Origin of the sequence: Sorangium sp. So ce128 (assembly GCF_051525245.1) — a bacterium.
GTDB classification, from domain to species: domain Bacteria; phylum Myxococcota_A; class Polyangia; order Polyangiales; family Polyangiaceae; genus Sorangium; species Sorangium cellulosum_B.
On the sequence record NZ_CP150313.1, the window covers coordinates 11,823,009 to 11,938,351 of the forward strand.

At 72.3% G+C, this 115,343-nt stretch carries 88 protein-coding genes and 1 tRNA gene (2 of these 89 cut by a window edge); 43 read left to right on the forward strand and 46 right to left on the reverse strand.

The window, feature by feature from the left end; genetic code table 11:
• The 3 genes in view from WME82_RS44810 to WME82_RS44820 are tightly spaced (each overlapping or abutting the next) and all read right to left on the reverse strand, a layout consistent with a single transcriptional unit that may run on beyond the window.
• A protein-coding gene (locus WME82_RS44810) for a cyclic peptide export ABC transporter (protein WP_438040322.1) crosses the window boundary here: on the reverse strand, positions 1-412 show its beginning. Its footprint begins 1,409 nt before the window's first position; the window shows 412 of its 1,821 coding nt (coding positions 1-412); the start codon lies at positions 410-412; its stop codon lies off the left edge, out of view.
• Positions 409-5,169, reverse strand: a complete 4,761-nt coding sequence (locus WME82_RS44815; protein ID WP_438040323.1) for a type I polyketide synthase — start codon at positions 5,167-5,169, stop codon at positions 409-411. Before WME82_RS44815 ends, WME82_RS44810 begins: the two co-directional genes overlap by 4 nt.
• The gene (locus WME82_RS44820) at positions 5,166-10,487 is read right to left on the reverse strand and encodes an amino acid adenylation domain-containing protein (protein ID WP_438040324.1); all 5,322 of its coding nucleotides are present in this window, start codon (positions 10,485-10,487) and stop codon (positions 5,166-5,168) included. Before WME82_RS44820 ends, WME82_RS44815 begins: the two co-directional genes overlap by 4 nt.
• 698 nt (positions 10,488-11,185) lie before the next feature.
• On the opposite strand from WME82_RS44820, the gene mxcH reads away from it, so the two are divergent.
• The 6 genes from mxcH (at position 11,186) to WME82_RS44850 (ending at position 17,842) form a co-directional block, all read left to right on the forward strand.
• Positions 11,186-13,807: a TonB-dependent siderophore myxochelin receptor MxcH gene (mxcH, locus tag WME82_RS44825; RefSeq protein ID WP_438040325.1), complete on the forward strand. Its 2,622-nt coding sequence runs from the start codon at positions 11,186-11,188 to the stop codon at positions 13,805-13,807.
• 53 nt (positions 13,808-13,860) lie between these two features.
• Complete coding sequence (locus tag WME82_RS44830; RefSeq protein WP_438040326.1) at positions 13,861-15,159, forward strand: hypothetical protein; 1,299 nt, start codon at positions 13,861-13,863, stop codon at positions 15,157-15,159.
• A gap of 48 nt (positions 15,160-15,207) precedes the next feature.
• On the forward strand, positions 15,208-16,821 hold the full coding sequence (locus tag WME82_RS44835) for a PepSY-associated TM helix domain-containing protein (protein WP_438040327.1): 1,614 nt from the start codon (positions 15,208-15,210) through the stop codon (positions 16,819-16,821).
• Positions 16,814-17,161 carry a hypothetical protein gene (locus WME82_RS44840; RefSeq protein ID WP_438040328.1) on the forward strand — a complete coding sequence of 116 codons (348 nt, stop codon included), beginning with the start codon at positions 16,814-16,816 and terminating at the stop codon, positions 17,159-17,161. The genes WME82_RS44835 and WME82_RS44840 overlap by 8 nt, the downstream gene beginning before the upstream one ends.
• Positions 17,154-17,432, forward strand: a complete 279-nt coding sequence (locus WME82_RS44845) for a hypothetical protein (protein ID WP_437913640.1) — start codon at positions 17,154-17,156, stop codon at positions 17,430-17,432. The genes WME82_RS44840 and WME82_RS44845 overlap by 8 nt, the downstream gene beginning before the upstream one ends.
• A gap of 323 nt (positions 17,433-17,755) precedes the next feature.
• A tRNA-Ser gene (locus WME82_RS44850) sits at positions 17,756-17,842 on the forward strand.
• Positions 17,843-18,049: 207 nt separating this feature from the next.
• Here WME82_RS44850 and WME82_RS44855 read toward each other — a convergent pair.
• Both WME82_RS44855 and aspS read right to left on the reverse strand, forming a co-directional pair.
• The gene (locus WME82_RS44855; protein WP_437742537.1) at positions 18,050-19,435 is read right to left on the reverse strand and encodes a DUF4388 domain-containing protein; all 1,386 of its coding nucleotides are present in this window, start codon (positions 19,433-19,435) and stop codon (positions 18,050-18,052) included.
• 199 nt (positions 19,436-19,634) lie between these two features.
• A complete protein-coding gene (gene aspS, locus WME82_RS44860; protein ID WP_438040329.1) occupies positions 19,635-21,584 on the reverse strand; it encodes an aspartate--tRNA ligase in 1,950 nt (649 codons plus the stop codon).
• A gap of 180 nt (positions 21,585-21,764) precedes the next feature.
• On the opposite strand from aspS, the gene WME82_RS44865 reads away from it, so the two are divergent.
• Positions 21,765-23,753 (forward strand): hypothetical protein, encoded by a 1,989-nt coding sequence (locus WME82_RS44865; RefSeq protein ID WP_438040330.1) that lies wholly within the window; start codon positions 21,765-21,767, stop codon positions 23,751-23,753.
• A gap of 93 nt (positions 23,754-23,846) precedes the next feature.
• Here the strand turns inward: WME82_RS44865 and WME82_RS44870 are convergent, their stop codons facing one another.
• The 3 genes from WME82_RS44870 to WME82_RS44880 are packed head-to-tail and all read right to left on the reverse strand — an operon-like array spanning position 23,847 to position 28,214.
• A complete protein-coding gene (locus tag WME82_RS44870) occupies positions 23,847-26,021 on the reverse strand; it encodes a transglutaminaseTgpA domain-containing protein (RefSeq protein WP_438040331.1) in 2,175 nt (724 codons plus the stop codon).
• The gene (locus WME82_RS44875; protein WP_438040332.1) at positions 26,018-27,238 is read right to left on the reverse strand and encodes a DUF58 domain-containing protein; all 1,221 of its coding nucleotides are present in this window, start codon (positions 27,236-27,238) and stop codon (positions 26,018-26,020) included. The genes WME82_RS44870 and WME82_RS44875 overlap by 4 nt, the downstream gene beginning before the upstream one ends.
• Positions 27,239-27,248: 10 nt before the next feature.
• Complete coding sequence (locus tag WME82_RS44880; RefSeq protein WP_437763309.1) at positions 27,249-28,214, reverse strand: AAA family ATPase; 966 nt, start codon at positions 28,212-28,214, stop codon at positions 27,249-27,251.
• 478 nt (positions 28,215-28,692) lie between these two features.
• On the opposite strand from WME82_RS44880, the gene WME82_RS44885 reads away from it, so the two are divergent.
• From WME82_RS44885 to WME82_RS44910, 6 genes are all read left to right on the forward strand, one after another.
• Complete coding sequence (locus tag WME82_RS44885; protein WP_438040333.1) at positions 28,693-29,667, forward strand: decaprenyl-phosphate phosphoribosyltransferase; 975 nt, start codon at positions 28,693-28,695, stop codon at positions 29,665-29,667.
• Complete coding sequence (locus tag WME82_RS44890) at positions 29,667-30,407, forward strand: CPBP family glutamic-type intramembrane protease (RefSeq protein WP_437742543.1); 741 nt, start codon at positions 29,667-29,669, stop codon at positions 30,405-30,407. The genes WME82_RS44885 and WME82_RS44890 overlap by 1 nt, the downstream gene beginning before the upstream one ends.
• 101 nt (positions 30,408-30,508) lie before the next feature.
• Positions 30,509-31,171, forward strand: coding sequence for an NUDIX hydrolase (locus WME82_RS44895; protein WP_437742544.1), 663 nt, complete (start codon positions 30,509-30,511; stop codon positions 31,169-31,171).
• Entirely contained in the window at positions 31,171-32,118 is a 948-nt protein-coding gene (locus WME82_RS44900; protein ID WP_437854540.1) for an NAD(+)/NADH kinase, read from the forward strand. Before WME82_RS44895 ends, WME82_RS44900 begins: the two co-directional genes overlap by 1 nt.
• A 310-nt stretch (positions 32,119-32,428) precedes the next feature.
• The gene (locus WME82_RS44905) at positions 32,429-32,764 is read left to right on the forward strand and encodes an HU family DNA-binding protein (RefSeq protein WP_012240887.1); all 336 of its coding nucleotides are present in this window, start codon (positions 32,429-32,431) and stop codon (positions 32,762-32,764) included.
• A 149-nt stretch (positions 32,765-32,913) separates the two neighbouring features.
• A complete protein-coding gene (locus tag WME82_RS44910) occupies positions 32,914-34,350 on the forward strand; it encodes an ABC1 kinase family protein (RefSeq protein ID WP_438040334.1) in 1,437 nt (478 codons plus the stop codon).
• A gap of 78 nt (positions 34,351-34,428) precedes the next feature.
• Here the strand turns inward: WME82_RS44910 and WME82_RS44915 are convergent, their stop codons facing one another.
• Entirely contained in the window at positions 34,429-35,100 is a 672-nt protein-coding gene (locus tag WME82_RS44915; protein WP_437713092.1) for a hypothetical protein, read from the reverse strand.
• Positions 35,101-35,176: 76 nt separating this feature from the next.
• Between WME82_RS44915 and WME82_RS44920 the strand changes: the two genes are divergently transcribed.
• Positions 35,177-36,478, forward strand: a complete 1,302-nt coding sequence (locus WME82_RS44920; protein WP_437296081.1) for a citrate synthase — start codon at positions 35,177-35,179, stop codon at positions 36,476-36,478.
• A gap of 182 nt (positions 36,479-36,660) precedes the next feature.
• Here WME82_RS44920 and WME82_RS44925 read toward each other — a convergent pair whose 3' ends face one another.
• Positions 36,661-37,866 carry a protein kinase domain-containing protein gene (locus WME82_RS44925; protein ID WP_438040335.1) on the reverse strand — a complete coding sequence of 402 codons (1,206 nt, stop codon included), beginning with the start codon at positions 37,864-37,866 and terminating at the stop codon, positions 36,661-36,663.
• 91 nt (positions 37,867-37,957) lie between these two features.
• A complete protein-coding gene (locus WME82_RS44930) occupies positions 37,958-38,179 on the reverse strand; it encodes a hypothetical protein (RefSeq protein ID WP_437296083.1) in 222 nt (73 codons plus the stop codon).
• Between the two features lie 157 nt (positions 38,180-38,336).
• Here WME82_RS44930 and WME82_RS44935 point away from each other — a divergent pair, with 157 nt between their 5' ends.
• From WME82_RS44935 to ggt, 4 genes are all read left to right on the forward strand, one after another.
• Entirely contained in the window at positions 38,337-39,437 is a 1,101-nt protein-coding gene (locus tag WME82_RS44935) for a hypothetical protein (RefSeq protein ID WP_437854544.1), read from the forward strand.
• 7 nt (positions 39,438-39,444) lie between these two features.
• Positions 39,445-40,539 (forward strand): WD40/YVTN/BNR-like repeat-containing protein, encoded by a 1,095-nt coding sequence (locus tag WME82_RS44940; protein WP_438040336.1) that lies wholly within the window; start codon positions 39,445-39,447, stop codon positions 40,537-40,539.
• Positions 40,540-40,783: 244 nt separating this feature from the next.
• Positions 40,784-41,590, forward strand: coding sequence for a hypothetical protein (locus tag WME82_RS44945; RefSeq protein WP_438040337.1), 807 nt, complete (start codon positions 40,784-40,786; stop codon positions 41,588-41,590).
• Positions 41,591-41,744: 154 nt separating this feature from the next.
• Positions 41,745-43,643, forward strand: coding sequence for a gamma-glutamyltransferase (ggt, locus tag WME82_RS44950; RefSeq protein WP_438040338.1), 1,899 nt, complete (start codon positions 41,745-41,747; stop codon positions 43,641-43,643).
• 94 nt (positions 43,644-43,737) lie between these two features.
• Here the strand turns inward: ggt and WME82_RS44955 are convergent, their stop codons facing one another.
• On the reverse strand, positions 43,738-44,481 hold the full coding sequence (locus tag WME82_RS44955; RefSeq protein ID WP_437854548.1) for a universal stress protein: 744 nt from the start codon (positions 44,479-44,481) through the stop codon (positions 43,738-43,740).
• Positions 44,482-44,658: 177 nt separating this feature from the next.
• Between WME82_RS44955 and purB the strand changes: the two genes are divergently transcribed.
• Together purB and WME82_RS44965 are read left to right on the forward strand one after the other, a co-directional pair.
• On the forward strand, positions 44,659-45,957 hold the full coding sequence (gene purB / locus WME82_RS44960) for an adenylosuccinate lyase (RefSeq protein ID WP_438040339.1): 1,299 nt from the start codon (positions 44,659-44,661) through the stop codon (positions 45,955-45,957).
• A 47-nt stretch (positions 45,958-46,004) separates the two neighbouring features.
• Entirely contained in the window at positions 46,005-47,819 is a 1,815-nt protein-coding gene (locus WME82_RS44965; protein ID WP_438040340.1) for a DUF885 domain-containing protein, read from the forward strand.
• 10 nt (positions 47,820-47,829) lie between these two features.
• Here WME82_RS44965 and WME82_RS44970 read toward each other — a convergent pair whose 3' ends face one another.
• From WME82_RS44970 to WME82_RS44985, 4 genes are all read right to left on the reverse strand, one after another.
• Complete coding sequence (locus WME82_RS44970) at positions 47,830-48,708, reverse strand: 5'-3' exonuclease (protein WP_438044992.1); 879 nt, start codon at positions 48,706-48,708, stop codon at positions 47,830-47,832.
• A gap of 21 nt (positions 48,709-48,729) precedes the next feature.
• Positions 48,730-50,310: a lactate racemase domain-containing protein gene (locus tag WME82_RS44975; RefSeq protein ID WP_437528366.1), complete on the reverse strand. Its 1,581-nt coding sequence runs from the start codon at positions 50,308-50,310 to the stop codon at positions 48,730-48,732.
• Between the two features lie 75 nt (positions 50,311-50,385).
• Positions 50,386-51,048 carry an HAD family hydrolase gene (locus tag WME82_RS44980; protein ID WP_437742556.1) on the reverse strand — a complete coding sequence of 221 codons (663 nt, stop codon included), beginning with the start codon at positions 51,046-51,048 and terminating at the stop codon, positions 50,386-50,388.
• A gap of 129 nt (positions 51,049-51,177) precedes the next feature.
• Positions 51,178-51,945 (reverse strand): phosphoadenylyl-sulfate reductase, encoded by a 768-nt coding sequence (locus WME82_RS44985; protein ID WP_437854552.1) that lies wholly within the window; start codon positions 51,943-51,945, stop codon positions 51,178-51,180.
• Positions 51,946-52,023: 78 nt separating this feature from the next.
• Here WME82_RS44985 and WME82_RS44990 point away from each other — a divergent pair, with 78 nt between their 5' ends.
• Entirely contained in the window at positions 52,024-53,010 is a 987-nt protein-coding gene (locus tag WME82_RS44990) for an ArsA family ATPase (RefSeq protein ID WP_438040341.1), read from the forward strand.
• Between the two features lie 9 nt (positions 53,011-53,019).
• Positions 53,020-54,228 carry a hypothetical protein gene (locus WME82_RS44995; protein ID WP_438040342.1) on the forward strand — a complete coding sequence of 403 codons (1,209 nt, stop codon included), beginning with the start codon at positions 53,020-53,022 and terminating at the stop codon, positions 54,226-54,228.
• A gap of 194 nt (positions 54,229-54,422) precedes the next feature.
• Here the strand turns inward: WME82_RS44995 and WME82_RS45000 are convergent, their stop codons facing one another.
• Positions 54,423-55,448, reverse strand: coding sequence for an NADP-dependent oxidoreductase (locus tag WME82_RS45000; protein WP_438040343.1), 1,026 nt, complete (start codon positions 55,446-55,448; stop codon positions 54,423-54,425).
• Positions 55,449-55,651: 203 nt separating this feature from the next.
• Between WME82_RS45000 and WME82_RS45005 the strand changes: the two genes are divergently transcribed.
• The 4 genes from WME82_RS45005 (at position 55,652) to WME82_RS45020 (ending at position 59,043) form a co-directional block, all read left to right on the forward strand.
• Positions 55,652-56,506 (forward strand): M55 family metallopeptidase, encoded by an 855-nt coding sequence (locus WME82_RS45005; RefSeq protein ID WP_437854557.1) that lies wholly within the window; start codon positions 55,652-55,654, stop codon positions 56,504-56,506.
• Between the two features lie 94 nt (positions 56,507-56,600).
• Positions 56,601-57,521, forward strand: coding sequence for a hypothetical protein (locus WME82_RS45010; RefSeq protein WP_438040344.1), 921 nt, complete (start codon positions 56,601-56,603; stop codon positions 57,519-57,521).
• A gap of 111 nt (positions 57,522-57,632) precedes the next feature.
• On the forward strand, positions 57,633-58,112 hold the full coding sequence (locus WME82_RS45015) for a GNAT family N-acetyltransferase (RefSeq protein WP_438040345.1): 480 nt from the start codon (positions 57,633-57,635) through the stop codon (positions 58,110-58,112).
• Between the two features lie 274 nt (positions 58,113-58,386).
• On the forward strand, positions 58,387-59,043 hold the full coding sequence (locus tag WME82_RS45020; RefSeq protein WP_438040346.1) for a hypothetical protein: 657 nt from the start codon (positions 58,387-58,389) through the stop codon (positions 59,041-59,043).
• Between the two features lie 138 nt (positions 59,044-59,181).
• Here WME82_RS45020 and WME82_RS45025 read toward each other — a convergent pair whose 3' ends face one another.
• The 4 genes from WME82_RS45025 to WME82_RS45040 all read right to left on the reverse strand — a co-directional run bounded on the left by WME82_RS45025 (position 59,182) and on the right by WME82_RS45040 (position 63,857).
• Positions 59,182-59,982 carry an MlaE family ABC transporter permease gene (locus WME82_RS45025; RefSeq protein WP_437296096.1) on the reverse strand — a complete coding sequence of 267 codons (801 nt, stop codon included), beginning with the start codon at positions 59,980-59,982 and terminating at the stop codon, positions 59,182-59,184.
• A gap of 187 nt (positions 59,983-60,169) precedes the next feature.
• Positions 60,170-60,721, reverse strand: coding sequence for a tRNA (adenosine(37)-N6)-threonylcarbamoyltransferase complex ATPase subunit type 1 TsaE (gene tsaE / locus WME82_RS45030; protein WP_438040347.1), 552 nt, complete (start codon positions 60,719-60,721; stop codon positions 60,170-60,172).
• 3 nt (positions 60,722-60,724) lie between these two features.
• A complete protein-coding gene (locus WME82_RS45035; RefSeq protein WP_438040348.1) occupies positions 60,725-61,864 on the reverse strand; it encodes a hypothetical protein in 1,140 nt (379 codons plus the stop codon).
• Between the two features lie 148 nt (positions 61,865-62,012).
• A complete protein-coding gene (locus tag WME82_RS45040) occupies positions 62,013-63,857 on the reverse strand; it encodes a hypothetical protein (RefSeq protein ID WP_438040349.1) in 1,845 nt (614 codons plus the stop codon).
• Positions 63,858-64,120: 263 nt separating this feature from the next.
• Between WME82_RS45040 and WME82_RS45045 the strand changes: the two genes are divergently transcribed.
• Genes WME82_RS45045 through sdhB form a run of 3 tightly spaced genes read left to right on the forward strand, consistent with a single transcriptional unit; the run spans position 64,121 to position 67,845 of the window.
• Positions 64,121-64,942, forward strand: a complete 822-nt coding sequence (locus WME82_RS45045) for a succinate dehydrogenase (protein ID WP_438040350.1) — start codon at positions 64,121-64,123, stop codon at positions 64,940-64,942.
• A gap of 55 nt (positions 64,943-64,997) precedes the next feature.
• Entirely contained in the window at positions 64,998-67,022 is a 2,025-nt protein-coding gene (sdhA, locus tag WME82_RS45050) for a succinate dehydrogenase flavoprotein subunit (protein WP_438040351.1), read from the forward strand.
• Between the two features lies 1 nt (position 67,023).
• Positions 67,024-67,845, forward strand: a complete 822-nt coding sequence (gene sdhB, locus WME82_RS45055) for a succinate dehydrogenase iron-sulfur subunit (RefSeq protein ID WP_437296102.1) — start codon at positions 67,024-67,026, stop codon at positions 67,843-67,845.
• Positions 67,846-67,856: 11 nt separating this feature from the next.
• Here sdhB and WME82_RS45060 read toward each other — a convergent pair whose 3' ends face one another.
• The 6 genes from WME82_RS45060 to WME82_RS45085 form a co-directional block, all read right to left on the reverse strand.
• Complete coding sequence (locus WME82_RS45060; RefSeq protein WP_438040352.1) at positions 67,857-68,423, reverse strand: hypothetical protein; 567 nt, start codon at positions 68,421-68,423, stop codon at positions 67,857-67,859.
• Between the two features lie 113 nt (positions 68,424-68,536).
• Positions 68,537-69,421 (reverse strand): branched-chain amino acid ABC transporter permease, encoded by an 885-nt coding sequence (locus tag WME82_RS45065; protein ID WP_438040353.1) that lies wholly within the window; start codon positions 69,419-69,421, stop codon positions 68,537-68,539.
• A 73-nt stretch (positions 69,422-69,494) separates the two neighbouring features.
• Positions 69,495-70,694: an ABC transporter substrate-binding protein gene (locus WME82_RS45070; RefSeq protein ID WP_438040354.1), complete on the reverse strand. Its 1,200-nt coding sequence runs from the start codon at positions 70,692-70,694 to the stop codon at positions 69,495-69,497.
• Between the two features lie 330 nt (positions 70,695-71,024).
• Entirely contained in the window at positions 71,025-71,771 is a 747-nt protein-coding gene (locus WME82_RS45075) for a TlyA family RNA methyltransferase (RefSeq protein WP_437854567.1), read from the reverse strand.
• A complete protein-coding gene (locus WME82_RS45080; protein ID WP_438040355.1) occupies positions 71,768-72,838 on the reverse strand; it encodes an ABC transporter substrate-binding protein in 1,071 nt (356 codons plus the stop codon). The genes WME82_RS45075 and WME82_RS45080 overlap by 4 nt, the downstream gene beginning before the upstream one ends.
• On the reverse strand, positions 72,831-74,000 hold the full coding sequence (locus WME82_RS45085) for a trypsin-like serine peptidase (protein ID WP_438040356.1): 1,170 nt from the start codon (positions 73,998-74,000) through the stop codon (positions 72,831-72,833). The genes WME82_RS45080 and WME82_RS45085 overlap by 8 nt, the downstream gene beginning before the upstream one ends.
• A 282-nt stretch (positions 74,001-74,282) precedes the next feature.
• Between WME82_RS45085 and WME82_RS45090 the strand changes: the two genes are divergently transcribed.
• The 5 genes from WME82_RS45090 to WME82_RS45110 all read left to right on the forward strand — a co-directional run bounded on the left by WME82_RS45090 (position 74,283) and on the right by WME82_RS45110 (position 80,202).
• Positions 74,283-76,814, forward strand: coding sequence for a DNA internalization-related competence protein ComEC/Rec2 (locus WME82_RS45090; protein WP_438040357.1), 2,532 nt, complete (start codon positions 74,283-74,285; stop codon positions 76,812-76,814).
• A gap of 83 nt (positions 76,815-76,897) precedes the next feature.
• Positions 76,898-78,388: a B12-binding domain-containing radical SAM protein gene (locus tag WME82_RS45095; protein WP_438040358.1), complete on the forward strand. Its 1,491-nt coding sequence runs from the start codon at positions 76,898-76,900 to the stop codon at positions 78,386-78,388.
• 38 nt (positions 78,389-78,426) lie between these two features.
• Positions 78,427-78,675: a glutaredoxin family protein gene (locus WME82_RS45100; protein WP_438044993.1), complete on the forward strand. Its 249-nt coding sequence runs from the start codon at positions 78,427-78,429 to the stop codon at positions 78,673-78,675.
• Positions 78,676-78,752: 77 nt separating this feature from the next.
• Positions 78,753-79,403, forward strand: coding sequence for a TlpA family protein disulfide reductase (locus tag WME82_RS45105; protein ID WP_437713126.1), 651 nt, complete (start codon positions 78,753-78,755; stop codon positions 79,401-79,403).
• 100 nt (positions 79,404-79,503) lie between these two features.
• Positions 79,504-80,202, forward strand: a complete 699-nt coding sequence (locus WME82_RS45110; protein WP_437742578.1) for a GbsR/MarR family transcriptional regulator — start codon at positions 79,504-79,506, stop codon at positions 80,200-80,202.
• Positions 80,203-80,214: 12 nt separating this feature from the next.
• On the opposite strand, the gene tssI is transcribed toward WME82_RS45110, so the two are convergent.
• Positions 80,215-82,230, reverse strand: coding sequence for a type VI secretion system tip protein TssI/VgrG (gene tssI, locus WME82_RS45115; protein ID WP_438040359.1), 2,016 nt, complete (start codon positions 82,228-82,230; stop codon positions 80,215-80,217).
• Positions 82,231-82,283: 53 nt separating this feature from the next.
• On the opposite strand from tssI, the gene WME82_RS45120 reads away from it, so the two are divergent.
• The 6 genes from WME82_RS45120 (at position 82,284) to WME82_RS45145 (ending at position 90,485) form a co-directional block, all read left to right on the forward strand.
• Positions 82,284-83,483 carry a hypothetical protein gene (locus WME82_RS45120; protein WP_438040360.1) on the forward strand — a complete coding sequence of 400 codons (1,200 nt, stop codon included), beginning with the start codon at positions 82,284-82,286 and terminating at the stop codon, positions 83,481-83,483.
• Positions 83,483-85,720, forward strand: coding sequence for a DUF2169 family type VI secretion system accessory protein (locus WME82_RS45125; protein WP_438040361.1), 2,238 nt, complete (start codon positions 83,483-83,485; stop codon positions 85,718-85,720). The genes WME82_RS45120 and WME82_RS45125 overlap by 1 nt, the downstream gene beginning before the upstream one ends.
• Positions 85,717-87,456 (forward strand): pentapeptide repeat-containing protein, encoded by a 1,740-nt coding sequence (locus tag WME82_RS45130; protein ID WP_438040362.1) that lies wholly within the window; start codon positions 85,717-85,719, stop codon positions 87,454-87,456. The genes WME82_RS45125 and WME82_RS45130 overlap by 4 nt, the downstream gene beginning before the upstream one ends.
• A gap of 19 nt (positions 87,457-87,475) precedes the next feature.
• On the forward strand, positions 87,476-88,435 hold the full coding sequence (locus tag WME82_RS45135; RefSeq protein ID WP_438040363.1) for a S41 family peptidase: 960 nt from the start codon (positions 87,476-87,478) through the stop codon (positions 88,433-88,435).
• A gap of 521 nt (positions 88,436-88,956) precedes the next feature.
• Positions 88,957-89,520, forward strand: coding sequence for a hypothetical protein (locus WME82_RS45140; protein ID WP_437742584.1), 564 nt, complete (start codon positions 88,957-88,959; stop codon positions 89,518-89,520).
• Positions 89,521-89,732: 212 nt separating this feature from the next.
• Entirely contained in the window at positions 89,733-90,485 is a 753-nt protein-coding gene (locus tag WME82_RS45145) for a hypothetical protein (RefSeq protein WP_438040364.1), read from the forward strand.
• A 99-nt stretch (positions 90,486-90,584) separates the two neighbouring features.
• Here the strand turns inward: WME82_RS45145 and WME82_RS45150 are convergent, their stop codons facing one another.
• The 12 genes from WME82_RS45150 to WME82_RS45205 form a co-directional block, all read right to left on the reverse strand.
• Positions 90,585-91,709, reverse strand: a complete 1,125-nt coding sequence (locus WME82_RS45150; RefSeq protein ID WP_438040365.1) for a hypothetical protein — start codon at positions 91,707-91,709, stop codon at positions 90,585-90,587.
• A gap of 15 nt (positions 91,710-91,724) precedes the next feature.
• A complete protein-coding gene (locus WME82_RS45155; RefSeq protein WP_437742587.1) occupies positions 91,725-92,276 on the reverse strand; it encodes a DUF3540 domain-containing protein in 552 nt (183 codons plus the stop codon).
• Positions 92,277-92,303: 27 nt separating this feature from the next.
• A complete protein-coding gene (locus tag WME82_RS45160; RefSeq protein ID WP_438040366.1) occupies positions 92,304-94,064 on the reverse strand; it encodes a DUF2169 family type VI secretion system accessory protein in 1,761 nt (586 codons plus the stop codon).
• A 30-nt stretch (positions 94,065-94,094) separates the two neighbouring features.
• Positions 94,095-95,153, reverse strand: a complete 1,059-nt coding sequence (locus tag WME82_RS45165; RefSeq protein WP_437742589.1) for an FHA domain-containing protein — start codon at positions 95,151-95,153, stop codon at positions 94,095-94,097.
• A 228-nt stretch (positions 95,154-95,381) separates the two neighbouring features.
• Entirely contained in the window at positions 95,382-96,020 is a 639-nt protein-coding gene (lepB, locus tag WME82_RS45170; protein WP_438040367.1) for a signal peptidase I, read from the reverse strand.
• Between the two features lie 72 nt (positions 96,021-96,092).
• Positions 96,093-96,920: a trypsin-like serine peptidase gene (locus tag WME82_RS45175; protein ID WP_437854581.1), complete on the reverse strand. Its 828-nt coding sequence runs from the start codon at positions 96,918-96,920 to the stop codon at positions 96,093-96,095.
• A 313-nt stretch (positions 96,921-97,233) separates the two neighbouring features.
• Positions 97,234-97,770: a hypothetical protein gene (locus WME82_RS45180; protein WP_438040368.1), complete on the reverse strand. Its 537-nt coding sequence runs from the start codon at positions 97,768-97,770 to the stop codon at positions 97,234-97,236.
• Between the two features lie 232 nt (positions 97,771-98,002).
• Positions 98,003-99,166, reverse strand: coding sequence for a glutamate 5-kinase (proB, locus tag WME82_RS45185; RefSeq protein WP_438040369.1), 1,164 nt, complete (start codon positions 99,164-99,166; stop codon positions 98,003-98,005).
• Positions 99,159-99,812: a hypothetical protein gene (locus WME82_RS45190; protein WP_438040370.1), complete on the reverse strand. Its 654-nt coding sequence runs from the start codon at positions 99,810-99,812 to the stop codon at positions 99,159-99,161. Before WME82_RS45190 ends, proB begins: the two co-directional genes overlap by 8 nt.
• 30 nt (positions 99,813-99,842) lie before the next feature.
• Positions 99,843-100,841 carry an ABC transporter ATP-binding protein gene (locus WME82_RS45195; protein ID WP_438040371.1) on the reverse strand — a complete coding sequence of 333 codons (999 nt, stop codon included), beginning with the start codon at positions 100,839-100,841 and terminating at the stop codon, positions 99,843-99,845.
• A 4-nt stretch (positions 100,842-100,845) separates the two neighbouring features.
• Positions 100,846-103,572 (reverse strand): signal peptide peptidase SppA, encoded by a 2,727-nt coding sequence (sppA, locus tag WME82_RS45200; protein ID WP_438040372.1) that lies wholly within the window; start codon positions 103,570-103,572, stop codon positions 100,846-100,848.
• Positions 103,569-104,066, reverse strand: a complete 498-nt coding sequence (locus WME82_RS45205) for a DUF2505 domain-containing protein (protein ID WP_012240946.1) — start codon at positions 104,064-104,066, stop codon at positions 103,569-103,571. Before WME82_RS45205 ends, sppA begins: the two co-directional genes overlap by 4 nt.
• A 724-nt stretch (positions 104,067-104,790) precedes the next feature.
• Between WME82_RS45205 and WME82_RS45210 the strand changes: the two genes are divergently transcribed.
• The gene (locus WME82_RS45210; RefSeq protein ID WP_438040373.1) at positions 104,791-107,511 is read left to right on the forward strand and encodes a Kelch repeat-containing protein; all 2,721 of its coding nucleotides are present in this window, start codon (positions 104,791-104,793) and stop codon (positions 107,509-107,511) included.
• 447 nt (positions 107,512-107,958) lie between these two features.
• Positions 107,959-108,963, forward strand: coding sequence for a hypothetical protein (locus WME82_RS45215; RefSeq protein WP_438040374.1), 1,005 nt, complete (start codon positions 107,959-107,961; stop codon positions 108,961-108,963).
• 190 nt (positions 108,964-109,153) lie between these two features.
• On the opposite strand, the gene WME82_RS45220 is transcribed toward WME82_RS45215, so the two are convergent.
• Positions 109,154-109,951, reverse strand: a complete 798-nt coding sequence (locus tag WME82_RS45220) for an aldo/keto reductase (protein ID WP_438040375.1) — start codon at positions 109,949-109,951, stop codon at positions 109,154-109,156.
• Between the two features lie 774 nt (positions 109,952-110,725).
• Between WME82_RS45220 and WME82_RS45225 the strand changes: the two genes are divergently transcribed.
• On the forward strand, positions 110,726-111,643 hold the full coding sequence (locus WME82_RS45225) for a hypothetical protein (protein WP_438040376.1): 918 nt from the start codon (positions 110,726-110,728) through the stop codon (positions 111,641-111,643).
• A 40-nt stretch (positions 111,644-111,683) separates the two neighbouring features.
• On the opposite strand, the gene WME82_RS45230 is transcribed toward WME82_RS45225, so the two are convergent.
• The 5 genes from WME82_RS45230 to WME82_RS45250 form a co-directional block, all read right to left on the reverse strand.
• On the reverse strand, positions 111,684-112,160 hold the full coding sequence (locus tag WME82_RS45230; protein ID WP_437982779.1) for a glutathione peroxidase: 477 nt from the start codon (positions 112,158-112,160) through the stop codon (positions 111,684-111,686).
• A 328-nt stretch (positions 112,161-112,488) separates the two neighbouring features.
• Positions 112,489-113,112: an isochorismate family cysteine hydrolase YcaC gene (gene ycaC, locus WME82_RS45235; protein ID WP_438040377.1), complete on the reverse strand. Its 624-nt coding sequence runs from the start codon at positions 113,110-113,112 to the stop codon at positions 112,489-112,491.
• Positions 113,113-113,179: 67 nt separating this feature from the next.
• Entirely contained in the window at positions 113,180-113,839 is a 660-nt protein-coding gene (locus WME82_RS45240; protein WP_438040378.1) for a pirin family protein, read from the reverse strand.
• Positions 113,840-113,891: 52 nt separating this feature from the next.
• Positions 113,892-114,812 (reverse strand): LysR family transcriptional regulator, encoded by a 921-nt coding sequence (locus WME82_RS45245; RefSeq protein ID WP_438040379.1) that lies wholly within the window; start codon positions 114,810-114,812, stop codon positions 113,892-113,894.
• Positions 114,813-115,009: 197 nt separating this feature from the next.
• Positions 115,010-115,343, reverse strand: the final stretch of a protein-coding gene (locus WME82_RS45250; protein ID WP_438040380.1) for a glycosyltransferase. 2,150 nt of this gene lie beyond the right edge of the window; the window shows 334 of its 2,484 coding nt (coding positions 2,151-2,484); its start codon lies off the right edge, out of view; the stop codon is at positions 115,010-115,012.

Consider the following 115,343-nt stretch of genomic DNA (forward strand, 5'->3'; position numbering starts at 1 on the left):
AGCCGAGGACGGTGGCCACGTTGACGCAGAGGAGGGGCAGGAAGACGTACGCCTGCGTGATGACGGCCGGATCGTCGTTGAGCGCCGCCAGGAGCCGGTGGGGGCCGATCTGCTCGATGCGGCGCAGCGGCGCCTCGAGGATGCGCTTGCCGAGCTGCATGCGCAGCTCTGCGATCATGGCCTGTCCCAGCCGGGTCAGGAGCACCTGGGAGACGGCCTTGCTCAGAACGCCGAGGACGGCGAGCGCCGCGAACGCCCAGGCGAGGCGCGCGGCGGGGCGGCCGTCCGCGGAGAGCGCCTCCTGGACGAGCGCGATGATGCCGGCGCCCGCGAGCCCGCTGATCGCGCCGGCGGCGATGGCGAGCAGGAGGCGCCGGAGGTCGCGGCGCACGAGGAAGCCGAGCACGCTCATCGCCCGTCCTCCTTCGGTTCCTTCGCGGGGACCGGCTCGCCGTCCTGGCGGGCCGGGGCCTGCGCGTTCTCTGCGCCGGGGACCCGCGCGCCGGGGACCCGCCGCGCGGTCCGCGGCAGCGCGACCAGCGCCGGCTCGGGGCTCGGGCCCGCGGGCGCCTGGCCGCGCGCCTTGTGGATGCGCTCCGCGAGCGCGGCCACGGTCGGCCGCTCGAAGAACTCGCGGAGCGGCACCTCCACCTGGAACGCCTCGCGGACGCGGTTGAGGATCTGCAGGGCGAGGAGCGACTCGCCGCCGAGGGCGAAGAAGTCCTTCCTGGGATCGATGGGATCGATGCCGAACGCCCGCGCCCAGATCGCGGTCACCTGCGCTGTGATCGCGTCGAGCGACAGGCCCTCGGCTGGGCTCGCGGCCGCCGCCTCGGCGCGCCGGGGCGGCTTGTGGCTGCGGTCTGCTGCGGCGGCGCCGCCGGCGCCGAGCCGCCGCGCCAGGGCGGCGCCCTCGTCGTCGCTGGGCAGGCCGTGGAGCGGGCGGACCGAGACGATCACCTGCGGCAGCGCCGCCTGGCTCAGGACGCGGTGGAAGACCTGCAGGCCTTCTTCCGGGCTCATCCCGTCGCGGATCACGTCGTCGATCCCGAGGGCGAGGAGGCGCGCCTCGGCGCGGGCCGCCATGCCGACGTTGCGCCACCGATCGAGGTTGACGGAGACCGTGTACGGCCCGGCCCTGCGCGCGCAGGCCTGCGCGTACGCGTCGAGGAACGCGTTGGCGGCCGCGTAGCCAGCGTGGGCGAGGCCGCCGCTCAGCGCGGTGATCGAGGAGCAGAGCAGGACGAAATCCGGCTTCAGGGCGCGGGCGATCTCGTCGATCGCCAGCGCGCCGAGCGCCTTGGGGCTGAGCTCCGCGTCCAGCGCGTCCGCGGTCAGCCGGTCGATGAGCCCGCCGGCGGCGACCCCGGCCGCGTGGATCACGCCGTGCAGGGCGCCGAACCGGTCGATCGCCTCGCGCGCGGCGGCGCGCATCTGCGAGGGGTCGGCGACGTCGGCGCGCAGCGCGACCACCTCGGCGCCGGCCTGCTCGAGCGAGAGGAGCCGCGCGCGTTGCTCGTCGGTCGGGGCCGAGCGACCCGTGAGGATGAGCCGCGCGCGCGCCGTGCGGGCGAGGTGGTCCGCGAGCCAGAGGCCGATGCCTCCCAGCCCGCCCGTGATGAGGTAGACGCCGCGCTCTCGCAGCAAGGGGGGCGCCGCCTGGGCTGGCCTCAGCGCGACCGGCTCGACGTCCGGCGCCCAGCGGTGGTGGCCGCGGTAGGCGACGACGGTGTCGGCGGCGTCGGAGCGCGCCTCCGCGAGGATCCGCTCGACGACGCGATCGGCCTCGGAGGCGTCCGGGACGGGGGCCTCGAGGTCGATCACCCGGCAGCGCACGTGCGGGTACTCCAGCGGGACGCTCCTGCAGACGCCGAGGAGCGGGGCGTGCTCGGGGCGCAGGGATTCCCGGCCGGTCAGGTCGTGCAGGCCGCTGGCGAGGGCGACGAGGTGGGCGCCGCCGGGCTGCTGGCCCAGCGCCCGTGCCAGCCAGAGCAGGCTGGCCGAGCCGCGGCGCTGCGCTTCGCGGAACGCGCCCGGGTCGAGCTGCGTCTCTCGTGTGGCGTCGTGGTGGCCGCGCCGATCGCCGAGGCTGAAGGCGTGCACGACGCGTGTGGGCGGCCCCGCGCTTGCGCCGAGGTCGCGGATGAGCGCGGCGTAGTCCTCGGGCTGGTCCAGGCGGAGCGTGAAGGAGCGCTCCGCGACGTGCTCGAAGCGCTCGCCGCTCCGGACACGGGTGACCCGCCGGCCGGCGCGCTCGAGCCGCTCCACGAGCCGGTGGCCGATCGCTTCCTCGTCCGTGAAGACGAGCCAGTGCGCCTCGTCCGCGTCAACCGCGGGTGCGAGCGGTTCCAGGGGGGAGCGCTTCCACGATGGGACGTAGAAAATTCCATCCAGATCGGATGACGCCCGCACCGAGGTTGAGGTCGGACCGACCGAGGTTGAGGTCGAGCCGACCGAGGTTGAGGTCGAACCGACCGAGGTTGAGGTCGCCCCCCTCGCGTCGGGCCGCTCCAGCCAGTACCGCTTTCGCTCGAACGGGGTCGCCGGCAGCGCGACGCGCCGCCGGTGTCGCCCCGCCTGCAGGCCTGCCCAGTCCACCGCAGCGCCGGCCGCCCAGACCTGTCCGACCGCGTCGAGCAGCGCCGCCCCCGCCGCGCCCTGGTGTGCAGGCTCGCGTCCCATGGGCATCGACGCGAGCGCCAGCGACTCCGCCGCGAGCTGCCGGCTCAGCGCCGTGAGCGTCTGCCCCGGCCCGACCTCCAGAAAGATCCGCTCCGACTGCTCCCGCAGGGCCCGCACACCATCCGCGAAGCGGACCGTGCTTCGGAGGTGCCGGACCCAGTACGCGGGGTCCTGCGCCTCGGCCGCCGTGATCCATGTCCCGGTGACGTTCGAGATCCACGGGATGCGCGGCGTCCGCAGCGTGACCCTGCCCACCGCCTCACGGAACGCCGCGAGGGCGCCGTCCATCAGGTGCGAGTGGAAGGCGCGCGCCGTGCGCAGCCGGCGCGCCTCGATCCCCCGGCCCGCGAGCTCCTGCTCCACCCGCTGGATCGCCGCCGCCCCTCCGGACAGCACGCACTGCCGCGGCCCGTTGACGGCGGCCAGCGCGACCTCGTCGCCGAGCCAGCCCGCGACCTCCGCCTCGGCCGCGGACACCGCGAGCATCGCCCCGTCCGGCGTCGCCTCCATCAGCCGCCCCCGCGCCGCCACCAGCGCCACGGCGTCCTCGAGCGACAGGCACCCCGCGAGGCAGGCGGCCACGTACTCGCCCACGCTGTGCCCGAGCATCGCGTCGGGCGTCACGCCCCAGGCCATCCACAGCCGGGCGAGCGCGTACTCCACGACGAACAGCGCCGGCTGCGTCATCGACGTCCGATCGAGCCGCCTCGCGGCGTCATCGACGTCCGCGGGCGCGGGGAACAGCAGCGCCCGCAGGTCAGCGCCCAGGTGGCGCTGGAGCAGTGCAGCGCAGGCGTCGACCTCGGCCCGGAACACGGGCTCGGTCTCGTAGAGGTCGCGGCCCATGTCGGGGCGCTGGGTGCCCTGCCCGGGGAACAGGAACGCGACCGGCCGCGGCCCGGCCGCGGGCCCGCCGGTGCGCACCGCGTCGCTGCGATCGCGCAGCGCGCGCGCTGCCTCTTCCCGCGAGCGGCACACCACCGCGCGGCGGTGGCCGAACGCCCGGCGCCCGAGCTGCTGCGTGTGCGCCACGTCGCCGAGCTCGAGATCGCCGTGGGTCTCCAGGTGCTCCGCGAGCGCGTCGGTCAGGCGCTCGAGCGACGCGCTCGACCGGGCCGACAGCACGAGCAGCTCGCACGGCCTGGGCGGGTCCGCCTCGGGCGGGGGCGGCGCCTCTTCGAGGACGACGTGCGCGTTCGTGCCGCCGATGCCGAAGGAGCTCACGCCGGCGCGGCGCGGGGCGCCGGGGCTCGACCAGGCCGCGAGCTCGGCGGCCACGCGGAAGGGGCTGTTCTCGAGGTCGAGCGCGGGATTCGGCGCGCGGAAGTGCAAGCTTGGCGGGATGTGCCCGTGGGCCACGGCGAGCGCCGCCTTGATCAGCCCGGTGACCCCCGCGGCCGAGTCCAGGTGCCCGACGTTGGTCTTCACCGAGCCGATCGCGCAGAAGCCCTTCCGGTCGGTCGTCGCGCGGAACACCTGGGTGAGCGCGGCGATCTCGATCGGATCGCCGAGCGGCGTCCCGGTGCCGTGCGCCTCCACGTACGTGATGGAGTCCGCGTCCACGCCCGCGGCCGCGTGCGCCGCGCGGATCGCGCGCGCCTGGCCGTCGACGCGCGGCGCGGTGTACCCGACCTTGGCCCGGCCGTCGTTGTTGATGGCCGAGCCCTTGATGACCGCGATGATCGCGTCCCGATCCGCGATGGCTTCGTCGAGTCGCTTCAGGAGGACCACGCCGACGCCGCTGCCGCCGACGGTGCCGCGGGCGCCGGCGTCGAACGCGCGGCAGTGCCCGTCGGGCGACGCGATCGCGCCTTCCTGGTAGAGGTAACCGCTCTTCTGCGGGACGCCGACGGAGGCGCCGCCCGCCAGCGCCAGATCGCACTCGCCGCCGAGGAGCCCCTGGCAGGCCAGGTGCACGGCGACGAGCGACGTGGAGCACGCCGTCTGCACGGCGATGCTCGGCCCTTCCAGGTTCAGCTTGTACGACACGCGGGTCGTGAGGAAATCCTTGTCGAGCGCGAGGAGCGCCGCGACGTCCGCCGCCGATTGCAGGCGCGGCCCGTCGGGGAAGAGGTGGGCCAGGTACCCGCTCAGGCTCGATCCGGCGTACACGCCGACCGGGCCGCCCGCGCGCTCGGGGTCGATCCCGGCGCTCTCGAACGCCTCCCACGCGCACTCCAGGAACAGCCGGTGCTGCGGATCCAGCGCCGCGGCCTCGCGCGGCGTGAACCCGAAGAGCTCCGCGTCGAACATCTCGATGTCGTCGAGCACCGCGCGCGCCCGCACGTACTCGGGCCGCGCGATCAGCGCGGGGTCAACGCCCGCGCCGCGGAGCTCCTCGTCGGTGAGGATCGAGACGGACTCGACGCCCGCGCAGAGGTTTCGCCAGAACGTCGCCACGTCCGGCGCGCCAGGGAAGCGCCCGGCCATGCCGATGATCGCGATGTCCAGGCCCGGGCGGGGCTCGCCGCTGGTCGGTGTGGTCATTTCTTGGTCTCCAGTCCGCCGCGCCGACGCGCGAAGATCTCTCCGCGTCGCTGCTGGGCGGCTCTCGCCCGCTCGCCCTCCGGCGCTCCGCCCGGCGGCGCCGTCTCGGCGCTGGGATCCCGGCTCAACGCCGCCGCGAGCGAGGCGATGGTGGGGTGCTGGAACAGGACCAGCAGCCGCAGATCACGGTCCACCGTGTCGCGCAGCCGGCTGTGGACCTTGGCCAGCAAGAGCGAGTGTCCGCCCAGATCGAAGAAGTTGTCGTGAATGCCGACCTGCGGGACCGACAGCACCTCTCGCCAGAGCGCCGCGATGGTGCGCTCCAGGTCGGTTCGCGGCGGCGTCACGGCCCTGGCGGGCGCGTCGAGCTGCTCGGGCGCGGGCAGGGCGCGGCGGTCGACCTTGCCGTTGGGCGACAGCGGCATGCGGTCGAGCACGAGGATGGGCGCTGGCACCATGTAGGCTGGGAGCGCCTCGGCGAGCCAGGCGCGCAGCGCTTCGGGCTCCAGCGCCGCGCCGTCGCGGCCGGCGACGTAGGCGACGAGGCGCTTTCCGCCGTGGGCCTCGTCGCGGGCGAGGACGACGGCCTCGCCGACGCCGGGGTGCTGGAGCAGGCGGGCCTCGATCTCACCGAGCTCGACGCGCAGGCCGCGGATCTTGACCTGGAAGTCGAGGCGGCCGAGGAACTCGATGGCTCCGTCGGGCCTGTGGCGCGCCAGATCGCCAGTCCTGTACAGGCGCCCTCCCGGGGCGGAGCCGAACGGATCGGGCACGAAGCGCTCCGCCGTGAGGGCGGGCCGACGGTGATAGCCGCGGGCGAGGCCGATGCCACCGATGTGGAGCTCGCCGGCGACGCCCGCGGGCACGGGCTGGCCGTGGCGGTCGAGCAGGTAGATCTGGGTGTTGGCGATGGGGTACCCGATGGGCACCGAGGCGGAGGTGTCCCCTCGCTCGCAGGCCCAGGACGTCACATCGATCGAGGCCTCGGTCGGGCCATAGAGGTTATGCAGCTCTGCCTGCTCGAGCCGCTCGAAGCACCGCCGCGCGAGCTCCGCCGGCAGCGCCTCGCCGCTGCAGATGATCCGGCGCAGCGACCGGCACGAGGCCGCGCCCGGCGTCTCCAGGAAGGCCTGGAGCATGGGCGGGACGAAGTGCAATGTGGTGACGCCGTTCCGCGTGATCAGCTCGACGAGCCGCTCGCCGTCGCGGTGGTCGCCGGGCCTGGCGACGACGAGGCCGGCGCCGATCATCAAGGGCCAGAAGAACTCCCAGACCGAGACATCGAAGCTGAAGGGCGTCTTCTGCAACACCCGGTCGTCCGGGGTGAGGCCGTAACGCTCCTGCATCCATTGCAGGCGGTTGAGCAGGCCACGGTGGCTGTTGCCGGCGCCCTTGGGTCGCCCGGTCGAGCCGGAGGTGTAGATCGTATAAGCGAGGTTGTCCGGCGACAGCGGGGTCGCGAGGTTGCCAGTCGGCTCCCTGTCGATCTCGGCGCGATCCGCGTCCAGGCACAGCACCTGGGCGCCGTGCGCCGGCAGGCGCGACGCCACGGGCCACTGGCTCAGCAGGACCGGCGCTCCCGCGTCCTCGAGCATGAACGCGATGCGGTCGATCGGGTAATCCGGATCGATCGGCACGTAGGCGCCGCCGGCCTTGAGGATGCCGAGCAGCCCGACGACGAGCTCGACGGAGCGCTCCGCCGCGATGGCCACGAGCACGTCCGGCCCCACGCCGCGCTTCCTGAGCGCGTGTGCCACCTGGTTGGCGCGCTCGTTGAGCTCTCGATAGCTCAGCCGCTTCTCATCGAAGATCACCGCCACGGCGTCCGGCGCCCGCTCCACCTGCGCCTCGAAGAGCTCGTGGACGCGCCGCTCGTCCGGAGTTGCGCGCTCGGTCGCGTTCCAGCCGACGAGGACCTGCCTTCGTTCGGCCGCATCCATCATTGGCAGATCGGCCAGCCGGATCTCTGAATTGGCGACGAAGCCCTCGAGGAGGGCGACGAGGTGCCGTGTCATCCGCGCGACCGTCGCGCCGTCGAAGAGATCGGTGTTGTATTCCCAGGCGCCGCGCGCTCCCTGGCCGTCGGGGACCAGGCTGAGCGTCAGATCGAACTGGGCCGTGCCGGTGTCCACCCGCTGCACGCCGATCGAGAGGCCGGGGATCTCCGGCGCCTGCTCGGGCGCGGGATCCATGGCGATCATCACGTTGAACAGGGGCGTGTGGCTGAGGTTCCGCTCGAGGGACAGCGCCTCGAGGACGCGCTCGAACGGCACCTCCTGGTGCGCCTGCCCCTCGAGGACCGCCGCGCGGACGCGGGCGAGGAGCTCGGTGACGCTCGGATTCCCCGAGAGATCGACGCGCAGCGCCAGGGTGTTGAGCAGGCACCCGACGACGCCCTCCAGCGCCGCCCGCGGCCGCGCGGTCACCGGCGTCCCGATGCACACATCGCCCTGGCCCGTGTACCGGTGCAGCAGCGAGAAGAGCCCCGCCGCCACGATCGTGAACAGCGTGGCGCCCGTCCGCCGCCCGAGCGCGCTCAGCCGCGCCACGAGCTCCGGTGACAGCGCGAGCTCCTCGCGCGCCCCTGCGTAGGTCTGGACCGCGGGCCGCGGCCGATCGGTGGGGAGCTCGAGGGGAGGCACGGGCCCCTTCAGCCGGTCGCGCCAGTACGAGAGCTCCCGTTCGCGCGCCGCCGCCTGTTCGTTCTGGCGCTGCCACAGCGCGTGATCCGCCTGCTGCAGCGCGAGCGGCGCGAGCGCCGGGGGCCGCCCCGCGGCGAAGGCGCCGTAGAGCAGCGAGAGCTCCCGCAGGAGCACGTTCATCGACCAGCCGTCCGCGATGAGGTGATGGCAAGTGACCGAGAGCACGTGCTCTCGCTCGCCCGTGCGGAGGAGCGCCCAGCGCACGGGCGGCGCCTCGGCGAGGTCGAACGCGCGCCGCGCCTCCTCGCGCAGGCGCGCTTGCAGGGCGGACTCCCGCGCTTCCTCTGCAAGAGCGCTCATGTCCTCCAGCGGCAGCGCGACCGACGCGGGCTGTGCGATCCTCTGGACGGGCCTCCCTTCGACGGAGGGAAAGCTCGTGCGAAGGGCCTCGTGGCGGGCCGCGAGCGCCGTCACCGCCTTCTCGAGCGCCCCCGCGTCGAGGGCCCCGGCGAGCCGCACGGCCGCGGCGATGTGATAGACCGGCGCCCCCGCGACCAGCTGCTCCAGGAACCAGAGGCGCTCCTGCACGAGGGACAGCGGCAGCCGCTCCGGCCGCTCCACCGGCGCGAGCGCCGCGGGTCTGCTCGTCGATCCGTCCGTCGACGCGCCGGCCTGCCTCGCCTCGATCCAGGCCGCGAGCGCCGCGACCGTCGTCGACTCGAAGAGCTGCGCCGGTCCCACGTCGACGCCCAGCGCCTCGCTCACCCGGCCGCTCACCTGCATGGCTCGCAGCGAATCGCCGCCCAGGCTCAGGAACTCCTCGCTGCGGCCGACCCGCCCGCGCCCCAGCACCTCGGCCCAGATGCCTGCCAGCGCGCTCTCCAGCGCCGTTTGCGGCGGCTCCGCGCTCTCGGCCTCCGCGCGCGGCGCGCGGTCGACGCGCGTCGACTGCCACACGGCGTCCAGGGAGCCGTCCAGGAACCGGGCGCGGCACGCCCTCCGCTGCACCTTGCCGCTCGTGGTCCGCGGCAGGTTCCCCGGCTTGATGAGCACGACCGCGTGGACCGCGACCTCGTGCCGGTCGGCCACGGCGCGCTCGATCGCCGCCCCGAGCTCCGCCGGCTCCGACGCGGGCGCGCGCCGCCCGAGCTCCTGGACGATGACGATGCGCTCCTCGCCGTCGACGTCCACCGAGAACGCCGCGCCGCCGCCGGCGCGGAGGCCCGGGTGGCTCTCCTCCGAGGTGAGCTCGATGTCCTGCGGGTAGAGGTTGCGCCCGCGGACGATGATCAGGTCCTTGAGCCGGCCCGTCACATACAGCTCGCCGCGCGAGAAGAACCCGAGATCGCCGGTCCGCAGGAACGGCCCTTCTCCCGTGGAGAGCCGGGCCTCGAACGTCAGCGCCGTCTCCTCCGGCCGCTCCCAGTAGCCCTGGGCCACGCTCGCTCCGGCGACCCAGATCTCCCCGACGCGCTCGTCCTTGCAGGGCCTGAGCGTCTCTGGATCGACGATCCGCACCTCGTCGCCTGCGGGTGATCCCCCGCAGCCCACGAGGGAGACACCGTCCTCTGGCCTGCGCGGCTCGAACACCGCGTGTCCCTGGGCCAGACCCGCGCGGTCGACGGCGCGCACGACGGGCGGCGCGCCGGCCGCTCCGCCGCTCACGAGCAGCGTCGCCTCGGCCAGCCCGTAGCAGGGATAGAACGCGTCGCGCCGGAACCCTGCAGGCGCGAACGCCTCGGCGAAGCGGTCGAGCGTCGCCGCCCGGATCGGCTCGGCCCCGTTGAAGGCCACCTGCCATGAGCCGAGATCGAGCCCTTCCCGCTGCTCCGGGGGGATCTTGCGGATGCACAGCTCGTAGGCGAAGTTCGGCCCGCCGCTCGTCGTGGCCCGGTAGCGCGAGATCGCCTCCAGCCATCGCCGCGGCCGCATCAGGAAGTGCTCGGGCGCGAGCTGGATGCACGGCACGCCCACGTAGAGCGGCTGGAGGATGTTGCCGATGAGCCCCATGTCGTGGTGCGGCGGCAGCCACCCGACGATCACGCTCTCCGCGGTGTGCGCGAACGCGCGCTGGATCATGAGCTCGTTGCGCAGCAGGTTGCCGTGCGTGAGCACCACGCCCTTGGGCGTCCCGGTCGAGCCCGACGTGTACTGGAGGAACGCCACGGTCTCGGCGGTCACGCGCGGCGCTCGCCACGCGTCTTCCTGGCCGTCCCGGATCGTGTCGACGGCCATGCAGCGCAGGTGGCTCAGCTCGGCGAAGCTCGGATCGTCGCGGAGCATCGTCACCGCGCCCAGGAACGCCTCGGTGGTGAGCACGACGCTCGGCCGGCAGTCGCGCACGATGGCCAGCACGCGCATCAGCCCGCTCTTGCGCTGCGGCAGCGGGACGGGCACCGCGACGAAGCCCGCGTAGAGGCAGCCGAAGAAGGCGGCGATGAAGTCGAGCCCTGGCGGCACGAGGAGCAGCGCGCGCTCACCCGCCTGCGCGCCGGCCTGGAGCTCCGCGGCGAGCGCGCGCGCCCGCCGATCGAGCTCGCCGTACGTCATCGAGCGGGCGTCCGCCTCCCCGTCGACGAGGAAGGTGTACGCGTGCCCTGACGGGCGCTGCTCCGCGCGACGCCGGAGGAGCGCGACCAGCGTCGCAGGCTCGCCCGCGCCGGGATCGCTGATCACACGCCCAGAGGATCGGTTCGACTCCATCGCCACTTCAGCTCCCGACGAAGAAAGCCCGACAAAAAAGGTCCCGCTCACCAGGCTCTGGGCTCCGAGCCTGATGACGCAAAGCGTTGTGAGCGAAAGCGCCGGACAGCTCCCTCGGCGACCGCGTCACGCGCCTGTCGATGCGACGTTGCAATGTTGAAAATGAAAATGATGATCAACTTCTGAACGGCTGTTCTATGGAATACAGATCCGAGTGCTGTCAAGGCAAAAACCGACACTGGTCCGCGAGGATGCGCGACGAGGGCGAGCGGAGCGGCGGGATGGGGTCTGGGGGCGCTGAGGGAGGCGTGGCGGGGCGTGGCCGGACGGGGAGGGGGGCGGTCCGGTCAGCGAGGTGCTCCCGGTCCACTCTCGGAGCGACCAGGCCACGGTTCAGAGGCGCGCGGACAATCCATCACAGCTGGAATCTTGGGTTCCGGACGATGCGACCCATCGACGAATGAAATTGAATTCTGTTTTCATCTTGGGTACCGGAAGTTCCGGACATGTTTGTCAGTTCGGTTCCCCAACCGCCGCGTCCCGAGCCGCGGGCCGGGTTCAAGGTGGACGCGGTGGCGCGAGGTGCTCTCGCGCTTCGAGGCCCGCTTGCAGGCGTGTTGACCTTCCTGCTGCTTGGCCTGCAGGCACCAGCGCACGCGCAGGACGAAGGCATGCCCGAGCGCGCCGCGGGGGACCGTGAGCCGACCGTGAGCGCGCCTGTCGCTGGCTCGCCGGGCCTCGATCGCTCACCGCCCGGCGGAGGGGGCCCCCGCATCGAGCCGCCGCAGCTCCTCGAGCTCGCCGAGGCCGAGTACCCGCAGGCGGCCCGAGCGGCACGACGGGAGGGCACGGTCGTGCTGAAGCTCCTGATCGACGCGGCGGGGCGCGTGACCGAGGCCGAGGTCACGAGCCCGCTGGGCGACGGCTTCGACGAGGCCGCCCGCGCGGCGGTGCTCCGGTCCCGCTTCACGCCGGCGCGCCGGGACGGCACGCCGGTCGCTGCACGGATCCTCTACAGCTACGCGTTCCGGCTCCCCGAGGAGCCGAAGGCCGAGCCCTCCTCCTCGGCGACGGGGGGAAGCGGGGTCGCGGCCACGGGCACGGCAGCGACCGCTCCCCCGCCGGTCACGGGGCCCGACCCGGCGAACAACGCAGCTCCCCCGCCGGCCACGGGGTCCGACCCGGCGAACAACGCGGCTCCCCCGCCGGCCACGGGGTCCGACCCGGCGAACAGCGCAGCGCCCGCCGAGGTGACCGTGCGCGGCGCCGCGATGGCCGAGCGCCTCCGGCAATCCGCGCAGGCGGTCACGGTCATCGAGACCGAGGAGGCGCAGCGGAGGACCGCGGACATGGGCGAGGTGCTCGCCCGCACCCAGGGCGTCGGCGTGCGGAAGAGCGCGGGGCTCGGCTCCTGGGCGCGCTTCTCGCTGAACGGCCTCACGGACGAACAGATACGCTTCTTCATCGACGGCGTGCCGCTCGATCTCGCGGGGTACCCGTTCGGCGTCTCGAACGTGCCTGTGAACCTGGTCGAGCGCGTCGAGATCTACCGCGGCGTGGTCCCGGTGCGCTTCGGCGCCGACGCGCTGGGCGGGGCCGTCAACCTGGTCACGGATCGAGACGTCCGCGGCACCCATGGCGCGGCGTCGTACGAGGTCGGCTCCTACGACACCCACCGGCTCACGCTCTCGGCGCGGCACCTGCACGAGCCGAGCGGCTTCTTCACCCGCGTGAGCGGCTTCTTCGATTACGCGAAGAACGACTATCCGGTGGATGTCCATGTGGTGGACTTCAAGACCGGGCGCAGGGACTCCGAGCTCACCCGCGTCCGCCGATTCCACGACGCCTACCGGGCGGCGGGCGCCAGCGCCGAGGTCGGCTTCGTCAATCGGCCCTGGGCGCGGCGCCTGCTCCTGCGCGCCTACGTCACCGATTACGACAAGGAGCATCAGCACAAATTCGGCGTCATGGAGACGCCCTATGGCGAGGTCACGAACGGCGAGACCGCGCCGGGCGCGACGCTCCAGTACGAGCAAGGGCTCGGCCGCGGCGTCGCGCTCGAAGCGCTCGTCGGGTACACGTACGGGCGCGCCACCTTCCTCGATGTCAGCGAGTGCAACTACGACTGGTTCGGTCGCTGCCGCAGCAAGCGCCCCAATCCAGGCGAGGACGAGACGTCCCCCCGGGATCGGGTGTTCCTGGAGCACAGCGGTCTCGGCCGCCTGAACCTCCGCTATCGGCCCCACCCGGAGCACGCGCTGCAGCTCTCCGTGTCTCCGACGTTCATCACGCGCACGGCAGAAGAGCGCAGGCTGGACAATGATGCCCGCGAGCAGCTCAGGGGCGCGCACAGCCTGTTCACCTTGGTGCTCGGCGTCGAGCATCAGCTCAACCTGCTCGACGATCGCCTGGAGAACAGCTCCTTCGTGAAGGACTACGTGCAGCTTCTCCGCATGACGGGGCGCCTCCCGGGGCTGCACGGGTACTTCGACCAGCGGGAGCGCGACACCCACCGCCTCGGCGTCGGCGATGGCCTCCGCTATCGCTTCTCCGAATGGCTCTACGCCAAGGCGTCGTACGAGTGGACGACGCGGCTCCCGCGGCCCGTCGAGGTGTTCGGCGACGGGATGATGATCGTTTCCAACCTCGCGCTCAAGCCCGAGACGAGCCACAACGGGAACCTCGGCTTCACGATCGACGCGCGCGACACCGCGTGGGGCGCGTGGCGGCTCGACGCGAACGGGTTCGTCCGCGCGGTCGAGCGGCTCATCGTGCTGAACAACCGCACGGAATCGATCCAGTACATCCACGTCTCGGGGACACGGTCGCTGGGCATCGAGGCCGCCGCCGGCTGGACGTCGCCGGGGGAGCACCTCGCCCTCGACGGCAACATCACCTATGACGATTTTCGCAAGGTGTCCGACGAAGGGAACTTTGCTGGCTCCGAGGGCCAACGGCTGCCGAACCGGCCGTGGCTCTTCGCCAACGGCTCGGCGCGCGTGCAGCTCCAGGAGGTCGTCGCGCCGCGCGACGCGATCTCGCTCACCTGGGATACGCGCTACGTGCACGGGTTCTACCTCGGCTTCGAGAACTGGGGGCAGCCCGAGTCCAAGGCCAAGGTGGATTCGCAGCTCCTGCACTCGCTCGCGCTCACCTACGTCGCGCGCGACGAGCCGCGCACGGTGAGCTTCACCATCGAGGCTCACAACCTCACCAACGAGCGGGCCTTCGATTTCTACGGTATCCAGCGACCCGGGCGGACGCTGTTCTCCAAGGCGACGCTGGAGATGTGATGACGACGATGTCGAGGTGAGCCCTTTCGCTCGCACGACAGAAGGAGACACGGATGAGTGTGATTCAGCGGAAGCAGCGGTCATCGACCCGAACGAGCGCGACGGCCTTCGTGCTCGTGCTCCTGACCGGCGTGCTCGGCAGCGGCTGCGGCGACGACGAGACGTCGAACCCCGTCGATCACAGCGGCAGCAGCGGGCAGGGCGGCGCCGGGCAGGGCGGCGGCGGCGGCGGGCAGGACGGCGGCGACGCGTTCATCGTCGCCACGCGCGTCTGGGACGACACCGCGACCAACTCTTACTTTCACGTGCTGCCGTCGATCGAGCCAGGCACGGAGGTCGACCCGTCCCAGGCGCTCGAGATCCCCGGATCGGCACGGCTGTTCGCGTTCGCGGGGCTGGGCTGGTTCGGCATCGGTGAGGCCGAGGCGCCGACGATCTCGCGTTACACGCTCGATGGTTCCAACAAGCTGGTCAAGGGAGACTCGATCAGCTTCCAGCCCTTCGGCGTGCAGTCCCTCTGGCCTACGAATTACCTCATCTCGTCGACGAAGGTCTATCATCCGGACCGCGCGGGCGAGCAGGTCGTCGTGTGGAACCCCACGACGATGGAGGTAGAAGGGACGATCCCGCTGCCGGACACGCACCGCGAGGGCTACCTGGCGCTGTACGGATACGGGTCTGTTCTGCGCGGCAAGACGCTGCTCATCTCGGTGGGGTGGTTCGACTGGAAGACGACCGACACCATTCTTCCGGAGACCGGGCTCATCGCGATCGACACCGAGACGGACACCGTCGTGCGGTTCGACGTCGACGACCGGTGCGGCGGGATCACGCAGCCCATCGAGACGGCCTCCGGCGACGCCTACTTCGTGAGCTCGGCGCTGGCGGGGGCGGCCTATCACCTCGAGCGCCTGGAGTCCGAGCCCTGCGCGCTGCGCATCCTGAAGGACGCGGACGCCTTCGACCCGGACTTCCATCTGCTCCTGAGCGAGCTTTCGGACGGCGCGATCGCGGGCGATCCCATCCCTGCGGGCGGGGACAGCCTCTTCCTCCGGGTGTTCGAACCGGAGCTCGCCACGATCGAGGAGGAGACCAAGACGTCAGGAGTCACGAGCCAGCCGGCGTGGCACTGGTGGCGGTGGGACACCGCGACCAACGAGGCCACGGCGGTCGGGGAGCTGGCCCCCTCGCCCGCGAACGTCTCCTTCTTCGAGGTCGACGGCCGGGTCTTCACGATCGATGAGGGGAGCGGCTCCACGGAGAGCACGCTGATCGAGCTCACGGCCGAGGGCGGCCCGAAGCTCGGCCTGAAGACGCCGGGATACCTGCACGGGCTGGCGAAGGTGAGATAATCTCGCGCGGCGCGCGGCGCTCCGCGCGAGGGAACAGGGTGACTCGCGATGGCCAAGAAGCTCTCCCGCCATGCCTTCACGACCTTCTGGAGCGTGCACGCATGGGCAGGCGTGATAGGTGGGCTCTTGCTCTACGTGATGTTCCTGTCGGGGGGGATCACGCTCTTCCGCAGGCAGCTCGCGGTGTGGGAGGAGCCCCTGACCCAGCAGCGCTCCTCCGTCGAGCAGGTAGGGCTCCAGGCCACGCTCGATGAGGGGCTCGCCGCTGCGGGGACGACGCCGGAGCAGCTCTGGTTCGACGTGCCGGAAGGTGGGCTGGGCGCCGCGCGGCTACTCTACTTCTCGCAGGGCGAGGCGGTCACGGCGTGGGTCCACGAGGGGCTCGTGCCCGAGCGAGAGCGGCTGTCCGACTTCCTCTACGACCTGCACTACCTCTGGCACCGAGCGACCGGAGTGTGGCTGTTCTATGTGGCCGGTCTCCTGTGCGTCGCGCTCCTGCTCGCGCTGGCGACCGGCGTGCTCATCCACCTGAAGGACATCGTCCGGCAGTTTCATCAGTTCCGGCCGGACAAGACGCGCCGTGTCCTGTGGTCGGATATGCACAAGGTGCTTGGCGTGATAGGCCTTCCGTTTCAGCTCCTGTACGCGTACTCCGGCGCGTTCATCGTGTTCCTGGGGGTGCTCGTCGGGGTGTTCACGGGCCCCGTGTTCGGCGGCGACGCCGCGCGGGCGGACCTCTCCGCCTGGGGGGCGTCCTTCGCGGACGAGCCGGCGCAGGGGACACCCGCTCGTGGCCTGACGCTGGACGAGCTCATGGCCCGCGCGCGCGCCGCGGAGCCCCGGCTCGTGCCCGAGAGATTGCGTATCTGGCACCTCGGTCTCGACAGCGGGACCGTCGATATCCGCGGCTCGCTCGAGGGCGTCCCGTTCACGCGTGGCAGCGTGCGCATGCGGCTGCGGGCGATCGACGGAGCGGTCCTCTCGCTCGACGCGCCGGGCGCCGAGGGCGCGCGCAGCGACGTGTTTCGCTGGATCTATGGCCTCCACTACGCCGATTTCGGCGGCACCACGCTTCGCATCCTGTTCTTCGTGCTCGCCCTGGCGACGTGCGCGACGATCCTCACCGGCAACTGGATCTGGCTCGCTCGACGGGAGGCGCGGCAAGAGCGCCTCGGCAACCGCCTCCTCGCGCGGCTCACCGTGGGCTTCGGCGCTGGGACCGTCGTCGCGACCGCGGCGCTGTTCCTGGTGAGCCGGGCGTTCCCGCTCGACTGGGGCGCGCGCGCGACGGCCGAGGAGCTGACGTTCCTGGGGGTGCTCGTGCTCTGCATCGCCTGGGCGCTCGCCGCGCGTGACGGCGGGCGCCTCTGGTCGCGCCAGCTCGGGCTCGCGGGGCTCTTGCTGCTGCCGGTCCCCGCGCTCGCGACGCGCTGGTCGGGGGCGGGGCTCCTCGGCGCGGGGCCGAAGCTCGGAGCCGTCGTCGCCGTCGATGTCGCGCTCCTGCTCACGGCCGCGGCGCTCTGCGCCTCTGCGTGGGCGCTTCGCCGGGCAACCTCGCGACCTGCGGCGCGGCTGCTGGTGACGCGCCGCGCGCCGCAGCCGGCGTTGACCCACGGCGGGGCAGGGCTCGTGGCCAGGCGGCAGACGGCGTCCCATGGTTGAGACCGCGTCGGTCCTCTCGGCGTATCTCGCCTTCGCGTTGCTCCATGGGGCGCGGCCGGAGCGCCTGCCGTTCGGCGTCGCGGCGCGGCTGCGGGCGAGGCGCGAATGGCGCGCCTCGGCCCGGGTTCTGGCCGCCGCCTTCTTCTCGCTGTCGGTGTGGCTGTGGAGCCGGGCCGAGGCCGGCGCGGCGGCGTTCCTCGTCCCCTTCGCGACGCTCCTCTGCGCCGCGAGCGCGTTCGTCCTGCTCGCGCCGGTCTGGCCGCGCGCCGTCTGGGGCCTCGCCTTCCTGTGTCCGCCGGCCATCGCCGCGCTCTCGCTCCTCGGAGCGCGCCATGGCTAGCCGCCGCCTCGCCCGCCTCGACTCCGCGCTGCGCGTGCTCGCGGCGCTGATCGGGACTCTCCCGCTCGCCGTCCTGGCGAGCGTGTGCCTCGCGCGATTCGCGCCGCTCGCCGAGGACACGCGGTCCGCGCTCGGCTTTTCGCTCGTGGTACCGCTCTGGCTCGCGGCGATGTGCTTCGCCTTCCTGGCCCGCAGCGCGGCCCGCGCGTGGGGGGTCTGCGCGGCGCTCGGCGCCGTGTTGCTGGCCCTGGCCTATGTGGTGCCGCAATGACGGACGCGCGGTCCTGGCGACCGGAGCTGTCCCGGCGCGTTCAGCGCTCCCCGCTCGCCCGACGGTGATCGGCCGATCCGAGCGCCAAAGGACGAGCCTGGCGGCCCGCTTCCCGGGCCGTCCGTCCCGCCCCCTCGGGATCCGTCGCTACCGGCATCCCCCTGCACGATCTTTTGTGCACGGCGACAACCTCTTTGGTATGTTGCCGCTCCCTCGCCGCCGCGCCGAGCGTCGGACGAGCCAGCGTTCTTTCTATCGTCATGCATCGAGGTCCGCGCTGCTCCTGCGCTGAGCACGGGGCGGGTGGACCATCCTGGGTACCAGGAGAGGTGGCCGAGTGGCTGAAGGCACACGCTTGCTAAGCGTGCGATCGGGAAACTGATCCGCGGGTTCGAATCCCGCCCTCTCCGCCGCGAGAACGCTCAGCGCTACGCCCGTCGTGCGGCGGCCTGAGCACCGCGAACACGCGAACACGCGAACACAAACAGACGACCCGCGGGTGATGCGGGCCGCGCTCGCGCGCGCCGCTGCGGCGAGCAGCGCGTGGGTGGTCATCGCGCCGTCGCGGCCTCACGCGGGCCTCACGCGGGACCGCGTGGCCCTCGCGGCCCCGGCGCTCAGGCCGCCCTGGTCCTCAGCACCCGCGACTGGAGGAACTGGTAGATCGTCTTGATCGCGTCGAACGAGCCGACCGCGCTCTCCTTGATCACCTCGTTCACCGTGCGCGAGCCGTTGACCGCGCCGAGCACGAGCTGCTCGATGCGCGTCAGCTTGCCGGAGCCCACGCCGTCGAGCGCGACCTGGTCGACGACCACCACCTGGTCGAAGTTGATCGTCCCCTCCATGAGCCGCCACTCGTCGACGCGCCGGAACCCCTCGAGGACCAGCGCGGACACCGGGAGGCCGAGGTGCGCCTGCTCGACCTCGGGGCGGAACGGCTCGCGCGTGAACGAGAAGCGACCGTAGGGCCAGCGCAGCACCTCGTAGATGAGCTCGCTCGACTGCCGCTCCAGCACGGCGATGAGATCGTCGTTCGTCGCGACGCCGGCCTCCACGAGCACCTGGCCGAGCAGGGCGTGCGGCCGCTTCGCGCGGAGCAGCGCCTCGAGCCGCTCCCGCGTCAGGAGCCCGCGCTCGATGAAGTAGCGGCCCAGCTTGAACTCGTCCGACGAGTTGCGCGCCTGCACCAGATCGATGAGCCCCTGGCGGAGCGAGATCGTGACCGACGCGCGGTTCGTGGTCACCCGGAGCACGCCCGTCTGCCGCTGCATCTGGAGCAGCTGGAGGATCTCGGCGAGCGGGATCGCCGAGACGTCGCCGCTCATCACCTCCTTCGCGTCCGCGGGCGTATCGTCGAGATCGCGGAGCGTCAGGGTCAGCTTGGAGACGACCTCGCTCGTCATCACGCGGGCGACCGCCTGCATCACCGCGGCCTCGTTGGTCCGCGCCTCGGGCGAGAGGCTCATGATCGCCGGCGTCATCACCGTCGACAGCTGCTGCGCGAACTCCGCGCCGGTGCGCTGGCGCATGTTCCTGGCGAGGAGGCTCGGCCGCACGCTCTCGGCGATCGTGTCCTCGTCGGGCATCTTCGCGCCCTCGGGCACGGGCCGCGCGCGCCCCTCCGCCGCCTTCGAGAGCGCGCCCTCGATCACCGCGACCAGCGCGCGCGCGTCGAACGGCTTGGTGATCGCGTCGACGGCGCCGGTCTGCTGGACGAACTGCCCCCTGAGCTTGTCGCCCTTGGCGCTCATCAGGACCACGGGCACGTTGCGGTGCGACGGGTTCGAGCGGAGCTCCCGGCAGAAGGCGTAGCCGTTCATCCTCGGCATCACGAAATCGAGGAGGACGAGGTCGTATTTCGGCCCCTTCTTGACCAGCTCGATCCCCGCGAGCCCGTCGCGCGCCACGGTCGGGTCGAACCCATTGCGAGCGAGGATGGCGCTGACGACCTTCAGGATGGTCGGGCTGTCATCGACAACGAGGACTCGCGCCGGGGAGGCCATGGCGAAGGATACAGGCCCTACCCTACCAGAAGTGCGCGGCCTGCAAACATAAAGGCCAACGCGGACGGCCACGCGCGGCGAGGCAGAGCACAGCGAGCGCGGTCGCGGAGGCGCGCGCGACCGGCGAGAGGCCCGCCGCGCCGCCGCGCCGCCGCCGCCGGAGGTGCGCCCGATCGCGCGCGCGTCCCCCGACTTGGCATCAGGCGCCGGCGCTGCCGGTGCCCGTCGCGCCCTGCCGGACGTCCGCGGCCGCGACCGCCGTCTTCACGTGAAGCTCGGTGAGCTGCGCGGCGTCGACGATCACGGGCGCGCCGGTCATCTGATCCGTGCCCTGGTTGGTCTTCGGGAACGGGATGACGTCCCTGAGCGTCGGCGCGCCGCTGAGCAGCATCGCGAGCCGGTCCATGCCGAGCGCGATGCCGCCGTGCGGGGGCGCCCCGCTGCGGAGCGCGTCCAGGAGGAACCCGAACTTGTCGCGCGCGTCGTTCTCGTCGATGCCCAGCGTCTTGAAGACGCGCGCCTGCACCTCGGGATCGTGCAGCCGGATCGAGCCGCCGCCGATCTCGAACCCGTTCAGCACGAGATCGTAGCGGTAACACTCCACGCGCGCCGGATCGCTCTCGAGGAGCGCGACGTGCTCGTCGATCGGCCGCGTGAACGCGTGGTGCGCGGCGGCCCAGCGCCCCGTGTCCTCGTCGAACTCGAACAGAGGTGGGTTGGTCACCCAGAGGAACCTCCACTGGTCGCCATGCCCGTACTCCGGGATAAGCCCCATCTTCTTCGCGACGTCGATGCGGAGCTTCGCCATCACGGTGTGCACAACGGCTTCCTTGCCGAACTGGAAGCAGAGGACGTCGCCCGGCTTGGCGCCGAGCACCTCGTTCAGCTTCTGCCGGAGCTCCGGCGTGATCGACTTCGTGAGCGGCGACTGCGTCCAGGAGCCGTCCTCGGCGAGCTTGGCGCGCGCGAGGCCGCGGAAGCCCTTCACGTCGCGGAGCCCGCGCTCGAGATCCTCGGTCTGCTGGCGGGACAGGTTGGCGCTCGCCGGGATCACGAGCCCCTTCACGATCTCGGCGGGCAGGTCGCGCCGCAGCTTGCCGGACTTGAACTTCTCGGCGAGCTCGACCCAGAACGGCACCCCGCCGCCGTTGTGCTCGATGATGAGGTCCGTGAGGTCGGTGTGCTCGATCCCGAAGCGGAGGTCGGGCTTGTCGTTGCCGAAGCGGCGCATCGACTCGGCGTACGGCATGCGCGGGAAGCGGCCGGTCGGGTAGAGCTCGGTGAGGTCCTTGCCGAGGGCGGCCTTGAACACCGCGAAGACGAGCCCCTCCATCAGCCCGAAGACGTCGTCCTGGTTCACGAACGACAGCTCGACGTCGATCTGGGTGAACTCCGGCTGCCGGTCGATGCGCAGGTCCTCGTCCCGGAAGCACTTCACGATCTGGAAGTAGCGGTCGAAGCCCGCGACCATGAAGAGCTGCTTGTAGAGCTGCGGGCTCTCGGCGAGCGCGTAGAACTTCCCGGCCGAGATCCGCGAGGGGACGAGGAAGTTGCGCGCCCCGCCCGGCGTGTACTTCACGAGGAAGGGCGTCTCGAGCTCGAGGCAGCCGTTGTCCGACAGGTAATTGCGCGTCGTCCGGTTGATCTCGTGGCGCATCCGCAGCGCCCGCTGGAGCGGGGCGCGGCGCAGGTCGAGGTACCGGTGCTGCAAGCGGATCTCCTCGCGCGTCTCGATCTCGTCCGCGATCTCGAACGGCGGCGTCTCCGCCCTGTTGAAGATCGTCGCCTCGGCGACCCAGACCTCGATGGCCCCCGTGTCGATCTTGTCGTTCACGTTGCCTTCTCGGCTGACCACGACGCCCCGGACGCCGATGACCCACTCGGATCGGGCCCGCTCGGCGGCGGCGTGCGCGTCGACGAGGTCCTTCTCCTCCACCTTCAGGCCGTGCTTCCTGATCGCCTCGAGGTAGCTGCGATCGAAGACGATCTGCGTCACGCCGGTGCGGTCGCGGAGGTCGATGAAGATGCAACCGCCGTGATCGCGGCGCCGCGCGACCCAGCCGAACAGCACGACCTGCTTGCCAATGTCCGCCTCGCGCAGATCGCCGCAGCGGTGCGTCCTCTTGAGCTCATCGATGAAACGGGACACGAGCCGACCTCCGATTTTCCGTGGAAGGGGCGACTCTAGCCCAGGTCGCCGCTCACCGCCTCTCCGTATCCTCCGCGCCGTGCGCGCGCGGATCGGCCCCGCGCGCGCCGCCGAACCGCGCGCGGCGCCGGGGTGCGCTGGAACTTGGCCCGGCCGCGGCCGATCTGGCATGGCCGCTCGGTGGGCTCCGGAGAGAAACGCTGCTGGCTCGATCGGTCGCTCGCCTTGCTGTCGGCCGCGCTGCCCTTCGGGCTGTCGCTGGGCCGCGCCGCCTCTTCCGGGCAATGGCGGGAAGATCTCACGGCCGTCCGGGATCTCGGCCTCGTCGCGGTCGGCGTGGGCGGCGGCCTGTCGACGGCGCTCTCGCAGGCGCTGAGCCTGCTCCCGCTGGGCTCCCGCACCTTCCGCACCGCCCTCGGATCGGCGCTCGCGCTCGCGCTCGCGTCGCGCCTGCTCTACGGGATGGTCCGCCGCCTCCTCCTGGAGTCCGCGCGGCCGGCGCCCCTCCCGGGGCTCTCGCTCTGGCGCAAGCTCCGCGGCGGCGCAGCCGAGCCGACCCCCGCCGGCGCGCGATCCACGCCCGCCACGCCCGCCGCGCCGGACACGCTCGGCGGCGCCGTGAGCCCGCGGCTCGCCTCGGTGCTCTCCGCGATCGCCGTGCTCACGGCGGCCCTGTCGCCGACCTGGCAGCGCGAGGCGACGGTCGGCGGCGGCGCCATGATCGCCACCTGCTGCGCGCTCGTGACGCTCGCGCTCGCGTCGACGTGCGCCGAGCAGGCGCGGCACGCCGGGCGCGCGTGGATCGCGCTCGGCGCGCTCCTCGGGGCCACGTTCGCCGAGAGCCCCCCCGCAGGCCTCGCCGCTTTTGCGGCGTCGTACGCGATGTTCCTCGCGCGCGGCGGCGCCCAGCGCGCGGGCGGGCGCCCCGCCGAGGCCTCGGCCGGCGGCCCGCCCCGGCGCATGCTGGGCGCCGCCGCCGGCGCGGGGGCGCTCACGGCCGCGCTCCTGCTCGCGCCGCTCGTGCTCAGGCCGCTCGCGCCGCGCGCCTGGGCCGACATCGGCCGCGCGCTCACGGCCGGCAGCCTCGCCGCCCTCGACGTCGCGAGCGCCCGCACCACGGCGCTCGCCGCGTGGAGCCGCGAGATCGGCGTCGTCTCCCTGCTCGTCGCCGCGGCCGGGCTCTCGCTCTCGCTCCTGCGCCCGCGCGCGCGGTGGCTCGTCGCGCCCTTCCTCGTCCTGCTCGCGCTCGACACCCTCCTGCCCGCGCGGGCTGCCGGCGTGCTCTCCGCGGATCCGCTCACCCCCCTGCGCTCGCTCGCGGTCGCGGCGATCGCCGTCGGCTCGGCGCTCGGGGCGCACGCCGCGGTGCGGGCGCTGCTCCACACGCGCGTGCCGTTCTCGCGGAGCGGCGCGGCGCTGCTCGTCGTCTTCCAGCTGACGCTGGTCGCGCTGACGAGCGAGGAGGCAGGCTTCGCCGCCGATCGGAGCGAGCAGACGGCCGCCGAGGTCTGGACGGACGAGGCGTACGGGAGCCTCGATCCCGGGTCCGCGATCCTCGTGCGATCCCCGGCGATCACGTGGCGGGTGTGGGCGGCGCGGATCACGCGCGGCGAGCGGCCGGATGTCCTCGTGGTCCCGATCCCGCTGCTCGATCGCGGCCACGTCGCCGCGAGCCTGCTCGCCGACGAGCGCAAGCTCGCGCCGCTCCTGCGCGACTTCGCGCTCGCGGGCGAGCCCGGCGAGTTCGCCCTCTCCACGCTGGCCGACGTCCGGCCGCTCCACGTGGAGCTCGATCCGCGCTGGTCCAAGAAGCTGCTCGGCCACCTGAACGTCGCCGGCATCTGGCTCGAGTACGCCCCGCAGCCGCTCGGCGCCTCGGATCGCAAGCTGGCGACGGCGCAGTCGATCGTGCCGCTCAGGCGCGTGCTCGAGTCGCTCTCGATCGCCGCGGTGCCGGACACGTCGACGGCGGCCGTCCTCGCGTCCACGATGCGAAGCCAGTCGGACGTCGTGAGCCTCCTCGGCGAGCGCGTCGTGGCGCAGTCGTTCCTCGACCGGCTGGGCGAGCTCGCGCCCGAGGATCCGTTCATCTCCGGCGGCCCGAGCCGCCGCGCCGTCGCCGGTATCCGGCAGGCGTTCATCGCGAAGCGACCTTTGCGCCGCCGTTGATGCGGTCCGCGCGGCTGGAGCAGCGCGCGCGGCGCAACGCGCGTGGCCCGCGCGCCGCGGCTCCGGGCGCGCCGCGCGTCTCCTCGGCCGCGATCAGGTCGACGCGGCGAGCCCGCCCTCGCTCGCAGAGCGCGCTCGCCGCTCCGCCCCGCGCAGCGCCTTGACCCGCCGCTCGAAGTCGCGGCTGTCGTCCTCCGAGAGCGTCGCCCCGCCGAAGCGGGCGCGCAGGTAGACCTGCGTGAGCGTCAGGATCTCGCGCGCCAGCGGGTGCTCCGCGAGCTCAAGCGCCTCGGCGTGGCGCAGCGGCGGCAGGCTGGGCGGGCGCGGCACGCCCTGGACGAGCATGGCGGCCTCCAGGCTCTCGTAGAGCGCCGTCGCCAGGATCGCGCTCGGGGTGCGCCCGGCGTCCGCGCGGCGCTCCTCGCGCCCGCGGCGCGTGCGGCGGAAGCGCCAGTAGAGCACGCCGCCGCCCAGCGCGAGCGCGACGGCGGCGACGGCGAGGATCCGCGGGCGCGACAGCGAGAGGTCGCCGCTCGATCCGGGCCTCCGGTAGCGCGACGTCAGCGTCTGGAGCAGGCCCACCTGCTGGTTCAGGTCGTAGCCGACGACGTGCCTGTCCCAGCGCTGGCTCGTCGCCTCGATGAAGTCGCGGAGGTACGCCCAGGCCCCGACCAGCTCGCTCTTCGGCGCCGCGTCGGCCGGCGGCGTCGGGTCGAACGTCATCCACCCCTCGCCGTCGAGGTACACCTCGACCCACGAGTGGGCGTCGCCCTGGCGCACCGCATAGAACCGCCCGAAGCGGTTGTAGGTGCCGCCGACGAAGCCGGTCACGTTGCGCGTCGGGACGTCCACCGCGCGCAGCAGGATGGCCATCGCGGTCGAGTAGAACTCGCAGTGCCCGCGCTTCGACTCGAACAGGAAATGATCGAGCGGCTGCGGGTCCGCGCCCGACGGCGACGCAAGGTCGTACCGGTACTCCGTGCGCAGGTGCTCCTGGATCGCCCGCGCCCGATCGGCCGGACGATCCACGCCTTGCGTCCACTGTTGCGCGAGATCGAAGACGCGCGACGGCAGATCCCTCGGGAGCTCCAGGTAGCGCCTCCGCTCGGCGCCGGGGAGGCGCTGGAAGGTCGGCGCCCGCTTCCGCGACAGGAAGACGTCGTAGACCAGCCCGCGATCGTCCGTGGGCTGGTACCTGAGCTCCCCCTCCGGCCCGCGGTAGGCCATCGTGCCTGCGTCGACCCCGAGCTGCCCGCGGTGCTTGAGCCGGAGCCCCGTCGCGTTCGGCGGGAGGAAGATCACGGGCGGATCGATGGGCTCGAGATCGATGCGCATCACCGGGTCGACCGCCGGGTCGGGGTACCGCTCGATCGGCACGAGCCCCCCGTCGCTCTCCGCGGGGCGCTTGAACATCTCGCTCTGGGTCCAGGTGCGGCCGTCGTACGCGTCGAGCGCGGTGCCGCGCAGGTGCATGGTGAGGCGCGGGGGCGGCGGCTCCGGGAGCTCGGGGATCTCGACCCGCATCGCCAGCTTGGGGTCGCTGCGCAGCACGCCGACCGCGCCGAGGTCGACCTTGCCCGAGAAGCCGATCATCCGCCCGGTGTGGCCGCGGTTGAGCAGGAGCAGCGAGAGGCCGACGCGCGGGAAGATCACGAACAGGAGCGCGGTGAAGGCGAAGATCGGGACCGAGAGCAGGCAGGTGACGGCCAGGAACGAGCGCCCGACGACCCGCCTCGAGCGCAGGATGCGCGGCACGTCCACGGGCAGCCCCGTCCGGTCGCGCGCCCCCTGCCGGTAGTTGCCCTCGACCTCGCGCCGCAGGTGGCTGAGCACGAGCGCGCCCGGCGCGACGACGAGCACCCCCAGGAAGCACAGCCCGTAGCCCATGCCGCCGCCGAGGACGGTCCCGGCGATGAGGTGCAGCAGCGCGAGCACGATGACCTGCTGGTCGTGCGCCGCCCCTTTGCGCGTCGCGAGCCGGATGATCTGCAGCGCGGCGGCGAACTCCACGAGCACGTCGAGCACGCTCGCGTCGGTGGCGACGATGCGGACCACCTGGACGGCGATGACGGCCAGCAGGATGCCCGTGTCGAGGTGGCGGAGCGCCGGGTGCCGCTGCCACGACTCGCGCACGACGAGCGCGAGCCCGAGGCAGATGAGGATCGCCCAGCTCACGTAGCGGTTGAACTGCCCGCTCGCGACGAGGGCGATGACGCCGAGCGCCGCGAGCGCGTCGGTCATGACCCGGTGCACCATCCCGAACCTCACGACGCGCTCCTCGGCGCGCCGGCGCGGCGCTCACCGCTGCTCGGGCTCGGGCTCGATCCCTGGCGCAGCGGCGCGCGGGCGTTGCGCTCGGGCGCCCGGCCGTCGTCGACCGCATCGAGCAGCGCCAGGAAGCGGAGGATCGCGTCGGAGCCGATGTTGCGATCGCCGCGCACCCGCTCGCCCAGCGTCGTCGCGACGACCACGGCGTCGCCGCGCTTGACGTGGGCGACGGCGCGCGACGCCGCCTCGCGGATCCTGCGCTCGAAGGTCGGCGCGAACGCGTCGCCCTCCCCGGCGGGGCGCACCGTGTCGACGACGATCTGCACGTCCGGTCGCGTCTCGCGGGTGCGCTCGCGCAGCACCAGCTGGTCGCGCATCGTGCTCTTCTTCCAGTAGATGTCGCGCGGATCGTCCCCCTCGCGCATCGGCCGGAGGCCGAACGTCTCGTCGCCGCCCCCGCGCCCGCTGAGGCTCGCGCCGCCCTCGCGCCGGCCCGCGTCCTCGACGGGGAGCCGGACCGGATCGACCGCGGGGTAGATGATGAGGTCGCCCTCGGCCTCGACCTCCCTCGATTTCTCGAACAGCCCGAAGGGAAAGCGGGTCGCGATGCGGAACCCGGTGTGCCGGTCGCGGCCGCGCCTCGCCGGCGTCCGCCGGTACGCGGCCACCTGCGCGCTGGAGGGGCTGATCTTCAGGAAGAAGCAGCGCTTGTCGGCCGGCTGGCCGGCGCGCAGATCCTCGACCTCGATCGCATACGACGGCACGCGCTTCTTGTGGTTGTAGACCTCGATCTCGACGAGGTGAGCCCGGCCCACCTGGGCGCGGGCCGGGAGCCGCCGGGTCACCGTGAGGTGCTGCAGCGACAGATCGCTCATCACGCCGGAGACGACGATCAGCGACAGCAGCATGCCGAGCAGCAGGTAGAGGAGGTTGTTGCCCGTGTTGATCGCCGCGAAGCCGACGCCCAGCGTGATCCCGAGGTAGTACTTTCCTTCCCGGGTGAACTTGAGCTTCCGGGGCGGCCTCAGGAAGAGCAGGACCCTCGTCCACAACGACGCCTTGTCCCCGCGCGGGGGCAGCAGCGGGCGCTGCTCGACCAGCGGCCTGTCGCGCCTCGGCTTGCTCGGCCGGACGGCGGTCCGCGCCGCTGCGCCGGCGCGCTCTGCGCCGCGGGAGCTGCCGCTGAGAGATCCCCGCTCCCTGTCCTCTGCGCCCATCGCCCACCCCTCAGAGGGGGACCGGCACCCGCGCCACGAGATCACGCACCGCCGCCTCGCACTCGTCGCGGGTCGGCATGTAGCCCTCCGCGTGGGCCGAGAGCCGGACCCGGTGCGCCAGCACGGCCACCGCAAGGTTGTGGATGTCGTCCGCGATACAGTACGAGCGTCCGTGGAGGACCGCGCGCCCCCGGGCCGCGCGCGCCAGGTTCATGCCGGCGCGCGGCGATGCGCCCAGCGAGAGGGTCGGGCTCGACCGCGTGGCCGTGAGCACCGCCTGCAGGTAGGTCGCGAGCGACGAGTCGAGCTCGACGCGATCGACCTCGCGCTGCAGGGCGACGAGCTGGGCCGGATCGATGATCTGCGGCACGTTCCGCGCCCGGTCGGGCTCGCCGCCCTGGAGGAGCAGCCGCATCTCGACCTGCGGCGGCGGGTACCCGATCCGGATCCGCACCATGAACCGGTCGAGCTGCGACTCCGGCAGCGGGAACGTGCCCGCGAAATCCTGCGGGTTCTGGGTCGCGAGCACGAAGAAGGGGTACGGCAGCGGCGTCGCCGTCCCCTCGATGGACACCTGCCCCTCGTTCATCGCCTCGAGCAGCGCCGACTGCGTCCGGGGGCTCGCCCGGTTGATCTCGTCGGCGAGCAGCACGTTCGCGAAGATCGGCCCCTGCCGGAAGACGAACTGCCCGAGCCGCTGGTCGAAGACGCTGACCCCGAGGACGTCGCTCGGCAGGAGATCGCTGGTGAACTGAACGCGACGGAGCTCGCCCCCAACGGCCTTGGCCAGCGCTCGGGCCAGCGTCGTCTTGCCGACGCCGGGGACGTCCTCGATGAGGACATGGCCCCGGGCGAGCAGCGCGATGAGCGCCAGCTCGACCGCCTCTGGCTTCCCTTCGAGGGCCTGCTCCACGGCAGAGCGAAGCTTCAGGAGAAGAGGCGAAGCTTCACGCGCGACCGAGAGCGCTGATGTCATCGGGGGCGATGGTAGCACGAGGTCACGGCGCGCCTGCGGGGATGCGCATTTTGCGTTCCACGAGCCGGGCTGGCGGGTGCGAACCCAGATTCGCGACCTCACCGCGAGGCCGCCGGACCGGGTGCGCTGCGCCACGTTCTTCCCGGTTCGTGGCCTGGAGGGGTGGAGGGGCTTCGGCGCTGCCGCTGGCGCTCGGTTTCGTCGGTCCCGGGCGCCAGCGCCCCCTGTGCTTTTAACTTGCCGCGGAATGGCCGGGACCAGGGCGCCCGAGTATGCTCCGCGCGCCGTGACCGCCTCGGGGCCCTTTTTTCGCAACAGTGCCGCAGGCTTCCCTGATCAGGAGGCGCCCGGCGCCGAGGCTCGCCCGGATGCGGGCGCGCCGGACGCGCCGGCGCCTGCCGAGCAGGGCGGCTCGCCCGCTTCGGTGAGCTCCGTCCTCGCCGGCAAGCCTCCGTCGTCGCCTCCGCGGAGCGCCGGCGTGCCGAGCTCCCGTCCGCCGGAGAGCGGGCCCCCCTCGGGCGGCTTGATAGCGCAGCCGCCCCTGTTGCCCGACTCGCCGAGGGGGACGCTGCTCTGGCGTGTGCGCGGGATGGTCCGCGCGATGCGGCCCCACCAGTGGGTGAAGAACCTCTTCGTCCTCGCCCCCGTGGTGTTCGCCAAGCACCTGACCCACCCCTCGATCATCACGAGCGCGATCGGGGCCTTCGCGATCTTCTGCCTGCTCGCCGGCGCCGTCTACATCCTGAACGACATCGTCGACGTCGAGGCCGATCGGGTCCACCCGGTCAAGCGCTTCCGGCCGATCGCCTCGGGCCGCGTGCCGATCCCGGTCGCCAAGGCGATGGCGGTCGGCCTCGCGGTCATCGCGCTCGGCGCGAGCCTGCTCGGCCCGCCGCTCTTCGCGGTCGTCGCCGCCAGCTACTACGTCCTCAACGTCGCCTACTCGTTCCGGCTCAAGAAGATCGCCTACCTCGACGTCGGCTGCATCGCGATCTTCTTCGTGCTGCGCGTGCTCGCAGGCGGCTTCGCGACGAGGACGCCGCTCTCCGGCTTCATGATCGCCTGCACCGCGCTGCTCGCGCTCTTCCTCGGCTTCGGCAAGCGCCGCCACGAGCTCGCCTCGGCCAACGCCTCGAAGCAGCGCGCGGCGCTCGACGGCTACTCGCCTTCCGCCCTGACGGCGGCGCTCGCCGTGACGGGCCTCGCCACCTTCGCCACCTACCTGGCGTACACGCTCGACCACGACACGCAGCGGTTCTTCCAGAACCCGTACCTCTGGCTCACGGCGATCCACCCGCTCTTCGGCGGGATCCGGTTCCTCCAGCTCGTGGCCGGCAGCGCGAGGTCGGAGAGCCCCACCCAGGAGATCCTCCGGGACACGCCCTTCGTGCTGAACGTCGTCATGTGGTCGGCCGAGGTGCTGGTGATCGTGTACCGCCTGAGGCCGTCCTGATGCTCGGCGCCGGACCGGAGCTCGCCCGGCCGGGGGCGGCCCCTGCCGGCGACAAGCCCACCGCGAAGAGCGATGCGCTGACCGATCTCGCGCTGACGATGCCGATCTTCGTCCTGTATCACCTCGGCGTCGCCTTCCTCCCCATCCGCAACGCGGCGGATCCGGTCACCGCCGAGCTCCGCGCGCTGGCCAAGCACAGCCTCCCGCTCTACGCGGGCCTCACCGTCGCCGTCGGGGCCGCGTTCGTCCTCGTCCTTTCCATCCTCGGCCGCGGCCACGCCCTCCAGACGAGGCGCTTTGCGCTGCTCGCCGCCGAGGGCGCGCTCTACGCCATCCTGATGCGCTTCGCCGGCTCCTATGTGGTCGGCTCCCTCCGGCTGGGGCCGCCCGCCGCGTCGAACGACATCTTCACCGGGGTCGTGATGTCGCTCGGCGCCGGCTTCTACGAGGAGATCGCCTTCCGCGCCGGCCTCTACGGGCTGGGCGCGCTCGGGATCAAGTTCTTCTTCGGCAGGGGGGTCCAGGGGGTGGTGCTGATGGTCGGCTGGGCGGTCGTGGCCGCCGCCGTCTTCTCCGGCTGGCACTATGTCGGGTCGCTGGGCGATCCCTGGAACCTCCCCTCCTTCGTGTTCCGCATGGTGTGCGGGCTCGTTCTCACGGCGATCTACGTCTTCCGCGGCTTCGCGCCGGCCGTCTGGACCCACGCGCTCTACGACGTCTGGGTCCTCGTGCTCCGCTGAGCCCGAGGCCCCCCGGGCGCGGGGGCGAGGTCGCGCCGGGCGCGGGGACGAGGCGCATCGCGATCGGCGGCCGTTTGGCGCTATGCTTTGCGCCTCGACGCATGCGGCTACCTCCCTTCCCGAAGCTCGCTCTCAAGCTGGTCCGGACGGTCCCCTCGCTGGACGGCCCTGGTTTCCTCAACGTGCGACGCCAGGTGTTCCGCGTCGAGTTCCCGGACGGCTCGCTGAGCGACCCGTTCACCTACGACAGCGTCGATCGCGCGCGCCTCGACGCGGTGGTGATCGCCCCGCACTACCGCGGCGCGGACGGGCGCCGTCACGTCTTCCTCCGCTCGGCGTTCCGGCCTCCGGCCGCGACCCGCCCGCCCGAGGCGTGGCCGATCCCGGAGGCGCCGACGCTCGGCGCGATCTGGGAGCTGCCCGCCGGGCTCGTCGAGCTCGACGAGCGGAGCCCGGAGGGCCTGCAGCGCTCCGCCGCGCGCGAGCTGCTCGAGGAGGTCGGCTTCGACGTGCCTCCGTCGGACCTCCACCCGCTCGGCCCGTCGACGTTCCCGGCGCCGGGCATGGTGGGCGAGCGGCACTTCTTCTTTCATGTCGAGGTCGACCCGGCTCGCCAGGGGACGCCGCTCGAGGACGGCTCTCCCCTCGAGCGGTTCGCGGCCATCGCGGCGGTCCCGCTCGACGAGGCGATCGAGCTCACCCGGCGCGGCGTGATCGAGGACGCGAAGACGGAGGTGGCGCTCCGGCGCCTCGCGGAGCTCTGATGGCGGAACGATCCCCCGCGCCCGCGCCGCGGCGTCCGCCCCGCGTCGCGCTCGTCGTGAAGCGCTCCGCCTGGAAGATTTACCGCGAGGAGCGGAAGGATCCGCGCATCACGCGGCTCATCGAGGCCGGCGACTCCGCGGTCGCGCGCCTCAAGGCGTCGCACGATGCGCACGAGCAGACCGTGCGCGAGGTCAAGGCGGCGCTCGACGACCTCGGGGTCCAGATCGATGTCGTCGCCAGCGCGGCCCAGTCCTTCGACGCGGGCGAGCTCGACCTCGTGATCACGGTCGGCGGCGACGGGACGCTCCTCAGCGCGTCCCACAACGTCGGCGACGTGCCGATCCTCGGTATCAACAGCGCGCCGGGCCACTCCGTCGGCTTCTTCTGCGGCGCGACGAGCGGCGACGCGGCGGACGCGATCGCGGGGGCGCTGAGCGGCTCGCTCCGCAGCACCGTGCTCACCCGCATGCAGGTCACGGTGAACGACAAGCTCGCCACGGGGCGCGTCCTGAACGACGCGCTCTTCTGCCACATCTCCCCCGCGGCCACGTCGCGTTACGTGCTCCGGCTCGGCCGGGCCGAGGAGGAGCAGAAGTCGAGCGGCTTCTGGATCGGTCCTGCGGCCGGGTCCACGGCCGCGCAGCGCTCCGCGGGCGGGCGCGTCCTGCCGCTCACGTCGAAGCGGCTCCAGCTCGTCGTCCGCGAGCCCTACACCCCCCACGGCGAGGAGTACCGCCTCCGTCACGCCTTGATCCAGCCGGGCGCCTCGCTCGTCGTGCGCAGCAAGACGCACGACGCGAAGCTCTTCTTCGACGGGCCGATCCACTCGGTCAGCGTCGGCTTCGGCGACGTCATCGAGTTCACGCAGGCGCCCCAGTCGCTGACGATCCTGGGCCTCTCAGCCAAGCGGAAGTGGGGCGCGGGCTCGGCGGTGAGCCGCCGCTAGGCCCGCCCGGGCGACCAGGATCGCCTTCAACGGAAGGGGTTCGGGTGATCTCCTACGGCGAGCGCCCGGCATGCGACCTCCCTCGCGGCGGGCGCGCGAGGCCTGAAGAGGGGGCGATTTGAGCTATTTTCCCGCGAATTTGACGGCCCGTGCCAGGGCCCCCCGGCCGTCCTTCCGGCGGAGCGGCGCGCCCCCCGGGGCATGAAACCCCTTCTTTTGTAGCTCCGATCGACGATTCGACACTGGATCTGCGGCGGCCGTTGTGGTTCCTTTGGCCCGCAAGAGGGCACAAACCTCAGGAGGAATGAACATGGCGGCCAAGAAGGCGGATGGGAAGAAGAGCACGTCGCTCAGCAAGAGCGCGCTGATCAACGCGGTGGTCGAGGCCAACGAGAACGAGATCTCGCGCAAGCAGGTCAAGGCGATCCTCGAGTCGCTGACCGACATCGCGTACAAGGAGCTCAAGAAGAACGGCATCTTCACGATGCCCGGCTTCGCGAAGTTCCGCGTCGTCAAGAAGCCCGCGACGAAGGCGCGCGAGGGGATCAACCCCTTCACGAAGCAGCCGATGACGTTCGCGGCCAAGCCGGCCAGCAAGTCGGTCCGCGCCCGCCCCATCAAGGCGATCAAGGACTCGCTCTCCTGAGCCTGCCCGGCTCGCCGGAGGGCTCGGCTGCGCGGCGGAGGTCCGCGGCGGCCCCCTCGCCGGGATTCACCCATCGCCGGCGGGCGAGGGCGAGCACCGCTGGCCCCGCGCGGCCCCTGCGGTAGCATGGTGCGGCTGCTTTGCCGCACATGACGCTCGCCGTCCGACTCTTCCGCGCGCTGCTCGCGTTCTCGGTCATCCTGACGAGCTACCTCATTCAGCTGGGGCTCGTGCGGGTGTTCGCGAGGCGCCTCGGGCGCGGCTCGCCTGCGGGTGAGCCGCCTCGCTGGCTCGTCGCGCGCCGCGCCCGCGTCGATCAGAACAACGCCCGGCGCCTGCTGCGCGCCATGCTCCAGCTGCGGGGCGTCTTCATCAAGCTCGGCCAGGTGCTGTCCATCATGGGCGGCTTCTTGCCTCGTGCTTATGGCAAGGAGCTCGAGCAGCTCCAGGACCAGGTGCCGCCGCACCCGTTCAGCGATCTCGAGGCCGCGCTGCGCGCGAGCTTCGGCCGCTCTGCGGGCGAGCTGTTCGCGTCGATCGAGCGCGCGCCGCTCGCGGCCGCGTCGCTGGGGCAGGTCCACGTCGCGCGCCTCCGCGACGGCCGCAAGGTCGCGGTCAAGTTCCTCTACCCAGGCATCCGCGGGATCATCGCCGTCGACCTGCGCGTCCTGCGCCTCGCGATCCTCGTCTACAAGCGGTTCGTCCCGGTGGGGCACATCGAGCGGGTGCACGAGTCGCTGGTCGATCTGCTCCGCCGGGAGACCGACTACCTGCACGAGGCCGCGTGCATGGAGCGGATGGCGCAGAACTTCGAGGGCGACGCGGGCATCGCGTTCCCGGAGGTCATCCACGAGCTCACGACGCGCGACGTGCTCACGATGACCTTCATGGAAGGAATCAAGATCACCCGCCTCGACGCGCTCCGGAGCGCGGGCGTCGAGCCCTCGGACGTCGCGCTCAGGCTCGTGCAGGCCTTCTACAAGATGCTCTTCGCGGATCGCTTCTTCCACGCCGATCCGCACCCGGGGAACTTCCTTGTCGCCGCGCGGCGCGCGGAGGAGGGCGGCGGCTTTCGCCTCGTCGTCCTCGACTTCGGCGCGAGCTGCGAGGCCCAGGACGAGCTCATCGACGGGCTGCTCGACATCCTGAAGGGCATCTTCGCGCAGGACGACGCGGCGGTCGTGCGCGGCTTCCGGAGGATGGGCTTCGTCGCGCCCGGGGGCAACGACGCGCTCCTCGAGAGGACCGTGAAGACCTACTTCGCGAAGCTGCTCAAGATCCGGGATCGCACGCCGGCGGCGCTGATGCGCGCCCGCCCCGAGCAGCTGGAGCGGCTCGCGGACCCCGAGCTGGAGCGCGGTGAGCTCCAGGAGCTGATGCGGTCGTTCGAGTACCCGGAGGACTGGTTCTATGTCGAGCGCGCGTGCGTGCTCCTCTTCTGGCTGGCCGCCCAGATCGATCCCCACCTCGATACGATGGCGGCCGGCTTCCCGTACCTGATGCCGCTGATGGCGCAGCGCGAGGCCAAGGCCGGGTCCGGCTCCGACGGGTCGGACCCGGCGCCGCGCCGCTCGCCTGCGGATTGAGCCGAGGGCCATCACCACGCTCAACACGCGTTTCGCGCGCGTTTCGCAGGTGTTTCATTTGCGCTCTTCGCCCGTGCGCTACCGTGTTGGGAGCGGGCTGAAGCGCGGGCCGGGGCGGGTGAGCCCGAGCTGCGCGAGGAAGGGCGCATAACTCGAGTCCCGATCAGCCATGATCTCCGCGAGCCTCATCTTGACTGCGGCGATCCCTGCCCCTTCAAGGCGTCGGTAATTGTCCTCGGCGGGGTCGACCGCAGGCTCGACGCCTGCCCCCGCGAGGACGGTCCCAGTATGGTTCAGCCCCTCTGGAATCGTTTGTACAAACGGATCTGGCGCGTGTCGGAGGAGACCGACGAGCCGGTGCGAGTTCGTCTCGTCCCCCGCCATCTCGGGGTGGAACGCGGCGAGCACCGGCGCGGGGCTGAGGCGCCGCCGCAGCTGTTCACCCAGGCGCGACGCGAAGCGCTCGAACTGGGGCGACGGAGCATGGATGCACGGGAAAACCAGGTGCACCACCGCGGAGTCGGCCTCCTCCATGACCGCCAGCGCCGTCTCCAGGACGGGCTCGCGATCGAGCAGGACGTAAAAGCGTCCGAATCCGGTTGCGGCGTCGCGCATGAACGGGCAGAGCCGGTAGCGAGCGACAACCTCGTCGGCGTAACGCCCGTGGACACGCCGCACCTCGGCCGCAAACCGAGGCGCCTCCGGGTGGTGGGCCAGCTCCCCCCGCACGACCGGCTCGCTCAAATGCATCACCTCATTTTCTCGGGGAAGCATTCTTCCCTCGGCCCGTGATAGCTTACGCCGCGCTGCGGCGGAAGGAGGAGGCGTGCAGGAGACCGCGAAGTTAACGCTGAAGAAGAACGGTGGGGAGCAGACGATCGAGTTGCCTGTGATCACGGGCACCGAAGGGGAGAAGGCGATCGACGTCGCGTCCCTTCGTTCGAAGACCGGGTACGTTTGCATCGACCCGGCCTTCGTCAATACGGCCTCGACCACGAGCTCCATCACGTTCCTCGATGGGGAGAAGGGCATCCTCCGCTACCGCGGCATCCCGATCGAGCAGCTCGGCGAGAAGTCGACCTTCGTGGAGACCTCGTACCTCCTCATCTACGGCAAGCTGCCGAGCAAGAGCGAGCTGTCCCGGTTCTCGACGCTGCTCACCCGGCACTCGCTGATCCACGAGGACATGAAGCGCTTCTTCGACGGCTACCCGTCGACGGCGCACCCCATGGCGATCCTGTCCGCGATGGTGCTCTCCCTGTCGAGCTACTACCCGGAAGCGATCGACGTGAAGAACACCGAGCACCTCGACATCACCATCGCGAGGTTGCTCTCCAAGGTGCGCACGATCGCGGCGTTCTCGTACAAGAAGTCGATCGGCCAGCCGTTCGTCTACCCGCACAACTCGCTCTCGTACTGTGCGAACTTCCTGAACATGATGTTCTCGGTCCCGGCGGAGCCGTACGAGATCGACGAGGACATCGTGAAGGTGCTGAACCTGCTCCTGATCCTGCACGCCGATCACGAGCAGAACTGCTCGACGTCGACGGTGCGCCTCGTCGGGAGCTCGAAGGCGAACCTCTTCGCCTCGGTCGCCGCTGGCATCTGCGCGCTCTGGGGCCCGCTCCACGGCGGCGCGAACCAGGAGGTCGTGACGATGCTCGAGGCGATCCGCGCGGACGGCGGCGACGTCTCGAAGTTCGTCAAGCTCGCGAAGGACAAGACCTCGAACTTCCGCCTGATGGGCTTCGGCCACCGCGTGTACAAGAACTACGATCCGCGCGCCGTCCTCATCAAGGCGGCGGCCGACAAGATCCTGGCGAAGCTCGGCATCAAGGATCCGCTGCTCGACATCGCGCAGCGCCTCGAGGAGACCGCGCTGAAGGATCCGTACTTCGTCGAGCGGAAGCTCTACCCGAACGTCGACTTCTACAGCGGCATCATCTACCGCGCGCTCGGCTTCCCCACGAACATGTTCACCGTCATGTTCGCGCTCGGGCGCCTCCCCGGCTGGATCGCCCACTGGAAGGAGATGAACGACGACCCGACCGGCAAGATCGGCCGTCCGCGGCAGATCTACACCGGCGAGAACGCCGTCGACTACACGCCGCTCGACGAGCGCGAGTGACCGCAGCGGGGCCCAGCGGCCCCGCCGGCACCTTCCACCGACGATCCCCTCCACCTGACGAGCGCGCCGTTGGCGGCGCGCCCGCGGCCCCTCAGCGGCTCAGCAACAGCACGACGCCGGAGTCCGTCGACACCCTCCGCTCCACGTCGACGCGCGCGCCCTTGGCGGCGCGCTCGCGGCCCTCAGCGGCTGAACACCAGCAGGACCACGATCACCGCCACGATGACGCCCGTGACGAGCGAGGCGCCGCCGACGAGCAGGAGCAGCTTGCCCGTCGAGAGCTGCGAGAGCGACGCGCCAGCGCGGGAGGGCGCTGACGGGTTGTCGTCGAGCGTTCGCTCCGGTCGGCTCATCGAGTGCGAATGGCGAGGGGCCGCGGCCGGCTCCACCACGGTCGGCTGCGGGCGCGCGCTCGGCGAACCGCCGGCAGGCAGCGGAGGCGCCGGCTGAGAGATCGGCTGGCCGGCGCGGATCCGCCCCTCGATGACGGCCTGCGCGTACGGAGGCAGCGCGCCTGCGCGTACAGCGCGGACGTCCGCGCGCATGGTCTCGGCGTTCGGGTAGCGATGGAACTTGATGAACGCCAGCGAGCGATCGACCACGGCCGCGACGGAGGGCGAGATCCCGGGCGCGATCGAGGCGAGCGGCGGCGCGGCCTCGGTCGCGGCGGCGATGACCTCCATGGCCTCCGTCACCTCGCCGTGCACCTGTCGGCCCGCGAGCAGCCGGAACATCGTCGCTCCGAGCCCGAAGAGATCGGTGCGCCCGTCGATGTCGTGGATGAGCCCCGTCGCTTGCTCCGGCGCCATGTACGTCGCCGTGCCCATGATCATGCCCGTCTTGGTCGCGGTCTTCTCGGGCAGGCCGGTGAGCCCGTCGACGACGCGCGCGATGCCGAAGTCGAGCATGCGCACGCGCCCATCGTTGCCGAGGTGGATGTTCTCGGGCTTGAGATCGCGGTGCACGACGCCGCGCGCGTGCGCGATCGCCAGCGTCTCGAGCACCTGGTCCGCGAGCGCGAGCACCTCGCCGGCCGGCATCGTCCCGGTGCGCGCCATCCGATCGAAGAGCGTCTCTCCCTGGAGCGCCTCCATCGTCAGGTAGGCGAGGCCCTCCTGCGTCTCGCCGGAGCCGAGCACGCGCACCACGCCGGGCACCGCGTCCGCCCCGCCGAGCGTGTTGCCGATGAACCCCTCGCGCAGGAAGCGCTTCCGCACCTCCGTGATCGCGTTGAGCTCCGGGTGCAGCACCTTGAGCGCGACCTGAGAGCCGTCCGCCGCACGCCCGAGAAGCACGCTCCCCATGCCGCCGGTGCCGAGCACGCGCTCGATCCACCACGTCCCGGCGAACGTCTTGCCGACCCAGTGCTCCGCGTCGTCGTCGTACACGAGAGGCGCCCTCTTTCGACCAGCGGCCATCCGAGGAGAGAGATCTCAGCGGCGAAGCCACTGGTAGGCCGCTCCGCTGCGCTCGCGCAAGCTAATTGATGGAGGTCGTGCCGAAACGGGGGTCGTCGTCAAGCCGCTCGGCCGCCGCCTTGAGCCCGGAGGCGACGCCCCGGAACGCGTCCGCTGGCATGCGAAACGTCACGCCAGGGCCGATGAGTGTCACGTGCACGGTGCCACACCCGCACCGGGTGATGCGTGTCGCCTCGTTCGAGGCGAGCTCGGTGTGTGGACCGCATTTCTTGGGCGCCGCCATGGTTGAACCTCTCCCACATCCTAGCAGCACCGGCCAGCGCTCGGCCACGGCGCCCCGGAGCCCGACGGAACCATGCCCGCCGCGCGACACGAACGCCCTGAAATTGTGCAGCCGTGTATATCTCTCCTCATCGCGACGCGATTGCCCGGAGGGACTCATGGCTGTTCGATGCCTGACGCTTGGTTTGCTTCCTGTCGTGCTGGGGATCGTGGCCTGCGTTGACGGGGGCGGGGGCGTGACGCCCGCGCCGGTCGACGAGTCGCTGCTCGATGTGCCGCCGGTCGGCCAGGGCTTCCAGATGCAGACCGAGGAGACCGAGGTGCCGGCGGGGGTCGAGCAGCAGGACTGCTACTTCTTCAAGGTCAGCGAGCTCGCCGCGTCGAACGGGCTGGACCCGACCGCGCCCGTGAACCTCCACCGCGTGCAGATCGCGCAGCGCGACGGCTCGCACCACATGAACATCTTCCGCGTGAAGACCGTGAAGGGGCTGGGGCCGGAGGGCGGGCTCATCCAGAAGAACCAGAACGGGGTCGGGGAGTGCTTCAAGAGCCCCAACTGGGCCGACTGGCCGCTCATCGCGAACTCGCAGCAGAACGGCCAGGTCGACTGGGAGTTCCCCGAGGGCGTCGCGAACGTCCTCGCGCCCGACGAGTGGCTGATGCTGCAGACGCATTACGTGAATGCGACGTCGCAGAAGACCCCCGAGGCGGTCGGCCGCGTCCGGGTGAACTTCTGGGCGCTGCCCGCCGCCGAGGTCAAGGCCGAGATGGGCACCGTCTTCGCGACCAAGCAGTCGATCCGTGTCTGTCAGTCGAACCCGACGCCCACGTTCGAGGGCTCGTGCCAGATCAACAGCCCCTCTCCCGTGAAGATCATCGGCGCCAACGGCCATTTCCACAGCCGGGGCACGCGGTTCGATATGTATGCATGGGACGGCAAGACCATCGGCACGCCTCCGGCCTCGGATCGCTTCTACACATCGGACGCGTGGGACGACCCGCCGATGCTCATCTCGCCGGAGCTCGACAGGGAGCTCCCGACGAACGGCGGCGTCTGGTACGGATGCACCTACGAGTGGCAGCAGCCGGACCCGTCCGTGGGGTGCAAGGGCCTCGACGACTACGACGTGTCCAAGAACGGGACCGCCGCAGAGTCGCTCGATTGCTGCTACACGTTCGGGCCGATCGTCGAGAAGAACGAGCACTGCAACATCTTCGTCTATTACTATCCGAAGCAGACCGACGTGTTCTGCAACTGAGCCCTCCATGGCGGCGCGCCGGCAGGACCTCTCCAGGCGGGTCTTCACTCCCATGCGCACCTGCTTTCACTCCATGGCTCTGGCGGCGCTCGGCGCGGTCGCCCTCGCCGGCTGCCCCGGCGATCCTGCGAGGCCGCCCGAGCAGGAGCCGCCGGCGTGGCGCGTGCTGCTCGACGAGGGCGATCTCGACCGCGCGGTCCTCTCGATCTGGGGGACGGCGCCCGACGACGTGTTCGCCGTCGGGGGGCCGCTCGGCAACACGGGCCTCCAGGCGCTCGCGCTGCACTACGACGGGGCGAGGTGGCGCGAGCTCCCGGCGGGCGGGGATACGACCTTCTGGTGGGTGGCCGGCTCCGGTCCGCAGGACGTCTGGATGGTCGGCGAGCGCGGTCGCGCCGCGCGGTGGGACGGCGCGACGTTCACCGAGCACGCGACGGGGACGGAGGCGACGCTGTGGGGCGTGATCGCGTTTTCACCCGACGATGCCTGGGCGGTCGGCGGCATGCCCGGCAGCGGCGCGGACGCGGAGAAGGACATCGTCCTCCGCTGGGACGGCAGCGCATGGTCGCGAGAGCCGCTGCCGGCGGCGACCGGCCGGGCGCTCTACAAGGTATGGGGCGAATCTTCCGAGGATCTCTATGCCGTCGGCGAGTTCGGCGTGATCTGGCACCGCTCGGGCTCGACCTGGGAAGTGCAATCCGATCCGCCGATCGCGCAGGGCACCCTGTTCACGGCCGCCGGCTGCAGCCGTGAAGAGGTATACGCGGTCGGCGGGAGAGACGTGCTCCGCTCGGACGGCGCGTCGTGGCGCAGGCTCGAGATAGAGCTCACCAACGACGTGAACGGCGTCGCCTGCGGCCGCCCGGGGGAGGTCGCGATCGTCGGTTATGGAGGGCTCAAGCAGCGCCTCGTCGGCGGGGCCTGGATCGATGAGTTCACCGAGGAGCCCTACGCCGATCTCCACGCCGTCTGGGCCGACGGGGAAGGGGCCTTCTGGGCGGTCGGCGGGGACTTCCTTAGCCGGCCGACACCCGGCAGAGCCCGCAAGGGCGTGGTGGCGCGCTATGGAACAGGGCAAATCGCCGACACTGTGAGCCGCTGATCACCACGTCGCAGGTGTCCTCACCTGCCCGGACATGCCCTTCGTGTGGCATGGCGCATCATGGGACCGTGAACTCGGAGATACGCTGTGGCCGATCGGTCACGAGCAGCGAGACTTTTTTCTTGGGAAATGCTTCAAAGGGTGGCGCTGGTCGTCCGATTGCAACACCTGCGGAGACCACACGCGGATCCCGCGCTCTGAACCCAGGAGAATTGGCATGCGACGGACCATTGCTCAGCTTTTTGTGAGTGCGTTTACTTTTGCGATCCCTCTGGCCATCGCCTCGTCGGCGTCGGCGGCGCCCGGCCCGGAGGCTTGTGGAAATATCCAGCTCGCAGCGAGCGCAAACTGCGAGTTCCGCACATCGGGCGGCTGCACGACGAGCTGCAAGCCGATCAACCTCACGGCGGCGTGCGCCGGGAAGTGCGAGGGCCAGTGCAACGCCAGCGCGACCGCCGACTGCAACGTCGACTGCTCCGCGGATTGCTCTGCCAAGTGCAATGTCAATCCCGGGAGCTTCGACTGCAGGGCGAGCTGCTCGGCGAGCTGCTCGGCGGATTGCAGCGGCAAGTGTTCGGCGAGCGCCAGCCCCGGCCAGTCGCAGGCGGAGTGCGAGGGCGCCTGCAAGGCGAGCTGCGACGGCGAGTGCAGCGCGAGCTGCGAGGTGACGCCGCCGAGCGCGGATTGCCAGGCAAAATGCGACGCGAGCTGCGAGGGCGAGTGCAAGGCCGAGGCGAACTTCGACTGCGACGTCGACTGCAACGCGGACTGCACGGTCGATCTCCAGGGCGGATGTGAGACGAAGTGCTCGCAGCCGGAAGGCGCCCTGTTCTGCAACGGTCAGTATGTCGACGTCGTCGGGAGCCTGGAGGACTGCCTCGATTACCTGAGCACGCTCGAGATCGAGGTGAACGCCCACGCCGAGGCCGAGGCCAGCGTCTCCTGCGCCGCCGCGCCGGGGTCCTCCTCCGCGCCGTTCGCGGGCACGGGGCTCGCCGCGCTCGTCGCCGGCGTGGGCGTGGCCGCCGCGCGCCGCCGCAAGCGGTCCTGAGCGAGGTCCGGCGTTCCTGACGGCGCGCGCCGGAGGCGGATCCGGCGCGCGCCGGCTGCGCCCCCTCGCGTCCTGAACGAATCCCCCAGGCCGGCCGCTCCGCGCGGCCCGGCCCGGCTCTCCGCGGCACCGTAGTAGATTCGCGCGCACCCTGATGACCTTGCTCCGTCGTTCGAAGCCGCGCTGGGCGCTCGCCCTCGCGCTGCTCGCAGGCTGCGAGGCCCGCACGCCGCCCGCGCCGCACCCGGCGGCGCCCGCGGCCTCGGGCGCGCCGGCCGTCGCCAGCGCGAGCGCCGCGGCGTCGGCCGCGAGCGTCGCGAGCGCCGCGGCGGCGCCCACGGCCGACGCCGCGGCGCCGGAGCCGATGCCGCCGGTGCCGCCGATCGCGCTCGCCTCGGGCGGCCCGCGGGCGGTGCGCGGCGACGCCGGGCTCGTGACCTCGGTCGAGGAGCACGCGACGCGCGCGGGCGCGGACGTGCTGCGGCGCGGCGGCAACGCGGTCGACGCCGCGGTCGCCGTGGCGTTCGCGCTGGCGGTGACCCACCCGAGCGCGGGCAACATCGGCGGCGGCGGCTTCATGCTGGTCCGCCTCGCGAACGGCGAGACGCAGGCGATCGACTTCCGCGAGGCCGCGCCCGCGTCGGTGACCACCGAGTCGAACATGGCGATGGTGCGCGCCGGCGCGTACGGCTATGCGTCCGCCGGCGTCCCGGGCTCGGTCGCCGGCCTCGCCCTGGCCCACGAGCGGTTCGGCACCCGCCCGTTCGCCGAGCTCCTGGCCCCGGCGATCTCCCTCGCGCGCAAGGGGCACCGCCTCGGCGCGCGGCAGGCGCTGACGCTGCGCTGGGCGTGGCCGCGGCTGAAGGCCGATCGGGCCGCGAGCGCCATCTGGGGGCGGGGCAAGGCGCCGGTCGCCCAGGGCGAGCTGGTGCGGCAGCTCGATCTCGCCCGCACCCTCGAGACGCTCGCCGCGGAGGGGCCGCGCGCGTTCTACGAGGGCGCCATCGCCCGGCAGATCGCCGGCGCGATGCGCGAGCGCGGCGGCCACATCAGCGAGAGCGACCTGCGCGCCTACCAGGCGAAGTGGCGCGCGCCCCTCCGGTTCTCGTACCGCGGCTTCACCGTCGACACGATGCCGCCCCCCTCGATGGGCGGCGTCGCGCTCGCGGAGATGATGCTCACGCTCGAGCGGCTCAAGGCGCACGAGGCGCCCGCCGACTCGGGGCTGTCGCTGCACCTGTTCGTCGAGGCGGCGAAGCGGGCGTACGCCGATAGGCGCAAGGTGAGCGCCGACCCCGATTTCGTGGCGCCCGAGACGGCGCAGCTGCTCGCGCGGCTCCTCGACGGGGCCTACCTGATGCGCCGCAGGCCGCCCGTCGACCCGGAGCGGGCCACGCCGGCGGGCGACATCGCGGCGCCCCTGGGCGCCGTCGCGCAGGAGTCCCCGCAGACGACGCACTTCTCGGTGATCGACGCGCAGGGCAACGCGGTCTCGTGCACGACCACCCTGTCGGCGAGCTTCGGCGCGAGGATCGTGATCCCCGGCACGGGCATCCTGCTCGCCAACGCGATGGGCGCCTTCTCCGAGACGGGGATCAACGCGGTGGCGCCGGGCAAACGCATGGCGAGCTCGATGACGCCCACCCTCGTGAGCCGCGACGACAAGGTCGCGCTCGTCCTCGGATCTCCCGGGGGCGACACGATCCCGAACACCGTCGCGCAGGTCCTCCGCAACCTGGTCGATCACGGGATGACCATCGACGAGGCGGTCCGCCACGCGCGCATCCACCACCAGTGGGTGCCGGATCGCGTGCGCGTCGAGCGGCTGACGCCTCCGCCGCAGGCCGCCCTCGACGACCTCGCGCGGCGAGGGCACGTCCTCGTGATGGACCCGATGCCCATCGGCGACGCGAACAACCTCCTCGTCGACGCGGCCGGCGTCGCGTGGGGCTACGCGGACACGCGCGAAGGGGGCAAGGCCGAGGGCGTCAGCGCGCCGGACAAGCTCGACCCGGCGGCGCAGGCCGACGCTCAGCCGTCGAGCGCGCGGTAGTCCGCCACGCGGGCATCGAGCGCGCGGTAGCCCGCGCCCGAGCGACACCGAGCGCGCGGATCGAGCGCTCGGTGGTCCGCCGCGCGCCTCCGCGTCAGCGCAGCCTGGGGTCGTAGTTGGCCGCGTCGGCGTCGTCGTCCTCCTTGGGGCGCACGACGACGACCGGGCACGGCGCGTTCCGCGCGATCCGATCGGCCGTCGAGCCGCCGAAGAGCCGCTGCAGGGGCGACTGCGGGTGCGTGGCCACGACGATGAGATCGGCGCTGAGCTCTCGGGCGAGCGAGACGATGGCCCGGTCCGGCCGGCCCGTGCGGAAGTGCATCGCCATCAGCCGGGCCTGGCCGTCCGCGAACCGGTGCTGGAGCACGCGGAGCGACGGCGGCGACGACGCGCCCGGCGTCGTCACGTCGCGCACTGCAGGGGCGACCTGCCGCGGGCCGATGACCACCGCGTGGATCTCCGTCTCGCCGCGGAGCGCCGCCAGATCGAAGGCGAAGCGCCACGCCCGCCCGCCCGGCTCGGACAGGTCCATCGCGACCACCACGATGTACGGCTTCACCCGGCGACCCCCGCGCACGCTCGCGCGGGTCTCGCTCGCGGGCGCCGGCTCGTTCACGACAGCCGGCGCGCTGGCAGCGGCGGCCGCGCCGCCAGCGCGCCCCGCCGGCTCGCGGCGCCCAGGCTCGGCCCGCGGGGGAAGCGGCGCCTGGCTGACGGCGTTCGGCTCGCTCGCCCCTGCGGGCAGCGTCTCTGGCGGCGCGTCGCCCGCCGCGTGGGGCGTGCGGGCGAACGACCTGCCCTGATCGGCGCGCGCAGGCGCCGGTGCTTCGGTTGGCATCGCGCCAACGTTTGCCGCGCGCCGCGCGTCCGCAAGCGCCCCGCCCGACGGTACGGGTCGCGCGCGGCGCGGCGCGGCGCGCGCAGGCGAGCAGCGCGAGCCGGCCCCCGCGCGCCCGGACCTCCCTGGACCACTCCATCCTTGACGCACCCTCCAGACCTTCGCAGCGTCCCGCCCATGATCCCCCGCTACACTCCTGCTGAATTCGAAGAGCTCTGGTCGCCCGCCACCCGATTCTCGACCTGGCTCGAGGTGGAGCTCGCCGCTTGCGAGGCGATGGAGGCCGAAGGGCTCGTGCCCGCCGGCATCGCGAAGGGGATCCGCGCGAAGCAGCTCTCGCTCGATCCCGCGCGGATCGAGGCGATCGAGCGCACGGTCAAGCACGACGTCATCGCCTTCCTGACGCACGTCGAGGAGCTCGCGGGCGAGGGCGCGCGGTGGCTGCACCGGGGGATGACCTCGAGCGACGTGCTCGACACGAGCCTCGCGGTGCTGCTCGTCCGCGCGACGGACCTGCTCTCGGAGCGGCTCGACAAGCTCTGCAGCGCGCTCGCGCGGCGCGCGGACGAGCACCGGCGCACCCCGATGATCGGCAGGAGCCACGGCATCGCCGCCGAGCCGATCACGTTCGGCCTGGCGCTCGCCGGCCACCTCGCGGAGATGAAGCGCGGCAGGGCGCGCCTGCTCGCGGCGCGCCAGGCGATCGCGGTCGGGAAGATCGCCGGCGCGGTCGGCACGTACGCGCACCTGTCGCCGCGCATCGAGGAGCGCGCGCTCGCCGCCCTGGGCCTGCGCCCCGAGACGGTCTCGACGCAGGTCGTCGCGCGCGACCGCCACGCCGAGCTCTTCACCGCGCTCTCGCTGATCGCCGCGGGCATCGAGCGGCTCGCGACGAACGTGCGGCACTGGCAGCGCACCGAGGTCCGCGAGGCGGAGGAGCGCTTCACCGTGGGCCAGAAGGGCTCGAGCGCGATGCCCCACAAGCGCAACCCCATCCTCAGCGAGAACCTGTGCGGCCTCGCGCGCATCGTGCGCGCGGCCGTGATCCCGGCGCTCGAGAACGTGCCGCTGTGGCACGAGCGCGACATCTCGCACTCGTCGGTCGAGCGGATGATCGCGCCCGACGCGACCTCGACGCTCGGGTTCATGCTCGACCGCGCCGCCGGGCTCGTGGAGGGGCTGGTCGTCTACCCCGAGAAGCTGCGCCAGAACCTCGACAGCACGGGCGAGCTCTTCTTCAGCGAGGCGGTGCTCCTGGCGCTCGTCCAGAAGGGCAGGCCGCGGCAGGCGGCCTACGAGCTGGTGCAGCGCTGCGCGATGCGCGCGATCGCGGGCGAGGGGCGCTTCCGCGACAACCTCGACGCCGACGCCGACGTCGCGGCGCTGCTCGCCCCGGACGAAATCGCGCGCTGCTTCGACCTCGACCACGCGCTCTCGCACGTGGACACGATCATCGATCGCGCGCTCCGCGACTGACCTGCGGCGTTGACCTGCGCGGGCCGGTTTGACAGGCTCGCCCCGTCATGGCCGCACCCACACCTGTCCGCTCGCGCTGGCGCCGGCTCGCGGCGCTCGCGCCGCTCGCGGCGCTCGCCGCCTGCAGCGGGAGCGCCTCGGCGCCGCCTCCTTCTCTCGGCGCGGCGCCCCCTCAGGCCGCGGCGCCTCCTCAGGCCGCGGCGCCCCCTCAGGCTGTGGCGAGCGCCGAGCCCGCGCGGCCAGCGGAGGCGCCGCGCGAGCCGTTCACCGCGCTGCGCGATCGGATCCTGCGCGAGTGGGTCGCGGACGAGCCGGCCTTCGCGCGCTCGCGCGGGCTGCACGAGCAGGACGGCAAGGTCTCCGACTACGCCGCCGCGGCGATAGAGCGGCGGCTCGCGCGCCTCGAGCGCGACCGCGCGGCGCTCGCCGCCGTCGACGCCGCGGCGCTCTCCCCGGACGAGGCGCTCGACCGCGCGCTGCTCCTCCAGCAGATCGACCTCAAGATCTTCACCGGGAGGGACGTCGAGGAGTGGCGCCGGCGGCCGCAGTTCTACGGCGATCTGTTCGGCGTGAACCACTACCTCGATCGCGCGTACGCGCCGCTGCCCGAGCGCGCGCGGCGCCTCCTCGAGCACGAGAAGGCGGCGCTGGCCCAGGCGCCGCGCGTCCTCGAGAACCTCGTGAGCCCGATGCCGAAGCCGGTGATCGAGGTCGCCGTGAAGATCTTCCGGGGCTACGCCGAGTACCTGCGCGGCGACGTCGTCAAGCTGCTCAAGGGCGCGGGCGACCCCGCGTTCCAGGCCGATTTCGAGAAGACGAACGCCGCGCTCGCCGACGCGGCGGAGAAGCTCGCCGAGCACCTCGCGAAGGTCGAGCTGCCGAAGGGCGACGCGAGCCACGTGCTCGGGGAGGCGCGGTACCGGAAGCTCCTCCTCGCGCAGGAGGGGCTCTCGATGCCGCTCGCCGAGTTCAAGAAGATGGGCGAGGACGACCTCGCGGCGAACAAGGCGGCGTACCAGGAGCTCGCCAGGAAGGTGAAGACCTCGCGGCCGAAGGCGGAGCAGCTCCTCGCCGAGGCGACGCGGATGATGGAGTCGGCGCGCAAGTTCCTCGTCGACAAGGAGATCGTGAGCCTCCCGTCCGACGAGCGGGCGATCGTGAAGGAGACGCCGCCCTACATGCGCTGGAACGCCGCCTTCCTCGACGCGCCGGGGCCGTTCGAGCGGAAGGGGCTCGAGGCGTTCTACTACATCACGAAGCCGGACCCCTCGTGGCCCCGGAGGGAGCAGGAGGAGTACGTGATGCTGCGGGGCACGCTGCTCTCGACGACCGTGCACGAGGTCTACCCGGGGCACTTCGTCCAGGGCCTGTGGGGGAACCGGGCGCCGACGGAGACGCAGAAGATGTTCGGGAGCTACTCGTTCGTGGAGGGCTGGGCCCACTACGTCGAGCAGATGATGATCGAGCAGGGGTTTGGCAAGGAGGACCCGCAGAGTCGCCTCGGCCAGCTCGCGGACGCGCTGCTGCGCAACTGCCGGGTGGTCGTGTCGCTCGGGGTGCACGCCGAGGGCATGAGCCTCGACGAGGCCGAGCGCCGCTTCGTCGACGACTGCTTCCAGGACCGCGCGACGGCGCGGGAGCAGGCGGTGCGCGCGACGTTCGACCCCGGCTACTTCGCCTACACGCTCGGCAAGCTCCAGATCCTGAAGCTCCGCGAGGAGGCGAAGGCGGCCCTGGGCCCGGCGTTCTCGCGGAGACGCTTCCACGACGCGCTCCTCTCGCACGGCTCGCCGCCGCTGCCGCTCGTCCGCGAGCGCGTGCTCGCCGAGCTCGGGGCGCCGATGAGGAAGCAGGCTTTATAAAGACCCTGCTCTAAGGTGCCCAGCGCGTCGGCCGCGCCTTCAGCGTGCGCACGTCCATCGCGTCGCACCACGCCTCGAAGCGGTCGCGCGGCACGCCGCGGAAGCGCAGGTCGTCGAGGCCCTCCGCGAGCGGCACGTCGGTCCGGAGCGTCGCCAGCGTCCGGTAGAGCAGCGCGTCCTCCCGCTGCTCGACAAGCGCGCGCGCGATCCGGTCCGCGCCGCGCACCGCCACCGACCACGCGGCCGGGTCGTCCGGGATCTGCTCGATGTGGCCGTAGGCGCCGAGCAGCGCGGTCGCCGTCCGCTCGCCGATGCCTGCCAGGCCAGGGATGCCGTCGGCGTCGTCCCCCGTGAGCGCGAGGAAGTCCGGGATGCTCGCCGGCGCCACGCCCCGCGCGGCGCGCATCGCCGCCTCGTCGACGACCTTCTCCTTCCGGCGGTCGACCTGCACGACCCGATCGCCGGCAAGGCACTGCCCGAAGTCCTTGTCCGGGCTGAGGATGCGCACCTGCTCCACCGCGCCCCGGAACCGCGCCGCCGCCGTCGCGAGCGCGTCGTCGGCCTCGAACGCGTCCATCGACCAGACGACGACCCCGAGCGCGCGCACCGCCTCCTCGACCGGATCGAACTGCTGGCGCAGCGCGGGATCCATCCCGTCGTCGCTCTTGTACCCGGTGAACAGGTCGTTCCTGAACGAGCGGATCGGGTTGTCGAACGCGACGGCGAGGTGCGTGACCTCCTCGTCTGCGTGGTGCAGGAGCGCGAGGAGCGAGGCGACGACGCCCACCGTCGCCTTCGCGTCCCAGCCGCCGGGCGCGCGGTGCTCGGGCCGCTTGGAGTAGTGGGCGCGGAAGAGCTCGTAGGTGCCGTCGATGAGGTGCAGCCGCAGGGTGGCTCCTCCGCGGGCGCGCTAGGCCGTCACGTCGGCCATGAAGATCGGCGGGGTGTGCAGGGCCAGGATCTCCGGCGCGGGCGGGGCCGACTGCTTCGCCATCCGGAGCGCCTCGTCCATCGTGCGCGCCGTCTCCCAGCCGAGCAGCTGCGGGATGTACTCGTTGTCGGCGCCGACCACGATCATCCGGCCGATGTGCTGCCGCCCCGCCTCGCCCCAGTACCACATGAAGAACGGGTGGGTCGGGTGGTACGCGTGCCCGAAGCGGTACATCTCGATGTACGCGGGGTTCTCGGAGAACTTCTTCTCGTACCGCTTGTGCAGCTCCATCGCGTCCCGCGTCTCCGGCAGGAGCCGGTGCACGAACTCGATGTACGGGGCGTGGTGCTCGTTGTCGAACAGGTCGGTGCAGGGGTGGAGGATGATCATCGTCCCCCCCTTCTTGAGCATCGGCGCGCCGCGGTAGAGGTTGAACAGGTAGCCGTTCGCCATCACCTGCACGAGCAGCGGGTTCAGGAACGAGTTCACGTTGTACGGGCTGATGTACGGGATGCCCGTGATCAGGATGTCGGCCTGGCCCGTGACCGGGACGAGGTACTGGTCGAAGCTGCGCTTCAGCGTGTGCTCGTGGACGGCCTCGGTCTCGCCGGCGAACACCCCGGTCACCCCGAACGGCGAGGGGACGCGCTGGAAGATCGCCTGGCGCGCGGGCTGCGGCACCTTGGAGAGCGTGAAGCGGAGGGCGCGCAGCGCGCTCTTCTCGCCCGCGCTCAGGTCGTCCTCGTTCTTCGCGAGGAACTCGAGCGGGCGATCGAACATGCGGTTGTTGATCGTCGTCTCGATCGTGAAGACGTTGAGCTTCTTGTTGGCCAGCCGGCCCATGCGCTCGACGCTCGTGTGCAGCGCGGAGCTCTTCGGATCCATGTACGAGTAGCAGTCGCGCATCACCCGCGGGTTGTGGTGCGCGCGCAGGCTCCGGTACCCGCACAGGCCGACGGCGACCGACTTGTGCCCGCCGTCCATCGGCACGAGGTTGAGGTTCACGTAGATCACGAGGTCGCTGTCGACCGCGCGCTTGTTGAGCTCGACCTCCTCGCCGACGTCGGTCGTGCCGACGTACTTCATGTTGGCGGCGTTCTCGGCGTCGTGGTTGTAGAGCCTCTTCGGCCAGTAGGCGTTGAAGATCCGGTCGCCGACGATGTGGCGGACCTCCCAGTCCTTCATCCGCCGGTGGACGCTCGTGGCGATGATGATCTCCACGTCGTCGACGCCGTAGTCGGCGAGCAGATCGAGCACGATCGTGAGCACCCGCTCGCGGATGTCGGGGCGCTTCATCTGCGGCAGCGGCAGCGAGATGTCGTCCACCGCGATCGTGACCTTCATCCCCGGGCGGAGCTTCGCGTAGAGCGGCTCCGAGTTGTACGGGTGGTTGATCGCGTAGCGGATCGCGGCGTCGACGTCCTTCAGCGGCTCGATGGGCGGCTTCGCGTAGAGCACCCGGGTGCCGGTGGGCAGGTCGACCTCGACCAGCTGGTCGCCTGAGAAGAGCACCCGGGGGGCGCTGCGGCTGTCTAGCGTGACGACGCAAGGATGGCTCATGGGACCTTCAGAGCAGGGGGTGCGACGTGTTGGGCTGGGTGGTGGCCTCCCGCCGCCGGCGGGGGGAGGCAGGGGTCATGCGGCGAGGTGGAGGATCGGCCAGTGGTACGCCTGCGCCAGCATCTTGAGCTTGCGGTCCGGGTTCACCGCCGCCGGGTAGCCGACGACCGAGAGCATCGGGACGTCCGAGTAGCTGTCCGAGTAGGCGAAGCACTCGTCGAGGTCGTGCCCGTGCGCGTGGGCGTGCTCGCGGATGAGCCGCGCCTTCTCGGGCCCGGCCACCACCGGGCGCAGGAGCTTGCCCGTCGCGAACCGATCCTTCACCTCGAGGCGGTTCGCGATGATGCCCGTCGCGCCGAGGTGATCGGCGAGCAGCTGCATCAGGAAATCCAGCGCGCCGGAGATGAGGACGACGTCGTGCCCCTTGTCGAGGCTGCACTTCACGAGGTCCCGCGCCTTCGCGTAGATCGCCGGCTTGAGCACCTTCGCGAACGCCTCCTCCGCGAGCGCCACGAGGCGATCCTCGGAGACGCCCTCGAACGAGCTGAAGAGCAGCTCGTTGAAGAGGCGCCGATCCTGGAGCTCCGCCATCGCCATCCAGGGCGCCTTCACGATCGCGCGGCCGAGCTTCGCCAGGCTGTGCATCGGCGTCGGCTGGTTCAGCATGTAGAACACCGTCGGGTGCACGAGGTTGGTCGTGACCAGGGTGCCGTCTACGTCGAAGTAGCTCGCCGGCATGCGGGGCAAATCTCCCTGCATGCCGTTTGAGTCAAGATCGAGCTGCCGCGAACTGGTATTCGCAGGCGATCGTCACGCCGCGTCGAGGTGCCACGCCGCGTCGATGGGCTCGTGCAGATCGTCGGGCCGTCACGCGGCGAACAGGCGCTCGTACCGGTCGTCGAGGTCGACGCCGCCGTCGGTGTCTCCCCGGTCCACCGGGTTGATCCCGCAGTACTCGACGCTCGCCAGGTGGCGCCAGCGCCCGGCGCGCTCGGGCTCGTCGGGCAGCACCGGCGTCGTGCAGGGGAAGCAGCCGATGGTGCGGAAGCCCATCCCGTGCAGCGGGTTCTCGAGCGCGTCCTCGTGCGCGGCGAAGTACGCGTCGAGCTCCTCGCCGGTCAGCGACGCGAAGGGGTGGACGCGGAGCGTGTTGTTCGCGGGGTCGAGGCCGAACGGCGCGACCTTGGCGCGGGCGCCGCCCTCGCCCCGCCGCAGCGCCGCGACGAGCGCGTCGTAGCGGCCCCGGATGGCGCTCAGCGGGGCCGATTTGCGGAGGTCGCAGCAGCGCTCCTGGCCCTCCTTCGAGAGGTAGAGCAGCCCTTCCTCGCGCGTCTGCTGCGCGAAGCTGCGCTCGGGCGAGAGCGTGACGACGCGCAGGTTCGGGTGGGTCCGCGCGAGCTCGTCGCGCGTGGCGAGCGTCTCGGCGTGGAGCACGCCGGTGTCGACGAAGACCACGTCGAAGGAGAGCCCGGCGCGGTCGGCCATGTGGCAGAGCGCGGTCCCGGCGCGCTGCATGCTGCTCATGATGGCCGCGCGCGGGCCGAAGGACTCGCGGACGAAGCGGAGGAGCTCGACGGGGGACGCGCCCTGGAAGCGTCGGTTCAGCGGCTCGAGGTGTCGCTCGGTGATGCGCATGAGCGATGCATAGCAGAGCCCGTTTCCTTGATCCGGGTTGCCTTCGCCTGAGCTTGCGCGTAACTCCGCTGGCGAGGAATGACCAGCGTCTATCAAGCCTCAAAAGCGGGCGGGCTCGGCCAGGACCTGCCGGAGCTCGAGCGCCGGCGCTTCCTGTTCGTGACCGGCAAGGGAGGGGTCGGGAAGACGACGATCTCGGGCGCCCTCGCCCTCGCCTTCGCCGCCCGCGGCAAGCGCGTCCTCGTCGCGATGTGCCACACGAAGGAGCGGCTCTCCGCCATCCTCGGCTCGAAGCCGATCGGCCCGGAGGTCATCCAGGTCGCCGAGCGCGTGTCGGCGGTGAACATCGCGCCGGACAGGGCCCTCCGGGAGTACGGCGAGATGGTCCTGAAGATGCGCGCCGCGGCCGATCTCGTCTTCGACAACAAGTACACGCGCACCTTCTTCCGCGCGGTGCCCGGGCTGTTCGAGTGGGCGATGCTCGGCAAGGCGTGGTTCCACACGACGGAGCTGCTCCCGGACGGCTCGAACCGCTTCGACGTGGTCCTGCTCGACGCGCCCGCGACGGGGCACGGGGTGGACATGCTGCGGGTGCCGAAGGTGATCCTCGACGTGGCGCCGCCGGGCATCCTGCGCCGGGACGCCGAGGCGGCGTGGGCGATGTTCAGGGATCCCGCGCGGAGCGGGGTCGTCGTCGTGACGCTCCCGGAGGAGATGCCGGCGACCGAGACCGTCGAGCTCGTGGCGGAGGTCCGGGGCGACCTTGGCCTGCCCGTCCACCGGGTGATCATCAACGGCGTGCTGCCGGCGCTGTTCTCGCCCGAGGAGCAGCGGGCGCTCCTGGTCGACCCGGCGCGCCTCGACATCCAGGCGCCGACGCGCGCCGCGGACACCGTCGAGAGCGCCTTCGTGGCCGGCGCGCGGCGGGCGATGCGCGAGTCGGTGCAGCGCGAGAGCCTGGCCCGCCTGCGCCGCGATCTCGACCTGCCCACCGTGATGCTGCCGTTCCTCTTCGACGAGGCCTCGACGGTCGCCGGCACGCGGATGCTGGCCGAGCGGCTCTGACGGAGGCCGATGCCGGCGCCCCTGCTGCGAGCGAGCCCGCTGCTCCGCGACGGACGCGCGCTGCTCGACGCCGATCGCCTCGTCCACGCGGGGGTCGCCGACCGGCGCGCGAGCTTCGAGCTCGCCTTCGCCGCGATGCCGCCCCACACGGGTTTTCTCGTGGTCGCGGGGGTCGAGGCGGCGCTCGAGGCGCTCGCGGTGGACGGAGCCCGCTTCGACGCGGCGGCGGTCTCGGCGGCGCGCGCGGCGTGCGGCCTGAGCGACGCGCTCGAGGAGCGGCTCGCCGGCGCGCCGCTGTCGGTCGACATCGACGCGATGCCCGACGGGACGATCGCCTTCCCGGGGACGCCCGTCGCCTCGGTCGAGGGGCCGTTCGTCGAGGCGCTGCTCGTGGGCGCGCTGCTCGCTCCGGCGCTCCGCCGCGGCACGGCCGCGGCGACGCGGGCAGCGCGGCTCCACATCGCGGCGGGCGGCGGCGACATCGTCGACGGGTCGTCGGCGAGCGTGCCGTTCGCCGACGAGGCGCTCGCGCTCGCCCGCGCGGCGCACGTGGGCGGCGCCGTGGCGACGACGAGCGCGCTCGCGGCCACGGCGCTCGGCATCCCGTTCCGCTGCGAGGCGGGGATCGACCTCGGCGAGCTCGCGCCGCCGCCGTCCCCGCTCGAGGGCCGCTGGCCCTGGTACGCCGATCGGATGGTCGACCTCGGGGGCGATGACGAGGAGGCGCTGCTCCTCGAGGCGAGGCGCGTGGGCACGAGCGCGGGCGGCTGGGTCGCGTCGGGGCTCGGGGAGGCCGTCGAGGGGCTGCCGGCGGCGCGCTGCGAGCTCGTGGCGCTCGAGGAGGCGGGCGCGTGGGCGCTCCGGCAGGGCACGAGCGATCGCGGGGACGTGATCGCGGGGCGGAAGATGGTGGCGCGCTACTACGACGAGGCGGGGCGCGCGGCCTTCGACGTGATCCACCTCGCGCACGAGCGGATGCTTGCGCCGCGCGCGCTCGGGGTCGCGAGGCTCGCCCCGCTCGCGCGCGCGGCGATGCGCGGCGGGCGCGCGCTCGAGTCGCCGGAGCCGGCGAGCGCCGGGCGTGAGCGCTCCCTGGCGGCGCGCCAGCTGCTGCCGGACGCGGTCGCGCTCCTGCGCGCGCCGGCGAGGTACCCGGTGCAGCTCTCGCCGGCGTTGATCGCGCTGCGGGAGCCGGATCCGCCGGGGGGGCTGCGGTAGTTTCCTGGTGAGCTCGAGGTCTCGCTGGCGCTGGTGTTTCAGCGCCCGCTCGGGGTGAATGCGACCTACGAGCGTATCCCGCGCGATATGGCCGCCTGGCTCTCTGCTTCATCGACTACGCCGCCGAGCTCCCGTACTTCAGGGATGAGGCCCTGCTCCGCTTCGTCGACATGGGCGTGCGCCGGCCTGGCTGACTACTCGGAGACCTTGATCAGCAGCTTTCCGATCTTGTTCGGCTGGAAGAGCATCGCGAGCGCATCCGGGGTGTTCTCGAGGCCTTCCACCACGCGCTCGCGCCAGGTGATCCTGCCCTCCTTGATCCAGCCGTGGATCTTCTCGAAGGCCTCGGGGAAGCGCGCTTGATGATCGACGATGACGAAGCCCTGCACCCGGAGACGCTGCATCAGGATGAGCGGGAAGCGCACAGGGCCCGGGCGGGGCTGCTTGTCGTTGTAGGTCGAGATGAGGCCGCAGATCGTGACCCTGCCAAAGAGGTTCATCTTGTCGAGCACGGCGTCCAGGATGTCGCCGCCTGCGTTCTCGAAATCGATGTCGACACCATTCGGACAGGCGCGGTCGAGCGCCGCCGCGACATCCTCGGTGCGGTAATTGATGCAGGCGTCGAAGCCGAGCTCCTCGGTCACATAGCGGCACCCGGCGTCGCTGCCGGCGATGCCCACCACGCGACAGCCCGCGATCTTGCCCATCTGGCCGACCAGGGAGCCCACGGAGCCGGCGGCGGCGGACACGACGATGGTCTCGCCGGGCCTCGGCTGCGCGATATCGAAGAGGCCGACGTAAGCGGTGAAGCCGCCGGTCACGTGAAGTGGGCAGAGGAAGGCGCCGAGCGGGACGTCCAGCGCGGGCAAGCGCGTGAGGGCGAGATCGCCGGGAGCCGCGACGTTGTAGTCCTGCCAGCCGAGGAGGCCGGAGACGAGGTCTCCTGCGCCATAGTCGGGGTGACGGGAGCGCTCGACGACGCCGACGCCGAGCGCGCGCATCACCTCGCCCTGGTTCACAGGCGGCATGTATTGCTTCATGTCGCTCATCCAGAGCCGGTTCGTCGGATCGACGGACAGGTAGCGCGTGCGGACGAGGACTTCGCCGTCGCCAGGCTCCCGGACCGGCGCCTCGCGGAGCTCGAAATGGCTGCGGTCCGGCGGGCCCTCGGGGCGCGCCTTCAGGATGTAGTGGCGGTTGGAGAGGGACGAGGTGCTCATCATGCGAAGCTAGACGCCCGGAGGCTCCACCGGAAGATGCAAGCCGATGGCTAGGCGGTGACGTATGGGCTCACAGCGTCCGCACGGTCGGGCTGTCGCGCTCACCTCGCCGCTGGCCCCTGCGTCCTCACCCCGTTGCGCTGGAACGACGCCGGGGCCATTCCCCTGGCGTGACCGCCGCGGCGGCGCGAGGAGGGACACCGATGTTCGTGCTGATCTCGATCGATCTGGAGGGGTGCGCGGGGGTGGTGCATGTCGACCAGACGCGCCGGGACGGCGGCGATTACGAGCGCGCGCGGCGGTGGATGAGCCGCGAGGCGAACGCCGCCGCGCTCGGCGCGTTCGAGGCGGGGGCCACGCGGGTGGTCGTCAACGACAGCCACGCGGACATGCGCAACCTCCTGTTCGAGGAGCTGGAGCCGCGCGTCGAGGTGATCTCGGGCGCGCTGAAGCCGCTGTCGATGGTCCAGGGCGTGGACGCGGGGCCGCCCGACGCCGCGTTCTTCGTCGGGTACCACGGGGGCGCGGGGCTGCGCGCGAGCGTGCTCGATCACACCTATTACGGCGCGGTGGTGGGCGAGGTCCGGCTGCACCCCGCGAACAGCGCGGCGGATGATCCCGGGCTGTGGGTCGACGAGGCGGCCATCAACGCGCTCGTCGTGGGGGAGGCGGGGGTGCCCGTGGCGCTGGTCACGGGGGACGAGGCCGTGACGGCGCACGCGCGCGAGAGGTTCCCGGGCGTGACGACGGTGGCGGTGAAGGAGTCGATCACGCGGTACAGCGCTCGGTCGATCCACCCGGACGAGGCGTGCCGGCGGATCCGGGCCGCGGCGAGCGAGGCGCTGAGGGGGCTCGCGCGCGTGCGGCCGTACACGCTGCCGCTGCCGATCGGCGTGACGGTGGCGCTGCTGACGACCGCCTACGCGGATGCGGCGGAGATCGTGCCCGGGGTGATCCGCCTGGACGCGCGCCGCGTGCGTTACGTGGCGCCGAGCGCGCGCGAGGTGCTGCGGGCCGTGCTCGCGATCACGAAGATCGCCGGGACGGTGGTGGTCTGAGGGGGCAGCCAGGCAGGGAGAGCGGGCGATCTGCTCCTGAAGGCGGCCGGTTGGAGCCCGCGCTGGGCCCGCGTAGCGTGTCGAGACGTCTCCGATGGATCCTCGCGCGCACGATCGCCCCATCCGGCTCGACGTCGATCGCCTCGCCGTCCCCGGAGTGATCGGCGTCCGCTCTCGGGCGAGCCTCTCGTTCGGAGGCGCGCTCCACGTGGCGCTCGGGCCCGACGCAGGGTTTCCGGAGTTCCAGCAGCTCGACGACTGGAAGTCCGACCTCCCGCTCGTCGACGCGCGTGCCCTCGCGCCCGAGCTGCGGGCGGAGGCCGGGATCTGGCTGCCGGAGGAGCGCCTCGCGGAGATCGAGGCGCTCGATCGCGAGATGGCGGAGCTCGACGTCCCGCCGCTGAGCGACCCCCGAGAGCTCGACGCCCTCACCCTGTTGAGGCGCGCGCGGCTGCACGCGCTCGACGCCGCCCAGCGCCGCGCGCTCGAGGCGCGCGGGGCGCCGTTCTGGGTCGCGGGGTATACGCGGCACTCGGACACGCTCTGGGCGCACCGGATCGGTGGGTCCGCGCCGTTCCAGGCATGGGTATCCCGCCATGATACGGAGCGCCGCGCCGCGGAGGCCGCGGGGGAGCCGCCCGGCTGGATGGGTCGCGCCTGCTTCTTCGACCTCTGCCGGACGCGCTGGGCCGATCGGGCCCTCCGCGCGCTGACCGGAGGGGCGGTGAGCGAGCCAGGGCTGCTCTTCGGGCGGCGATGCGCGGCAGGGTGGGACTGCGGGGAGATGGTGGAAGACGAGATCGCGCGCGCCGGGCTCGACGCGGCCGCTGCGATGGCGGCCGGAGCAGAAGATGTGACGCTCCCCCTGCACGGGCCGGCGCGGCGCGTGCGAATGCACGCGTTCGCGATGCAGGTGTGGTCGATTCACCCGCTCGACGCGCCGAGTGAAGGGCCGTGGCCGACGCGCCTGATCGAGGTGCCGGCCGAGGACGTGTGGGTGCCCGTGGCGGGCTGACTCCGCCGGGCGCGACCAATTGGATCTAGCCTGACGCCTGACGCGTGTCCGGTGTCGACAATGCGGAGCGGTATGTTCGCGCCGACGAGGGAAGGCGCTACGATCGGCCCGATGACGGCGCGGATCGAGCAGCTGCGGCCCGGGGATGGCGCCCGGTGGCGAAGCATCCGCTTGCAGGCGCTCGAGGAGGCCCCGCACGCGTTTGGCACGACGTACGGCGAGGCTGCGCAGTGGAACGCCGCTCGCTGGGAGGCGCAGGTGGTCGAGCTTGCGACGTTCGTCGCAGTTCTCGATGGCCGCGATGTCGGCGTGGTTCGGGGCGCGGCCCACCGGAGCAGCGACCTGTGCGAGCTGATCAGCATGTGGGTTGCCCCAACCGCGCGACGCCAGGGAATCGGCGCACAGCTGATCGACAGTGTCGCGGCGTGGGCCAAGGCCGTCGGCGCCACCGCGCTGGTGCTCGACGTCGTCGCGGCCAACGCACCCGCCGTCGCCCTGTACGAGCGCACCGGCTTTCTACGGTTGGACGGCGCGTCGATGGGTGAGCTCGCCCCAAGCGAGATCCGCCTTGTCCGGTCACTGGTGACGTAGTCAGCGAGCTGAAGACGCTTGCGGCACGCTGCCAACACACCTCTGCAGGTTGCCCTGGGACATCGAGGACCTTGCGTGGTGAGTACGTGACATGTGAGCAAATGGACTGCCGCCCAACAAGGCGTTGCGGCTGTCGATCCCGTCGGTCGGCCTTCGGCCTCCCTCTGGCGCCCGCAGCTGAACGCCAGTACGTTGGGTGGGCAGGACAATGGACAGGTGCGCGTCGATGTTTCCCGCTGGTTGGTTCACGTCCGGTCCCGACGTGCTTTGGGGCATGTCTTCGACCTACGGGTTCGTTCCCTACGAGATCCTCCCAGTATTGCCTGCTGTACCGTTCGATGGTTCGTTCGGTTGGCTACCCCCTCTCCCCGCTCGAAGGAGCCCGCTCACCTACGAGGAAGAGCACGGCGATGGCTCACTGGCGTCCTTACCCCGATTGCGTACCGAAGCGCGAGGTCGGGGACTCGAAATACCCGAAGTGTTCATGCGATTCGTTGCGACGCCTGCCATCTACGAGCGGGTTCCCAGCATCACTGGCTGCTTCCTCGAGTTCTCGATGGGCGTGGTAAGGGACCCTTCATCGTCACGCGGTGGGATGCTGCGGTTCTTGAATGATTCCCAGGGTTGTGCCTTCTGGTACCTCTATATGACCCCCAGCGGCGATCATTGCATCCTTGCGTCCGACCAATGGCTCGATGGCGGCGACGACGAACAATCGGCGCTGGATCCGCAGCAGTACTTCTGGTGTGCCCAAAGTCTTGAGCACTTTCTCTATCGGTTCTGGCTCGAGGATGAGATCTGGACGCGCGTGAAACGCAAGCAGCCATTATCCCCTGAGCAACAGCAATACCTTGCTGACGCCATCGCGGCGCGTCATCGCCTTCCAGCGCCGTCGCAGCGTATCGACGGTAGCCACCCAACAAGCTGTTGAAGCAGGCGGCCGCGCCTCGTCTTGATCTCTCATCGTCCTTCCTCTCGACCGTGGTGAAGTACCACGCGCAACCCTCGCTGAGCGCGCGATGAGAGGCGGCCCCTGTGCATCAGGAAGCCGACGGTCCTCCGTCGCGGCTCACATGTCGAGCAAGAGCTGCGTCAGGATGTAGTTCGTGACGAGCACGGTGACGCAGCTCTCGACGACCGCGCGCGTGGTCGCGACGCCGACGCCGCGCGCGCCGCCCGAGGCGTAGAAGCCGTGGCGGCACGAGACCGACGAGACGATGAAGCCGAAGACGCACGCCTTGATGAGCCCCATGGAGATGTCCTTGGGGAGGGCGAAGTCGCGGATGCTCTGGAAGAACGCGCCCTCGTCGCCGCCGAGCCAGAGCACGGCGACGAGGTACGAGCCGCACATGCCGACGCTCGTGTACAGGATGCAGAGCAGCGGCAGCATCACCGTCGCGGCGAAGAGCCGGGGCGAGAGCAGGTACTGCACGGGGCTCACGCCCATCGTCGCGATCGCGTCGATCTGCTCGGTGACGCGCATGTTGCCGAGCTCCGCGGCCATCGCGCTGCCGGCGCGGGCGGTGACCATGATCGCGGAGAAGACCGGCGCGAGCTCGCGGGCCAGCGAGACCGCGACGAGGCCGCCGACGCGGCCCTCGGCGCTGAACGCGCGCAGCGCGTAGGACGTCTGCAGCGTGACGACCATGCCGCTGAAGACGCCGGTCAGGCCGACGATGAAGACCGACTGCGCGCCCATGAAGTCCATCGCCGCGAGGAACTGGGCGGGGCGGAACGGCGGGCGCACGAGCCAGACGATCGTCTGGAAGGTGAGCGTGACGATGTTGCCGATGTTGTCGAGGAACGCGAGGACCGGCTCCAGCGCCCTGTCGAGCAGCTGGCCGCGGCTGGTCTCAGCGCCTTCCTTCACGGTGCGCTCTTGTACCACGCAACGCCGCCGCGCACGGGGCCGGGCTCGCGACGACCCCGCGCGCCCGCTCGCCCGCGCTGCGACGCGCGCTTCGCGCCGGCGCGTGGATCGAGCCGCCGGTCGAGCCCGCCCGAGGGCGAAGCGATCCCCCGCTCGCCCTCGCCAGGTTCCGGCCGCTCGACGCGCTTCACGCAGCGCCCGGCCCGGCTCCCCGCGATCCGACGGAGCCGCGCTGCAGCTCGTCCTCCAGCGCGGCGAGCACCTCGCCGCTCCGCGCGCCGGTCGCCCTGATCTCGGCGGCGCGGCCGGGCGCGGCCGGGTCCTCGGGGGCGGCGAGGTGGATCAGGAGCGCGTCGCCCCCGAGCGCCTCCACGAACGGCTCGCCCCACTCCACCACGACGAGCGCGCCCTCCGCGCGGCGCTCGCGCAGCCCGAGCTGGGCGAGCTCCGCGGCCGCGCCGTCGCGCGCGCCCTCCGCGATGGACGCGCCCCCGAGGCGGTAGGCGTCGGCGTGCGCGATGGGGACCCGGCCCTCGTGCTCGTGGACGAGCGTGAACGTCGGGCTGGTGATCGGGAGCGCCGGCGGGACGCCGAGCGCCCGGCAGAGGGCGCGGGCGAAGAACGTCTTCCCGGCGCCGAGATCGCCGGCGAGGACGACCAGATCGCCGCCCGCGAGGCGCGCGGCGAGCGCCCGTGCCAGGCGGATGGTGCTGCGGCGGCTCGGCAGCTCGATGCGCATGCGTCAGAACCGGACCCCGGCGCCGAGCGTCGCGCCGACCAGCAACAGGGAGCCGCCCCCCGTGGGAACCCACCGGAGGTTGCCGAGCTGGGCCTCGAGCTGCACCGAGGGGCTCAGCGCGAGCGCGACGTCGAGCGACGCCCCGAGCACCGGGTGGACCTCGAGATCGCCGTGGTACGTCGTGAGATCGGGGCCCACGGCGCCGGGGGCGGACCTGAAGAACGCGCCCGCGCGGAGCGACGGGCCGAGGTGGAGCGGGAACGCGCGCCACGCCCCGTCGTGCGGCGTCAGGCTGGGCGTCAGCAGCAGGCGCGCGCCGCCCTCGAGCCAGCCGGCGAAGGGGCCGGCCAGGTTGCCGCCGCCGACGACGAACAGCTCGAGCCCGCGGTCGCCGGGCGCATAGGCCACGCGCGCCTCCCCGACCAGCGAGGCCGCGCTGCCGCTCGCGCCCGGGAGGCGCGCCGCAGCGATGGCCAGCCCGAGCGACGCGGACAGGGCGACCCGGCGCCCGCCCGAGTACGCCGGCCAACCGCGCTCCGGCCCGAGGGGATACGCCATCAGCACCTCCTTCGCGGGCGGCGCGGGCGGCGGCGCCGGCACGGGGGGCAGCACGATCGCCCCGCCCGCGGACGGAGGCGGGGGCGCGCTCGCCGGAGCGGAGCGCGCGGCGCGCTCCCAGGGGAGCTCGCCGGCGCCGACGCCCTCCGGGCGGAGCAGGACCGCCAGCATCTCCTGCGTCTGCCGGGCCTCTTTACCCCGGTCGACCTCCCTGGCGACCGACTCGACCCGGCCCGTCGAGGCGAGGTACGCCGTGAGCTCGATCCGGGTGGTCGTGACCGCAGGATCGACGGTGCCGGTCAGGACCCAGTCCGCGCCCGTCCGCGCGCCCACCGCGCGGCACTCGTCCGCGCTGTCGGCGACGCCATCGGCGACGTCCTTGAGCGCGGCAGCGACCGCGCCGTCCGGCGCCGTGGTGTGGCCGAGGGCGGCGAGCCCGCGCGCGACCTCGGCCTGGGCGGCGCTCCGGGCGGCCTCGTCGGTGCCCCCGCGCGTGGGGAGCAACGCCACCCGATCGGCGAGCGCGGCAGGGGCGATCGCCAGGAGCGCGGCGGCGGCGGCACAGGAGAGGGCTCGGCGGATCATGCGGCGCCATGCTACGCCCGCCGGCAGGCCGGAGCAGCCCCGGGTCGACGCGCCGGCACGGTCTCCACGCGCGGCCTCGCGCGTCGTGCCCTGCGCTGGCCGGGCGCCGGCCACGTGAGCCGCGTCATTCACCGCGCTTTCGCCCCGCTCATCGCGCTTTCCCGCTCTCGCGGTGGCCGATCACCCGCGGCAGCACGCGCCGCCCGCCGAAGCCGTCCGCCGCCGTCGTCCAGAGCTCCGCCGTCGCGGTGCTCATGGCGCTCGCCGCAGCGAGGCGCCGCGCCTTCACCTCCGCCGGGTCCTCGGTGCCCGTCTTCGGCAGCCGCTGCACGCCGGCCCAGGCGAGCACGCCGGCGTCGCGCCCGAGCGCCGCCCAGAAGCTCGGCTGCGACGGATGGGTGGCGAGCCACGCCGCGAGCGCGGCCGCCGCTCCCGAGCCAGGCGTCGCCCTGGGATCGCCCGCGCCCGGCGGAGGCTGCGCGCCGGAGGGCGCCGCGAGGAGCGGGAAGAGCCCCGCCGTCGCGACGAGCGATCCCGGCGGCGGCGCGACGGCCGCCTCGAAGGCGAGCGCGATCGTCACCGAGCGGGGAGCCGCGCGGAGCGCCTGGTCCGCGCAGCGCGCGTCGCCGGCGAGGATCATCCCGCGGATGGCCGGGGGCCGTAGAGCGCGCGCGTCGAACGTCCCGTCGCAGGGCAGCGCCAGCGCGATGCCGCGCTCGGCCAGCGGCGCGGCCCCGGCGGCGCCCGCCGGCGCGGCCCCGGTAGCGCCCGCCGGCGTGGCCCCCGCAGCGCCCGCCGGCGCGGGGGCCGCGTCCTTCCGGACCTCGGCATCGCCGCCCACGAGCGCCACCGGCTTCGCGCCCCGCTCCGCGAGCGCGGCGGCGAGCACCTCGATGCTCCTCGCGGGCTCCTCGCCCACGACGAAGACGAACGCGCCGTCCAGCGCCGCCGGCTCCGGCGGGTGGACGAGCAGCACCGGGATCGCGTGCGTCCGCGCGAACTTCGCCGCCTCGGTCGCCTGCTCCCGATCGGAGCCGGCGATGAGCACCGCGGCGCCCTCGGCGGTGAGGCTGTTCAGCGCCTCGTCCACGCTGCCCTCGCCGCCGTCATCGCGGCTCACGAGCCGCGCGTCCGAGCCCGGCCGGAGCAGCCCGAGCCCGTGCGCCACGCCGGCGGCGATCTCGACGCCCCGGCGGCGCGACGCGGCCGTGCGCGTCGACAGCAGCAGGCCGACCGTGGGCGGCTCGACGCGCGCGGCCCCCGCGCCGGCCGCGAGCTCGAAGATCGCGTCGCGCTGGGTGCCGAGCGCCGCGTCGGCCCGATCGAGCAGCTCCTTCGCGAGCGCCACGTCGCGGCGCTCGCGGGCGACGATCGCGAGGCGCTCGGCGACCAGCGAGCGCAGGTCGACCTCCGGGCTCACGACCTCGCCGGTCGCCCGCCCGGCGCGGAGCGCCCGGACGAGGTGATCGATCGGCACCTCGCGCAGCTGCGCCCCGATCTGCGCCCGGACGGCGGCGCGCCGGTCGTCGTCGGCCTCGCGCAGCCAGACGCTCATCAGCTCGACCGCCTGCGTCCACGCGCCCGCCTCCATCGCGGCGGCGGTGACCTCCTCGTTGAGGAGCGCGCGCACGTACGCGTCGATCATCTTGCTCACCAGCGGGCGCAGCACCCCGAAGGCGGGCCTCGGCTTGCCGGCTCGCCGGAGCGCCGCGCCGCGGATCACGCGCGCGAGATCTCCGATCGCGCTCCGCCCCGCCGCCTCGATCTCGGTCGCGAGCGCCTCGGCGCGGCGGAGGTCCCCGCGCTCCAGGGCGATCCACGCGAGGTGGACGGTCGCGACGCGCGCGAGGTCGTCGGAGGCGTGGCGCCCCCGGAAGGCGAGGAGCTCCGGCTCGAGCGCGATGCGCTCCGCGCGCGCGCCGTTCGCGAAGCGCGAGAGGAGGGGGCGCAGCTCGGCCTGGGCCGCGGGCGACCCGGCCAGCGCCGGGCTCACCGGCGCTCCGCCCTCCTGCGCGCCGCAGCCGGCGCCGGCGATCGCGGCGGCGAGCGCGAGCAGGGCCGTCGCCGCGATCGCGGCCGCGCGGGCGTGAAGTGGCCGACGTTGCCCGGTGGCGCCGCAACGCGGGCGAGATGCCGCGCCGCCGCTCGACGCGCCAAAGGCAGCGGAAAACCGGCCGGAACTGTTGACTGCGTTCACCTTGACGTCACCCGGGGCATCCCATACACCCGCCGCGCCCGCCTTCCATCGAGGTCAGCGTGTCCGAGGCAACCCCCGCGAGATCGCTCTTTCACGAGAGCCGCCGGTCCTTTCTCCTGCGCAAGCTGCATTCTCTCACCGGCGCCCTCCCCGTGGGCGGTTTCCTGCTCTTCCATTTCTGGACGAACGCGAAGGCGCTCCAGGGGCAGGAGCGGTTCGACGCGGCCGTCGCCGAGATCTCGCACATGCCGTACCTGCCCGTGCTCGAGATCGGGCTCGTCGTGCTGCCGCTCGCGTTCCACGCCCTCTACGGGGTCAAGCTGGTGCTCGAGGGCAAGCCGAACGTCGGCAGCTACACGTTCTCGCGCAACTGGATGTACACGCTGCAGCGGGTCACGGGGGTGCTCGCCTTCGCGTTCATCGGCTTCCACCTCTGGTCGTACTGGGCGCAGAAGTGGCTGGGCCGGATGGCGCCCGAGGAGTTCTACCCGCGGCTGTGCGCCGACATGGCGTCGACCGTCGGCGGCGTCCCGGTGATCGCGCTCGTCTACCTCTTCGGCATCGCGGCGAGCGTGTTCCACTTCGCCAACGGCCTCTGGGGCTTCTGCTTCTCGTGGGGGATCACCGTGTCGCGCCGGGCGCAGCGGATGGCCGCGGTGGTCTTCGGCGCGGTGGGCCTCGTGGTCTTCCTGTTCGGCGCCAACACGGTGATCTATTTCGCCACCGGCGCGCCGTTCCCGGGGACGCCGGGCCCGTCGGCGGAGGGGGGCCGCACCTGCGCGGACATCGCGTCGTCGTCGACCGGTTCCACCGGCGCGCCCGCGCGCGCGTCTGTCGGCGCCGGCGCCGGCGCCGACGTGGGCGCGCCGGCCTCGCACTGACCATCGTATCGGCCGCGCCCTTCCGGGGAGCGGCGCGGGAGCATCGGGATCGAACATGGCCGCGAAGAGCACGACGAGGAGCGAGGGGGGGAAGGTTCGGCGCGTGATCGTCGTCGGGGGCGGGCTCGCCGGCCTGATGACGGTGATCAAGCTGTGCGAGGCGAAGGTCCCTGTCGACCTGATCTCCCTCGTGCCGGTGAAGCGCTCGCACTCGGTGTGCGCGCAGGGCGGCATCAACGCCTCGGTGAACACGAAGGGCGAGGGCGACAGCCCCCAGGTGCACCTCGAGGAGACGGCGTACGGCGGCGATTTCCTCGCGAACCAGCCGCCCGTCAAGGGGATGGCCGAGGCCGCGCCGGGCATCGTGAACATGCTCGATCGCATGGGCGTGCCGTTCAACCGGACGCCCGAGGGCCTGCTCGACTTCCGCCGCTTCGGCGGCACGCTCTACCACCGCACGGCGTTCGCCGGCGCCACGACGGGGCAGCAGCTGCTCTACGCGCTCGACGAGCAGGTGCGGCGGTACGAGCTCGCCGACGTGACCGACGAGCACGGCGTGGCGATCCCGGGCGAAAAGATGGTCCGGAAGTTCGAGTTCTGGGACTTCCTCGAGGCGATCCTCGACGACTCCGGCACGTGCGTGGGCTGCGTCGCGCAGGACCTGAAATCGATGCAGATCCGCGCCTTCACGGGCGACGCGGTCGTGCTCGCGACGGGCGGCTGCGGCATCGTCTTCGGCCGCTCCACGCTGAGCGTCATCTGCACGGGGACGGCGGCGTCGGCGGTCTACCAGCAGGGCGCGGTGTACGCGAACGGCGAGTTCATCCAGGTGCACCCGACGGCGATCCCGGGCGCCGACAAGCTGCGGCTCATCTCGGAGAGCGCGCGCGGCGAGGGCGGCCGCGTCTGGGTGCCGAAGGACAAGACCGACGCGCGGAGCCCGCGGGACATCCCCGAGAAGGAGCGCGACTACCTGCTCGAGCGGATGTACCCCGGCTACGGCAACCTCGTCCCCCGCGACATCGCCGCGCGCGCGATCTTCAAGACGTGCTTCCACGAGGGGCGCGGCATCTGGAGCCCCGCGACGGGCCGGAACGAGAACGAGGTCTACCTCGACCTGACCCACAAGGACGAGAAGTTCCTCCGGTCGAAGCTCGCGGGCATCCTCGAGATCTACGAGAAGTTCGCGGGCACCGACCCGTACAAGAACCCGATGAAGGTCTTCCCGGCGGTCCATTATTCGATGGGCGGCCTGTGGGTCGACTACGAGGCGGACGCGCGGGGCTCGCTCAAGGCCGGGTCGCCGCGCAACCACGCGACGAGCATCCCGGGCCTCTACGCGGTGGGCGAGGTGGACTACCAGTACCACGGGGCCAACCGGCTCGGCGCCAACTCGCTGCTCTCGTGCATCTACGCCGGCATGGTGTGCGGGCCGGCCGTCGCGACCTATCAGCGGAGCATCAAGCGGAGCGCGCTCGACCTGCCGCGCTCGATCTTCGACAAGGCCGAGAAGCGCGCGGAGTCGAGCTACCAGCGCATCCTGACGCAGAACCAGGACGCGAAGCAGCCGGAGAACGCGTACCGGCTGCACCAGGAGCTCGGCGAGACGATGCTGCGCGACTGCACGATCGAGCGCGACAACGCCACGCTCGACCGGGTGCTCGAGAAGCTCGGCGAGCTCGAGGAGCGGGCGGGGCGGATCAAGTGCACGGACACGGCCCCGCGGGTGAACCAGGGGGCGCAGTTCGTGCGCCACCTCGAGAACATGCTGGTGCTCGCGCGGGTCATCGCGCAGGGCGCGAGGAACCGCGACGAGTCGCGCGGGGCGCACTACAAGCCGGAGTTCCCGGCGCGGAACGACGCCGCGTGGATGCGCACGACGCTGGCGCGCCACGAGGAGAAGGGCGCGGTGAGGTTCGTCCGCGAGTTCGACTACGCGTGCGCCGGCCAGTCGATCCACGTGACGGACGCGGTGGACACGTCGCTCGTGACGCCGCGGGAGCGGAAGTACGAGCAGGCGGGCGCGGCTAGCGCGGCGAGCGCGCAAGCGACAGGGAAGCTGTCGCAGAAGAGCGTGTAGGATGGCCAAGGCGAGCGGAGACGAGGCGAACGGGGCGGCGGCGCCGGCGCAGCCGAAGGGCGAGGGCCGGCTTGTGCACCTGCGCGTGCGGCGGCAGGACACCGCGGATCGGACGGAGTCGCGGCGCTGGGAGGAGTTCAAGGTCCCCTACCTGCCGCAGATGAACGTGATCAGCGCGCTGCAGCAGATCCAGAAGGATCCGCGGACCGTGGACGGCAAGGAGGTGGCTCCTGTCGTCTGGGAGGCGGTGTGTCTGGAGGAGGTGTGCGGCTCGTGCACGATGGTGATCAACGGTCGAGTCCGACAGGCCTGCTCGGCGCTCATTGACCAGCTCGCGCCGAAGGGCGAGGTGATCACGCTGGAGCCGATGTCCAAGTTCCCGCTCGTGCGCGACCTGCTCGTCGACCGGAGCCGGATGTTCGAGGACATGAAGCGCGTGCGGGCGTGGATTGACATCGACGGCACGCACGAGCTCGGCCCGGGCCCGCGCGAGTCGCCGGAGCGGCAGCAGGAGCGATATCCGCTCTCCCGCTGCATGACGTGCGGCTGCTGCGTCGAGGCGTGCCCGCAGTACAGCGACGGGACGAAGTTCGTCGGCGCCTTCGCCATCAACCTGGTGCGGCTCTACAACATGCACCCTTCGGGGGCGATGCACGAGGGCGAGCGCCTCGAGTCGGTGATGAGCGAGGGTGGGATCACCGATTGCGGCAAGTCGCAGAACTGCGTCGAGGTGTGCCCGAAGGAGATCCCGCTCGTCGACTCGCTCGCGGCCGTCTCTCGCGACACGACGAAGCGCATGCTGTTCGGCTGGCTGCTGAAGTAGGCGCGCCCCCTCTAAGGAAACAGCGACCCCGTCCCGAGCCCGAGCCCGTTCCCGAGCCCCATCTGCAGCGCGTCCGGCGCGCGCGGCCGCGCCAGCTTGCCCATGCGCATCCCGACGATGTGCGTGATCAGCGTGCAGGCCTGGTGCGCCCGCGCCGTCGCCTCGCACCCCATCCAGGCGCCGAGCGGCTCCCGCTCGCCTTCCTCGCTGTAGCGGATCACCGCGCCGCCCTCGGCGACCGTGATCCAGGCGTTCGCCTGGCGCGGCAGCGAGGCGTGCAGCACGCCGACCTGGCCCAGCGGATCGTCGTTCGGGCCGGTGACCCGGCCGTCCGGCTCGAGCAGCGCCACCGGCTCGGCCTCCAGGCCGAACACGCGCCCGCCGCGATCGACGCTGAGCTGGTGCTCGCCGTTCACGAGGATCTTGCCGTCCGGCATGACGTCGATCGTGAGGTCGGCGAGCGCCCAGCGCGCGCGGGGGATGTCGAGCAGCGCGCCGCCGCGCACCCAGTTGGCGGGGGGCGTCGCGGCGCACGCCGCGAGCAGCGAGAGCGGTACGACGAGAGCGAGGCGTCGCATGCGCCGAGCATACCGCAAGGACGCGCGGCGCGTGGGCCGGCGGGCCAGGGCGGCCTGCTTGTTCTGGAGGATGGATGGAAGCGCGGCGCGTGGGGCGGCGGGCCAGGGCGGCCTTACACCTTCTCGGTCCCGGTCGTGCCGAGCAGCCCCGTCGGCTTCACGAGGAGCACCCCGATCAGCACCGCGAACACAAGGACGTCCTGCAAGCCGGAGTAGGGCGTGAGCTTCGTCATCTCTCCGATGATCCCGATCAGCATGCCCCCGAGCATGGCGCCCGTGATGTTGCCGATGCCGCCGATGACCGCCGCCACGAACGCGCGGTTGCCGATCACGACGCCCATCGTGGGGTACACCTGCGACTGATCGAGGCAGTACAGCACCGCGCCCACCGCCGCGAGCATCGAGCCCGTGAGGAAGGTGAGCGCGATGATGCGGTTCGTGCGGACGCCCATCAGCCGGGCGGCCTCGACGTTCACGCTGAGCGCGCGCATCGCCTTGCCCGTCCAGGTGCGCCGCACGAGCAGCTCCAGGCCGAGCATCACGAGGATCGAGGTGACGAAGATCACCTGCCGCGTGTTCTCGATCGGCAGGAGCTGCGGATAGCCGCGGTAGCGGGCGGTGAAGAGGAGCTGCGCCAGGTTCTGGAGGAGCACGCTCATCCCGAGCGCCGTGACCAGCGGCGTGATCCGGGTGTTCGCGAGGCCCCGCCCCCGCGAGCGCAGCGGCGCGTAAGCCACCTTCTCGACGAGGACCCCGAGGACGCCCGCGAAGGCCATCGCGCAGAGGGTGCCGGCCACGCCCGCGAACAGCGGCGCGCTGCCGCCGCCGAACGCCGCGATCCCGAAGAGCCCGGCGAAGGCGCCCATCATGAAGATCTCGCTATGAGCGAAGTTGATGAGCTTGAGGATGCCGTAAACCATCGTGTAGCCGAGGGCGACCAGCGCGATCATCGACCCCTGGGCGAGCCCTGTGATCAGGGCATTCACGATCTTCTCCATGGAGACCTCTTTAACGCACGTTCCGCACGTTCCGCGCGCTCCTCACGTCCGAGCCAGCGCGCGGGAACGACCGCTACTGCTTCGCAGCCTTCTCGTTGACCGTCGCGTAGTAGGTAAACTGCTTGTCCTTGATCCGGACGATGACGACCGGCTTGTCCGCATTGCGCTCGGCATCGATGGTGATGACGCCCGTCGCGCCCTGGAACCCCTTGGTGTCCTGGATGGCCGCCCGGATGTCGTCCGGCGTCATCGCCTTCGCGCGGCCCATCGCGTCGGCCAGCAGCCTGGCCGCGTCATAGCCCTGCGCCGCGATGCTCGACGGCGTGCGGTTGTACCGCTCCTTGTACTTCTTCACGAAGGCCTGCGAGTTGGGCCAGGGGACGTCCGGCGCGTAGTGGTTCGTGAAGTACGCGCCGTCGAGCTCCTCCGCGGCGTCGCGCAGGAGCTCGTTCGCGTCCCACCCGTCGCTGCCGACGAACATGCTCCCTGGTACGCCCGCGGCCTTGGCCTGCCGCGCGACAGGGGCCATGCTCGTGTAATAGATCGGCGCGTAGATCATCTCGGGGTTCGCCGACTTGAGCTCGTTGATGTACGTCGTGAAGTTGGTCTCCTTCTTGAGGAAGCTCTTCTCCATGACGATCTCGCCGCCTAGGCGCTTCACCTCGTCGCGGAAAACCTTGGCGAGGCCCGACGAGTAGAGGTCGTCGGAGGCGAAGAAGAGCCCCACCTTCTTCTTGCCGAGCGTGTTCACGATGAACTGCGCGCCCATCTGGCCCTGCACGTCGTCCGTGAAGCAGGCGCGGAACACGAACGGGCCGACCTTCGTCACGTCCGGGTTCGTGGACGACGGCGTTATCATCGGCACCTTCTTCTTGTTGGCGACGATGCCGCCGGCGCGCGACCGCGACGAGGCGACCTCGCCGAGGATGGCCAGCACGTGATCCCGATCGATGAGCTGCAGGACCTTGTTGGTCGCCTCCTCGGGCTTCGACTTGTTGTCCTCGTAGAGGACGTGGATCGGCTTGCCCTTGACCCCACCGGCCTTGTTGATCTCGTCGATCGCGAGATCGATAGCCTCCTTCGAGTCGACGCCGAACGCCGTCTCCTCGCCCGAGAGGCTGAAGTAAGCGCCGACCTTCCACTCGGCGTCCTCCTTGGCGTGCTCCGCCGCGTTGCCAGCCGAACCCTCGCTCTTCTTGTCGCAACCGAGCGTCATCGCGCTGAGCGCGAGCGCCCCGGCGATCATCTTCACCAAACCCCGTCGTCCGAGCATGTCGTCGTCCTCCCTGTCGCCGGGCTGCCTCGCGTGGGGTCGCCCGCGGTGGCCATGGCCGCCCACGGAGCGGCTCAGAGCGCGTGTACTCACCGCGTCTACCATTGTCTACGCGGCACGTCAGCACCGTCGGGCCGCGATGCGGTCGGCGTAGAGCATCTTAAGTGTTCGACTTTCCACGGATTCCGGCGGCCGAGCCCGGCGTCGTGGCGCGCGGCGTCGCGCGCCGCGGCCAGCCAACGCGGTGCGCATGGCGGCTAGCCGACGCGGCGACTGGTCAACGGGGTGCACATGGCGGCTGATCAACGCGGCGGCTGATCACCGCGGCGGCTAGCCGGTGCGGCGCGCATGGACGAAGTGCTCGACGTTCCCCTTCGGCCCGCGCACCGCGCTGTCGACCTGGCCGACGACCGAGAAGCCCGCGGCCTCGATGGCCTGGCGCCCGTCGGCGATCGCCGCGAGGCGGGTCGCCTCGTCGCGGATGACGCCGCGGCCGCGGGCGGCGGCCTCGCGGCCCGCCTCGAACTGCGGCTTGATCAGCGCCACGAGATCCCCCGAGGGGCGGAGCAGGCGGGCGATCGCGTCGATGAGGCGGGAGATGCTGATGAACGACGCGTCGACGACGACGAGATCGATGGGGACGTCGAAGTCCTCTCGCTGGAGCTCGCGGGCGTTGACCCGATCGCGCACCTCGACGCGCGCATCGGCGCGGAGCTTGGCGGCGAGCTGGCCGTAGCCGACGTCGACGGCGAAGACCCGCGCCGCGCCGCGCTGGAGCAGGCAGTCGGTGAAGCCGCCGGTCGAGGCGCCCACGTCGACGCACGTCTTCCCGGCGACGTCGAGGCCGTGCGCGGCGAAGGCCGCGAGCGCGTGCTCGAGCTTCTCGCCGCCGCGCGAGACGAACCGGGGGCCGGAGGCGACGTGGACCTCGGCGTCCTCCGCGAGCAGCGTGCCCGGCTTGTCGATGCGGCGCGGCCCCGAGGTGACCTTGCCGGCCATGATCAGCGCCTGCGCCTCGGTCCGCGAGCCGGCGAGCTTCCGGGCGACGAGCAGGGCGTCGGCGCGCACGCGGGTCATGGCGCCTCCGTCCTGGGCAGGGGCGCGGCGAGGCCTGCGCCGCCGGGGGAGGGAGGGACGACCGCGTCGCCGGAGAGCGCCAGGGCGTCGCCGTGGAGCGCCCGCGCGACGGAAGCGAGGCCGTCGCCGATGCGCGGCCCCGGGCGCAGCGCGACATCGGTGTTCAGCGGGCGCAGGCGCCCCTCGCGCACGGCGCGCAGGGATCTCCAGCCGGGCGCGTCCCGGAGCGCCGCCAGCCTGGAGGCGCCCTGCGCGTCGGCGTCGCTCGACGTGCCGTCGAGCAGGACATCGGGATCCAGCGCGAGCAGCTGCTCGACGCTGATCGACGGGTAGGCGCCGCCGCGGGCGATCACGTTCTCGCCGCCGGCCAGCCGGATGAGCTCATCGGGGAAGCTGCCGGGGCCCGCGACGAAGAGGGGCGAGGTGTCGAACAGCAGGGCGGCCCGGACGCGCGGGGCGCCTTTTGCGGCGACGGCCTGCTCGACCGCGCGGCGCCGGGCGCGGATCCGGCCGATCGCCTGCTCCGCGCCGGGCGCCGCGTCGAGCCGCCGCCCGAGCTCCGTGAGCATGTCCTCGATCTGCGCGAGCGACTCGGTGCCGGGGAAGCACGTCGCGATCCCGTGCGCGCGCAGCGACTCGTCGAGCGCGGGCCCCGCGGGGCCGCGGGCACCGACGACGAGGGTCGGCGAGAGCGCGATGATCGCCTCGATGCTCGGATCGGCGTAGCCGCCGACGCTCGGCAGTCCGAGCACCTCGGGCGGGTGGTCGCAGTAGCGGGACCGGCCGACGAGCGCCGCGCCGGCGCCGATCGCGCAGACCGCCTCGGTGGTGCTGGGCGACAGGGAGACGACGCGCGCACCCGCCGCGCGCGCCGGGGCGGTGCGCCCGCACGCCGCGAGCCCGAGCGCCGCGAGCCCGGCGAGCGCGGCCCGCCGCGAGAGCGCGCGGCCCGGCGCGCCCGGCAGGAGCGAGGCCCGCACGGCGCCCGGCAGGAGCGAGGCCCGCACGGCGCCCGGCAGGAGCGCCGCGCCGGCGCTCCGCGTGGAGGAGCGCCGCTCGTCAGCCAAGCCGCTCCCGGCTGCGCCGCCGCCGCAGGCTCGTGAGAGCGCCCAGGCTCGCGGCCCCGAGCACCCAGGGGACCGGCTGCGTCGGATCAGGCCGCGGGCTCACGCTGCAGGACCCGCTCGACTCGTCGTCTGCGGGCGGCTCGGGGACCTTCGCGCAGAAGCCGGGCTCGCCGTTGCAGCTGTAGCCGTCAGGGCACGCCGCAACCTCGTTGCAGGGCCGCGTGCAGGTGCCGTCGAGGCACGCGTTCGCAGGGCACTGCTCCGGCTGTTCGCACGTGGCGCCGACCTCCGCCGAGTACGCGGGATCGGTGGGGTAGCCGGTCGCCCAGGGGGGCTCCTTGTATCCTCCGGCACGGGCGGCGCGCACGGTCGTCTCTTTAATCCATTCCGCCCAGCCGTACACATAGCCATAGATCGGGTACTCGCAGCCCGCGGCCCCGCGCGAGGTCACGCCGATCACGCGGTGCATCAGATCGAGGCTGGGTCCGCCCGAGTCTCCCTCGCAGATGCCGGTGTCCCCGACCCACTCCGTCGCCTTCACCAGCGACGACGGGCAGCCGTCAGCCACGCAGTCGATGAACAGCCTGTCGCGGCGCCGCCGCAGGCCCGCGCCGGTGCTCTCGTCGTTCGTCGCCCCGAAGCCGACCGCGTAGTACTCCTCGCCCTCCACGAGCGGCACGTCGACGCGCGGCACGAGCGGCACGGCCTCGCTCTCCGGGATCGGCTCGTCCAGGATCAGGATCGCCTGATCGTTGCCGCAGAACGCGTCCGTCCCCTCGCCGGGGAGCAGCACGACCTCGCTGCCGCCGTAGAAGCGCGCGTACCTGCCGATCTCCGCGTCGGGCGTCACGAGGATCCGGCGCGCGAGGTGCGTGTCCGTGAACTTCGTCGATCGACAGGTGATCTGGCCGTCGAGCTCATTGGCCATGTCCGACACGCAATGACGGGCCGTCAGCACCACGTTCGGGGCGATCAAACTGCCGGTGCAGATCGCGCCGATCACGTCGTTGTAGATGCCCACGACAGCCCTGTCGCCGTCGTCGAGATATCCGTCCTGAATGGCATCCCGCGCCTCACCGATCTCGTCAGGAGGCGCCTCCAGGGCCGAGCTGCACGCTGTCGCAGCGAGTCCCAGGGCGAGAATCCAGGTGACTCTGGGCAAGCAAAACGACATCGAAAGCCTCCAGATACTGCAATGTCTGCGCGCCGCGGGGTGCCGCAAGGAGCAAAGATTCTAGAGGCGAAGCCGCGGTCGTGCACGCGCGCCGGGCACGATGACCGACTCGGCTCGTTGCTCCCCCCACATAACAGAGAGCTCTTGCAGGATCGGCCGGCGCGCCGCCGCGCCCGGCGCCGCCATGGCGGCGCCAGGGGCGCGGCGGCCGTTCCCCCGTGAAATTCCGCGGGAACGCGCGCGGCCCAGGTGTTGCGGGGCGGCGGGGCCGTGATCGATCCCGTCCTGCTCTTCGGCCTCGCGCTCGCCGCGGGCGCGCCGCTCGCCCTCTCTCCGCTGGCCACGGCGCTCGGCGCCGCGCTCGCCGCGGCGGCGCTCCGCCGCCGGGCCGGCCGCGCCGCGCTCGCCGCCGCCGGGGTGGCGCTCGTCGTGAGCGGCCTCCGCGCCCGCGCGCTGCTCGACGGCGCGGGCGCCGCCTACGATGGCGCCCTCGCGCTGCTGCAGCCGCCGGCGCGCTGCGAGGTGGCGTGCGCCGTCGTCGGCTCGCCGGTCGTGGTCGGGGCGGCGCAGCGGCGCTCCGCGGCGGAGCGCGGCGAGGACGAGCCGCCGGCCTCGCGCATCGACGTGGAGCTCTCCGGCGGGACGTGCGGCGGGCGAGCGCTGCAGGGGCCGCTCCGGGCGCGCCTCTACGGCGCGCCGCTGGACCTCGCCCGGGGCGACCGGCTCGAGGTCACCGTGGACCTCGCGCCGATCCACCTGTTCCGGAACGAGGGGCTCCGGAACGCGACCGCCGCGATCGCGCGGAGCGGGATCGTCGCGAGCGGGACGATCGTCGAGGCGCGGCGGACGTCGGAGGGGCGCGCGATCGACCCGCGCGCGGCCGTCGATCGCGCGCGGGCGTTCGTGCGCGGGCGCATCGAGGCGACGTTCCACCCCGACGCGGTGGCGCTCGGGCGCGCGCTCGTGCTCGGCGAGACCGACCTCGCGCCCGAGGACCAAGAGGCGTTCCGCGAGAGCGGCCTCGCGCACCTGCTCGCGGTCTCGGGGACGCACCTCGTGCTCGCGGTGGCGGGCTTCGCCGCGGCGCTCCGCGCGATCCTCGTCCGCGTCGGGCCGATCGCCGCCCGGTGGGACGCGGGCCGGATCACCGCGGCGCTGTGCGTGCCGGCCGCGTGGCTCTACGCCGACTTCGCCGGCGGCGGCGGCTCGGCGATGCGCGCCGCGGCGATGCTCAGCTGCGCGATGGGCGCCCGCCTCCTCGGCCTCCGTCCGGTGGGCGTCCGCTGCTTTGCCCTCTCGCTCGCGGGCGCCGCCGCCGTGGATCCGCTCGTCGCGTGGGATCTCTCGTTCGGCCTGTCCGCGGCCGCCACCGCCGGGCTGCTCTGGCTGCAGCGGCCGCTCGCCGCGCTGCTCGTGCCCGGCGAGGGGAAGCGCGGCGACGGCGGCGCCGGGGGCGGGCCGGGCGCGTCGCCGCCGCGGGAGCTCGCGCGCAAGGTCCTCGCGCCGCTGGCGACGACGCTCGCCGCCATGTTCGGGTGCGCGCCGCTGCTGCTCATGAACGGGGAGACGTTCCCGCTGCTCGGCGTGGCGGCGAACGTGGTCGCCGCGCCGATCGGCGAGCTCGCGGCGCTCCCGTTCTGCCTCGCGCACGCCGTGCTCTCGTGGGCGCCGCCGGTCGAGCGCGGCTGCGCGCTCGTCGGGTCGGGCGCGCTGCTCGCGGTCCGCGCCGTGGCCCGCGCCTCGGCGGACACCGGCGTGGTGCTGCGCCTGCCCGAGCCGTCGCCCGCCCAGCTGGCCGCGCTCGCCGCCGCGATCGCGCTCGCGTGGGCCGCGGAGCGCCGCGTCCGCCGGCTCGCCGCGCTCGCCGCCGGCGCCGGCGCGTGGCTGCTGCTCGAGGGCGTCGCCACGCGCGCGGGCGCGCCGCGCGGCGTGCTGCGCGTCAACGTCCTCGACGTGGGGCAGGGCGACGCCATCCTGATCGACCTCCCCGAGGGCGGCGCGATGCTCGTCGACGCGGGCGGCTTCGTGGGCAGCCCCGTCGACACGGGCGCGCGCGTGCTCCGGCCGCTCCTGCGGGCGCGCCGCCGCGCGCGCCTCGACGCCGTCGTCCTCTCGCACCCGCACCCCGATCACTTCGGCGGCCTGCCGACCACGGTGGAGGGCGTCGAGGTCGGCGAGCTCTGGGACACCGGCCAGGGCGAGGTCGAGGGCGCGGGCCCGGTCTACCGGAAGCTCCTGTCGGACCTGCGCCGGCGCGGCGTGCCCATCGTGCGGCCCGACTCGCTCTGCGGCAGGCCGCGGGTCCTCTCGGGGGCGACGATCGAGGTGCTCGCGCCGTGCCCGGAGCTCCACCCCGACCGGGGCGCCAACGACAACTCCTTCGTCCTGCGCATCCGTTACGGGGCGCGCTCCGCGCTGCTCGTGGGCGACGCGGAGCACGAGGCCGAGGACGCGCTCGTGGCGCGCTACGGCGCCGCGCTCCACGCCGATCTGCTCAAGGTGGGGCACCACGGCAGCCGGACGTCGACCGGCGCGGCGCTCCTCGCGGCCGTCGACCCCTCGATCGCCGCCGTGTCCTCGGGCGTCCGCAACCGCTTCGGGCACCCGAGCCCGGAGGTGCTCTCCCGCCTCTCGGCCGGCGGCGTCGCGATCGCGCGCACGGACCGCGGCGGCGCCCTGACCTGGCAGACCGACGGCGAGCGCGTCCTCTGGTCCCGCCCGGGCGAGCCGCCGCGCCCGGCCCCCGGTCCCCGCGGCGGAGGGGCCGCCGCCGGACATGCCCTGGAGAACGGTGGGCCGTGAGCTGGAAAAAATCCCCGCTCCGGACGGCTGTCAGCTGGCCTCCCATCCTTGCGCCTGGACGTCCCCTGAGCGACGCTGGGTCGATGTCTCGAAGCGCGATGACGACCACGATCCGCCGCCGCCTGGCGGGCGAGATCGGTCGTATCGACAAGCAGGCGCCCTTCCGCGTCGCGCTGTCTTACCCCTCGCCGTACCGGGCCGGAATGAGCTCGCTCGGCTTCCTCCAGATCTACAAGACCATCCAGGCCGAGCCCGGGATGGCGTGTGAGCGGGCCTTCCTGCCGGACGACGAGGGCCAGGGCGCGGACGGCCCCCCGATCACGTACGAGGGGCTCCGCCCCATCTCCGATTTCCCGGTCATCGCGCTCTCGGTGGCCTACGAGCTCGAGCTCGCCGGGGTCGTCCGCCTGCTCGAGCTGGCAGGGATACCGGCGCTCCGGGAGGAGCGCTCCTTTCGCGATCCGCTCATCCTCGCGGGCGGTCCGCTCACGTTCTCGAACCCGCTGCCGCTCGCGGTGTTCGCCGACGCGATCATCATGGGCGAGGCCGACACCCTGGCCGTGGAGGCGCTCCGCGTGCTTCGGGACGCCTCGTCGCGGGAGGCGGCGCTCGACGCGCTGGCGGCCCTCCCCCACGTCTTCGTCCCCGCGCGCCACGGCGCGGAGATGCCCCCGGTCGCGCAGTGCGACAACGCGCTCCTTCCCGCCTGGTCGCCGATCCGCGCCGAGGAGACCGAGCTCTCGAACATGTTCCTCATCGAGGCGGAGCGGGGCTGCTCGCGCGGGTGCACCTACTGCGTGATGCGCCGCTCGACCAACGGCGGCATGCGCATCGTCCCGAAGGAGCGCCTCCTCGAGCTCATCCCCGAGGACGCGAGGCGCGTCGGCCTCGTCGGCGCCGCGGTCAGCGATCACCCGAAGATCGTCGAGGTGGTCCGGACGCTCGCCGAGCGGGGCTGCGAGGTCGGGCTGAGCAGCCTCCGGCCGGACCGGCTGACCGACGAGTTCGTCGGCGCGCTGCGGCTCGCGGGCTACAAGACGCTCACGACGGCGATGGACGGCACGAGCGAGCGGGTCCGCGAGACGCTCGAGCGGCGCGCCCGGCCCAGGCACCTCCAGCGGGCCGCGGAGCTCGCGCGGCAGCACGGGATGAATCGGCTCAAGCTGTACCTGATGGTGGGCGTCCCCGGCGAGACCGACGCCGACGTCGACGAGTGCGTCTCCTTCGTCACGGAGCTGTCCCGGATCGTGCCGGTCGCGCTCGGGATCGCGCCGTTCTGCCCGAAGCGCAACACGCCGCTCCACGGCGCGCGCTTCGCCGGGATCGACGTCGTGAACAAGCGGCTCGACCGGCTCCGCCGCGGGCTGCGGGGCCGCGCGGACGTGCGGGCCACGAGCGCGCGCTGGGCGTGGGTCGAGGCGGTGCTCGCCGCCGGCGGCGAGGCCGAGGGGCACGCCGTGCTGCAGGCGGTGCACGCGGGCGGCTCGTTCCGGGACTACGAGCGCGCGTTCGAGAAGATCAAGCGGCCGGAGCCGCCGCGCCGCCAGAGCCTGCCGCTGCTCGCGGCGGGGTGAGCGGCGCGGCAGCCCGGCCCGGAGGGTGCCACGTGACGATGAAGACGCTGACCCTCTTCACGCGCGAGCGCTGCCACCTCTGCGAGGAGGCCCACGCCGCGCTCGAGCGCGTGCGCGCCCGGCTGCCGTTCGAGCTCGCCGTCGTCGACCTCGACCGGGAGGCCAGCCCGGAGAAGCGAGCGCTGTACGACTGGGAGGTCCCCGTGGTCGAGCTCGATGGGCGGAAGATCATGAAGTACCGCGTCGACGAGCGGCGGCTCGAGCGGCTGCTCTCCGGCCCGGAGTGAAGCGCCGCGTCGAGGAGCGGGGGCGGGGCGTTTCGGCCCGCTTTCGCCCTGCGCCGCGCTACGCTATGCGAACCCCCGTGAAGTGGACGACCATCGCGCAGCTCGCCTTCATCCTCGTCGCTGCCGTCGCCGTCTACGGCTTCGTGCACGCCGCGCAGAATGACCAGCGCACCACCGGCTGCGAGGCCATCTGCGCCCTGCGCCCCGCGTACGCCGGTCGGAACCGGCTCGCGCCGGACTTCGAGCTGCCGGACATGAACGGCAAGCCCGTCCGGCTGTCGTCCTTCCGGGGCAAGACGGTCTTCCTGAACTTCTGGACCAAGACCTGCGCCCCGTGCCTGCAGGAGATGCCGGCGCTCGCGGAGCTCGGCAGGATCGCCCAGTCGCGGAAGGACATCGTCGTCCTCACCGTCTCGACCGACGAGGGTCCGGACGACGTGCGCGACGCGCTCAAGGTGGCCCTGAACGGAGACCCGCCGTTCCCGGTCCTCTTCGACCCGGAGTCCAAGGTCGTGATGGACCAGTACGGCACGCAGCTCTACCCGGAGACGTGGATCATCGACCCGAACGGGATCATCCGGGCCCGCTTCGACGGCGCGCGGGACTGGTCGAGCAGCCTGGCCATCGAGGTGGGCGAGATGGTCTCGCGCTGGGGCAGCTGCCCGGCCGATATCTACAAGAGCAAGCCGCGCGCCGGGTCCGTCGACGTCTGCACCGACGATTCCTGAGCGGGCTTCCCGCGCCGGGGCGATCAGGCCAGGCATACGGGGTGTGGGCGCGCTCGCCGCTTGGCGCACCCGCGAAAGATCGTTATGTGAGTCACCCATCATGACCGCCCGGAGGCCGACGTCGCCGACAGCGCACCCGCCGCAGCCGCCCGCAACGGGCGAGGGGGGCGACGGGAGCGCCTCGGACGAGCGGGTCGCGGCGGCGCGGCAGGCGCTGCTCGAGGGGGTCGGCGCCGAGATCGCCGCGTCGTTCCCCGGCATCACCCGGCTGGGTGGGCAGGTCGTGGCGGCGCTCTACCTGGCGGACGAGCCGCGCTCGATGGACGAGCTCAGCCAGGAGCTCGGCCGCTCCAAGAGCAACATCTTCGCCAACCTGCGCGGCCTCGAGGCGGCCGGGATCATCGAGCGCCGGCGGGAGTCGGGCGCGCGGCACGACTCGTTCGCGCTGCGCGGCAAGTACCCCGACGTGATCGTCGGCGCGTACCTCGGCCGCCTGCGCCGCGTGGTGCAGGACAAGCGCGCCCTCGCGCGGCGCGCGCTCTCGCTGCTCGGCGACGCGCAGGGCGCGGAGGCCGACGCGATGCGCTCGCGGCTCGACGACCTGTCGCGCAAGTACGACCTGTTCGCCGACCTGATGGAGCAGCTCCTGCCGTCGATCGACGGCCCGGTCGATCTGGAGCGGCTGATCGCGCAGGTGCCCGAGGCGATGGTCCGCTCCCTGAACGCGGCGGCCCGCGTCGCCTGGGCCGCAGGCGACGCGATCAGCCGCCTGAGCGGCCGATCGGGGCGCAAGAAGTAGCGGCGGCCCGCGTCACCCGCGCGGCGGGCAGTCCCGCATCTCGATGAGGATGCCGGTCGACGTCTCGATCCGGTGCATCAGGTTCACCTCCCGCGTCACCGGGGACGGCGTGATCGGGCTCGGCGCGGCGCCCACGATCATCGGCCGGTCGGGGTCGCCGTCGACGAAGACCATCAGCACCTCGATGCCGGGCTTGAGCGGGAAGTGGATCCCGTAGTTCGGCCCGGCGTGCGGCTGGATCATCCGCACGAGCCGCGACGGAAACGCGCGCGACGCGGGATCCCCCGCGTCGAAGTGGAAGCGCACCCGGTAGCGCCCCTGCTCGTCGATCGGCGAGACCTCCCCGATCTCGCCGTCCGGGAGCGGCTCCACCAGCGCCGTCACCACCCCGTGGATCTTCGGCCGCGGCGCCGCCCGCGGCGGGCGGTAGGCCTGCGTGGCGCGCACCAGGCGCGCGCGGTTGACGTACTCCTGCTCGCCGCCGGCCCCGCCCTCGATGGCCACCGGCTGCACCGCGCGGTGCTCGACCTCGACGGCCAGGAACCGCTCGCCGTCGAGCCGCGGGTGGCCCTCGAGCGCGAAGACGGCCCCCGGGATCAGCCGGAGCTCGTCGCTCTGGCACTCGAAATAGCGGCTCGACGAGGCCCGCTCCTCCGCGCGGATCCGCGCCAGCTGCTGGCCCTCCTCCGGCGTCTTGTGGTGGGCGCCGTACTCGACGACGCCGCCCCCGAGGCCCGCCGGCGACTCGTGCGCCGCCGTCATGTCGAGCCTTGGCGTCCGGTAATTGTACTCCTGCATGACGTACGTCGCGGGGAAGGCCCTGGCCTGCTCCCTGAGCTCGAACATGTCGCGCCGCTCGCCCCGCGGCCGGAACACGACCGCGTCTCCCCCCGGCAGCGGCTGGAAGCCCGTCGGCTCGTCGGTGAACACCATCACGTCGCGGCCCGACTCGTGCTCGAAGAAGAACGAGATCCCGAGGTGCTCGGCGAGCCGCGAGATGAAGGCCAGATCCGTCTCCTTGTACTGGACGATCATCTCCCGCTGGGGGTGATCGCGGTAGAGGCGCATCACCACGTCCTCGGGCCCGAGCCCCACCATCGCGAGCTTGTGCTGGATGAGCTCTGGCACGCTGATGTCGAGGAAGACCTGCTGGAGCTCCACCAGCGTCGCGCGGAACGCCCGCGGCGCGAGCCGGAGCCGGTAGGAGCGGAGAGCCGTCTCCGTCTCGTGCCGGTCCTCCACCTCGGCGATCATGCCGTGTACGGTCCGCTCGTCCGCGCCCTCGACCTCGAACACGAGCGACGCCGCCGCCCCCAGCACCTGTTCGATCGAGAGCTCGGCGCCGTCGCTGCACACGACATCGATGTCGAACGAGAAGAGCTGGCCGATGGCCTCTTTGCCGTGCACCCCGCGCACCCGGAGGAGGTCGCAGGAGAAATCGCTGGAGTCGAGCCGCAGGATCGGCGCCTGCCGTGCCCGGTCCCGGAGCGCGGCCGTCGCCTCTCGAAGCGCTTCCATCGGCGCCGCGCGCGGCGGGCGCAGCACGGATTCCGCTGCGCCGAGCCCGCGGAACGGCAGGTGATCGGGCGCCCCTGGGCCGCCCTGGGACGGCGGGAGCTCCCGCAGCCCTCCGGCGCTCGCCCCCGGGCGCAACGGCGGGAGCTCCCGCGGCCCTCCGGCGCTCGCCCGCGGCGGCGATGGCGGCACCTCGCGAGGCCCTCCGGCGCTCGCTCGCACCGGCGCCTCGAGGAGCTCTCGGTCGTCCGGAGACGGCGCTGGCGGGGGATCCTCCACCGGCCCGGCCGCCTCCTCCGGGCTCTCGGCGCACGCCGCGCGCGCGATCGGCTCGCTGCACGGGGGCCCTGCGTCCGGGGCCTCGCGGATGCGCGCGGCGGGGGACGCCGTGGCCATCGTCACGGCGCTGGGCGCGCGGTGCGCCGTCGCGGCCGTGGGCTCACCGCACGGCGGGGCGGCGGCGGGTGGGGACGGCTCGCTGCACCTCAGGGGTTCCGTCGGCTCTCGGTTCATCGTCGCGCCTCCTCCGCGGCTCGCCTGGTACTGTACCCGACGCGGAGGCACGCATGGGTACGCGCGAGGGTGAGGGTATCAACGGGAAATACCTCCTCATCGAGGTCCCGAATTTCAACGACGCGGCGTCCGACGCCGAGGCGATGGGCTCGTATCTGCGCCTCGGCGCGGTCAAGGACCCGAGCCTCGCCGGAAGCCCGGGCGCGCCGAGGGCGACCGGCGAGGACCTCGCCGCCCGGGTCACCTCGTTCATCGACGACACCCGGAAGCGCGACGGCTGCCCCGATTTCCTCCCCGAGGCCGAGCGGCAGGCCGAGACCGCAAAGCTCCACACCAAGGGCGGCTGGCGCGACCACTCCGACGGCAACCGCATCACCACCACGCGCGGCGACAAGGTCGAGGTCATCAAGGGCAATTACCGCATGCTCGTCCTCGGTCGGCAGGAGGACACCGCCGGCTGGGACGTCTCCGGCGGCCATATCCAGGACGCCACCGATCTCTGGACCGCCGCCACCACCATCGAATGGGTCCAGAACTACAACGGCACCTGGAAGGTCACCGAGAAGACCGAGAAGGGCGACGTCGACACCACCTATCACGGCGACACGTTCGATCGCTTTTATGGCAACAAGCAAACGAGCATCACCGGCTCCGAGGCCCCCACGGCCGAGCGGCCGAACCCCACGTGCCTGAGCTCCACCTGGGCGCAGCGGATCGAGTCGTACACCGGCTCGGCGGCCTGCCCTGTGCCGCTGATCTCCGACGAGACCTGGGCCGATCAGATCGCCAGCAAGACGACGGCGACCGCGATCAGCGACGAGACCACCGCGCAGACCATCTCCAGCACCACGAGCGCCACGTCGATCAGCGACGAGACCGCCGCCAGCACCGTGTCCAGCACGACGACCGCCTCGCTCGTGTCGGATACCACCATCGGCGAGGTCCAGTCGGTGACCCTCGGCAATACGAGCGACGTCACCATCGGCAATGCGGCGTCGATCACCGTCGGCGCCACCGAGGAGGTCACGATCGGCGGGCTGGTCGAGCTGACGATCGCGGCCATGCTCGAGGTCTCGCTCACGGCGGGGGTCTCGATCAACATGGGCCCCAAGGCCGAGCTCAACCTGACCAACCGGCAGGAGCTCTCCCAGTTCCGCACCAACGTGAAGAACATCTGCGCGAGCGTCTCGTCGGCCGAGTCGGTGAGCACCGGGGCGTACAGCGTGATGTCCGGCGTCATCAACCTGTTCTGATGCAGACCCGGAACCTCACGCCCTTCCCCTTCGGCGCCAAGGTCTGCTCGCGCAGGCCGCCGCAGCCCGAGGTCGTCCTCGTCGTCCGCGGCCGGTTCTCGCTCCGCCTGGGCGAGCCGCTCGCGCCGCTGGAAGGGCAGCTCGCGCAGGGGGCGCTGACCGCCGAGACCTTCGAGGGAGGCGACGGCGAGCGCGACGGCGAGCGCACGTACCCCGGCGATTTCGCCGACTGGAAGCCGGCCGCGGATCTCCTGCTCCGCGGCGCCTGCCACCCGCCCCCCGGCGAGCCGCAGCGCGAGCACCCCGTGGGGTTCGCGGTCGGGAGCTGGTCGAAATCGCTGCTCGTTCCGGCGCCGCGCGAGGGCCGCCAGGTGCCCGCGCCCTTCGGGCCGATCCACCCGGACTCGCCCGAGCACCGCCGGATGCTCGGCAAGGAGTACGGCCCCTCGTACCGGAAGGCTCGCGCCCCCTGGTACGCCGAGGATTTCGACTGGGCCTATTTCCAGGCCGCCCCGCCGGATCAGCGCCTCGCCGGCCACCTGCGCGGCGACGAGGAGGTCACGCTGCTGAACCTCCACCCCGCCGCGCAGACCGCCTCCTTCCGCCTGCCGGGCCTCCGGATCCGCGCGGTCGTCGAGGACGCCCAGGGCCGCGTGCAGGACGCCCGCATGAGCCTCGACACCCTCTTCGTCGAGCCGGACGCGGGCCTCGTGACGCTGACCTGGCGCGGCCACGCCGAGGTGGCCGAGGACGATCTCGCCGACGTGCGCGCCGTCGTCATCGCCGCCGAGCCGCTCTCGGCTGCGCCGCTGCCGCTCGACGATTACCGGGAGAAGCTCGCCCAGCTCGCCCGCGATCCGCGCGGCCTCGAGGACCTCCCGCCGGAGGTGCGCGACGCCTACGACCTCGTCCGCGACGGCGCGCCGCGGCCGCCGCGCGCCGCCGCGGACGAGGCGGATCCGGTGTCGAAGCTCCTCGCCGAGCGGCTCGGCGGCCTCCACGCGCCGGAGCAGGACCGCGTGCGGCAGCTCGTCGCGAAGCTCCGGGCCCTGCGCACCCCCGAGGGCGTCGACCTCGAGCGCACCGTCGCCCAGGCGCTCGCGCGGCTCCCGGCGCAGCGGCAGGCCGCGTACCTCCCGGCCGCGCCCGCGGGCACGCCGCGCGTCCCCATGGGCGGCGCGCTCGACGCGCTCGTCGCGCGCGTCGAGAAGCTCCGGCGGGACGCGGCCGCGCGCGGGACGGCGCTCGAGGGCGTCGAGCGCCTCGACGCGCTGCTCCGCGATGCCCGCCTCCGCGAGATCGTCCCCGGCTACCGGCTCCCCGGCGAGGCCGCGGCGCCGCCGCCCGAGCCCGGCCCCGGCGCCGACCTCTCGGGGCGTGATCTCTCCGGGCAGGATCTCTCGGGCCGGGACCTCTCCGGGGCGAAGCTCTCCGGCGCGCTCCTCTCGGGCGCGAACCTCGCGGGGGCGAACCTCTCGAACGCGGATCTCTCGCGGTCCGTGCTGTTCGAGGCGAACCTCGAGGGCGCCGCGCTCCCGGGCGCCGATCTCTCCCAGGCGAACCTCACCGGCGCGCGCGCCGCGGGCGCCGATCTGCGCGGCGCGACGCTCGATCAGGCCATCTTCACCCGCGCCGATCTCGCCCGCGCCCGCCTGGCGAGGGCGCGGGGGCGCGGCGCGCTGCTCGACGAGGCCGACCTGCGCGAGATCGACGGGGAGGAGCTCCACCTCGACGGCGCCGTCCTCCGGGGGGCGAAGCTCGATCGGGCCTCCTTGCGGGGCGCGTCGCTCGTCGGGTGCATGTGCGCCGGATCCTCCGCGACGGACGCGGATCTCACGGGCGCGTCCCTGCCGCGCACGAGCTTCACCGACGCCGATCTCCAGCGCGCCACGCTCGTGGAAGCGCGCGGCGAGGGCGCGGCGCTGCTCCGGGCGAAGCTCGACGGCGCCGATCTCCGGTATGCGTCCCTCCCGCGGGCGCACCTCTCCTGGGCCTCGGCCCGGGGCGCGCGCTTCGCGTGCGCGGTCCTGCGCGGGAGCCGCTTCTACCGCGCCTCGCTGGAGCGCGCCGACCTCGCGCAGGCCGACCTCTTCGGCGCCGACCTGTGCAAGGCGCGCCTCGACGGCGCCTCCTTCGCCGGGGCCAGCCTGTACGGCGCCCGCCTCGAGGGCGCGAGCGCCGCCGGCTGCGATTTCAAGGGGGCGAACCTGCGGCGCTCGAGCCTGGAGGGCGCGTGAAGAGCGTCGAGGAGCTCCTCGACCGCATCCGCTCCGGCGCGCCGCTCCACGGCGCCCGCCTCGACGGCCTCGACCTCTCGGGCCGGGATCTCACGAACCTCGATCTCTCCCGCGTCAAGTTCCTCCGCGCCAGCCTGCGCGGCGCGCGGCTCGCGGGCAGCGCGCTCTCGGGCGCGCACTTCGTCGAGTGCGACCTGCGCGACGCGGACCTCGCGGGCTGCGCGCTGGACGGCGCGCTCGTGCTCGGCTCGAACCTCGAGGGCGCGCGCCTCGCCGGCGCGACGCTCACCCGCGCGAAGCTCTCGTACCAGCGCCTCGCCCGCGCCGATCTCTCCGGCGCGACGATCGTCGAGGTCGAGGCGGTGGGCTCGGACTGGTCTGGCGCCCGGCTCGTCGGCGCGACCCTCTCGGGCTCGCGCCTCGACCTCGCGAACCTCGAGGGCGCGGATCTCACGGAGGCCCGCGTCGCGCGCGCCTCGTTCACCCGCGCGAACCTCCGCCGCGCGCGCCTCGCCCGCGCCCGCGTCGAGGCCGGCGCCTTCGTGGGGGCCGATCTCGGCGGCGCGGACCTCGACGGCGCGGAGCTCGACCGCGCGGTCTTCGTCAAGGCGGACCTGCGCGGCGCCCGCTTCCCGAAGCGCATGCACGGCGTGGTCCTCGACGAGGCAAAGCTCGGCCGGCCCGAGCTCGCGGGCAAGGACCTCGCCGGGACCGACCTCACGGGCGCGGATCTCTCCGGCCTCGACCTCGCGGGCGCGGATCTCTCCCTCTGCTCGCTGCGCGGCGCCGATCTGCGCGGCGCGAGCCTGCGCGGCGCCCGCCTCGAGCGCTCGATCCTCTCGGACTGCGATCTCACCGGCGCGGACCTCCGGGGCGCGAGCCTCCTCGGCTGCGACCTCTCGCGCTCGATCCTCCGCGGCGTGGACCTCTCGGGCCGCGATCTCGAGTCGGTGATCCTCATCGAGGCCGATCTCGAGGGCGCCGATCTCACGGCCGCGCGCCTCGTCCGCTGCATCCTCGACAGGGCGCGGCTCTCCCGCGCGAACCTGACGCGCGCGGTGCTCCAGCAGGCGCTCCTCCGCGGGGCCGCGCTGGAGGGCGCCGTGCTCGGCAAGACGATCTTCGATCGCGTCGATTTCACCGGCGTGGATCTGCGCGCCGTCTCGTTCGCCGGCCTCACGGTGCACCGCTGCGCCTTCATGGAGGCGAACCTCGAGCGGATGAGCCTCCGCGACTGCGATTTCATGGGCAGCGATTTCTCGAAGGCGAACCTGCGCGGCGCCGATCTCGAGGGATCCATCCTGACGCAGGCCAGGCTCCGCGAGGCCGCGCTGGACGGGGCGAGCCTGCCGAACGTCGTGGCGAAGGCCGCCTATTTCGGCGGCGCCTCGCTGCGCGGGGCGAAGCTCTCGCGGGCGATGCTCCGGTACGCCACGTTCACCCGGGCGGACCTCGACGGCGCGAACCTCGCCGCCGCGGATCTTCGGGACGCGATGCTCGATCATGCCGACGCCCGCGGCGCGCTCTTCCTCTCGGCGCGCCTCGAGCGCGCGAACCTGTCGCACGCGCGGGTCGAGGAAGCCGACTTCAGCGAGGCCGATCTCGGCGGCGCCAACCTGCACGCCCTCCACGACAAGGGCGCGCGCTTCTCCGGCGCGAGGCTGCTCGGCGCGCGCCGGACGGACGTCGACCGGCTGGAGGCGGAGGCGTACACGCCCCCGCGTCCGCCGCGATAAGAGCGGAAGGAGCGGACACGTGCTGCCTGCGAGCAACAACGGCGCCGGGATGAACATCGGGTTTCCGGACGTGTGCCTGACGCCGGTGGGGCCGGTGGTGGTGCCGATTCCGTACCCGAACTTCGCGCTCAACGCGATGGCGGTGAATTTCTCGGTGAAGGTGAAGGTGTCGATGATGAACGCGCTGAACCTCGGCACGACCATCCCGATGACCTTCGGGATGGAGCCCGGGGTGGCGCACCCGCTCTACATGGATTTCGGCGCCTACGTGGCGGGCAATCCCAAGGTGATCATCGAGGGGTTGCCGGCGATCAACCTCACGTGTCCGACGACCGGGAACGCCGGGAACAACGCGGTGGGCGCGGTGCTGGTGCCGAGCGCGGTGAACGTGTTCTACACGTGCGCGGCGGCGCCGGCGGAGGTGCTCGCGGGCGCGGGGAACGTGGAGCACGCGCTGCTGAGCGATGGTGTCGGGGTGATCCGGATCCGGGTGTTCTCGCTGGACGTGCCGGCGCTTGTGTACCGGGCGATGCGGGCGCTCGAGGCGGAGGGGATGCGGGAGCTGGTCATCGATGTACGGGACAACCCTGGAGGAGAGCTGCGGGCGTTCGTCGAGCTCGCGGGGGATTTCCTGCCGGCGGGGAGCGTCGTGGCGACGGTGACCGACGGTGACGGGGACGAGATGGTCTATCGCTCGCGGCAGGAGGAGCCGTATACGGTGCCCGTGACGATCCTGGTGAACCGCGGGACGGCGTCGGCGGCGGAGCTGTTCGCGGGGTGCTTGAAGGCGCACGGGCGGGCGGGGATCGCAGGGGAGAGGACTCACGGCAAAGGCGTGGGGCAGGCGCTCTGCGCGGGCGAGGGGGGCGCGCGGATGGCGGCGGCGGTGCGGGTGACGTTGCCGGGCGGCGCGGAGGTGCAGGGGGTGGGTGTGGACCCGGATCCTGGCGAGACGGCCGCCAGGGGGTGGCCGGGGTGAAGAAAAAGAACAAGAAAAAGAAGCAGAATAGCCCCGGCGGCACCTCGATACCGCTCAACAACGCGACGGCCGGTGGGGGAAATGCTGCCACCAGAACGCTTTCAGTCACCGCGTACCTCCCCACCACGCAGACGGCGATAACCCTGGGAGCCCCCGCGACGGTCCTGGCGACCGTGGGGGCGATGGTTGCAGGCCCGGTTGGCGCGGGCCTGGGCATCCTGGCCGGCGGGGTCGGCGGGGCATTGGTCCGATGGTATCGGGGAGGGGCGGCTTCCCAGCCGCCGCCTCCGCCAGCGCCGGCCCCGCTGCCGCCTCCGCCGGCGCCGCCTCCGCCAGCGCCGGCCCCGCTGCCACCTCCGCCGGCATCGCCGCCGGCGGCGCCGGCCCCGCTGCCACCGCCGCCGACGACGACGACAGTGCCGCTGGTACCGCCGACGACGGCGGCACCGCCGCCGACAGCGCCGCCGCCGCCGTCGCCGGAAGAGGTCGAGCATCACGCTCTGGTTGGATTGGCCAACTACTTGAAACGTGAGCTCGAGTCGGCGTCGCGATCCGCTGATCCTGCGCTGAGCGCATGGGCCAAGGGCAGGCTCGCCATCCTCAGCACCGCTCCCGACGCCTACTTCTGGGGTACGGGGCAGCAGGCGACTGCCAGGGGAGAGCTAGAGCAGCTGCGAAACCACCTCATGCACCAGCAAAACGCGGCGGACGCGCGCGCGCACGCCGTCGCCCTCCGGCGCGCGCGGTTCGAACCGAATGACTCCGGCACCTGGGAGATGAACCCGGTGCAGTACCTGAACGGCATCACCGAAGGTGATATCCGGGCGTCACCCGAGGGCGATCGGATCCTGAGAGACCTCGGGCGCGGCCAGCTCAACGATCGGCACCATCGCGCCGCCGAGGGCAGGATGTCGCACCAGCACCTCTCGACCGGATCGCGCGGCATAGGGTTCATCTATGTCCAGCAGCCGGACGGAACGGTCACGCCGTACGTGGTGGATCTGGGTGACAAGCTGCCCGACAACACGTACCGGTGGGATCATGGGGGGACAGGCTATGTGCCCCCCCGTCCAGGCGGTCTGTAGGATCCGACAGGTCGGCGCGGCGCTGGTCGTCGCGGGTGGTGGCCGTGACGAACAGGAAGAAGAAGCAGCAGAGCCCCGGGGGTACGTCGAGACCGCGGAACAACGCGACCGGCGGTCGGGGAAAGTCTGGCACCAAGACCCTATCCGTCACCAGAAGCCCGAAGAAACGCACCGGCGACCAGCCTGCCGGGCCCGCAGCACGCCGCCAACGGTTGACGAAGGCGGAGGACGGCACCTGGCGCAGGTCGGCGCTCGCACAGACGTTCGGCTTCTCCGATCCGGAGCCTGGGTACCGGAAACGCAATCAGCAACGCGTGGACTCGGCGCTCGTCGCCCAGTACCACAATGGCACCCCGAGCAATCCTCCGATCGTTCAGCCGTCACCGCCGCCTCCGAATCCGCCACCGCCTCCTCCTCCGACTCCGCAGCCCGGGCGTGTCACGATCCCGCCGGGAAGACCCCAGGGCGTCTTCGACGCGGTCTACCATGGCTCAGCCATCTTCCGGGCGATGGTCGACCGGGTTCTCCAGGACGGCGACGTCGAATACATCATCACCAACGACAACGTGTCTTTCTACGATCGAGCCGGGAATCGGCGCATCATCTCCATCGGCCTCAATCTTCCCGGAGGCGAGCATCGCACCGACTCCGATATCATCTTCGAGATGTGCAATGCATGGGCCGACGCGACGGGCCTGAAGCCCGGCATGAGCAGCTTCGTCGATCCCGAAGCCTACGGGAGGGCGGTCGAGCGCTCGGAGTGGGAGGCGGCGCAGCGCCATTACCAGATCATGAAGGAGATGGAGCAGCTGGATCGCGGCTACGCGCTCTTGAACCGGTTCGCGCCGGGCTTCGAGAGGCCGGACCGCCCCTGGACGGACTTCCAGAACTACTACGATGACCAGAAGAACTCCGGTCACACCGATCACATCATCCAGCACCACCCGAGCTACCCAGGCCCCTGAGGCGGCTGGTGGCCAGGGCGATCGGCGCCCGGGAAGCTACCGAGGAGGAGTTCCTCCCCGTCGACCGTCATCGTCTCCTCGGTCAGCTTCGCCGCGCTCTCACATGACACTGCAGATAGCGCACTTCTGCCCGTGATGGTCGTCTGCCTCCGCGTCGTGCTCGTCCTTCGCCTCGCCGCCGGGGGTCGGCTCGGGCGGCGGCGACTTCGTGACCGAGATCTTCTCGAACACGACGATGCCGTCGATCCAGGGCTCTTGGTCAGGCGGCCTCGTGCCCGCGCCGTCCTTCGTCACGGTGTCGATCTCCTTCCCCTTGCGCTTCCATTTCCGCATCTTCTCTTGCCATCGCTCCGGGAAGTCACGCGCCTTGCAGGCGATGTTCGCCCAGGGGTCGATGATGATCGCCTCGCCCCAGTCGTCGAAGTCGCCCGGATATCCGCCGTTCTCGTCGGCCTCCGGCGGGTTCAGGACGACGAAGGCGTGATCTCCGCTCGCGAAGCCGCCGTTATCCGCGGTGGGCAGCCGCTTGCCGAGGCGCACCATGTCCACCTCCGCGCCGTGGGCTTCCTCTGGATGGGAGAGGAGCCAGATCGTCAACGCGGAGAGCTCGAGGCAATTGCCGACCTTCTCCTGCGCGACCCGCGCTCCAAAGGCCCGCACCTGGTTCATGCTCATGTGCAGCGGCGACGTGCCCGTCTTGGCCCTTGTATACGCCATCTGCCTTGCGTTGACCCAGGCCGCATAAGAGAGCTCTTTCTGACGTGCCTTGTCCCTCGTGTCCTCTCGCTTGTTGATGGACTTGAAGGGCCACCACGTGAGCTCCGCGATGGGCGGAGCGGTCGGTTCGGAGATCGTCTTGCGCGCAGCTTTCATGATGCGCTCTGCCACGTCGAGGAGAGCGCCGCTCCGATCGACCCGGAGGTCGAGCACCTGGAGCTCGAGCCCGGTTTCGCGGCTGTTCGACGAGGCATGGTACGCCTCGAGCGCCGTCTTCTGGGCCAGATCCAGCACGGAGCCTGGCGTGCTCCGGTTCGGCGGCTCGGGCTCGCTCTCTTCGTCCTTCGTCTCGCCGGTTTCCTTCGCATCGGGGGCGTCGGTCCGGGTCTCGGTTTGCGCCTGGATCGATTGTGAATTGCGGAGGGTCGCCGCGCCGCCCTCCGTCTCGGTCGCGGCGTCCGTCCCGAGCTTGTGCCCGCTGTGGCTCAACCGCCTGGCTTTTTTCATGCGCGTCCTCCCTGTTTACCCGAGGTGGATCTCCTTCCCGTTGATCGTCATCGTCTCCTCGGTCAGCACCGTCGCGCTCTTCGCCTTCGTCGTCGCCGACCCGTCCACCACCGTGTGGCTCTCGCGCGCGTGCAGGCTGAACAGGTCCGTCACGCGCTGGACGAGCGACGCCGCCTTCTGCACGAGCGACCCCGCGAACACCCGCACCTTGTCGCCGTGCAGGTCCACCTCCGGACCCCGGAGCTCCACGCCCCGGTCCCCAGAGAGGCGCAGCGCGCCGCCCGCCGCCCGGACGTCGACGTCGCCCTGGAGCTCCAGCGTCACCTTGCCGGTCCCGTGCAGGACGCCGATGACATAGAGGCGCGCGCCCCGGCCGATCACGAGGAGCACGTCGCCCACCGCTGGCGCATAGGGGATCGCCAGCGCCATCGTCGCCTCGGCGCTCTCCCCGTCCGGCAGCTCGACGACCGCCGCCTGTCCGCGGGCTTCCAGCACGTGCGCCGGCCCCAGGTATTCCTCGGCGCGCGCGGACGTGGCGCGCTCCCGAACCACGGCTCCCTCCGACATGGTTGGTCCCTCCATCCTTGTTCCGGCTCAGTCCTTGCGGAAGCGCTTGTACAGGCTGCCGAGGAGGTTGGGCCGCTCTTGCTTCGGCGCGGACGGCGCCGGAGTCGGCGCGCGCGGCTCGGGTGAACGCTCGACCTGCGGATCGCGCTCCGGCGCGGGCAGCGGCTCGGAGGCGCGCGCGGGCGCGGGCGTGGCGACCGGCGCAGGCGCGGCGGCCTGCGTCGGCGCAGGTGCAGGCGCGGCGGCCTGCGTTGGCGCAGGTGCAGGCGTTGCGATCTGCACGGGCGTAGGCCCAGGCGCGACGTCTTGCGCGGGCGACGGTGCCGTCTGCGCAGGCGCAGGCGCGGCCTCCGGCTCGCTCAGATCGACCGTGCCCTCCAGCGGCGACGCGATCGCCGGGACCGCCGCCGCGCCGCCCGCCGCCCACGGCGCGCTCGGGCGCTCGCCGCCCTCCCGCTCGCCGCGCGCCCCGGCAGGCGCGATCGGAAACGGCGCGCTCACCGCGTCGTCCTGGCCCGGGCCTCGGACCCTCACCGGCGGCAGCGGCACGGTGCGCGCCTCGCGCGGCCTCCGCTCGCTCCCCGTCGGCGGTAGCGTGTCATCGAGCGGGAACGTGCCCTCGAGCGGGTGCGCCCCCTCGCGCGCCGGCTCTCGCCCGGCCGCGACGCCCGCGACGCTCACCGGCGCATCCACGACGTCGCCCTCGCCGAGCCGCACCGTGGAGCTCCAGTCCGTCCGCTTCGCGCTCTCCCCCGCAGCCGCGCCCGCCGCGCCCACGGGCGCCTCGCTGAGGTCCGGCCACGGCACGGGCTCGTCCCCGACCTCCACGCCCACCGCGGCGCGCAGCGCCGAGAGCACCTCCTCCGAGGCCACCTGGAAGCTCCCGCGGAAGACCACCGCGCAGCGCTCGGCGTCGGGCTGCACGATCAGCGTGTCGCCCACGAGCGGCAGCCACCGCGCCGCGCCGTTCGGCAGGAGGATCGTGGCGAGCGCCCGCAGCGCTGGCAGGCGCGTCGCCAGCGCCAGGTGGTGCCGGCTCAGGCCCTCCAGCACGATCTCCTCGCCGCCGAGCACCCGATCGAACCGCTGATCCGCCGGCGCGGACTGGAAGTACGACCAGTCGAAATCGTCCGGGATCGACGCGATCCCCTCCAGCTCGGCGCGCGCGAGCCCGCGCAGCAGCCGCGCCCGGCTCGGCACGATCGGCGGGATCGGCCCGAGGCCGACCGGCGCGCGCCCCCCGCCCGGCGGCAGCAGGTTGGGCAGCGCGCCGCCGCCGCCCACGCGCTCGTCGGCGCCGGCCCCGACGCCGAGCGGGTTCTCCGGCTCACCGGGGCCGCCATACGCGCGCTGGTACTCGATCGGCATCTTCACGAACGGCTCGGGCAGCGCCGCCGCCGCGCCGCCCGCCCGATCGCCCACGACCTCGAGGCGCTTGTCCACCAGCGCCGCCCCCGCGCGCAGGATCGCGAGCCGCACCGCCATTCCCCGGACCGGCGCCCCGCCGGGCGCCCACGCGTGCCCGGTGAGCACCACCTCGGCGCGCGCTAGCCAGGGCGCGAGATCGCTCGCCGCGAGCAGCGGCTTCATCGGGTTGCCCCGCGTGTAGACCTCGCTCCGCACCAGCTCCAGCGGCTCGATCCGCCGCGCCTCGCCGCCGGGGACCAGCGCGAAGGTCGCCTTGGCGACGAGGGTCACGTGGAGCTGGCCGCGGCTGCGCCACAGCGTCGCGCCCGCCGCTACCGGGCCGGCGCGGAGGACATCGAGGGCAAGACGCGCGGTGGTCATGGCGAGGGGCGCCGCGCCCGCGGGCCAGCGCTAGTTCGTGTTGAGCTCGACGCGCAGGAGCTTGCGGCCGATGAAGAGGTAGTCGCCGTGGGCGAGCTCGCGCTCGCTCTTGATGCGCACGTAGGTGCCGTTGCGGCTGTTGAGATCGGTCAGCGTGAACTTGCCGTTGTGCTCCTCGAGGCGGCAGTGCGAGCCCGACATGTACAGGTCGACGGGGAAGTTCAGGTCGCCGCCCTCGCGCCCGATCTGCAGCGAGGTGCCGCGCGCGCAGACGGTCATGCCGACCGCGCCGCCCTGGAGCACCTGCGTCAGGCGGAACGGGCTCGGGTGCTTCGGCGAGGAGTAGAAGAAGGTCCCGTCCGGATCCTGGCCGTCGGAGGCGCGCGGCGTCGGATCGAGCCGGAAGAGCTGCTCGCCCGCGAGGAACGTGTCGCCCGGCGTGATGTCGATCGTGCCGCGCACGCGGATGTACACGCCGTTCAGCGAGCCCTCGTCGCGCACCACCAGCTTGCCGTCGCGGTAGAAGAAGTTCGCGTGCTTCGGCGAGACGAACGGATCGTCCGGGAAGACGAGCTGCCCGTTGCGGCCGACGATGTGCTGCTCCGCCTTGAGGTGGAACGAGAGGCCGTCCATGCCCTCGCCGCGGATGAGGATCAGCTTCGCCTTCGCCGGGTTCTGCATGTCCCCGAAGAACAGCGTCTGCGCGTTGAGGATCTCGGGCGGGACCGCCGTTCCGCACCTCCCACAGAACTTGTGGCCCGAGGGGACACCGCTCGAGCAGGAACGGCAGACGTAGTTACGGGCTTGCTCCATCAGCTCCTCCTGGGAGAGTTCGGCGAATTCGCTCTTGGACGAGGTGGTCTTGGGGCCCCGGCCCTGACCGCGCGCGCTCGTCGGGTCGAGCCGGGCGCTCGCGCTGCCGGCCGCGGGCGTGGGGGAGCGCCGGGCCGGCGTGGTCGTCGAGCTCGCCCGGCGCGTCGTGAACAGGGCCAAGTCGTTCGCGCACTCAGAGCAACGCGCGGTGCCCATCGGGCTCCACAGGTCGCACTGGCCACAGACGATGCCAATCTCGTTCTGCTCGGTGTGCAAACGTCTCCTCGGTGCATTGGAGGACCGCGGATCGCGGTTCTCCGACCCGCGCCAGTGGAAGGCCGCCGTGGCGGACCTCCGACCGATGAAGCGAGCCAGGACGGGGAACCCGGGCCGCTGCTCGCGCGGGGTCCCTGACCCGGGTGGAGAGAAACACGGTTCTAGACGTCGATGAGCGGAGGGGTCAAGCTCTGAGGTGACGCCGGTGGGGGCGACGGCCGGCCCTGCTCAGCGCACGAAGGTGAAGCGGCGCCGGTCGTCGCCCCAGCCGGCGCCGCCCCAGAGCCGGAAGACGATCCGCTGGTTGCACGCGGCGCGCGGCTGCAGGCCGAAGTCGCGCGAGTCGTCGTGGTAGCTCCGGTTGTCGCTCAGCAGGAAGACCGTGTCGGGCCGCACCTCGACGTGGTAGCGGCGCTCGAGCGGGGGCCTGCGCCCCGTCGCCCGGGGGTGGAGGCCGGGGCCCATCATCACCATGTCGCACGAGAGCTGCACCGGGTTGCCCGTGGCCGGGTCGGTGATGCTCACCTTGGGCTCGGCGCACGCCGTCTCGGCGTCGTAGCGCTGCCCGTTCACGAGGAGGACGTTGTGGTCGACGTCGACCGTGTCGCCCGGCAAGCCCGCGATCCGGCCGACGATGTGGCTGCCGGGGGCCTCGGGATCCGGGCACCGCACCAGCTCGCCGAAGCCGGGCGTGCCCCGCGTCAGCACGACGACCGCGTCGCCCGGGGCGAGGCTCGGCGCGAGCGCGGCGCCGAGCATCGGGTCGTTCGGCACCACCCAGACGTCGAGGACGAGCGCGCGGAGCACGACGCCGAGCAACAGCAGGGTCCCCACGATCCAGAGCAGCCCGTTGAACAGCTTCCGCATGCAGCAGCGCAGCCTAGCGCAGCTCCGGTCGCGGGCGGCGGGCAAGCACCGCGCGAAGGCGCCGCGGCGCCGTCAACGCAGGCACCCCCTGTACGGCGGCAGCTCGCTCGGGCTCGCGCCCGCCGCGATCTCGCGGGCGGCGGAGAAGAGCTCGGGCCACACGTCGAGGCGGCTGAAATACGAGGTCCCGGTGGTGTGCTCGTCACCGTCCATCACGCTCGACGAGATGACGCCGACGACGTCGCCCCCCCGATCGCTGCGCGCCGGCCCGCCCGAGTCGCCGGGGCAGATCGAGGCGATCGCGACGAAGTGCCCCGGGCTCACGGCGTCGATCGCGCCGCCCGGCCGCGGCGCGAGGTGGATCGGGTCGCGCGAGAGCGCGCAGCGGCCGAAGCCATAGGGCGTCACCTGCTCCCTGGAGACCGGCTCGGCCTCGATCCGCGGCGGGAGCGTCGGGATCCCGACGAGGCGCCGCGACAGCACGAGGATGGCGATGTCGCCCTCGCCCGACGTGTACCCGCAGTCCGGCGACACCACCGCGCGGACCTTCACGTCGCCCCACGGCAGGTGGTCGCCCCCGAGCTCGATCGAGATCACCTCGGGATCCTGATCGCGGCGCAGCGTCCTGCCGTTGTCGTCCCGCGCCGCGACGCAGTGGTGCGCGGTGAGCACCAGGTCCTCGGTGATGAGCGTCCCCGTGCACGTCACGTCGGTGACGATCCGGACGATCGCGTCCTCGTTCGTCGCCAGCTCGAACGGCGGCCGGAGCTCGAACGGGCGCTGCTCCATGCCCGGCTTCGCCGCGGGGATCGGCAGCCCCGCGTTGGTGATCGGCCGCGCACAGCCCGCGGCGACGGTGAGGGCGAGCGCGGCCGCCACGGCGGCGCCGCGTCGGTACAACCCTGTCCATGCGGTCGCCAGGGCGCCCAGCGTGCGAGCTTGCGGCTGTTCCACCTGAGGGAGACCCTCCCAAGCGCAACCGGTTGTTCTCTCGGACAGCGCCCCCGGTACGAACGCGCCGAGCAATGCCAAAGACTACGACATAAGGCGGTGACCGTCATTCGACAACGACAGGGTTTCCAAGCTTGGATACGGCCTCGACGATCGCAGATCACGTTGCGCGTCTCGCCGTCTCGCCGCCTCGTTTGTAGTTGCTCTGTACATTTACGCCTGCGCTTATGTTCGCGCGTGCGTCGATGTTCCCCGCGCCGCGCTAGCGCACCGCGACGAGGCGCACCTGGCTCGCGCTGCGCGCGTAGGCGTCGAGCGCGGCGCGGGCGGCTGCCGCGTCGACCTGCGGATCCTCGACGCCCGCGGCGGCGAGCTGCTCGAGGAAGGCGCGCTGGTGCTCGGACTTCGCCGCGAGCCACGCGGGGCAGGCGCCGGCCGCGCAGGCCGCCGACGCCTGCTCGGACGCGGCGAGGGCGTCCTGGACGCGGCCTCGGCGGAGGAGCGCCCGCGCCGAGAGGAGCGCCGCCTCCGGGAGCGCGCGCACCTCGCCGGGCGCCGCGTCGAGGGCCGAGGAGGCGAGTCCTGGCTGATCGCGCTCCAGGTAGGCCGCGGCGAGCGCGGTGACGCTGGCCGGCGTCCTGCCCTCGGCGTAGCGGGCCTCGAGCGCCGCGAGCTCGTCGGCCCCCGCCGCGGCGCGCGACGGCAGGAGCTGCGACGCCCGGACGCTCGGCCCGAGCCCGATCGTCCAGACGACCCCCGCGAGAACCAAGCCGTTCGCGACGAACAACCCGAAGCGCATCACACGACCTCCAGGAACCGGCAGGGACCCCCGGCCGTCGGCGGCGGCCGGCGGTGACGGGCAGTCGCGCGCGGTAACATGCGGTAAACCCAAGCGACAGCGGGGCGGCGCGAAGGTTCCCGCGAAGCGCGAGCGGCGCGCAATCAGGGGTTGGCCCGATGGTTGGCCCAGAGGTTGGGCCGATGATCGGCCGGGTGGTCGGCGCACCTACAGGGCGGCCGGGGCCGCGGGGCTACTCGCTCGGGAGCACCACCAGGTCGTCGCGGTGGACGACGACGTCGTCATCGCCGGCCTCCTCGCGCTTCTTCCGCGCGGTGCGCGCGGCGTCGCTCGCCGACATCCGCGCGAGCCCGCGCGCGATCTCGGCGCCGTCCGGGTCGACGACGGCCACGGCGTCGCCGGGGAGGAAGGTGCCGCGCACGCCGAGGACGCCGACGGCGAGGATGCTCCGGTTCTTCGAGCCGATCGCCTCGGCGGCGCCCCGGTCGACGAGGATGGCGCCGCGCGGGCGCAGCGTGTACGCGATCCAGTGCTTGCGCGCGCTGAGCCGCTGCGGGACGGCGGCGAAGAGGGTGCCGACGTCCTCGCCCGAGACGATGCGCGTGATGATGCCCGCCTCGCGGGCGGCGCCGATGACCACGTGCGAGCCCGCGAGCGTGGCGCGCCGGGCGGCCTCCACCTTGCTGGCCATGCCGCCGGTGCCGACGCCGGAGGTCGACGCGCCCGCGAGGTGCCGCGCCTCGCGGGCGACGCTGCGCACGAACGGCACCCGGCGCCCGTCGCCGTCGAGCAGGCCCTCGACGTCCGAGAGCAGGATGAGGAGATCGGCCTCGCAGAGCGGGGTCACCATCGCCGCGAGCTGGTCGTTGTCGCCGAACTTGATCTCCTCGACCGCGACGGCGTCGTTCTCGTTGATGATCGGGATCGCGCCCGCCTCGAGCAGCGCGGCCAGGGCGTTCCTCGCGTTGTTGGTGCGGGTGCGGTCCGCGAGGTCGGCGTGCGTGAGGAGCACCTGCGCGACGAGCAGGCCGACCTTGCCGAAGGCCTCCTCGTAGCGCTGCATCAGCACGCTCTGGCCGGCGGCGGCGGCGGCCTGGAGCCAGGCCATGTCCTTCGGGCGCGACTTCAGCCCGAGCTTCGCCACGCCGAGGGCGATGGCGCCGCTCGACACGATGACGAGGCTCCGGCCGGAGCGGCCGCGGAGCGCGGCCACCTCGGCGGCGAGCCGGTCCCAGGCGTCGCCGGAGAGGCTCTTCGAGCCGATCTTGACGATGATGCGGCGGCAGCGCCGGAGCGCGGCGCGCGCGGCCTGCGGATCGAGCTCCGGCGCTGCGTCGGCCGCGGGGCGGCCCGCGGCGCCGCCCTTCGTGGCGGTGCGGTCCTCGGTGTCAGTCATGGGGGATGCCGGCGGCGGCGATCTCGTCGAACGCCGCGTCGAGGCGGCGCTCGATGTACTCCGGGACCGAGGCGCCAGCGAGCAGGAAGGCGTCGATCCAGCGCGTGAACTCGTCGCGCAGGTCCTCGGTGCCGCTCGGCAGGACGGTGAAGCTCGCCTGGAGGGAAGGGGACAGCGCGCGGCGCACGGCGCGATCGACGGCCTCGCGGACCCAGCGCGCCTCCTCGGCGTGGACGCGCACGGCGGTGCTCCGGCGGAAGCGCGTGATGTAGCGGTCGAGGAGGTGGCCGAGGGCGTAGACCTCCAGGCCGCGCGCGGCCGCCGCGAGGGCCAGGGCCGGGTTGAGCCGCCGGAGGACCTCCTTCGTGACGAGCTGCGCGGCCTTGCGGAGCGTGGTCTGCTCCGACCCGGGCTCGACGAGGAGCGCGCGCGCGTCGGTGGTGAGGCTGAGGCCGTGGCGGGCGACGGTGTCCTGCACGATGGCCCCGCGGATGCGCAGCAGCATCCGCGCGGGGAGCACCGGGACCGGGATCCACGAGGCGCCCACCGCGAAGGCGGTGAGCACGGCGAGTCGACCTCCGGGAGGCGGGCCGCCCGGGGTGACCTGAGCGGCGGTCGGCTTGTTCGCGGCGGGTTCGGATGACATCGCGCGCACGGTACTACGGCGGGCGGCAGGTCAGAAGAGGGGGGTGAGCTCGACGATCGCGGCGCGGCAGCGCGTCGCGGCGAGGACGACGTCGCGGGTGGTCGCGCCCTCGGGCAGCGCGGCGGCGAAGCGCACCGGCCCGCCCCGCAGCGCGATCCCCCGGGCGGCGAGCTCCTCGCGGAGGAGCTCCGCGTTGGTGCGGACGGTGACGGCGTAGAGGCGGCTCCCGGCGGCGATCTCCGCGAACGTGCCCGAGAAGGCGAGCTCGCCGCCCGCGAGCACGAGGATGTCGGTGGCGCCGCGGACCAGGGCGCCCCGCGGGCCCTCGACGTCGAGCCGCGCGGCCGTGAGCAGCGCGCCGCGGCCCTCGGTGGCGCCCGCGAGCGCGGCCAGGACGAAGGCGGCCGCGGCGCCGTCGAGGCCGACGAGCGGATCCTCGGCGATCAGCACGGCGGGCGCGGTCACGATCGCCTGGGCGAGGACGAGCGCGCGGCGCTCGGGCAGCGCGAGCGCGCTCAGCGCGCGCTTCCGCGAGGCCGCGAGGCCGACCCGGGCCAGGGCGGGGGCCACCATCTCGGCCGCCGCGCGCGGCGAGGCCCCCGCGAGGCGCGCGCCCCAGCCGACGTAGGCGTCCGCGGTCCACGCGAGCGGCAGCGGCGGATCGAGCGGCGCCGCCCCGCTCGCCGCGCGGTGCGCGGTGCGCGCGACGTCGCGGCCCGCGACCTCGAGGCGCCCGGCGACGACGCGCGCCTCCCCGGGCGCCCCTCCGCTCGCGTCGTCCGCCGCGCCGGCCCGCGTCGGCCTCCGGAGGGACGAGAAAGGGACGCCCGTGAGCGCCGCGAAGAGCGCGCCCGCGTCGCCGGCGCAGAGCACGCGATCGCCGCGCGTCGCAGCGGTGAGCGCGTCGACGGCGACCACGTCGTCCACGGCGATGCGCGCCGCGCGGGCGTGGAGCAGCGGCGGCGCGGCGGGCCCGGCCTGCTCCGCGGGCTCGGCGGTCCTGGGCGACGCGGGCTCGAGCTGCTCCATGGGCTCAGCGTTCCTTCGACGCAGGCGACGCCGGCGGCGCGGATCCTCCGGGCTCGTCTTCCCGGGCCGTGGCGGGGGCGCCGAACGAGATCTCGCCGGCGAACTCGCTGCGCGCGAGCGGCCTGTCCGCGCCGAACACGAAGAACGGCGAGAGGGCGCGCGCGGCGTCGAGCATCACGGGCGGGATGGTCGCCCTCGCCAGCTCGCCCTGGGCCTGCGCCGAGAAGCCGACCAGGCTGAGCGCGTAGCCGAGGAGCGACGTGTCCTCCTCGGGGAGCGACTGGATGGGCGCGTCGTCGGGCAGCTGGCCCAGCCGGCGCGCCTCGGCGATCGCCTGCCGGAGCCCGCCGAGGCGATCGATGAGCCGGCGCTCGAGGGCCTGGGCGCCGGTCCACACCTGCCCGCGCCCGAGCGCGTCGACCTCCTCGGCCTTCATGTGCCGGTTCTCGACGATGCGGGCGACGAACCGATCGTAGAACTGCTTCACCTTGACGCCGAGCTGCTCGCGCTCGTCGTCGGTGTACGGCCTGTAGAGCGACTCGGCGTCGGCGCGGGGCGACGAGCGGAACGTCTCGATGCTGACGCCGAGCTTCTGCAGCAGGCCCGTGACGTCGACCTTCCCGTAGAAGACGCCGATGGATCCGGTGATCGACGAGCGGCTCGCGAAGATCGGGGCGCCGGCGACGGACGCGTAGTAGCCGCCGCTCGCGGCCGACGAGCCCATCGAGACGACGAGCGGCTTCACGCGCGCCGTGAGGATCGCCTCGCGCAGGATGACGTCCGCCGCGAGCGTCGAGCCGCCGCCGGTCTCGACCCGGAGCACGACGGCGCGGACGCTCTGGTCCTCGCGCGCGCGGCGCAGCGCGCCCGCGACGGTGTACGAGCCGGCGAGCTTGACGCCGACGAACGGGATCGACCGGCTCTCGCCGTCGATCATGTCGCCGTCGAGGTAGACGAGCGCGACCTTGGGCGAGCGGCCCCAGCGCTCGGGCGCCTCGTCGCCCGGGTCGTCGTCGACGACGCGGGAGGCGCGCCCCATCACCTCGTCGACGACGCGGCCGAGCTCGTCGTCGTAGGCGAGCTGATCGACGAGGCCGCTCTGCCGCGCCTCCTGGGCGAGGAACGGCCCGCGCGCGATCCGCCGCTCGAGCTCCGGGACGGGGATGCGGCGCCCGGCGCTCACCTCGGCGAGGAAGGCGCCGCTCAGCTGATCGAGCAGCGCCTGGTGGTCGTCCTTGCCGACCCGGGTGCTGGTCTCGCGCGCGAACTGCTCGGCGGCGAGCTTGTGGGCGCCGATGCGGACGATGTCGGCCTGCACGCCGAGCTTCTTCAGGAGGCCGCCGAAGTAGAAGTAGCTCGACGACATGCCGGCGAAGCGCAGCCCGCCCGCGGGGTTCATGGCGATGGCGTCGGCGCTCGAGCACACGTGGAGCGAGCGCCCGCCGGCGTCCTCGAGGTGGCAGAGGACCTTCTTGCCGTGGCTCCTCAGGTTGCGGATCGCGTCGGAGACCTCCTCGGCGTGGGCGAGCGAGCTGGCGGGCTCCGCGCGGAGCACGAGCGCGACGCCGGAGACCTCCGGGTCCTCGGCGAGGCGCCAGAGCTGCTGGAGGAGCCGCGTGTGCCTGCGCACGCCCGGGGTCGAGTCGAGGCGCACGCGGACGACGCGGGCCGGCAGCCGGACGCCCGGCTCGGAGAAGCTGCGGAGCGCGACGCCTGTGTAGAAGCCGGTGCCGCTCTTCGTGATGGCGTTGCCGAAGACGCCGCCGGCGGAGACCTGCAGCTCGTCGACGTTGACGTCGAGGCCGGCCATGGCGGCGATCTTCGGGCCGCCGTCGGCCGTGAGGTCGCGCAGCGCCACGTCGCCCCGGAGCGTGCCCACGTAGGGCACGCGCAGGCCGAGGGTCGCCCGGGGCGTCCAGGTGCCGCTCTCGTCGGGGTCGCTGTTCTCGACGTAGGAGGTCTCGAGCCCGATCTCGAGCGCGCGCCTGCCGCCCGCGGGCCGCACGGCGACGCCGAGGTCGTAGCTGCGCTCGATGGCCTCGCGGAGGCGGTTCTCGGGGCGGTTCCAGTCGCGCGCGACGGCCGAGAGCGAGAGCCACGTGGAGGGCCGGAGCGTGACGCCGCTCGTGAGCGAGAAGTACCCGTCGAGCGCCGGCGCGTCGGAGCTGCCCCAGCCGAGCGTCGTGCCGAAGGCGAAGGTGGGGCCGGTGTCGAGGGCGAGCCCCCAGCGGACCCAGCGCGACGGGCTGTCGAACGGCGCCGGCGCGGCGTCGGGCGGGTCGAGGAAGTCGAAGCGCAGGCCGGTCGACACGTACCAGAGCGGCACGCCGAGCGCGATCGAGTGGCCACGCGCGGGCAGCGGCGAGGCGGAGCCCGTGTGGACCCAGGTCCACCGGAGCTCGGTGCCCGGGAGGAAGGAGAGGTTCGCGGGGTTCACCGCGATGGCCGAGGTGTCGTCGCTGCTGGCGACGGGCTTGCCTGGATCCGGGAGCGGCTGCGAGGGGCCGTCGCCCGGCGCGGCGTGCGCGGCGGTCGGGCCGGCGAGCGCGCAGAGGCCCGCGCACAGGCCGAGCAGCGCGGCGGCGACGCTGGCGGGGCGAGCGGCGCTGGCGGGGCGAGCGGCGCTGGCCGAGCGAGCGGCGATGGCGGGGTGCGTGATGCTGGCGAGCCGCCCCGGCCGGGCGGGGCGCGGGGAGCGGGCGGGGCTTTGGGGGCGGGGTAGGTTGTTCATGCGCGGATGAGCTCCCTGAGCGTATCTGCTTCCGCGTCGTACGTCCGCTGGACCTCGGCGAGGGCGAGGCGCTCGACGAGCGGGCCGAGCAGGTGCAGCCGGATCTGGATGTCGCCGTCGACGCGGCGGCGGGTGCGGCCCTGTGGCAGGCGCTCGAGCCGGTACGTCCCCGCCGAGCGGAAGTAGCTGCGCCACTGCTCCTTCGGGCTGACCTGCCACGTGGAGGCGTGGTCCGAGAGGCGGTAGGTCGAGCGCTCCTCCCAGGACATGGCGTCCTTCGCCACGGGGTAGCTCCGGAAGATGGGCAGCGGCGCGCTCGCCTGGAAGCGCAGGACGCGGAGGAGCTCGCCGTCGCGGAGCGCGTGCTCGACGGTCACGACGCTCTCGAGCGAGGCGACCCGCGTGGCGAGCCGAGGCCCGAGGTCCGGCGAGAGCACGGCGAGCTCCACGGCGTCGAGGGGCGCGTCGAGCTCGTGCGAGATGGTGAAGTGCACGCGGCCCTTCTATCACGCGGCGGAGGCCGGTCGCGGGCAGGTCGGAACGGGGCGGATGAGGGCACAACGGTGTGGGGCGCCCGGCGCGATGGCGGCTGCGAGCCGCCTGGCGAGAGGATCGGGCGCGGGAGCGAGCGGGACGGGCGCGGGAGCGAGCGGGACGGGCACGGGAGCGAGCGGGGATGGGTGCGAAGGCGCGTCGGATCGGCGCTGTTTGCTCCAGGGCGGTTTCCACCTTCCGGCCATAGGTGGCCGCGAATTCCACATACCTTGCGTCGGCAACCAGGCGCACCTCGGCGCCAGGACTCGACCTCAGCGCCATCGTGACCAACACCGACCTGCGGGCCGGCCTCACGCACGGCGTGCAGCGGCCGAGCGCGCGTGGGGCCGCGCCGCGATCGAGCGCGTGGCCGGCGCGCGCGTGGAGCGTGCCGTGACGTCGAGCCGGTGCCCGCCGTGAATGCCGCCCGAGCGGGCGCATCGAAGCAGCCGTATGCATTGCTTCGATGACCCCACGCCCGCCGTGCGATCGTCTCCATCCGCCACCGGCGGCCCGTCACCTGGCGGTGCGCGGCGCCCGCCCCGCTCCCGCGAGCCCGCGGCGCGCGCGCTGCGGCGGCCCTGCGCCGCGCCGGCTCGCCGCAGCGGCGCGGGGCCCTCGACCGCGCTCCGGCTCTGCCTCATGGCGTTCACCGCCGTGTTTTCCGCCGGTTGCGCGAGCGGCATGCAGGACGAACTCGACCCCGCCGAGGCCGAGCTGCGCGCCCTCTTCCCGGAGCAGGCCGGGCTGGTGCTCGCCGCCGACGGCGCCCTCGCGCGCGGCGAGCGCGGCTATTCCGTGACGGCGGCGCGCGGCGAGGCCGCGCCGGGCAGCGGCTCGTCGTCGCGGGGGCTCGTCGTCCACCTGCCCGAACACGGGAGCGATGAGATCCGGATCGAGCTGCCGGACGGCTTTCACGTGCGCGTCCGCGAGCGCAGGGGGCTCGGCGCCGGACGGCTCGTGGGGACTCAGGAGATCGCCGGCGGAGATGCCGTCGCCTATGCGCACGAAGGTGGGTATTCCTTCTGGACGGCGGCGCACGGGGGATACGAAGAGTGGCTCCTCCTCCGGCCGGGCACCTTCCGGCCGGATGCGCCGGTCGCCGCGTGGTCCGTTCAGGGCGCGACGCTGCGGCGGCGCGGCGCGGCGATCGAGCTCGCCGACGAGGCCGGCGTCGCGCGCCTCGCGGTGACGGCGCCGTCGGCCTTCGCGCGCGGGGGCCGGAGGGTCTCGACGCGCCTCGACGCCGAGGGCTCGACGCTCTCGCTCTGGGTCGACGCCCCGCCGGAGGAGGCCGTGCTCGTGGACCCGCTGTGGGTGGCGACCGGGAGGATGATCACGCCGCGCGCCGAGCACACGGCGACCTTGCTGGACGACGGCAGGGTCCTCATCGCAGGGGGATTCCTGAGCTGGGACGAGGGGATCATTTGCGATCCGATGTTCTCGACGACGCCGCTCGGGAGCGCGGAGATCTACGATCCCGCGACGAGCGCGTTCCTGGCGGCCGCGCCGATGGCTGCTGTGAACGGCGGTCACACCGCGACGCGCCTCGCGGACGGGAGGGTGCTGGTCATCGGCGAAGAGGCCGGGGGCACGAGCGCCGAGATCTACGACGACGCGCTCGATGCATGGCGAGCGGCCTCGTCGCCGACGGTGCCGCGGTCGAGACCCACGGCCACGCTGCTCGACGACGGGCGGGTCCTCCTCACCGGCGGAAGGGTCGGGTCAGCGGATACGGAGAGCACCGAGATCTACGACCCGGCGACCGACACGTGGGCCCCGGGACCCCCCATGCGGAATGCCCGCGCCGCTCACAAGGCCACGCGGCTGCTCGATGGACGCGTGCTGGTCACGGGCGGCACCCACGGGGCGGCCGCGGGCGCCGTCGAGATCTTCGACCCGGCGACAGCGGCCTGGTCGGCCGCGGCGCCGCTCGGCGGCGGCACTCCATGGCTGACGGCGACGCTGCTCCTCGACGGACGCGTGCTGGTCACGGGCCTCGCAGGCGCCGCCGAGGTCTACGATCCTGCTGTGGACGCCTGGACCGCGGCCCCGGGCAAGTGGGGCGACACGCCCGCGACGGGCTCGTTGGATGACGGGACCTACGTGACCGGGCTCGGCGTGCTCGGCGAGGCGGCGGCGCGGCTCCCCGGCGGCCAGGTCATGATCAGCGGAGGCATCGAGGCGATCTACTACGCGGACCCCTGGGGAGGGACCATCTGCAGTTCGCTCTATCTTGCGCACGCCCACGACACCTACGATCGAGTCCAGCTCTACGATCCGGTCACGAACGCGTGGTCGCCGGGCAGCAATCTCCCAGCTGCGCGAGGCTATCACTCCGCCACGTCGCTCGATGGCGGCGACGTCCTCGTGGCGGGTGGGTACACGTGGCTCTGGTCGACGCGCGAGGGCCTCAGCACAGACAGCGCCGTCGTGTATGCCAGCAACCCCTTGACGAACGGCGCGCCCTGCTCGACCGCCACACAATGCGCGAGCGGGATCTGCGTGGACGGCGTGTGCTGCGCGTCGCCGTGCAGGGATGCCGAGTGCATCGCCTGCTCCATCGCGGCGGGGGGCACGGTGGACGGGGTGTGCACGCGTGCCCACGGCGTCCCGTGTGACGACGGCGACGCGTGCACGCTCGGCGATTCCTGCGACGCCGGGGTGTGCGCCGGAGCTCTATCGAGCAGCGCGGAGTGCGGCGGTGGCGAGGGCGGCGCCGGCGGTGGCGCTGGAGGCGCCAGCGCCGGCAATGGCGGCGCTAACGCTGGTGCAGGAGGCGCTGGCGCTGGCGAGGGGGGCGGTGGCGCTGGAGGCGCTGGCGCCGGCAATGGCGGCGCTAACGCTGGTGCAGGAGGCGCTGGCGCTGGCGAGGGGGGCGCCGTCGCTGGAGCGGGAGGCGCTGGCGACGGCAATGGCGGCGCTGGTGCTGGAGCAGGAGTCGCTGGCGCTGGAGGTGGTGGCGCTGGAGCAGGAGGCGCGAGCGGCGGTGGCGACGGCGGCGCCGGCGGTGGCGAGGGAGGCGCCGGCGCTGGCGCTGGAGCAGGAGGCGCAGGCAACGGCGGCGCCGATGCTGGCGAGGGAGGCGCCGGCGCTGGAGACACCGGCAATGGCGGCCCCGGCGCGGGAGGCGCTGGCGCCGGCAATGGTGGCGCTAACGCTGGCGCAGGAGGCGCTGATGCTGGCGAGGGGGGAGCCGGAACCGGTAACGGCGGAGCTGTCACGAGCGCGGGGAGCGCCGGCGCGAGCGACGTGAGTCCCGCCACGACCCCGCCCTCCAGCAGCGGCTGCAGCGCGGCCGGCTCGGGCTCCGACTGGCAGCCTGCCGCCGCCGGGCTCGCGCTGCTCCTCAGCGCGCGCCGCCGGCGGGCCCGCCGAGCGCAATCCCCTCGCGACGCCGCATAGAAGCTCTCCACGAGGGGCTCGCTCCGCTCGCGCGCCCGGCATGATCGCCCGCCGGGCGCTTTGGCTCAGGACAGCACGATGTCATCGAGGTTCACACCATCCTTGAATGTAGGGCACGCTGGTTGCAAGAGGCGCTTCATGAAGACCAACTCGGGACGCACTGGTTTCCCTGCGGGTTCCCTCGTCGCGTTCGCGATGATTGCGGGCTGTGGCAAAGTCACGATCGAACTACCGGGCTCTGTGGATGTCGAGCCACCGGGCTCCGAGGATGCCGAGCCACCGGGCTCTGTGGATGTCGAGCCACCGGGCTCCGAGGATGTCGAGCCACCGGGCTCCGAGGATGTCGAGCCACCGGGCTCCGAGGACGTCGAGCCACCGGCCCCTGTCGATAGCGAGCCCGAGAGCTGCGTTGAAGGTACGGAGGTATCGTTCTTTGCGCCCTCGGGAATGGACGCCGACTGGCTTCTTCCGGTCGATGGGGAACGGCTCATCGCGGTTGGAGCACCAGCGAACGGGGGGGTCGCGGAGCTCGACGAGGCGGGCCACGTGGTGTGGAGCTCGGTCCCCCTGCCCGGCGGATTTCTGAAGAGCGGCGCCAAGACCGAGGACGGGGGCCTCATGGTCGCGGGCCAGGTGGGTGATTCGACATCTCCGTCCCGCACGGGGTTGTGGCTCGGTCGGCTCGACGGAGCCGGTCAGCTGCTGGCGAGCCGGAAGCTCGGACCATCGGCCTTCAGCGCGCACGTCGACATCGAGCTGCTCCGGCACCCGACCGGGGGATACGTGCTCTCCACCCACGACAGCGAGGCCGAGGGCGCGGCGCCTCGGCTGCGCCTGTTGCGGCTGGACGACGCGGGCGAGATCGTCCACGAACGGTTCATGCCGATCGCTCCCGGGTCCGCGATCACGGAGTCCTGGAGCCGGGGCGGGGCCGCGCTGCTGCCCGGAGGTGACGTGGTTCAGCTGACCGCGCACGCCGGTTACCTGCGCGCCGTCCGCAGCACCGAGCAGACGGCGCCGGTGTTCGACCGTGTGCTGGAGGAGGTCGGCGGAGCGTGGCCACAGGACATCGCGGCCCTTCCCGATGGCCGTATCGCGATCGCCGCGATCAGCGTCGGTCAGAGTCATGTCATCCTGCTGGACGCCGAGGGAGCGGTGATCTGGGCCAGGACCTATCACCCTGAGCTCGACACCGAGCTTCACGCCATCTCGCACGATCCGAGCACGGGGCTCTTGCATCTCGGCGGGGCGACGCGGGGAACGGACGGAGGAACGCAGCGGATCTGGCTGCTCTCCGTCGACACCGACGGGGAGCTGCGCTGGGAGTACGAAGGTGATGTCGGCACGCCGAGCCGGATCAATGGAATCACATCACTCCCGGGCGGCGGGTTCGTGGCGGCCGGATTCCATGATTTCGTCTATGCGGTGGTCCGCCCGACGACGTGTCCATGAGCGGCCAGCGTCGCCTTCCCAGGAGGGGAGGTGGTCGATTCGGAATTGCATCACACGCAGTTGAGCGAGGGCTTGCCTATCCGTCACGAACCAGACGAGAAGGCCGCCGCATCTCTGCCCTCGGCACCACGCTGAAGAACGCCGGCTCCCATGCGGCCTTCCGCTGAGCGCCTTTCGCTGACGGTGTGGATCAGGGGACGTCTGTCGGGTCCCAGCTCGCGCGGAAGCCGACATCGAGCCCGTCGAGCGTGCGCATCGTGTCGGCGTCGAGCGCGAAGTCGAAGGTCGCGCCGTTCTCGGCGATACGCGCGGGCGTGACCGACTTCGGCAGAACGATCAAGCCGTGCTGCACGGCCCAGCGCAGCATCACCTGCGCTGGTGTGCGCCCGGCCTTTGTCGCCGCGGAGACGATGTCTTTGTGCCCGAGCTTCACGCCCTGCGTGAGCGGGCTGTACGCCTGCACGAGGATCCGGTGCTTTGCGCAGAACGCGCGCAGCTCGGCCTGCCCGAGGAACGGGCTGAGCTCGACCTGGTTGATCGCCGGCACCACCGCGCTCTCGCCGAGGAGCTCCTCGAGGTGACGCACTGTGTAGTTGCTGACGCCGATCGATCTCGCGAGGCCTTGCTTCTGCGCGTCGACGAGCGCGCGCCAGGTGTCGCCGCGCTTGCCGGTGACGGGAAAGTGGATCAACACGAGATCGTAGGCGTCGAACGCGGCTTCCTTCAACGAGCGCTCGAGCGAGCGCAGCGTCGTGTCGCACCCCTGGTTGAAATTCGCGATCTTCGTCGTGACGAACACCGCGTCGCGCCCGAGGCCGCTCTTGCGCAACGCGCTGCCGACGTCCGCCTCGTTGCCATAGTACTGGGCGGTGTCGACGTGGCGATAGCCGAGGCGCAGCGCTTCGAGGACGGCGCCCTCGGTCTCTCCGCCGGGCGCCGATTGATACACCCCGAGCCCGAGCTGCGGAATGTGGCGACCGTCGATCATCTGCAGGCGTGGTGATTCGATCATTACCGGGCCCCCTGGTTTCGTCCGTCGCTCGGCTCGGCCGAGCGCAAAGAGTGTGCTGACGAAGTCGACACGCTAGCCACTGTGAAGGTCGACGGCAAGAGCAAGAAAACTCTGTGGCGGCTGTGCAGAGCGCGCGCCAGCTAGCCGATATCGCTGAAGAGAGCGAGCGCTTCGTGCAGGATAGGCAAAGCTTGATCATCCGCGAACACCGCGACGGTTTCTATCCCTCGGATCACTCTCCCGTCACCGCCAGGCTGCGCCTTCAGCCCTGAATGCACAGCGTGTCCCGGGAGGTGGAGGCGAACCGGCGATGGGTGGACGATGCGAGTGCAGCGAGACCATATAAAATAAACCCCGGCAGATCGATTGAGCGATCCGATGCAGCCGGCGCAGGCTGCATGGCAGAGAACGTGGGTTGAGCCCCTCCATGCGACGACGCGATGGGGGTGACGAGTGAAGGTCCCTGTCGCGGGTATCCAAGGCTCACGCGGCGCCTGGCTGCAAATCCCGCCTCCTCGTCTCGACAGCCCAACGCGGCAGTGCTACCCATCTCACGTGTCCGGCGTTGAGGGGGAGGACATGTCATTACATCATGGCCTGTCGCCGATGCACGCAGGAAAGGAACGCCGTATGCGCATCAATCGAATCCGAGGTCTGCGGGCAGCTCAGCTTGCGTTCGCATCCGCGTCTGCGGGAGCAGCCTTCTGCTTCGCAGCGTGCTCGGCCGACACGGGCCCCACGGCCGAAGACATGGGCGAGCAGGACCAGAATCTTGCAGCCTGTTCGTATGCGATCACGACGAACGCGTACGAAGGAGCCCCGGAGTACTGGGGGACGATCAAGGTCAAGAACACGGGCGCGAGCGCGCTGAAGAAGCCGACTGTCGCCTTCGACGTGCCCGGCGGTGTCACGTGCGATCATCACGAGCCGGGCTGGACCCACACACAAGCCGGCTCCCGATGCACCTATTCGAGGACATCGAACGTGTCCATCGCCCGCGGCGCGTCATTCACACTCAATTTTTCCACCGACTCGGTGTCCTCGTTCACCCCGTCCCGCGTCGAGCTCCGCGACACCAGCTGCTCCAGCGGCGGCAGCACGACGGGTGGCGGCGGCACCATGGGCACGGGCGGTGGCAGCACGACGGGCGGCGCCAGCTCGACAGGCACGGGCGGCGCCAGCACGACGGGCGGCGCCGGCACCACGGGCACGGGCGGCAGCAGCACGACGGGCGGCGGCAGCACCACGGGTGGCGGCGGTAGCGGGGGCTCGGGCGTGGTGTGGCAGACGGCCAGCCTGACGGAGTTCGAGTCTTACCCCGACCCCGGCAGCGAGGAGTGCATCGAGTACAACGGGTGCACGTGGGCCGGTCAGTTCGCGGCGCTCGACGGAAAGCAGCCGGAGAGCTGGGTCAGAGAGAACAACATCGCCGCGGTGCACTCGAAGGATTTCGAGAGGTACAAGCTCAAGACCCTGCGCCTTCGGAAGAATGGCAAGGAAATCGACGTCAAGGTGTACGACATGTGCTCCGACGCCGATTGCAGCGGGTGCTGCACGCGGAACGCGCAGCCGTCGGGGTACCTGATCGATATCGAGAAATACACCGCTCAGCGGTTCGGGGTCTCGGCGTCTGGACAGGTCGAGTGGAGGTGCCTCGACTGCAATTGACGGCCGCCTCGTCGGGCCGGCGGCTCGGGCGCCGCCTTGCTCACCCGCCGAGCGCCTTGTCGATCGCCTGCGTGAGCTTCGGGTCGTCCGGCGCCACGGACGACTCGAACCGCGCGATCACCGACCCGTCCTTGCCGATCAGGAACTTGGTGAAGTTCCACTTCACCTCACCGGCAGGCGCGGCTTGCGTGAGGAACGCATAGAGGGGGTGCTTGCTGCCCCCCTTGACCGGGATCTTCGAGAACATGGGGAAGCTGACGCCGAACTTCGTGGAGCAGAAGGCGGCGATCTCGGCGTCGGTTCCCGGCTCCTGCGCGCCGAAATCGTTCGACGGGAAGCCGAGGACGGCGAAGCCGCGATCCTTGAGCCGATCATGGAGCTCCTCGAGCCCCGCGTACTGAGGCGTATAGCCGCACTCCGATGCGGTGTTCACCACGAGCAGCACCTTGCCTCGGTAGTCACCGAGGGAGCGGTCCTGTCCGTCGATGGTCTTCATGGTGAAGTCGTAGAGCGACATGGCCTTTCCTTCCTGAGCAGCGCCGGGCGTGTGCTCCGGCGCGGTGCGCTCGACATCCCTCCCACAACCCGACACACAGGCGAGGGCGAGCGAGCTGATCAGGGCGAGTCCACACCGGAGCACGCGCGGTGAGCGTTCCATGGCGCATGGATAGCCGCGCGTCCGGGCCGCGTCGAGCAGGAACGCGCTCCGCGTCGAGGCGACGCCGCCGAAGGCGGCTGGAGAACGTCGGCCTGGACGCGGCACGCGGCGGTCGGGCTCGGTGACCTGGCTTGCTGGAAGGAGGCCTTCGCGACGGCAGCAGGGTGGACGGGCAGGACGCTCGCCGTCACTTCTTCGTCAGCGCGTTGTAGCTGGTGATGAGGTTGCGATAGTCGGGGATGTGGCTCGAGAACAGCGTCGCCAATCCCTCGACGTCGTTGCGCCAATCGCGGTGCAGCTCGCAGGCGACGCCGAACCACGTCATGAGCTGCGCGCCGGCTTGCGACATGCGATCCCAGGCGGAGTGCCGGGTGATCTCGTTGAAGGTCCCGGACGCGTCCGTGACGACGAAGACCTGAAAACCCTCCTCGATCGCCGACAGCGCGGGGAAGGCCACGCAGACTTCGGTCACGACGCCCGCGATGATGAGCTGCTGTTTGCCCGTGGCCTTGACGGCTTTGACGAAGTCCTCGTTGTCCCACGCGTTGATGTTGCCGGGGCGCGCGATGTACGGCGCGTCCGGGAACTGCTCTTTCAGCTCCGGCATGAGCGGGCCATTGGGGCCGGACTCGAAGCTGGTCGTGAGGATCGTCGGCAGCTTGAAGTACTTCGCGAGATCGGAGAGCGCGAGAACGTTGTTCTTGAACGTGTCCGGCTGGATGTCGCGCACGAGCGACAAGAGTCCCGCCTGATGATCGACCAGCAACACGGCGGCGTTGTTCTTGTCGAGTCGAACGTACGGCTTGGTCATGGGCTGTCTCCTCTTCTGTCGTCGTGGGTGATGCGTCTGTATGGCGACGCCCGAGCGTGGAAGTCGTTCAATCGTCCAGGTGGCCGAACTTGCCGCTCGCGAAGTCGGCGAACGCCTGCTGGATCTCTTGCGCGCTGTTCATGACGAACGGGCCGTACTGGACGATGGGTTCGTCGATCGGCTCTCCGCTCAGGACGAGCAGGTGGGCCTCCGATTCGGCCTCGATGAGCAAGCGCTCGCCGGCGTTCTCGAACACCGCGAGGTCGTGCGCCGCAGCGTGCGCTCCGTTGATCGCAATGTCGCCTTTCATGACGAGCAGGCCCAGGTTATGGCGCGCCGGGAAGACGAAATCGACCCTGCCTCGCGCATTCAGGCGGACGTCGAGGACATCGATCGTCGTGAAGGTCTGCGCGGGGCCCTTCACGCCCTGGTATTCGCCTGCGACGACCCGGACGGAGCCCGCATTCTCGGGGAGCGTCACGATGCCCATCCGATCGCTCGTGATGCTTTGATACCGAGGCGGCGACATCTTGTGCGCCTTCGGCAGGTTCACCCAGAGCTGCGCCATCTGGAACGGGCCGCCGCGGCGCGCGTAGCTCTCTTCGTGAACCTCCTTGTGAAGGATTCCGGACGCCGCCGTCATCCATTGGACGTCGTCTGCATCGTGTTCGTGGTGGTCATGGCTGCGTTCTCCTGACACGAGGAGGAATAGACATGCCGAGCTCATAGAACAATGTGCAATAACAGGAAGGACTGTTCCAGTAATTGGAACAATCTTGTCACACGCTCGCGGTCATGCTCGGCGTGGTGGACAACACGAGGCGCTGGCGGAGCAGGTCGAGGAACGCCACCACCTTCGGCGAGAGGTGCCGTGTGCTCGGATAGAGCGCGAACACGGGCACTTCGGGCGCCGACCAGGACGCGAGCACCGGCATGAGCCGCCCCTCGGCGAGGTCTTCCGCGCACAGGTACTCCGGCAAGAGGGCGACGCCGAAACCCGCGCGAACGACCGAGCGAAGCATCTCGTAGTCATTGACGACGAGCCGCGGGTGAACCGTGATCTCGGCGATCCTGGGCCCCGACCTGAGCTCCCAGGAGCTTCCCTCCGGTGCGAACACGATGCACGGGTGGTCCGCGAGCTCGGCAATGTCGTTCGGCTCGCCGAGCGCCCTTTTGACCTCGGGCGCAGCGACCAGACGGCGCCGCACGGCGCCGAGACGCCGGGCGACGAGGCTCGTGTCCGGCGTGGTGCCGGCCCGCAGCGCGAGGTCGAAGCGCTCCTCGACGACGTCGACCCTGCGATCGGTGCACACCAGGTCGACCTGGACATCGGGGAAAAGACGCAGGTATTCGGCGAAGATCGGCCCGAGAACGGAGAACGCGAGCGGGGCCGTCACCCGCAAGAGCCCCCGGGGCGTCGACTGGAGCTGCGAGACCGCGAGCTCTGCCTCCTCGAGCGCGGCGACGATGCGAACGCAGTGCTCGTAGTAGACGCGACCGACGTCCGTGAGGCTCAAGGTTCGCGTGGTCCGCTGGAGCAGCCGCGCGCCGACGCGCGACTCGAGATCGGAGATCTTCCGGCTCACGGTCGACTTCGGCATCCCGACGGCGGTCGCCGCCGCCGTGAAGCTGCCTCCCTGAACGACCCTCGTGAAGAGGACGATCTCGTCGAGAGCGACGTTGGGTAGGCGAGGGTCCATGGGTGGGACAATCTACGAAGTATGCGCGAATTGTTCCAATGGATCGCGATCTCTTTCGCTCCGCCGGCGCGAAGCCGCGCCCCGATGGTTCGGGCGCAACCCCGCGCGCGCTCGAGCGCGCCGGGGCTCCGGCCAGCGGCGCAGCGGTGTCCGATCGAGTCCCGAGCTGCAAACGAGGAAGAGCAGCGCTGGGAGGCTCACACGCCGACGCGCTCGACGCGCACCCGCACCTCGGCGGCCGCCGGCGCCGCATCGCCGCCCGCCGTCCCTGCGCCGCGCTCCACCGAGCCGCCCGCGATCTCCGCGATGAGGAGCGGCCCCGTCGCCTTCACGATGCGGCGGGCCTGGTCCAGCACGCGCGCCCTCTCTTCCTCCGTCGCGCCGGCGAGGACACCGCTGAGGAGGACCCCGCAGGCGCGGTTCGCCGGCAGCGCGGCGAGCCCTGTGACGCTCGCCACGCGGGCCGCGAGGCCGCACACCTGCGCCACGTCGCGCGCGAGCAGCTCGGCCGCCTCGCCGACCACGACGACG

Excerpts from the sequence above, each read along its gene's own strand:
- WME82_RS44815 (WP_438040323.1), bottom strand. The coding sequence starts at position 5,169 with ATGACCACACCGACCAGCGGCGAGCCCCGCCCGGGCCTGGACATCGCG.
- WME82_RS45155 (WP_437742587.1), bottom strand. The coding sequence starts at position 92,276 with ATGTCGGAGGGAGCCGTGGTTCGGGAGCGCGCCACGTCCGCGCGCGCC.
- WME82_RS45000 (WP_438040343.1), bottom strand. The coding sequence starts at position 55,448 with ATGAGCACCTCGTCCCTCTCCAACCGCCACTACATCCTGAAGGCGCGC.
- WME82_RS45150 (WP_438040365.1), bottom strand. The coding sequence starts at position 91,709 with ATGAAAAAAGCCAGGCGGTTGAGCCACAGCGGGCACAAGCTCGGGACG.
- WME82_RS45125 (WP_438040361.1), top strand. The coding sequence starts at position 83,483 with ATGCAGACCCGGAACCTCACGCCCTTCCCCTTCGGCGCCAAGGTCTGC.
- sdhA (WP_438040351.1), top strand. The coding sequence starts at position 64,998 with ATGGCCGCGAAGAGCACGACGAGGAGCGAGGGGGGGAAGGTTCGGCGC.
- sppA (WP_438040372.1), bottom strand. The coding sequence starts at position 103,572 with ATGAACAACCTACCCCGCCCCCAAAGCCCCGCCCGCTCCCCGCGCCCC.
- WME82_RS45020 (WP_438040346.1), top strand. The coding sequence starts at position 58,387 with ATGTCTTCGACCTACGGGTTCGTTCCCTACGAGATCCTCCCAGTATTG.
- WME82_RS44935 (WP_437854544.1), top strand. The coding sequence starts at position 38,337 with ATGGCTGTTCGATGCCTGACGCTTGGTTTGCTTCCTGTCGTGCTGGGG.
- WME82_RS45120 (WP_438040360.1), top strand. The coding sequence starts at position 82,284 with ATGGGTACGCGCGAGGGTGAGGGTATCAACGGGAAATACCTCCTCATC.
- WME82_RS45060 (WP_438040352.1), bottom strand. The coding sequence starts at position 68,423 with ATGCGACGCCTCGCTCTCGTCGTACCGCTCTCGCTGCTCGCGGCGTGC.
- WME82_RS44965 (WP_438040340.1), top strand. The coding sequence starts at position 46,005 with ATGGCCGCACCCACACCTGTCCGCTCGCGCTGGCGCCGGCTCGCGGCG.
- WME82_RS44875 (WP_438040332.1), bottom strand. The coding sequence starts at position 27,238 with ATGGGCGCAGAGGACAGGGAGCGGGGATCTCTCAGCGGCAGCTCCCGC.
- WME82_RS45230 (WP_437982779.1), bottom strand. The coding sequence starts at position 112,160 with ATGTCGCTCTACGACTTCACCATGAAGACCATCGACGGACAGGACCGC.
- WME82_RS44855 (WP_437742537.1), bottom strand. The coding sequence starts at position 19,435 with ATGGCCTCCCCGGCGCGAGTCCTCGTTGTCGATGACAGCCCGACCATC.
- WME82_RS45160 (WP_438040366.1), bottom strand. The coding sequence starts at position 94,064 with ATGACCACCGCGCGTCTTGCCCTCGATGTCCTCCGCGCCGGCCCGGTA.
- sdhB (WP_437296102.1), top strand. The coding sequence starts at position 67,024 with ATGGCCAAGGCGAGCGGAGACGAGGCGAACGGGGCGGCGGCGCCGGCG.
- WME82_RS45190 (WP_438040370.1), bottom strand. The coding sequence starts at position 99,812 with ATGTCATCCGAACCCGCCGCGAACAAGCCGACCGCCGCTCAGGTCACC.
- WME82_RS44845 (WP_437913640.1), top strand. The coding sequence starts at position 17,154 with ATGGCTAGCCGCCGCCTCGCCCGCCTCGACTCCGCGCTGCGCGTGCTC.
- tsaE (WP_438040347.1), bottom strand. The coding sequence starts at position 60,721 with ATGCGCATCGAGCTGCCGAGCCGCCGCAGCACCATCCGCCTGGCACGG.
- WME82_RS44840 (WP_438040328.1), top strand. The coding sequence starts at position 16,814 with ATGGTTGAGACCGCGTCGGTCCTCTCGGCGTATCTCGCCTTCGCGTTG.
- WME82_RS44830 (WP_438040326.1), top strand. The coding sequence starts at position 13,861 with ATGAGTGTGATTCAGCGGAAGCAGCGGTCATCGACCCGAACGAGCGCG.
- WME82_RS45215 (WP_438040374.1), top strand. The coding sequence starts at position 107,959 with ATGGACGCCGACTGGCTTCTTCCGGTCGATGGGGAACGGCTCATCGCG.
- WME82_RS44895 (WP_437742544.1), top strand. The coding sequence starts at position 30,509 with ATGCGGCTACCTCCCTTCCCGAAGCTCGCTCTCAAGCTGGTCCGGACG.
- WME82_RS45065 (WP_438040353.1), bottom strand. The coding sequence starts at position 69,421 with ATGGAGAAGATCGTGAATGCCCTGATCACAGGGCTCGCCCAGGGGTCG.
- WME82_RS44890 (WP_437742543.1), top strand. The coding sequence starts at position 29,667 with ATGCTCGGCGCCGGACCGGAGCTCGCCCGGCCGGGGGCGGCCCCTGCC.
- WME82_RS45110 (WP_437742578.1), top strand. The coding sequence starts at position 79,504 with ATGACCGCCCGGAGGCCGACGTCGCCGACAGCGCACCCGCCGCAGCCG.
- WME82_RS44880 (WP_437763309.1), bottom strand. The coding sequence starts at position 28,214 with ATGACATCAGCGCTCTCGGTCGCGCGTGAAGCTTCGCCTCTTCTCCTG.
- WME82_RS44975 (WP_437528366.1), bottom strand. The coding sequence starts at position 50,310 with ATGAGCCATCCTTGCGTCGTCACGCTAGACAGCCGCAGCGCCCCCCGG.
- WME82_RS44955 (WP_437854548.1), bottom strand. The coding sequence starts at position 44,481 with ATGCCAACCGAAGCACCGGCGCCTGCGCGCGCCGATCAGGGCAGGTCG.
- WME82_RS45070 (WP_438040354.1), bottom strand. The coding sequence starts at position 70,694 with ATGCTCGGACGACGGGGTTTGGTGAAGATGATCGCCGGGGCGCTCGCG.
- WME82_RS44835 (WP_438040327.1), top strand. The coding sequence starts at position 15,208 with ATGGCCAAGAAGCTCTCCCGCCATGCCTTCACGACCTTCTGGAGCGTG.
- mxcH (WP_438040325.1), top strand. The coding sequence starts at position 11,186 with ATGCCCGAGCGCGCCGCGGGGGACCGTGAGCCGACCGTGAGCGCGCCT.
- WME82_RS44985 (WP_437854552.1), bottom strand. The coding sequence starts at position 51,945 with ATGCGCATCACCGAGCGACACCTCGAGCCGCTGAACCGACGCTTCCAG.
- tssI (WP_438040359.1), bottom strand. The coding sequence starts at position 82,230 with ATGAACCGAGAGCCGACGGAACCCCTGAGGTGCAGCGAGCCGTCCCCA.
- proB (WP_438040369.1), bottom strand. The coding sequence starts at position 99,166 with ATGACTGACACCGAGGACCGCACCGCCACGAAGGGCGGCGCCGCGGGC.
- WME82_RS45240 (WP_438040378.1), bottom strand. The coding sequence starts at position 113,839 with ATGAGCTCGGCATGTCTATTCCTCCTCGTGTCAGGAGAACGCAGCCAT.
- WME82_RS44980 (WP_437742556.1), bottom strand. The coding sequence starts at position 51,048 with ATGCCGGCGAGCTACTTCGACGTAGACGGCACCCTGGTCACGACCAAC.
- WME82_RS44990 (WP_438040341.1), top strand. The coding sequence starts at position 52,024 with ATGACCAGCGTCTATCAAGCCTCAAAAGCGGGCGGGCTCGGCCAGGAC.
- WME82_RS45245 (WP_438040379.1), bottom strand. The coding sequence starts at position 114,812 with ATGGACCCTCGCCTACCCAACGTCGCTCTCGACGAGATCGTCCTCTTC.
- WME82_RS45100 (WP_438044993.1), top strand. The coding sequence starts at position 78,427 with ATGAAGACGCTGACCCTCTTCACGCGCGAGCGCTGCCACCTCTGCGAG.
- WME82_RS45075 (WP_437854567.1), bottom strand. The coding sequence starts at position 71,771 with ATGACCCGCGTGCGCGCCGACGCCCTGCTCGTCGCCCGGAAGCTCGCC.
- WME82_RS45195 (WP_438040371.1), bottom strand. The coding sequence starts at position 100,841 with ATGGAGCAGCTCGAGCCCGCGTCGCCCAGGACCGCCGAGCCCGCGGAG.
- ycaC (WP_438040377.1), bottom strand. The coding sequence starts at position 113,112 with ATGACCAAGCCGTACGTTCGACTCGACAAGAACAACGCCGCCGTGTTG.
- WME82_RS44900 (WP_437854540.1), top strand. The coding sequence starts at position 31,171 with ATGGCGGAACGATCCCCCGCGCCCGCGCCGCGGCGTCCGCCCCGCGTC.
- WME82_RS45220 (WP_438040375.1), bottom strand. The coding sequence starts at position 109,951 with ATGATCGACGGTCGCCACATTCCGCAGCTCGGGCTCGGGGTGTATCAA.
- WME82_RS44995 (WP_438040342.1), top strand. The coding sequence starts at position 53,020 with ATGCCGGCGCCCCTGCTGCGAGCGAGCCCGCTGCTCCGCGACGGACGC.
- WME82_RS45210 (WP_438040373.1), top strand. The coding sequence starts at position 104,791 with ATGCAGGACGAACTCGACCCCGCCGAGGCCGAGCTGCGCGCCCTCTTC.
- WME82_RS44940 (WP_438040336.1), top strand. The coding sequence starts at position 39,445 with ATGGCGGCGCGCCGGCAGGACCTCTCCAGGCGGGTCTTCACTCCCATG.
- WME82_RS45095 (WP_438040358.1), top strand. The coding sequence starts at position 76,898 with ATGTCTCGAAGCGCGATGACGACCACGATCCGCCGCCGCCTGGCGGGC.
- WME82_RS45225 (WP_438040376.1), top strand. The coding sequence starts at position 110,726 with ATGGGCGAGCAGGACCAGAATCTTGCAGCCTGTTCGTATGCGATCACG.
- ggt (WP_438040338.1), top strand. The coding sequence starts at position 41,745 with ATGACCTTGCTCCGTCGTTCGAAGCCGCGCTGGGCGCTCGCCCTCGCG.
- WME82_RS45035 (WP_438040348.1), bottom strand. The coding sequence starts at position 61,864 with ATGATCCGCCGAGCCCTCTCCTGTGCCGCCGCCGCCGCGCTCCTGGCG.
- WME82_RS44905 (WP_012240887.1), top strand. The coding sequence starts at position 32,429 with ATGGCGGCCAAGAAGGCGGATGGGAAGAAGAGCACGTCGCTCAGCAAG.
- WME82_RS44915 (WP_437713092.1), bottom strand. The coding sequence starts at position 35,100 with ATGCATTTGAGCGAGCCGGTCGTGCGGGGGGAGCTGGCCCACCACCCG.
- lepB (WP_438040367.1), bottom strand. The coding sequence starts at position 96,020 with ATGCGGAAGCTGTTCAACGGGCTGCTCTGGATCGTGGGGACCCTGCTG.
- WME82_RS44930 (WP_437296083.1), bottom strand. The coding sequence starts at position 38,179 with ATGGCGGCGCCCAAGAAATGCGGTCCACACACCGAGCTCGCCTCGAAC.
- WME82_RS45005 (WP_437854557.1), top strand. The coding sequence starts at position 55,652 with ATGTTCGTGCTGATCTCGATCGATCTGGAGGGGTGCGCGGGGGTGGTG.
- purB (WP_438040339.1), top strand. The coding sequence starts at position 44,659 with ATGATCCCCCGCTACACTCCTGCTGAATTCGAAGAGCTCTGGTCGCCC.
- WME82_RS45015 (WP_438040345.1), top strand. The coding sequence starts at position 57,633 with ATGACGGCGCGGATCGAGCAGCTGCGGCCCGGGGATGGCGCCCGGTGG.
- WME82_RS44910 (WP_438040334.1), top strand. The coding sequence starts at position 32,914 with ATGACGCTCGCCGTCCGACTCTTCCGCGCGCTGCTCGCGTTCTCGGTC.
- WME82_RS45180 (WP_438040368.1), bottom strand. The coding sequence starts at position 97,770 with ATGCGCTTCGGGTTGTTCGTCGCGAACGGCTTGGTTCTCGCGGGGGTC.
- WME82_RS45010 (WP_438040344.1), top strand. The coding sequence starts at position 56,601 with ATGGATCCTCGCGCGCACGATCGCCCCATCCGGCTCGACGTCGATCGC.